Origin of the sequence: Microbacterium sp. che218, from assembly GCF_040436305.1 — a bacterium.
Taxonomy (GTDB): Bacteria; Actinomycetota; Actinomycetes; order Actinomycetales; family Microbacteriaceae; genus Microbacterium; species Microbacterium algihabitans.
Genome location: NZ_AP031501.1, coordinates 1,023,467 through 1,137,243 on the forward strand (window position 1 = coordinate 1,023,467; position 113,777 = coordinate 1,137,243).

106 protein-coding genes (2 of these 106 running past the window's edge) are annotated in these 113,777 nt (G+C 70.4%); 26 read left to right on the forward strand and 80 right to left on the reverse strand.

Features of this window, described 5'->3' with window-relative positions:
* The 7 genes in view from argH to argC are tightly spaced (at most 56 nt apart) and all read right to left on the reverse strand, a layout consistent with a single transcriptional unit that may run on beyond the window.
* Positions 1–387 carry the beginning of an argininosuccinate lyase gene (gene argH / locus ABXS86_RS04860; RefSeq protein WP_307210193.1) on the reverse strand. 1,044 nt of this gene lie to the left of the window's left edge, so only the first 387 of its 1,431 coding nucleotides appear in the window; the start codon lies at positions 385–387; its stop codon lies beyond the left edge, outside the window.
* A gap of 9 nt (positions 388–396) precedes the next feature.
* Positions 397–1,491, reverse strand: a complete 1,095-nt coding sequence (locus ABXS86_RS04865; protein WP_307210190.1) for a heparan-alpha-glucosaminide N-acetyltransferase domain-containing protein — start codon at positions 1,489–1,491, stop codon at positions 397–399.
* A gap of 56 nt (positions 1,492–1,547) precedes the next feature.
* A complete protein-coding gene (gene argF / locus ABXS86_RS04870; RefSeq protein ID WP_144828194.1) occupies positions 1,548–2,471 on the reverse strand; it encodes an ornithine carbamoyltransferase in 924 nt (307 codons plus the stop codon).
* Positions 2,468–3,685: an acetylornithine transaminase gene (locus tag ABXS86_RS04875; RefSeq protein ID WP_307214051.1), complete on the reverse strand. Its 1,218-nt coding sequence runs from the start codon at positions 3,683–3,685 to the stop codon at positions 2,468–2,470. Before ABXS86_RS04875 ends, argF begins: the two co-directional genes overlap by 4 nt.
* 23 nt (positions 3,686–3,708) lie before the next feature.
* Positions 3,709–4,611: an acetylglutamate kinase gene (gene argB / locus ABXS86_RS04880; protein WP_144828202.1), complete on the reverse strand. Its 903-nt coding sequence runs from the start codon at positions 4,609–4,611 to the stop codon at positions 3,709–3,711.
* Positions 4,608–5,765 (reverse strand): bifunctional glutamate N-acetyltransferase/amino-acid acetyltransferase ArgJ, encoded by a 1,158-nt coding sequence (gene argJ, locus ABXS86_RS04885; RefSeq protein WP_307210186.1) that lies wholly within the window; start codon positions 5,763–5,765, stop codon positions 4,608–4,610. Before argJ ends, argB begins: the two co-directional genes overlap by 4 nt.
* Complete coding sequence (gene argC / locus ABXS86_RS04890) at positions 5,762–6,811, reverse strand: N-acetyl-gamma-glutamyl-phosphate reductase (protein WP_307210184.1); 1,050 nt, start codon at positions 6,809–6,811, stop codon at positions 5,762–5,764. Before argC ends, argJ begins: the two co-directional genes overlap by 4 nt.
* A gap of 659 nt (positions 6,812–7,470) precedes the next feature.
* Here argC and ABXS86_RS04895 point away from each other — a divergent pair.
* From ABXS86_RS04895 to ABXS86_RS04905, 3 genes are read left to right on the forward strand one after another with little or no spacing between them, the layout of a single operon-like run.
* On the forward strand, positions 7,471–9,396 hold the full coding sequence (locus ABXS86_RS04895) for an LPXTG cell wall anchor domain-containing protein (protein WP_353665802.1): 1,926 nt from the start codon (positions 7,471–7,473) through the stop codon (positions 9,394–9,396).
* 1 nt (position 9,397) lies between these two features.
* Entirely contained in the window at positions 9,398–10,228 is an 831-nt protein-coding gene (locus tag ABXS86_RS04900; protein WP_353665803.1) for a DUF5819 family protein, read from the forward strand.
* Positions 10,225–11,307 carry an HTTM domain-containing protein gene (locus tag ABXS86_RS04905; protein ID WP_353665804.1) on the forward strand — a complete coding sequence of 361 codons (1,083 nt, stop codon included), beginning with the start codon at positions 10,225–10,227 and terminating at the stop codon, positions 11,305–11,307. The genes ABXS86_RS04900 and ABXS86_RS04905 overlap by 4 nt, the downstream gene beginning before the upstream one ends.
* A gap of 29 nt (positions 11,308–11,336) precedes the next feature.
* On the opposite strand, the gene pheT is transcribed toward ABXS86_RS04905, so the two are convergent.
* The 10 genes from pheT to infC form a co-directional block, all read right to left on the reverse strand.
* Positions 11,337–13,847 (reverse strand): phenylalanine--tRNA ligase subunit beta, encoded by a 2,511-nt coding sequence (gene pheT / locus ABXS86_RS04910; protein WP_353665805.1) that lies wholly within the window; start codon positions 13,845–13,847, stop codon positions 11,337–11,339.
* Complete coding sequence (pheS, locus tag ABXS86_RS04915) at positions 13,847–14,887, reverse strand: phenylalanine--tRNA ligase subunit alpha (protein ID WP_353665806.1); 1,041 nt, start codon at positions 14,885–14,887, stop codon at positions 13,847–13,849. The genes pheT and pheS overlap by 1 nt, the downstream gene beginning before the upstream one ends.
* 70 nt (positions 14,888–14,957) lie before the next feature.
* Positions 14,958–15,875 (reverse strand): amino acid ABC transporter permease, encoded by a 918-nt coding sequence (locus ABXS86_RS04920; protein WP_353665807.1) that lies wholly within the window; start codon positions 15,873–15,875, stop codon positions 14,958–14,960.
* Positions 15,872–16,522 carry an amino acid ABC transporter permease gene (locus ABXS86_RS04925; protein ID WP_144828231.1) on the reverse strand — a complete coding sequence of 217 codons (651 nt, stop codon included), beginning with the start codon at positions 16,520–16,522 and terminating at the stop codon, positions 15,872–15,874. The genes ABXS86_RS04920 and ABXS86_RS04925 overlap by 4 nt, the downstream gene beginning before the upstream one ends.
* 82 nt (positions 16,523–16,604) lie before the next feature.
* Entirely contained in the window at positions 16,605–17,528 is a 924-nt protein-coding gene (locus ABXS86_RS04930) for a glutamate ABC transporter substrate-binding protein (RefSeq protein WP_144828234.1), read from the reverse strand.
* A gap of 134 nt (positions 17,529–17,662) precedes the next feature.
* Positions 17,663–18,424, reverse strand: a complete 762-nt coding sequence (locus ABXS86_RS04935; protein WP_373459131.1) for an amino acid ABC transporter ATP-binding protein — start codon at positions 18,422–18,424, stop codon at positions 17,663–17,665.
* A 74-nt stretch (positions 18,425–18,498) separates the two neighbouring features.
* Entirely contained in the window at positions 18,499–19,296 is a 798-nt protein-coding gene (locus tag ABXS86_RS04940) for a TrmH family RNA methyltransferase (RefSeq protein WP_307210168.1), read from the reverse strand.
* 103 nt (positions 19,297–19,399) lie between these two features.
* Positions 19,400–19,783 carry a 50S ribosomal protein L20 gene (gene rplT, locus ABXS86_RS04945; protein WP_144828243.1) on the reverse strand — a complete coding sequence of 128 codons (384 nt, stop codon included), beginning with the start codon at positions 19,781–19,783 and terminating at the stop codon, positions 19,400–19,402.
* Between the two features lie 29 nt (positions 19,784–19,812).
* A complete protein-coding gene (gene rpmI / locus ABXS86_RS04950) occupies positions 19,813–20,007 on the reverse strand; it encodes a 50S ribosomal protein L35 (RefSeq protein WP_013583375.1) in 195 nt (64 codons plus the stop codon).
* Between the two features lie 47 nt (positions 20,008–20,054).
* Entirely contained in the window at positions 20,055–20,699 is a 645-nt protein-coding gene (gene infC, locus ABXS86_RS04955) for a translation initiation factor IF-3 (protein WP_353665808.1), read from the reverse strand.
* Between the two features lie 248 nt (positions 20,700–20,947).
* Between infC and ABXS86_RS04960 the strand changes: the two genes are divergently transcribed.
* Entirely contained in the window at positions 20,948–21,352 is a 405-nt protein-coding gene (locus tag ABXS86_RS04960; protein WP_154096282.1) for a DUF1844 domain-containing protein, read from the forward strand.
* A 552-nt stretch (positions 21,353–21,904) separates the two neighbouring features.
* Here the strand turns inward: ABXS86_RS04960 and ABXS86_RS04965 are convergent.
* Genes ABXS86_RS04965 through ABXS86_RS04990 form a run of 6 tightly spaced genes read right to left on the reverse strand, consistent with a single transcriptional unit; the run spans position 21,905 to position 26,252 of the window.
* Positions 21,905–22,714, reverse strand: a complete 810-nt coding sequence (locus ABXS86_RS04965; RefSeq protein WP_353665809.1) for an SseB family protein — start codon at positions 22,712–22,714, stop codon at positions 21,905–21,907.
* Entirely contained in the window at positions 22,698–23,444 is a 747-nt protein-coding gene (gene priA / locus ABXS86_RS04970) for a bifunctional 1-(5-phosphoribosyl)-5-((5-phosphoribosylamino)methylideneamino)imidazole-4-carboxamide isomerase/phosphoribosylanthranilate isomerase PriA (protein WP_144828249.1), read from the reverse strand. Before priA ends, ABXS86_RS04965 begins: the two co-directional genes overlap by 17 nt.
* A gap of 46 nt (positions 23,445–23,490) precedes the next feature.
* A complete protein-coding gene (gene hisH, locus ABXS86_RS04975) occupies positions 23,491–24,141 on the reverse strand; it encodes an imidazole glycerol phosphate synthase subunit HisH (RefSeq protein ID WP_307210160.1) in 651 nt (216 codons plus the stop codon).
* Positions 24,138–24,752, reverse strand: coding sequence for an imidazoleglycerol-phosphate dehydratase HisB (gene hisB, locus ABXS86_RS04980; RefSeq protein WP_144828255.1), 615 nt, complete (start codon positions 24,750–24,752; stop codon positions 24,138–24,140). The genes hisH and hisB overlap by 4 nt, the downstream gene beginning before the upstream one ends.
* Positions 24,749–25,843 (reverse strand): histidinol-phosphate transaminase, encoded by a 1,095-nt coding sequence (locus ABXS86_RS04985; RefSeq protein WP_353665810.1) that lies wholly within the window; start codon positions 25,841–25,843, stop codon positions 24,749–24,751. Before ABXS86_RS04985 ends, hisB begins: the two co-directional genes overlap by 4 nt.
* A 58-nt stretch (positions 25,844–25,901) precedes the next feature.
* On the reverse strand, positions 25,902–26,252 hold the full coding sequence (locus ABXS86_RS04990; protein WP_307210155.1) for a LysM peptidoglycan-binding domain-containing protein: 351 nt from the start codon (positions 26,250–26,252) through the stop codon (positions 25,902–25,904).
* Positions 26,253–26,508: 256 nt separating this feature from the next.
* Between ABXS86_RS04990 and lexA the strand changes: the two genes are divergently transcribed.
* Positions 26,509–27,198 (forward strand): transcriptional repressor LexA, encoded by a 690-nt coding sequence (lexA, locus tag ABXS86_RS04995; protein WP_353665811.1) that lies wholly within the window; start codon positions 26,509–26,511, stop codon positions 27,196–27,198.
* A gap of 148 nt (positions 27,199–27,346) precedes the next feature.
* Positions 27,347–29,233 carry a S9 family peptidase gene (locus ABXS86_RS05000; protein ID WP_353665812.1) on the forward strand — a complete coding sequence of 629 codons (1,887 nt, stop codon included), beginning with the start codon at positions 27,347–27,349 and terminating at the stop codon, positions 29,231–29,233.
* A gap of 34 nt (positions 29,234–29,267) precedes the next feature.
* Here the strand turns inward: ABXS86_RS05000 and zapE are convergent, their stop codons facing one another.
* Together zapE and hflX are read right to left on the reverse strand one after the other, a co-directional pair.
* Positions 29,268–30,260, reverse strand: a complete 993-nt coding sequence (gene zapE, locus ABXS86_RS05005) for a cell division protein ZapE (RefSeq protein ID WP_353665813.1) — start codon at positions 30,258–30,260, stop codon at positions 29,268–29,270.
* A 120-nt stretch (positions 30,261–30,380) separates the two neighbouring features.
* On the reverse strand, positions 30,381–31,898 hold the full coding sequence (hflX, locus tag ABXS86_RS05010) for a GTPase HflX (protein ID WP_353665814.1): 1,518 nt from the start codon (positions 31,896–31,898) through the stop codon (positions 30,381–30,383).
* Between the two features lie 86 nt (positions 31,899–31,984).
* On the opposite strand from hflX, the gene ABXS86_RS05015 reads away from it, so the two are divergent.
* Positions 31,985–32,629 (forward strand): class I SAM-dependent methyltransferase, encoded by a 645-nt coding sequence (locus ABXS86_RS05015; protein WP_353665815.1) that lies wholly within the window; start codon positions 31,985–31,987, stop codon positions 32,627–32,629.
* A gap of 46 nt (positions 32,630–32,675) precedes the next feature.
* Here ABXS86_RS05015 and dapF read toward each other — a convergent pair whose 3' ends face one another.
* On the reverse strand, positions 32,676–33,530 hold the full coding sequence (gene dapF / locus ABXS86_RS05020) for a diaminopimelate epimerase (RefSeq protein WP_154095910.1): 855 nt from the start codon (positions 33,528–33,530) through the stop codon (positions 32,676–32,678).
* A 65-nt stretch (positions 33,531–33,595) separates the two neighbouring features.
* Here dapF and ABXS86_RS05025 point away from each other — a divergent pair, with 65 nt between their 5' ends.
* Positions 33,596–34,258 (forward strand): pentapeptide repeat-containing protein, encoded by a 663-nt coding sequence (locus tag ABXS86_RS05025; protein WP_353665816.1) that lies wholly within the window; start codon positions 33,596–33,598, stop codon positions 34,256–34,258.
* A gap of 12 nt (positions 34,259–34,270) precedes the next feature.
* Here ABXS86_RS05025 and ABXS86_RS05030 read toward each other — a convergent pair whose 3' ends face one another.
* The 3 genes from ABXS86_RS05030 to miaB are packed head-to-tail and all read right to left on the reverse strand — an operon-like array spanning position 34,271 to position 37,190.
* Positions 34,271–34,720, reverse strand: coding sequence for a GNAT family acetyltransferase (locus ABXS86_RS05030; RefSeq protein ID WP_353665817.1), 450 nt, complete (start codon positions 34,718–34,720; stop codon positions 34,271–34,273).
* Positions 34,717–35,646 (reverse strand): tRNA (adenosine(37)-N6)-dimethylallyltransferase MiaA, encoded by a 930-nt coding sequence (gene miaA, locus ABXS86_RS05035; protein WP_353665818.1) that lies wholly within the window; start codon positions 35,644–35,646, stop codon positions 34,717–34,719. Before miaA ends, ABXS86_RS05030 begins: the two co-directional genes overlap by 4 nt.
* Positions 35,643–37,190 (reverse strand): tRNA (N6-isopentenyl adenosine(37)-C2)-methylthiotransferase MiaB, encoded by a 1,548-nt coding sequence (gene miaB, locus ABXS86_RS05040; RefSeq protein WP_353665819.1) that lies wholly within the window; start codon positions 37,188–37,190, stop codon positions 35,643–35,645. Before miaB ends, miaA begins: the two co-directional genes overlap by 4 nt.
* A 201-nt stretch (positions 37,191–37,391) precedes the next feature.
* On the opposite strand from miaB, the gene ABXS86_RS05045 reads away from it, so the two are divergent.
* Entirely contained in the window at positions 37,392–39,977 is a 2,586-nt protein-coding gene (locus ABXS86_RS05045) for a LuxR C-terminal-related transcriptional regulator (RefSeq protein ID WP_353665820.1), read from the forward strand.
* 269 nt (positions 39,978–40,246) lie between these two features.
* Here ABXS86_RS05045 and ABXS86_RS05050 read toward each other — a convergent pair whose 3' ends face one another.
* The 10 genes from ABXS86_RS05050 to dapA form a co-directional block, all read right to left on the reverse strand.
* Positions 40,247–40,699, reverse strand: a complete 453-nt coding sequence (locus ABXS86_RS05050) for a regulatory protein RecX (RefSeq protein WP_353665821.1) — start codon at positions 40,697–40,699, stop codon at positions 40,247–40,249.
* 338 nt (positions 40,700–41,037) lie between these two features.
* Positions 41,038–42,087 (reverse strand): recombinase RecA, encoded by a 1,050-nt coding sequence (gene recA / locus ABXS86_RS05055; protein ID WP_251503956.1) that lies wholly within the window; start codon positions 42,085–42,087, stop codon positions 41,038–41,040.
* Between the two features lie 269 nt (positions 42,088–42,356).
* Positions 42,357–42,581, reverse strand: coding sequence for a DUF3046 domain-containing protein (locus ABXS86_RS05060; RefSeq protein ID WP_144828300.1), 225 nt, complete (start codon positions 42,579–42,581; stop codon positions 42,357–42,359).
* A 12-nt stretch (positions 42,582–42,593) separates the two neighbouring features.
* Positions 42,594–42,902, reverse strand: a complete 309-nt coding sequence (locus ABXS86_RS05065) for a helix-turn-helix domain-containing protein (protein ID WP_055957830.1) — start codon at positions 42,900–42,902, stop codon at positions 42,594–42,596.
* A gap of 170 nt (positions 42,903–43,072) precedes the next feature.
* Positions 43,073–43,600: a CinA family protein gene (locus tag ABXS86_RS05070; RefSeq protein WP_353665822.1), complete on the reverse strand. Its 528-nt coding sequence runs from the start codon at positions 43,598–43,600 to the stop codon at positions 43,073–43,075.
* The gene (pgsA, locus tag ABXS86_RS05075; protein WP_353665823.1) at positions 43,597–44,184 is read right to left on the reverse strand and encodes a CDP-diacylglycerol--glycerol-3-phosphate 3-phosphatidyltransferase; all 588 of its coding nucleotides are present in this window, start codon (positions 44,182–44,184) and stop codon (positions 43,597–43,599) included. The genes ABXS86_RS05070 and pgsA overlap by 4 nt, the downstream gene beginning before the upstream one ends.
* Positions 44,184–46,922: an FtsK/SpoIIIE family DNA translocase gene (locus ABXS86_RS05080; protein WP_353665824.1), complete on the reverse strand. Its 2,739-nt coding sequence runs from the start codon at positions 46,920–46,922 to the stop codon at positions 44,184–44,186. The genes pgsA and ABXS86_RS05080 overlap by 1 nt, the downstream gene beginning before the upstream one ends.
* 50 nt (positions 46,923–46,972) lie before the next feature.
* Entirely contained in the window at positions 46,973–47,464 is a 492-nt protein-coding gene (locus ABXS86_RS05085) for a GNAT family N-acetyltransferase (RefSeq protein WP_307210122.1), read from the reverse strand.
* 95 nt (positions 47,465–47,559) lie between these two features.
* A complete protein-coding gene (locus tag ABXS86_RS05090) occupies positions 47,560–49,236 on the reverse strand; it encodes a ribonuclease J (protein ID WP_353665825.1) in 1,677 nt (558 codons plus the stop codon).
* A 76-nt stretch (positions 49,237–49,312) separates the two neighbouring features.
* Positions 49,313–50,290 carry a 4-hydroxy-tetrahydrodipicolinate synthase gene (gene dapA / locus ABXS86_RS05095; RefSeq protein WP_058232286.1) on the reverse strand — a complete coding sequence of 326 codons (978 nt, stop codon included), beginning with the start codon at positions 50,288–50,290 and terminating at the stop codon, positions 49,313–49,315.
* Positions 50,291–50,385: 95 nt separating this feature from the next.
* On the opposite strand from dapA, the gene ABXS86_RS05100 reads away from it, so the two are divergent.
* Entirely contained in the window at positions 50,386–50,922 is a 537-nt protein-coding gene (locus ABXS86_RS05100) for an NUDIX hydrolase (protein WP_353665826.1), read from the forward strand.
* Between the two features lie 19 nt (positions 50,923–50,941).
* Here ABXS86_RS05100 and ABXS86_RS05105 read toward each other — a convergent pair whose 3' ends face one another.
* From ABXS86_RS05105 to ABXS86_RS05115, 3 genes are read right to left on the reverse strand one after another with little or no spacing between them, the layout of a single operon-like run.
* Positions 50,942–51,697, reverse strand: a complete 756-nt coding sequence (locus ABXS86_RS05105) for an SDR family NAD(P)-dependent oxidoreductase (RefSeq protein ID WP_353665827.1) — start codon at positions 51,695–51,697, stop codon at positions 50,942–50,944.
* Position 51,698: 1 nt separating this feature from the next.
* Complete coding sequence (locus ABXS86_RS05110; protein WP_353665828.1) at positions 51,699–52,199, reverse strand: dihydrofolate reductase; 501 nt, start codon at positions 52,197–52,199, stop codon at positions 51,699–51,701.
* Entirely contained in the window at positions 52,196–53,005 is an 810-nt protein-coding gene (locus tag ABXS86_RS05115; protein WP_353665829.1) for a thymidylate synthase, read from the reverse strand. The genes ABXS86_RS05110 and ABXS86_RS05115 overlap by 4 nt, the downstream gene beginning before the upstream one ends.
* 185 nt (positions 53,006–53,190) lie before the next feature.
* Between ABXS86_RS05115 and ABXS86_RS05120 the strand changes: the two genes are divergently transcribed.
* From ABXS86_RS05120 to ABXS86_RS05135, 4 genes are all read left to right on the forward strand, one after another.
* Entirely contained in the window at positions 53,191–53,628 is a 438-nt protein-coding gene (locus tag ABXS86_RS05120) for a TlpA family protein disulfide reductase (RefSeq protein WP_353665830.1), read from the forward strand.
* Positions 53,621–54,193 (forward strand): DUF4395 domain-containing protein, encoded by a 573-nt coding sequence (locus tag ABXS86_RS05125; RefSeq protein WP_353665831.1) that lies wholly within the window; start codon positions 53,621–53,623, stop codon positions 54,191–54,193. Before ABXS86_RS05120 ends, ABXS86_RS05125 begins: the two co-directional genes overlap by 8 nt.
* 110 nt (positions 54,194–54,303) lie before the next feature.
* Positions 54,304–54,729 carry an OsmC family peroxiredoxin gene (locus ABXS86_RS05130; protein ID WP_144828335.1) on the forward strand — a complete coding sequence of 142 codons (426 nt, stop codon included), beginning with the start codon at positions 54,304–54,306 and terminating at the stop codon, positions 54,727–54,729.
* Positions 54,722–55,642: a TIGR01777 family oxidoreductase gene (locus tag ABXS86_RS05135; RefSeq protein ID WP_353665832.1), complete on the forward strand. Its 921-nt coding sequence runs from the start codon at positions 54,722–54,724 to the stop codon at positions 55,640–55,642. The genes ABXS86_RS05130 and ABXS86_RS05135 overlap by 8 nt, the downstream gene beginning before the upstream one ends.
* Before the next feature lie 197 nt (positions 55,643–55,839).
* On the opposite strand, the gene ABXS86_RS05140 is transcribed toward ABXS86_RS05135, so the two are convergent.
* From ABXS86_RS05140 to ABXS86_RS05160, 5 genes are all read right to left on the reverse strand, one after another.
* The gene (locus ABXS86_RS05140) at positions 55,840–56,292 is read right to left on the reverse strand and encodes a hypothetical protein (RefSeq protein ID WP_307210106.1); all 453 of its coding nucleotides are present in this window, start codon (positions 56,290–56,292) and stop codon (positions 55,840–55,842) included.
* Positions 56,289–57,101 carry a 4-hydroxy-tetrahydrodipicolinate reductase gene (gene dapB, locus ABXS86_RS05145; RefSeq protein ID WP_353665833.1) on the reverse strand — a complete coding sequence of 271 codons (813 nt, stop codon included), beginning with the start codon at positions 57,099–57,101 and terminating at the stop codon, positions 56,289–56,291. Before dapB ends, ABXS86_RS05140 begins: the two co-directional genes overlap by 4 nt.
* 58 nt (positions 57,102–57,159) lie before the next feature.
* Positions 57,160–57,762, reverse strand: a complete 603-nt coding sequence (locus ABXS86_RS05150) for a histidine phosphatase family protein (protein WP_307210102.1) — start codon at positions 57,760–57,762, stop codon at positions 57,160–57,162.
* Between the two features lie 77 nt (positions 57,763–57,839).
* On the reverse strand, positions 57,840–58,865 hold the full coding sequence (locus ABXS86_RS05155) for an aldo/keto reductase (RefSeq protein WP_353665834.1): 1,026 nt from the start codon (positions 58,863–58,865) through the stop codon (positions 57,840–57,842).
* Positions 58,866–59,106: 241 nt separating this feature from the next.
* Positions 59,107–61,404, reverse strand: a complete 2,298-nt coding sequence (locus ABXS86_RS05160) for a polyribonucleotide nucleotidyltransferase (RefSeq protein ID WP_230704397.1) — start codon at positions 61,402–61,404, stop codon at positions 59,107–59,109.
* A gap of 307 nt (positions 61,405–61,711) precedes the next feature.
* Here ABXS86_RS05160 and ABXS86_RS05165 point away from each other — a divergent pair, with 307 nt between their 5' ends.
* A complete protein-coding gene (locus tag ABXS86_RS05165; protein WP_353665835.1) occupies positions 61,712–63,139 on the forward strand; it encodes a hypothetical protein in 1,428 nt (475 codons plus the stop codon).
* Positions 63,140–63,208: 69 nt separating this feature from the next.
* On the opposite strand, the gene ABXS86_RS05170 is transcribed toward ABXS86_RS05165, so the two are convergent.
* A complete protein-coding gene (locus ABXS86_RS05170) occupies positions 63,209–65,176 on the reverse strand; it encodes a GDSL-type esterase/lipase family protein (protein WP_353665836.1) in 1,968 nt (655 codons plus the stop codon).
* Between the two features lie 133 nt (positions 65,177–65,309).
* On the opposite strand from ABXS86_RS05170, the gene ABXS86_RS05175 reads away from it, so the two are divergent.
* Complete coding sequence (locus tag ABXS86_RS05175) at positions 65,310–65,921, forward strand: DedA family protein (RefSeq protein WP_353665837.1); 612 nt, start codon at positions 65,310–65,312, stop codon at positions 65,919–65,921.
* A 35-nt stretch (positions 65,922–65,956) separates the two neighbouring features.
* Here ABXS86_RS05175 and ABXS86_RS05180 read toward each other — a convergent pair whose 3' ends face one another.
* On the reverse strand, positions 65,957–66,718 hold the full coding sequence (locus ABXS86_RS05180; protein WP_353665838.1) for a fructosamine kinase family protein: 762 nt from the start codon (positions 66,716–66,718) through the stop codon (positions 65,957–65,959).
* A gap of 46 nt (positions 66,719–66,764) precedes the next feature.
* Between ABXS86_RS05180 and ABXS86_RS05185 the strand changes: the two genes are divergently transcribed.
* Positions 66,765–67,547 carry a DNA/RNA non-specific endonuclease gene (locus ABXS86_RS05185; RefSeq protein WP_353665839.1) on the forward strand — a complete coding sequence of 261 codons (783 nt, stop codon included), beginning with the start codon at positions 66,765–66,767 and terminating at the stop codon, positions 67,545–67,547.
* 72 nt (positions 67,548–67,619) lie between these two features.
* Here the strand turns inward: ABXS86_RS05185 and ABXS86_RS05190 are convergent, their stop codons facing one another.
* From ABXS86_RS05190 to ABXS86_RS05205, 4 genes are all read right to left on the reverse strand, one after another.
* Entirely contained in the window at positions 67,620–67,994 is a 375-nt protein-coding gene (locus ABXS86_RS05190; RefSeq protein ID WP_353665840.1) for a hypothetical protein, read from the reverse strand.
* Between the two features lie 30 nt (positions 67,995–68,024).
* Positions 68,025–68,627 (reverse strand): class I SAM-dependent methyltransferase, encoded by a 603-nt coding sequence (locus tag ABXS86_RS05195; RefSeq protein ID WP_307210087.1) that lies wholly within the window; start codon positions 68,625–68,627, stop codon positions 68,025–68,027.
* 387 nt (positions 68,628–69,014) lie between these two features.
* Positions 69,015–69,659 (reverse strand): FMN reductase, encoded by a 645-nt coding sequence (locus ABXS86_RS05200; RefSeq protein ID WP_353665841.1) that lies wholly within the window; start codon positions 69,657–69,659, stop codon positions 69,015–69,017.
* A 1-nt stretch (position 69,660) separates the two neighbouring features.
* The gene (locus ABXS86_RS05205; protein WP_144828370.1) at positions 69,661–70,893 is read right to left on the reverse strand and encodes an LLM class flavin-dependent oxidoreductase; all 1,233 of its coding nucleotides are present in this window, start codon (positions 70,891–70,893) and stop codon (positions 69,661–69,663) included.
* A 136-nt stretch (positions 70,894–71,029) separates the two neighbouring features.
* Here ABXS86_RS05205 and ABXS86_RS05210 point away from each other — a divergent pair, with 136 nt between their 5' ends.
* On the forward strand, positions 71,030–72,121 hold the full coding sequence (locus tag ABXS86_RS05210) for an acyltransferase family protein (protein WP_353665842.1): 1,092 nt from the start codon (positions 71,030–71,032) through the stop codon (positions 72,119–72,121).
* A 280-nt stretch (positions 72,122–72,401) separates the two neighbouring features.
* Here ABXS86_RS05210 and efeB read toward each other — a convergent pair whose 3' ends face one another.
* Genes efeB through efeU form a run of 3 tightly spaced genes read right to left on the reverse strand, consistent with a single transcriptional unit; the run spans position 72,402 to position 76,008 of the window.
* Entirely contained in the window at positions 72,402–73,697 is a 1,296-nt protein-coding gene (efeB, locus tag ABXS86_RS05215) for an iron uptake transporter deferrochelatase/peroxidase subunit (RefSeq protein ID WP_307214045.1), read from the reverse strand.
* Between the two features lie 2 nt (positions 73,698–73,699).
* On the reverse strand, positions 73,700–74,929 hold the full coding sequence (efeO, locus tag ABXS86_RS05220) for an iron uptake system protein EfeO (RefSeq protein WP_353665843.1): 1,230 nt from the start codon (positions 74,927–74,929) through the stop codon (positions 73,700–73,702).
* A 59-nt stretch (positions 74,930–74,988) separates the two neighbouring features.
* Complete coding sequence (efeU, locus tag ABXS86_RS05225; protein WP_307210078.1) at positions 74,989–76,008, reverse strand: iron uptake transporter permease EfeU; 1,020 nt, start codon at positions 76,006–76,008, stop codon at positions 74,989–74,991.
* Positions 76,009–76,198: 190 nt separating this feature from the next.
* On the opposite strand from efeU, the gene ABXS86_RS05230 reads away from it, so the two are divergent.
* Positions 76,199–77,215, forward strand: coding sequence for an isopenicillin N synthase family dioxygenase (locus ABXS86_RS05230; RefSeq protein WP_353665844.1), 1,017 nt, complete (start codon positions 76,199–76,201; stop codon positions 77,213–77,215).
* Positions 77,216–77,416: 201 nt separating this feature from the next.
* Here the strand turns inward: ABXS86_RS05230 and rpsO are convergent, their stop codons facing one another.
* Complete coding sequence (rpsO, locus tag ABXS86_RS05235; protein ID WP_013583433.1) at positions 77,417–77,686, reverse strand: 30S ribosomal protein S15; 270 nt, start codon at positions 77,684–77,686, stop codon at positions 77,417–77,419.
* Between the two features lie 238 nt (positions 77,687–77,924).
* Here rpsO and ABXS86_RS05240 point away from each other — a divergent pair, with 238 nt between their 5' ends.
* From ABXS86_RS05240 to ABXS86_RS05250, 3 genes are all read left to right on the forward strand, one after another.
* Positions 77,925–78,146, forward strand: a complete 222-nt coding sequence (locus ABXS86_RS05240; protein WP_353665845.1) for a DUF167 domain-containing protein — start codon at positions 77,925–77,927, stop codon at positions 78,144–78,146.
* Positions 78,143–79,447, forward strand: a complete 1,305-nt coding sequence (locus ABXS86_RS05245) for an MFS transporter (protein WP_307210068.1) — start codon at positions 78,143–78,145, stop codon at positions 79,445–79,447. Before ABXS86_RS05240 ends, ABXS86_RS05245 begins: the two co-directional genes overlap by 4 nt.
* A 252-nt stretch (positions 79,448–79,699) precedes the next feature.
* Positions 79,700–80,617 (forward strand): DMT family transporter, encoded by a 918-nt coding sequence (locus ABXS86_RS05250; RefSeq protein WP_353665846.1) that lies wholly within the window; start codon positions 79,700–79,702, stop codon positions 80,615–80,617.
* 103 nt (positions 80,618–80,720) lie between these two features.
* Here ABXS86_RS05250 and ABXS86_RS05255 read toward each other — a convergent pair whose 3' ends face one another.
* The 3 genes from ABXS86_RS05255 to ABXS86_RS05265 all read right to left on the reverse strand — a co-directional run bounded on the left by ABXS86_RS05255 (position 80,721) and on the right by ABXS86_RS05265 (position 83,135).
* Positions 80,721–81,281, reverse strand: a complete 561-nt coding sequence (locus tag ABXS86_RS05255; protein ID WP_251504046.1) for a YceI family protein — start codon at positions 81,279–81,281, stop codon at positions 80,721–80,723.
* A 150-nt stretch (positions 81,282–81,431) separates the two neighbouring features.
* The gene (locus ABXS86_RS05260) at positions 81,432–81,797 is read right to left on the reverse strand and encodes an FKBP-type peptidyl-prolyl cis-trans isomerase (protein ID WP_013583439.1); all 366 of its coding nucleotides are present in this window, start codon (positions 81,795–81,797) and stop codon (positions 81,432–81,434) included.
* Between the two features lie 177 nt (positions 81,798–81,974).
* Complete coding sequence (locus tag ABXS86_RS05265; RefSeq protein ID WP_353665847.1) at positions 81,975–83,135, reverse strand: PrsW family intramembrane metalloprotease; 1,161 nt, start codon at positions 83,133–83,135, stop codon at positions 81,975–81,977.
* An 83-nt stretch (positions 83,136–83,218) separates the two neighbouring features.
* On the opposite strand from ABXS86_RS05265, the gene ABXS86_RS05270 reads away from it, so the two are divergent.
* Entirely contained in the window at positions 83,219–84,085 is an 867-nt protein-coding gene (locus tag ABXS86_RS05270) for a fumarylacetoacetate hydrolase family protein (protein WP_353665848.1), read from the forward strand.
* A gap of 121 nt (positions 84,086–84,206) precedes the next feature.
* Here ABXS86_RS05270 and ABXS86_RS05275 read toward each other — a convergent pair whose 3' ends face one another.
* The 4 genes from ABXS86_RS05275 to ABXS86_RS05290 all read right to left on the reverse strand — a co-directional run bounded on the left by ABXS86_RS05275 (position 84,207) and on the right by ABXS86_RS05290 (position 88,296).
* Complete coding sequence (locus ABXS86_RS05275) at positions 84,207–85,673, reverse strand: aspartate ammonia-lyase (protein ID WP_307210051.1); 1,467 nt, start codon at positions 85,671–85,673, stop codon at positions 84,207–84,209.
* A gap of 125 nt (positions 85,674–85,798) precedes the next feature.
* The gene (locus ABXS86_RS05280) at positions 85,799–86,698 is read right to left on the reverse strand and encodes a phosphodiesterase (protein ID WP_307210049.1); all 900 of its coding nucleotides are present in this window, start codon (positions 86,696–86,698) and stop codon (positions 85,799–85,801) included.
* A gap of 51 nt (positions 86,699–86,749) precedes the next feature.
* Positions 86,750–87,079, reverse strand: coding sequence for a peptidase (locus ABXS86_RS05285; protein WP_307210047.1), 330 nt, complete (start codon positions 87,077–87,079; stop codon positions 86,750–86,752).
* Positions 87,079–88,296: an inorganic phosphate transporter gene (locus tag ABXS86_RS05290; protein ID WP_353665849.1), complete on the reverse strand. Its 1,218-nt coding sequence runs from the start codon at positions 88,294–88,296 to the stop codon at positions 87,079–87,081. The genes ABXS86_RS05285 and ABXS86_RS05290 overlap by 1 nt, the downstream gene beginning before the upstream one ends.
* Positions 88,297–88,567: 271 nt before the next feature.
* Here ABXS86_RS05290 and ABXS86_RS05295 point away from each other — a divergent pair, with 271 nt between their 5' ends.
* Positions 88,568–90,682 carry a S9 family peptidase gene (locus ABXS86_RS05295; RefSeq protein ID WP_353665850.1) on the forward strand — a complete coding sequence of 705 codons (2,115 nt, stop codon included), beginning with the start codon at positions 88,568–88,570 and terminating at the stop codon, positions 90,680–90,682.
* A gap of 196 nt (positions 90,683–90,878) precedes the next feature.
* On the opposite strand, the gene ABXS86_RS05300 is transcribed toward ABXS86_RS05295, so the two are convergent.
* The 5 genes from ABXS86_RS05300 to ABXS86_RS05320 all read right to left on the reverse strand — a co-directional run bounded on the left by ABXS86_RS05300 (position 90,879) and on the right by ABXS86_RS05320 (position 98,915).
* The gene (locus ABXS86_RS05300) at positions 90,879–91,811 is read right to left on the reverse strand and encodes a hypothetical protein (RefSeq protein WP_353665851.1); all 933 of its coding nucleotides are present in this window, start codon (positions 91,809–91,811) and stop codon (positions 90,879–90,881) included.
* Positions 91,812–92,051: 240 nt separating this feature from the next.
* Complete coding sequence (locus ABXS86_RS05305; RefSeq protein ID WP_144828417.1) at positions 92,052–93,080, reverse strand: 6-phosphofructokinase; 1,029 nt, start codon at positions 93,078–93,080, stop codon at positions 92,052–92,054.
* A 338-nt stretch (positions 93,081–93,418) separates the two neighbouring features.
* Positions 93,419–95,578, reverse strand: coding sequence for a DEAD/DEAH box helicase (locus ABXS86_RS05310; protein ID WP_353665852.1), 2,160 nt, complete (start codon positions 95,576–95,578; stop codon positions 93,419–93,421).
* Between the two features lie 198 nt (positions 95,579–95,776).
* A complete protein-coding gene (locus ABXS86_RS05315) occupies positions 95,777–96,421 on the reverse strand; it encodes a hypothetical protein (protein WP_353665853.1) in 645 nt (214 codons plus the stop codon).
* A 55-nt stretch (positions 96,422–96,476) separates the two neighbouring features.
* Entirely contained in the window at positions 96,477–98,915 is a 2,439-nt protein-coding gene (locus ABXS86_RS05320) for a heavy metal translocating P-type ATPase (RefSeq protein WP_353665854.1), read from the reverse strand.
* 158 nt (positions 98,916–99,073) lie between these two features.
* Here ABXS86_RS05320 and ABXS86_RS05325 point away from each other — a divergent pair, with 158 nt between their 5' ends.
* The gene (locus ABXS86_RS05325; protein ID WP_353665855.1) at positions 99,074–100,441 is read left to right on the forward strand and encodes an MFS transporter; all 1,368 of its coding nucleotides are present in this window, start codon (positions 99,074–99,076) and stop codon (positions 100,439–100,441) included.
* A gap of 409 nt (positions 100,442–100,850) precedes the next feature.
* Here the strand turns inward: ABXS86_RS05325 and ABXS86_RS05330 are convergent, their stop codons facing one another.
* The 5 genes from ABXS86_RS05330 to ABXS86_RS05350 are packed head-to-tail and all read right to left on the reverse strand — an operon-like array spanning position 100,851 to position 104,020.
* Positions 100,851–101,795, reverse strand: coding sequence for a bifunctional riboflavin kinase/FAD synthetase (locus ABXS86_RS05330; protein WP_307210030.1), 945 nt, complete (start codon positions 101,793–101,795; stop codon positions 100,851–100,853).
* Positions 101,792–102,211, reverse strand: coding sequence for a hypothetical protein (locus ABXS86_RS05335; RefSeq protein WP_307210028.1), 420 nt, complete (start codon positions 102,209–102,211; stop codon positions 101,792–101,794). The genes ABXS86_RS05330 and ABXS86_RS05335 overlap by 4 nt, the downstream gene beginning before the upstream one ends.
* Before the next feature lie 47 nt (positions 102,212–102,258).
* A complete protein-coding gene (locus tag ABXS86_RS05340) occupies positions 102,259–102,627 on the reverse strand; it encodes a hypothetical protein (RefSeq protein ID WP_353665856.1) in 369 nt (122 codons plus the stop codon).
* A complete protein-coding gene (truB, locus tag ABXS86_RS05345; protein ID WP_353665857.1) occupies positions 102,624–103,517 on the reverse strand; it encodes a tRNA pseudouridine(55) synthase TruB in 894 nt (297 codons plus the stop codon). The genes ABXS86_RS05340 and truB overlap by 4 nt, the downstream gene beginning before the upstream one ends.
* On the reverse strand, positions 103,517–104,020 hold the full coding sequence (locus tag ABXS86_RS05350) for a hypothetical protein (RefSeq protein ID WP_353665858.1): 504 nt from the start codon (positions 104,018–104,020) through the stop codon (positions 103,517–103,519). The genes truB and ABXS86_RS05350 overlap by 1 nt, the downstream gene beginning before the upstream one ends.
* A 186-nt stretch (positions 104,021–104,206) precedes the next feature.
* On the opposite strand from ABXS86_RS05350, the gene ABXS86_RS05355 reads away from it, so the two are divergent.
* Positions 104,207–105,085, forward strand: a complete 879-nt coding sequence (locus ABXS86_RS05355; protein ID WP_353665859.1) for an A/G-specific adenine glycosylase — start codon at positions 104,207–104,209, stop codon at positions 105,083–105,085.
* Positions 105,086–105,481: 396 nt separating this feature from the next.
* On the opposite strand, the gene rbfA is transcribed toward ABXS86_RS05355, so the two are convergent.
* From rbfA to ABXS86_RS05385, 6 genes are all read right to left on the reverse strand, one after another.
* Positions 105,482–105,979, reverse strand: coding sequence for a 30S ribosome-binding factor RbfA (gene rbfA, locus ABXS86_RS05360; RefSeq protein WP_353665860.1), 498 nt, complete (start codon positions 105,977–105,979; stop codon positions 105,482–105,484).
* 217 nt (positions 105,980–106,196) lie between these two features.
* On the reverse strand, positions 106,197–109,010 hold the full coding sequence (gene infB, locus ABXS86_RS05365; RefSeq protein ID WP_353665861.1) for a translation initiation factor IF-2: 2,814 nt from the start codon (positions 109,008–109,010) through the stop codon (positions 106,197–106,199).
* A gap of 93 nt (positions 109,011–109,103) precedes the next feature.
* Positions 109,104–109,355 (reverse strand): YlxR family protein, encoded by a 252-nt coding sequence (locus ABXS86_RS05370; RefSeq protein WP_074694212.1) that lies wholly within the window; start codon positions 109,353–109,355, stop codon positions 109,104–109,106.
* Positions 109,356–109,389: 34 nt separating this feature from the next.
* Positions 109,390–110,379, reverse strand: a complete 990-nt coding sequence (gene nusA / locus ABXS86_RS05375) for a transcription termination factor NusA (protein ID WP_251504087.1) — start codon at positions 110,377–110,379, stop codon at positions 109,390–109,392.
* 120 nt (positions 110,380–110,499) lie between these two features.
* Positions 110,500–111,102 carry an HD domain-containing protein gene (locus ABXS86_RS05380; protein ID WP_353665862.1) on the reverse strand — a complete coding sequence of 201 codons (603 nt, stop codon included), beginning with the start codon at positions 111,100–111,102 and terminating at the stop codon, positions 110,500–110,502.
* Between the two features lie 288 nt (positions 111,103–111,390).
* Positions 111,391–113,777, reverse strand: partial view of a glycogen/starch/alpha-glucan phosphorylase gene (locus ABXS86_RS05385; RefSeq protein ID WP_353665863.1) — the 3' portion only. The gene runs 109 nt beyond the window's last position; only the last 2,387 of its 2,496 coding nucleotides appear in the window; the start codon falls outside the window, past its right edge; the stop codon is at positions 111,391–111,393.

The following is a 113,777-nucleotide window of genomic DNA, read 5'->3' on the forward strand; positions in this document are numbered from 1 at the left end:
CCGCACGAGGGTGGCGATCTGATCGTTGCGACTGCGACCGGCACGGAGCTTGCCGCCCACCGCCGCACCCACGGTCTCGATGAGCACGCGCTCGAGGGCGCCGTGCACGTCTTCGTCGCCGGGGGCCGCCACCAGCGAGCCGTCCATCACGCGAGCGGCGAGGGAGTCGAGACCGTCGTGCATCGCCGCGGCCTCATCGGCCGTGAGGTAGCCGGCGGCCTCGAGGGCGGCGGCGTGGGCGTGCGAACCCTGGATGTCGTAGAGTGCGAGGTCCCAGTCGAAGTGGGTGGAGCGGCTCAGCGCCGCCAGCTCGGGAGACGGCCCGCCCGAGAAACGGGCGCCCCACAGGGCACCCTCGTTCGTCGACTGACCGGTCTCGCTGCTCATCCCCCCAGCCTACCGAGGGCCACCGACACCGCCGGAGACGTCGGCCCCCTCGGACGCCGCAGACGACGGTCGGCCCGGGGTCGTGGCATCCGCCCCCACGACGACGCGCACGAGGGCGTCGATGAACATCTCGAGCGGCCCGCGGCCCACCAGCAGCGCCCACGCGGTGCACCCGACGATGAGCCCGATCGTCAAAGGGAAGAACAGACCCGACTCGCGCACCCCGACGATCTCGGACGTGTCGCCGAACAGCTCGAGCGACACCAGCGCCCACACCAGCAGTTGCACGACGTAGGCGGTCAGCGGCATCGAGCCCACGGCGCGCAGCGGCACGGCCACCCACCGCAGCGGGGTGCGGCACAGCAGCAGGCAGATCCCGATCGTGGCGAGGGCGAACCCGCCCGAGCCGATGACCTCCCACAGCCCCGACGAGTGATCTCCCGCCGTCAGCACGGTCCGCGCGTAGCGGTCGGTCACGACCGGCGCGGTCAGCAGCGCGCCGCCGTAGCCGACGATGATGAGCGAGCCGCCCGAGAGCACGAGCGAGGCCTGCTCCGACAGCTGACGCAGGTCGAGCCGGCCCACGCCCATCCCCGCGAGCACGAACGCGATCCATACCGGGAACGGGTAGTGCCAGCCGACGGCGGCCGACAGGTCGTCTCCCGCCGGCCCCGACCAGATCGGCGCCGCGTCCAGCACCGGCTGGATCCACGGCATGACCAGGGCGATCCCCGCCGCGACGAGGAACAGCGATCGCGCGCGCAGCCCGAGGAAGGGCAGCGCGAGCACGAACAGCACGGCGTACGCGGGGAGGATGACGTAGACCGGCACGCCGGTGAACACCAGCATCATGCCGATGACCCACAGCACCGCTCCGCGCAGCGCCAGGCGGGCGGCGGCGCGCGGGCGTCGCTCGGGCGCCAGCGGCCGCCGACCGCCGGTCACGAGCGAGATCGACACGCCCGCGAGTACCGCGAAGAGGATCGACGAGCGTCCGTTGACGAGGGTGATCCACGTCGAGGGGTCGGGCGTGAGCACCCTATCGGTGTCGAGCAGGTGCGCGGCCAGCATGCCCAGCACGGCGAGCGCGCGCGCCAAGTCCACGCCGACCAGCCGCCCCGGCCCGTCGAAACGGGTCCAGGAGCGGCGGAGGTGCGCGGTCAGCCCTGGCGCAGAAGCCACACCAGCAACGCCTTCTGGGCGTGGAGACGGTTCTCGGCCTCGTCCCACACCACGCTCTGCGGGCCGTCGATCACTTCGGCGTCGACCTCGTAGCCGCGGTCGGCGGGAAGGCAGTGGATGAAGATCGCGTCGTCGTCGGCGCGGGTCATGAGCTCGGTCGTGACCTTGAACCCGCCCAGGTCGCGGATGCGCGCGATCTTCTCCTCTTCTTTGCCCATCGACACCCAGGTGTCGGTGACGACGACGTCGGCTCCGGATGCCGCGGCCTCGGGGTCGCTGACGAGGGTGATCGATCCGCCGGTCTCGGCGGCGATCCGCTCGGCGTCGGCGATCACGTCGGCGCGCGGGGCGTAGTCGTCGGGAGCCGCGACGCGCACGTGCATGCCCGCCGTGACCCCGGCGAGCACGTACGAGTGCGCCATGTTGCTGCGGCCGTCGCCGAAGAACGACAGGGTCAGACCCTTCAGCTCGCCCTTGTGCTCGCGGATCGTGAGCAGGTCGGCCAGCAGCTGGCACGGGTGGAAGTCATCGCTCAGGGCGTTGATGACGGGCACGCGCGTTCCACGCGCCATCTCTTCGAGACCCGCCTGGGCGTAGGTGCGCCACACGATCGCTGCGACCTGCCGCTCCAGCACGCGTGCGGTGTCGGAGGGGGTCTCCTTGCCGCCGAGCTGGCTGTTGGCGGTCGAGATGATCAGCGGCGAGCCGCCGAGGTCGGCGATGCCGACGGCGAACGAGACGCGCGTGCGCGTCGACGACTTGTCGAAGATCACGGCGACCGTCTGGGGACCCTCGAGCGGCTTCTGCGCCCAGCGGTCCTTCTTCAGCTCGATCGCGAGGTCGAGGATCTCGGCCTGTTCGGCCGGGCTCAGGTCGTCGTCGCGAAGAAGGTGGCGGGTCACGCGGGTGCTCCAATGATCAGTGCGTCGGACACGGTGGCGAGAGAGGCGCCGAACAGCTCGAGGAACTCGGCCACCTCGGCGTCTCCGATCGTCAGCGGCGGCGCGATGCGGATGGTGTCGTCGTTGGCAGCGTTGACGATCAGGCCGTGCTGCTGGGCCGCGGCCACGACGGCCTTGGCGACGGGGCTCGACAGCGCGATGCCGAGCAGCAGCCCACGCCCGCGTACGCCCGCCACGAGGGGCGAGCCGAGCGCGGCGATCCCCTCACGCAGCTGCGTCTCGCGCCGCGCGGCGTTCTCGACGAGGCCGGCCGACTCGATCTCCTGCAGCACCGCGCCTCCGACGGCCGTGCCCAGGGCGTTTCCGCCGAAGGTCGAGCCGTGGGTGCCGGGGAAGAAGAGGTCGCTCGCCGCGCCGAAGGTGATGAGCGCACCGATGGGGAAGCCGCCGCCGATGCCCTTGGCCACCGTGATGGCATCCGGAACGATCCCGGCGTGCTGGAAGCCGAACCACGCGCCGGTGCGACCCGCGCCGGTCTGGATCTCGTCGATGATCAGCAGAGCCCCGTGACGGGCCGTGATCTCGCGGGCCGCCTGAAGGTACCCCTCGGGCAGCTCGACGACGCCCGCCTCGCCCTGGATGGGCTCCACGAGGAAGGCGGCGACGCGCTCGTCCATCGCGGCTTCGAGGGCCTCGATCGTGGTGTCGATGTGCTCGACGCCCGGGACCATCGGCAGGAAGTCGGCCTGCAGCGCGGGCTTTCCGGTGAGGGCCAGGGCCCCCATCGTGCGACCGTGGAAGCCGCCCTTGAGGGTGAGGATGCGGGTGCGGTCGGTGCCGCGACCGTGCAGGCGCGCGAGCTTCAGCGCGGCCTCGTTGGCCTCGGCGCCCGAGTTGCCGAAGTAGACACGACCCGACTCGCCCGTTCCGGCGAGACGCTTCAGGCGCGCCGCCATCGCCAGCTGCGGGGGCGTGGCGAAGTAGTTCGACACGTGCGAGAGGGTCGACGCCTGCGCGGTGATCGCCTCGACGAAGACGGGGTGGGCGTGCCCGAGCGCGTTGACCGCGATCCCGGCGAGGAAGTCGAGGTACTTCGTGCCGTCGCCGTCCCAGATGTAGGCGCCCTCACCGCGGACGAACAGAGCCATGCGGTCGCCGAAGCTGCGGACGAGGTCACGTCCGGCATCTTCCTGCCAGGGGGCGCGGGACGCCACGGGTTCCTGAGTCGTGTCCGCGTTCACGCGACCACCTCCGTTCCGATTCCTTTGTTGGTGAAGAGTTCGACGAGCACCGAGTGCGGCACGCGACCGTCGATGATGGCCGCGGTCGGTACTCCCCCGTCGACGGCGTCGAGGCACGCCTGCATCTTCGGGATCATGCCCGACTCCAGCGTCGGCAGCATCGTGCGCAGCTCGCTCGAGGTGAGGTGCGACACGAGCGAGTCGCGGTTCGGCCAGTCGGCGTACAGGCCCGGCACGTCGGTCAGAACGACGAGCTTCTTGGCGTTAAGCGCCGTCGCGAGGGCCGCCGCCGCGGCATCCGCGTTGACGTTCAACGACGTTCCGGGGTTGTCGAGATCGGGCGCGATGCTCGACACGATCGGCACGCGCCCCGCGGCCAGGTGATCGAGCACTGGCTGCGGGTCGACCGTGACGACATCGCCGACGCGGCCCAGGTCGTGCTCGACGCCGTCGACGACGACACCGCGACGCCGACCGCCGAACAGACCCGCGTCTTCGCCGCTGAGGCCGGTCGCCAGCGGACCGTGCGCGTTGACCTTGGCCACGAGCTGCGGGTTGATCTGCCCGGTGAGCACCATGCGCACGACGCCGATCGCCTCGGTCGAGGTCACCCGGTAGCCCCCGCGGAACTCACTCGGGATGTCGAGACGGTTCAGCATCGACGAGATCTGCGGTCCGCCGCCGTGCACGACGACCGGCTTCACGCCCACGTACCGGAGGTAGGCGATGTCGGCGGCGAAGGCGTCCTGCAGCTCGTCGCTGACCATCGCGTTGCCGCCGTACTTCACCACCACCACCTGGTCGCGGTACTTGCGCACCCACGGCAGCGACTCGACGAGCGTGACCGCCCGCTCGCTGGCTTCGGCGGGATCGGTGTCTTGCAGATCGACGTGAGTCATGAGGAGTAGGCGCTGTTCTCGTGGACGTACTCGTGCGTGAGGTCGTTGGTGCGGATCGTGGCGGTGGCCTCGCCGACCTTGAGGTCGATGACGAGGTCGGTGGCCCGCGGGGTGAGGTCGACGTCCTCGCGCGGACGGTCCGGACCACCGGCCGTGCAGACGCGCACGCCGTTCATCCAGACGTCGACGTCGTAGGGGTCGAAGGCGGCCTGCGTCGTGCCGATGGCGGCGAGCACGCGCCCCCAGTTGGCGTCGTTGCCGAAGATCGCGGCTTTGAAGAGGTTGTTGCGCGCGACCGAGCGACCCACCTCGACGGCGTCGTCTTCGGTCGCGGCGTTGGCGACGCGGATCGTGATGTCGTGACTGGCGCCCTCGGCGTCGCCCTGCAGCTGCGCGGCGAGGTCGTCGCACACCGCGGCGAGCGCGTCGCCGAACTCCTCGGCATCCACGCGGATGCCGCTGGCGCCGCTGGCCATCAGGGTCACCTGGTCGTTAGTCGACATGCAGCCGTCGGAGTCGAGCCGGTCGAAGCTCACGCGCGTGGCGCGACGCAGAGCGGCATCCGCTTCCGCCGCGTCGAGCACCACGTCGGTGGTGAGCACCACGAGCATCGTCGCCAGGCCCGGAGCCAGCATGCCGGCGCCCTTCGCCATGCCGCCGATCGACCAGCCGTCGCCGACGTGCACCGCCCGCTTCGGACGCGAGTCGGTCGTCATGATGGCCAGGGACGCGTCTTCGCCGCCGTCGGACGACAGCGCGGTCACGCCCTGCTGCACCCCGTCGAGGACCTTCGCGCGGAAGACCTCGTCGCCGGTGCCGATGAGGCCCGTCGAGCACACGACCACGTCTCCGGCTCCGACACCGAGGAGCTCGGCGGCGCGCTCGGCCGTCTGGTGGGTGGTCTGGAAGCCGAACGAACCCGTGAAGCAGTTGGCTCCGCCGGAGTTGAGGACGACCGCCTCGATCACGCCGTCTTTCACCACCTGCTCCGACCACAGGATCGGGTTGGCCTTGGCGCGGTTCGAGGTGAACACGGCGGCGCCGACCTTGAGCGGTCCGCGGTTGACGACCAGGGCGACGTCGCGGGCACCGGTCGACTTCAGGCCGACGGCGACGCCGGCCGCCTCGAATCCAGCGGGGGCGGTCACACTCACGGGGCGACTCCGTTCAGGGGAAGGGCGGTGGTCTCGGCGAGGCCCAGCGCGATGTTCATGGACTGCACGGCAGCGCCGGCGGTGCCCTTGACGAGATTGTCGACGGCGGCGACGACGGTGACCCGGTTCGCCGCGCGATCGATCGCGAGACCCATCGAGGCGACGTTCGCGCCGAGCACGTCGGCCGTGCGGGGGAAGACGCCCGCGGGCAGCAGCTCGACGAAGGGCTCGTCGCCGTACGCCTTCTCCCACGCGCCGCGGATCTCGGCATCCGTCATTCCCTCCACGAGGGGGGCCGACGACGTCGCCAGGATCCCGCGTGCCATCGGAACCAGCACCGGGGTGAAGGAGATCCGGATGCCGTCGGCCGAGGCTCCCGCAGCGACGAGCGCCTGGCGGATCTCGGGGATGTGCCGGTGTGTACCGCCAACGGCATATGGGTTGGCAGAGCCCAAGATCTCGCTCGCGAGGAGGTTGGTCTTGGCGGATTTGCCGGCGCCGCTGGGGCCGACCGCGAGCACCGAGACGATGTCGCGTCCGTCGATGACTCCGGCGGCGATGCCGGGAGCGAGCGACAGCGACACCGTCGAGGCGTTGCAGCCGGGGGCCGCGATGCGCTTCGCGGCGCGGAGGTTCTCCCGCTGCTTGCCGCTGGCGATCGGGAGCTCGGGCACTCCGTACGCCCACGGCTCGGGGTGATCCCCGCCGTAGAACGCCGCCCAATCGGCGGAGGAGACGAGACGGTGATCGGCTCCCGCGTCGATCACGAGAGGCGTGTCGGCCAGAGCGTCGGTGTATTGCGCGGACTGACCGTGCGGCAGCGCGAGGAAGACGATGTCATGACCGGTCAACACCTCGGGTGTCGTGGGCTGCAGGTCGAGTCCGGCGAGCGAGCGCAGGTGCGGTTGATGGGCGAGGAGGGGTTGACCGGCGTTCGCGTGAGCGGTGACGGTGCGGACCTCGACGTCGGGATGGTCGGCGAGGAGGCGGAGGATTTCGCCACCTGCATAGCCGGAAGCGCCGGAAACGGCGACCGAGAGGGTCATGTATCCACCTTACGAGTCGGACGGGTGCTGGAATCAGCAAGAACCGGGGCGGCGACGCCCGTATGCCCGACCGATGGCGGGTTACGAGGTCGCCGAGAATCGGCGCGCGACCCGACGTCGACGCTCGCCACCGGTGCTCACGGAGAGCTCCTCGGTGCGTGCGGTGATCGACGACATGTGGCGAGGGTATCCGCCGCGGCGAGCGCGGGGCAAATCGGGTCCTCTTCAACGCCCGCGTGATAGCAGCCGTGAATCCGCCTCGCAATGGTTCCGTGTCCCCCGTTCGGGGGACACGAAAACCGTAATATGTGAGACCTGCCCTCATCGCCGGGCACTTCCGACTGCCCCCCTTACCGGCGATGAGGGCAGATCTCTGCGCACCCGGAGGTGCACGCGTACGATCCTACGTCGATCGAAGAATAGTGCAGCGGGTGAGTGTGACGCCTCGAACGGGTGAAGTCAACTACTTACAGCTACTTCATTCGATTCCCTATTTTCATTCCCGTGGTGCTTAGGGGGGCCTAGGACACCAGGGGATTCTTGTGCTTCGCACGAACTTTCACGACGATCGCGTTCCGCGCACGATGCGGGCGCGTCGAACGATCATTCAGACGACGGCGGTCATCACGTTGAGCGCCTTGGCGGCGTTCGGAGCGCCGTTGAGCGCGTCCGCCGTGGGTGAGGCGGTCACCGCCGAGTCGACCACCACCACGACCACGACCACGCCGACGACCGACGGGCACACCGACGGATCGACGGACGGATCGACCGACGGACACACGGACGGCACCACCGACGGACACACCGACGGGACGACCGACGGATCGACCGACGGCAGCACCGACGGATCGACCGACGGACACACGGACGGCACCACCGACGGACACACAGACGGGACGACCGACGGATCGAGCGACGGCAGCACCGACGGATCGACCGACGGACACACGGACGGCACCACCGACGGACACACAGACGGACACACGGACGGCAGCACCGACGGAACGACCGACACCAAGGACGCCGCGGACTCGTGGGACTCGAAGGACATGACTGACTCGAAGGACGCACACGACGCGACCGACTCGAAGGACATGACCGACTCCAAGGACTCGTGGGATGCCACGGACTCGAAGGACATGACCGACTCCAAGGACTCGTGGGATGCCACGGACTCCAAGGACATGACCGACTCGAAGGACGCGCACGACGCGACGGACACCAAGGACTCCTGGGACGCAACCGACTCCAAGGACATGACCGACTCGAAGGACTCGTGGGATGCCACGGACTCGAAGGACACGACCGACTCCAAGGACTCCTGGGATGCAACGGACTCGCACGACGCGACGGACACCAAGGACTCCTGGGACGCAACCGACTCCAGGGACATGACCGACTCGAAGGACTCGTGGGATGCCACGGACTCGAAGGACATGACTGACTCGAAGGACTCGCACGACGCGACGGACTCGAAGGACATGACCGACTCGAAGGACTCGCACGACGCGACCGACTCGAAGGACATGACCGACTCCAAGGACATGACCGACTCGAAGGACTCGTGGGATGCCACGGACTCGTGGGACGCGAAGGACTCGACCGACTCTTGGGACGCTACGGACTCCAAGGACATGAAGGATTCCAAGGACTCCACTGACTCCAAGGACTCCCACGACGCGACCGACGCGAAGGACATGACCGACTCGAAGGACTCGCACGACGCGACCGACTCCAAGGACTCGACTGACTCCAAGGACTCGCACGACGCGACCGACTCCAAGGACATGACCGACTCCAAGGACTCCCACGACGCGACCGACTCCAAGGACTCCAAGGACTCAGCGGACTCCAAGGACTCCCACGACGCGACCGACTCCAAGGACTCGACTGACTCCAAGGACTCCAAGGACTCGACCGACTCCAAGGACTCCAAGGACTCCAAGGACTCCGCGGACTCCGCGGACTCCCACGATGCGACCGACGCCAAGGACATGACCGACTCCAAGGACTCCACCGACTCCAAGGACTCAACTGACTCGGCCGACTCCAAGGACTCGACTGACTCGGCCGACTCCACCGACTCGCACGACGCCACGGACTCCCGTGACGCCACCGACTCGCACGACGCCACCGACTCGACCGACTCCTCGGACCGCTCGGGCACCCCGGCGGGCTACGCCGCTCCCAGCACGGGTTCGCAGCTGGCCGTGACCGGCTCCGACACCGGCAGCAGCGCCGCGACGTTCTCGCTCCTGGCCGGTGCGATGCTCCTGGTCGGATTCGGTCTGATGGCCGCCCGTCGTCGCAGCACGCGTCCTGCCGTCGCCTCGGCATCCGCGGCATCCGTCGCCCGGACCGCACCGCCCGTCTCGCCCGCACCGTCGATCGTCGACCGCCCGTCCACCGCGACCTCGACCACCACGATGAGTTCGGCCACGACGAGCCCGCGCACCGCGGAGGGATCACCCGCCCCGCGGGGTGGGGCCCGACGCAGCTCGCGATCGGCCTCGCCGCATCGCCGAGACGGTTCGCCGGGAGCAGACGGCACCGATGGTCCTGTCGACGGCTCGCTGAGCGGCTGACATGACCACGAAGAAGACAGGGGCCGGTCGCACCACGCGGCCGGCCCCGGCCCCCCGCCCCGCTCCGGCGGCGCGGGGGCGCCTCGCGCCCACGATCGCGACGGTGGCTGCCGTCGTGGTCGTGGGGGCGTACGTGTTCGTGAGTGCGACGTTCACCGCTCCCCCGTCGCCCGCGCGGGCGATGGTGAGCGACGGTTTCGCGCCGTACTTCTCGCAGCGGTGGGACGTGTTCGCGCCGAACATCCTCCGTGTCAACAGTGCTCTGCAGGTGCAGGCGCAGTGGCGCGATGACAACGGCGACCTGCAGGCGAGCGACTGGATCGACGTCACCGACATGGAGCTCGCCGCGGTGCGCGGCATCCCGACCCCGTCGCGCATCTCGAAGAACAGCATCAACGCGCTGAGCACCTACCTCGAGCGCTACGACGAACTCACCCCCGCCCAGCAGGATCGGGTGCAGGACTCGTTCATCGAGCGCTCCCCCGACGGCGGTTTCACCGCGATCCCGGATGCCGACCTGCGCGCCGAACTCGACGGTCTCGGCGACAGTGGCGAAGGGTCGTCCGTTCCGTTCGTGCGGTACGACTACATGCTGAACCGTTTCTCCACCGCGTTCACCGAGGCGTACTTCGGGCGCGACGTGGAGAGGGTGCGGTGGCGAGCGCAGTTCGACCGACCGAACGAGTTCCTCCACCGTTTCGACGACGAGCGTCAGTTCGACCTGAACGAGCTCACTTTCGGATGGCGTGCGGCCGAGCAGGCCGACGACCCATCGGTGCGCGGCATCTTCGCCGACGTGCAAACGCGCTACACCGGCGAGGAGCGGCGATGACCATCCAGTTCACCCGACGTCAGGGGTGGCGACACCGCCTGTCCCCCGTGCAGCTGTGGACCGGCTTCCAGGACTGGCTGACGTCGGCGAAGCACGCGACCATCGGGTTCTCGCTGCTGCGGATCATCTTCGCGGTGGCGATGCTGCTCGTGCTGCTGCCGAGCTTCGCCGACCGGCACTACCTGTGGGGGGCGGGGTCGTGGTGGGTGGAGCCCGAGGCGCGTCGCCGCGGGTGGTGGGAGCCCTTCCGGCTCATCTTCGCCAAGAACGATCCGGTGCTGTTCGACCTGGCGTACTTCGCGCTCATCGCCCTCGCGCTGCTGTTCCTCGTGGGCTTCAAGACCCGCTGGGTGACGCCTGTGCTGCTGTTGTTCTGGGTCGGCCTCTCGGCCAACACGACACTGCTGACCAACGGCGGTGACACCCTCATGCGGATCGTGCTGGTGTTCGCGCTGTTCGCCGACCTCAGCCGGCACCTCTCCGTCGACGCCTGGCTGCGGCGCAGGCGCGGCGAGCGGGCCGGACGGTTCGACGCGCTCCGACGTCGCGTACCCGAGTGGCTTTCACCGCTGCTGCACAACACCGCGCTCATCCTGTGCTGCTACCAGATCCTGCTCGTGTATCTCGTGTCGTCGATCCTCAAGCTGCAGGGCGAGGAATGGATCTCCGGGACGGCCCTCTACTACGCCCTCTCGCTCACGGAGTTTCAGGTGCTCCCCGCGCTGAGCGAAGCGGTGTGGCAGGTGACGCCGTTCATCATGGTCGGCACGTGGTTCGCTCTCGTCGTGCAGCTGACGTTCCCGGTGGCGCTGCTGTGGAAGCCGTCGCGCTACGTCGCGGTCGCGGGCCTCTCGCTCACGCACTTCGGCATCGGCCTGCTGCTCGGACTCTGGCCGTTCTCGCTCGCCATGATCGCGCTCGACCTGCTGCTCGTGCGCGACGCGTCGTGGTTGCGCGTGCGTGCCGTGGTCGGCATGGTCTTCACGCGCGGCCGTCGGGCCGTCGCCGCGTCCCGCGAGAGCGTGCACGAAGGGGGCGATGACCTGACCCCGGAAACGCCGGAGCGCCGCGCAGCATGAGCCGGCGGCGCCCCTGGTCGTGAGCGTGCTCAGTCGCGGATGGCCGCGCCGAACCGGTCGGCGGCCACCGCGACACCGGCGAGCTTGGCCTCGGTGGCCTCGGCTGCCGTGAGGGTGCGGTCGTCGGCGCGGAAGCGCAGCGCGAACGTGAGGCTCTTCGTTCCCTCGGCGAGTCCCTGGCCGCGATAGTCGTCGACCAGGCGAGCGCCCTCGATCAGCGGGGCACCGCCCTCGAGCAGCGCGGCACGTACGTCACCGGCGGCGACGTCGATCGGAACCGTGAGCGAGACGTCCTGCGTGGCGGCGGGGAAACCCGAGAGCGATGCCGCGACGACCCGCGACTGCGCGAGCTCGAGCATCGCGTCGAGGTCGAGCTCGGCCACCAGCACCCGCCCGGGCAGGTCGGCCGCAGCCGACACCGCGGGCAGCAGCTCGCCGACGTATCCGATGTCGTGCCCCGAGGCGAGCACCCGCGCCGTACGGCCCGGGTGCAGCGCGGCGCGCTGGGCCTGCACGAGCTCGATGTCGAGCCCGGCGGCGGCGGTCAGCACGCGCACGGCGTCCACGGCATCCGCGAGATCCGCGACGACCGCGGACTGACCCGGCTGCTTCGCGACCGTGTGACCGGTCAGCAGAACGGCCACGTGCCGACGCTGCGGCGGGATCGACGCGTCGAGGGCGGTCAGGGTCGCGGCATCCGGACGCACCGCCAACGGCGGCACCGACGACGTGCCGTATTGCACACCCGGCTTGGGCAGGAAGACGGTTCCGGTCTCGAAGAGCGCGAGGTCGACGATGCCGCGCGACACGTTGCGGTGCGCCACCTGCAGCAGCGCAGGCACGAGCGAGCGCCGCAGGAACGGCGCGAGACCGTCGAGCGGGTTCGCGAGCTTCACACTGGGCAGCGGGTCACCCGAGGGCGAGCCGTGCAGAGCGTTCTGCTCCTCGGTCGTGAAGGGGAACGAGGGCGTCTCGACGAATCCGGCCGACGCGAGCGCGTTGGCGATGCGGCGGCGTCCCTGCTGCGCGGAGGTGAGTCCGCGGCCCGACGGCGGAGTCGGCAGCACCGAGGGGATGCGGTCGTACCCCTCGATACGCGCGACCTCCTCGGCCAGCGTCCACTTGTCGGTGAGGTCGGGGCGCCACGACGGCGCGGTGACCGCCCACCCACCCTCGCGCTCCTCGACGGTGCCGCCGATCAGGCGCAGGGCGCGCACGATCTCGTCGTCGGTGTACGCGACGCCGATGAGGCCTGGGACGAATCCGGCCGGCAGCGTGATCGGGTCACGACGGTAGGTCGACGGGAGGGATCCGCCCAGCTCGGTGTCGAGGGTTCCGCCGGCGAGCTCGACCATCAACGACGCGACGCGCTCGGCCGCGACATGGGCCACGAGCGGGTCGACTCCGCGCTCGAAGCGGCGCGAGGCCTCCGAGGGCAACTTGTGCCGGCGGGCGGTGCGCGCGATCGAGACCTGGTCGAACGTCGCCGCCTCGATGAGCACGTTGCGCGTGGCGTCGCTCATCTCGGTGGGGCCACCGCCCATGACGCCGGCGAGGCCGATCGGGCCCGACTCGTCGGTGATGAGCAGGTCTTCGGCGTGGAGCGTGCGCACCTGGCCGTCGAGCGTCTCGAGCTTCTCGCCCTGCGCCGCGCGGCGCACGGTGATGCCGCCCTGGAGTCGGTCGAGGTCGTACCCGTGGATCGGCTGACCCAGCTCGAGCATCACGTAGTTGGTGATGTCGATGAGCACCCCGAGCGAACGGATGCCGGCGAGCGAGAGCCGCGTGATCATCCACGGAGGCGTCGGTCGCGACGGGTCGACGTCGCGCACGATGCGCGCGACGAACTGGCTGGCGCCCGCGCGTCCGCGGATCGGGGCGCCGTCGTCGACGGTGATCGGGAAGCCCTCGGGCGTCCGTGCGACCGCAGCGTCGTGACCGGCACCCGGATCGCGGAAGGCAGCACCCGTGGCGTGCGAGTACTCGCGGGCGACGCCGCGCAGCGACAGGGCGTAGCCGCGGTCGGGGGTGACGTTGATCTCGACGGCGATGTCGTCGAGGCCCAGCAGCGCGATCGCGTCGGTTCCGACGGGAGCGTCGATCCCCAGCTCGACCAGGCGCAGGATGCCGGAGTGCTCGGTGCCGAGACCCAGCTCCTTCGCCGACGCGATCATGCCGTCGGACACGTGACCGTAGGTCTTGCGCGCGGCGATCGGGAACGGTCCGGGCAGCACGGAGCCGGGCAGGGTCACCACGACCTTGTCGCCCTCGAAGAAGTTGCCCGCACCGCAGACGATGCCGCGCACTCCCCCGTTCTCGGCGCCGACGTCGACCTGGCACCAGCGGATGGTCTTGCCGTTCGACTGCGGCTCGGGGGTGAATTCGACCACCTGCCCGACGACGATGGGGCCGGACAGCTCGAAGCGGTGCACGTCTTCTTCTTCGAAGCCGACGGAGACGAGGGCCGCCAGGACGTCTTCGGGCGTGGCCTCGGCCGCGACGTCGACGTACTCGCGCAACCAGGAGAGCGGGACGCGCATCAGACCACCATTCCGAACTGCTCGCTGAAGCGGACATCGCCCTCGGCCATGTCGCGCATGTCTTGCACGTCGCTGCGGAACATGAGCGTGCGCTCGATGCCCATGCCGAAGGCGAAGCCCGAGTACTCCTCGGGGTCGATGCCCGCGGCCCGCAGCACGTTGGGGTTCACCATGCCGCAGCCACCCCACTCGATCCATCGGGCGCCGCCCTTGAAGGTCGGATGCCAGAGGTCGAGCTCGGCGCTCGGCTCGGTGAACGGGAAGAAGTTGGCGCGGAAGCGCGTCTTCGCCTCGGGCCCGAACAGCACGCGCGCGGCGTGGTCGAGGGTGCCCTTGAGGTGGGCCATGGTGATGCCCTTGTCGACGACGAGTCCTTCGAACTGCGTGAACACCGGCAGGTGCGTGGCGTCGAACTCGTCGGTGCGGTACACCCGGCCCGGGCACAGCACGTAGATCGGCAAGTCGCGCTCGAGCATCGACCGCACCTGCACGGGGCTCGTGTGCGTGCGGAGCACGAGGTGGCGCGCGACGGGATCGACGAAGAAGGTGTCCTGCATCTGCCGTGCAGGGTGGTCGACGTCGAAGTTGAGCGCGTCGAAGTTGAACCACTCGTGCTCGAGCTCCGGCCCCTCCGCGATCTCCCAACCCATGCCGACGAAGATGTCGGACACCTGCTCTTGCAGGAGGGTGATCGGATGCCGTGCCCCGACGCGAGCGCGCTGCGGGAGCGCCGTCACGTCGATGCGCTCGGCCTCGAGCTGGGCCGCGGTCTCGGCGGCGGCGAGCTCCGCCTCGCGAGCGGCGAGAGCCTGGTTCACCTGACCGCGGGCCTGCCCGACGAGCTTGCCGAAGGAGGCCTTGTGCTCGGGGGCGATGTTGCGCATCTGGGCGTTCAGCTGGGCGAGGGAGGACTGCTCCCCCGTGTGCGCGGAACGGGCGGACTTCAGCTCGGCGGTGGTCGCGGCGGCGGCGATGGCGGCAAGGGCCTCATCGACCGCGGAGGCGACGGCCTCGGGGGTGATCTCGGGTGCGTCGGACACGAGATGAGAGTCTACCGACGGGCGGGGACACTCCCCCGCCCGTCGGTGATTCCGACGCTCGGCTCGGCGCTCAGGACGCCGAGCCGGGACCGTTCTTTCCGAAGCCCCGCTGGGCCACGATGAGCTCGGTGTCGGTGCCGGTCTGCCCCGCCGGCTCCGCGGGGGCGACGTTGCCCGCCTTCGGCGAACGGCGCAGGCCGACCTCGACGCGGTGAGCGGCGAACGACAGGGCGAGGCACATCGCGACGTAGATCACGCTGGCGATCATCGCGGCGGGGATCAGCGGCGAGCCGTACTCGCCGTTCGAGCCGAGGAGTCGGGCGAAGTACAACAGCTCGGGGTAGGTGATGATGAAGCCGAGCGCGGTGTCCTTCAGGGTGACCACCAACTGCGCGATGATCACGGGGAGCATGGCGCGGATCGCCTGCGGCAGCAGGATCAGGCGCATGACGCCCGCCTTGCGCAGCCCCACCGCGTAACCGGCCTCGCTCTGCCCGCGGGGCAGCGACTCGACGCCGGCGCGGATGACCTCCGACAGCACGGAGCCGTTGTAGAGGATCAGCGCGATGACCACGGCCCAGTACGACGACATCTTGATGCCGATGACCGGCAGACCGTAGTACAGCAGCAGCATGAAGACGAGCACGGGGACGGCGCGAAGGATCTCGACCACCCAGCCGACGGGCAGCCGCACCCAGCGGTGGTCGGACATGCGCCCGATGGCGAGCACGAACCCGAGGATCAGTGCCCCGACCGCGGCGACGGCGAAGGCCGCCAGGGTCGCGAGCGTCGCCTGGCCGAAGCGCTCCCAGATCGCGGAGTAGGTGAAGACGTTCCACTTCGCGGCGGAGAACTGCCCGGTGTCGATGAACCGCCAGATCACGAAGCCGACCACGGCGGCGACGAGCAGCAGGGTGGCGGCGCCGATGATGCGGTTGCGCAGCTGCGCCCGCGGGCCCGGCACGTCGTACAGGACGGAGGAGCTCATCGGACGACCTTCCACTTCTTCTCGGCGGCGTTCTGGAGGGCGGCCAACAGGAGCACGAGGATGACGAACACGACCATCACCAGCAGGATCGTGACGAGCTGGTTCTCGCCGTTCTCACTCATGGTGGCGCGGATGTTGCCGAGGTTGACCACCGAGAAGCCGGCGGCGACGGTGGTGTTCTTGAGCAGAGCGATAAAGACGCTCATCATCGGGGGGATGACCGAGCGGGTGGCCTGGGGCAGGACGATCAACGACATGACCTGCCCGAATCCGAGGCCGAGGGCGCGGGCCGCTTCGGCCTGCCCGACCGGAACGGTGTTGATGCCGGAGCGGATGGTCTCCGCGACGTAGGTGGCCGTGTAGACGCCGAGCCCGCACACGGCCAGCAGCAGGAAGCTGCCGCGGGGCACGTCGACGAGCAACGGCACGCAGAACGCGAAGAAGAAGAGCACGAGCGTCAGCGGGGTGTTGCGGATCCAGTTGACGTAGACCGCGCCGACGGCGCGCGCGATGGGAACGGGAGACACCCGCATCGCCGCGACGACGAAGCCGAGCACGAGGGCGATGAGTCCGCCGCCCACGAAGAGCACGACGGTCCCCCACAGCGCCTGTCCCCACAGGTCGGGGTAGTCGAAGATCTGATTCACCGGAATCTGTCCGTTCTGTCGCGGGTCTGTCGCGTGGAGCTCGGGAGTGCGGGCGGCGCGGATGCGCCGCCCGCACGGGTGATCAGCTGACGGGGTCGACCGCCGGCTGCTCGCCCTTGACGCCCGAGGCGCCGAGGTTCTTCTCGAAGATGGCCTCCCAGGTGGATCCACCGTCGGTGAACATCGTGTTCACGAACTCCTGGAAGGCGGTGTCGCCCTTGGCGATGCCGACGCCGTAGCGCTCCTCGCTGAAGGGCTCGCCCGCGATCTTGAGGTTGTCGGGGTCCTGAGCGGCGTAGCCGAGGAGGATCGCCTCGTCGGTGGTGACCGCGTCGACCTCGCCGTTCTTGAGCTTCTCGACGCACTGCGAGTAGGTGTCGAACTCGACGACCTTCGCGGGAGTCTGCTCGCGGATGCGCTGGATCGGCGTCGAACCCGTCACCGAGCACACCGTGGTCTCGGCCGTGAGCGAGTCCTTGCCCGTGATGGTGTCGTCATCGGCGGCTACCAGCAGGCCCTGACCGGTGAGGAAGTACGGGCCGGCGAAGGAGATCTGCTCCTTGCGCTTGTCGGTGATCGAGTAGGTGCCGACGTAGTAGTCGATGTCACCGTTGATCAGGGCCTGCTCGCGGTTGGCCGAGGCGATGGCCTTGTACTCCACCTTCGACTCGTCGGCCGGGTCGAAGCCGAGCGACGCGGCGATCCAACGCGCGACGTCGACGTCGAAGCCCTTGCGCTCGCCCGTCACCGGGTCGAGGTAGCCGAGGCCGGGCTGGTCTTCCTTCACACCGACGACGACCTTACCGGCCGACTCGATCTTGGTGAAGGTGGGGCTGTTCTCGATCGTGACGTCGGTGGCGACCGCGCCGTACACCGGTGCGTCGCTGCCGCCGTCGGAGGCACCGTCACCGGGTGCTGCGCCCGGGGTGCCGCTGTTGCAGGCCGTCAGAGCCAGAAGACCGGCGGCGATGATGCTCGCGCCGGCGAGAAAACGTGTCTTACGCATGTGATGTCTCCTTGGTTACGTGTGCTGTGCGGATGAAAAGTCTGGGGTGACGGCGCGCGAAAAGGACCGGGGGGAACGGTCGAGCGGCTTTCGGCGGAAGAACCTCCTCGTTCGACGCCGTCATGAGGAACGCGTCAGTGCGTGATGAGCTTCGAGAGGAAGTCCTTCGCGCGATCCGACTCGGGCTGGGTGAAGAACTTCTCGGGGGTCGCCTGCTCGACGATCTGCCCGTCGGCCATGAACACCACGCGGTTCGCGGCCTTGCGGGCGAAGCCCATCTCGTGGGTGACGACGATCATCGTCATGCCTTCTTTGGCGAGGCCGACCATGACATCGAGCACCTCGTTGATCATCTCGGGGTCGAGCGCGGAGGTCGGCTCGTCGAAGAGCATGACCTTCGGCTTCATGGCGAGCGCCCGGGCGATCGCCACGCGCTGCTGCTGACCACCAGAGAGCTGGGCGGGCAGCTTGTCGGCCTGATGCCCGACGCCCACGCGCTCCAGGAGCGCCCGGGCCTCCTTCTCGGCATCCGCCTTCTTCATCTTGCGAACCTTGATGGGGCCGAGCGTGACGTTCTCGAGGATCGTCAGGTGCGCGAAGAGGTTGAACGACTGGAACACCATGCCGACGTCGGCACGCAGCTCGGCCAGGCCCTTCCCCTCTTTGGGAAGCTCCTTGCCGTCGATGGTGATCGAGCCGCTCGTGATGGTCTCGAGACGGTTGATGGTGCGGCACAAGGTGGACTTGCCCGAACCGGAAGGACCGATGACCACGACGACTTCGCCGCGGTCGACGGTGAGGTCGATGTCTTTCAGGGCCTGGAACTGCCCGTAGTGCTTCTGCACGTCGGAGACGACGACCAGGGGCTCGGAGCTCGCCGGGGGTACGGATGCCATGTGTTCACCCTATGAGGGTGAAGGGTGGCCGACCACATTCCCGCGCACGCCTTAACCGTTCTGTAACAGCCGCCTCAACCGGCGCGCTGCGCGAAAGCGGTCTCGTACAGGCACACGCTGGCGGCCGTGGCGAGGTTCAGCGACTCCGCCCGACCGTAGATCGGCAGGCGCAGCGACAGGTCGGCGTGAGCCAACGCCGTCTCGTCGAGGCCTCGCGCCTCGTTGCCGAACAACCACGCCGTCGGCTCCGCGAGGAGCTCGCGAGACGCCAGGAAATCCGCGCCATCGACGTCGGCCGCGACCACGCGGAGTCCGGCCTCGTGCACGCGCTCCACGACATCGGCCAACTCGAGATCGACGGCGATCGGCACGTGGAAGAGCGAGCCGGTCGTCGAGCGCACGACCTTGGGGTTGTAGGGGTCGACCGTGCGACCGGTGAGGATCACGGCATCCGCCCCCGCCGCATCGGCGGCCCGGATGATCGTGCCGAGATTGCCCGGGTCGCGGACCTCCTCGCAGATCGCGATCAGACGCGGGCGGCCCGCCAGCAGGTCTTTGAGCGCCGTCGGCGCCTGACGCGCCACCGCGACGATGCCCTGCGGCGTGACGGTGTCGGCCATCGCGTCGAGGACCGCCTCGGTCGTGTACTGCAGGTCGACGTCGGCGCGCTCGGCCAGCTCTCGCACATCGACGTGCTTCTCGAGCGCCGTGGGCGTCGCGTACAACTCAAGCACGGTGTCGGGTGCCCATTCGAGCGCCTCGCGGGCGGCCTGCGGACCCTCGAGCAGGAAAAGACCGGTCTCTTGACGGGCGGCGCGCTTGCTGAGCTTGGCCACGGCGCGCACCCGCGGCGAACGGGGGTTCTCGAGCACGGACTCAGTGTATGACGCCGACGGCATGCGAACCGGGATGCCGCGCACGAACAGCGAAACGGGCGCCCTCCGAAGAGGACGCCCGTTTCGTGGAAGACGTGTCTTACGCGGTCTTCGCGGCGTTGACGTCGCTGGGCAGCGCGGCCTTCGCCGTGGCGACGAGCGAGGCGAACACGGCCGGCTCGTTGACCGCGAGCTCGGCGAGCATGCGACGGTCGACCTGCACACCCGCGAGGCCGAGGCCCTGGATGAAGCGGTTGTACGTCATGCCGTTGGCGCGCGACGCGGCGTTGATGCGCTGGATCCACAGACGACGGAAGTCGCCCTTGCGCTTGCGACGGTCACGGTACGCGTAGACCAGGGAGTGGGTGACCTGCTCCTTGGCCTTGCGGTACAGGCGCGAACGCTGACCGCGGTAACCGGACGCGCGCTCGAGGATGACGCGACGCTTCTTGTGGGCGTTTACTGCCCGCTTGACTCTAGCCATTTCTGTTCTTTCCTAACGTGCGTCGGCGCTCAGAGGCCGAGGAGCTTCTTGGCGACCTTGGAGTCACCCTTGGCCAGGACCTGCTCCTGGTTCAGGCGACGGGTGCGCTTGGAGGCCTTGCCCTCGAGGTTGTGGCGCATGCCGGCCTGCTGCTTCATGAGCTTGCCGCTACCGGTGAGCTTGAAGCGCTTCTTGGCGCCCGAGTGGGTCTTCTGCTTCGGCATCTGTCTTCCTTCGTTGGGGTTCCCGGCGGAGCGGGAGTCGGGGAGCTTTACTCGGCGGACGCCGAGGCAGCTTCGTCTGTGGGTGCCGAATCGCCTCGAGCGGCACTTCGCGCGGCTTCACGGTTCGCCGTGCGCTGCGCGTTCTGCTCGGTCTTGACCTCGGACTTGTTCTTGTGAGGAGCCACCACCATCACCATGTTGCGGCCGTCGATCGTGGGGTTCGACTCGACGGTGCCGAACTCGGCGACGTCTTCGGCGAACTTGCGGAGCAGACGGACACCCTGCTCGGGACGCGACTGCTCGCGACCGCGGAAGAGGATCATGGCCTTCACCTTGTCGCCCGCCTGGAGGAAGCCCTCGGCGCGCTTGAGCTTGGTGATGTAGTCGTGAGCCTCGATCTTCAGACGGAACCGGACCTCTTTGAGGACGGTGTTCGCCTGGTTACGACGCGTCTCCTTGGCCTTCTGAGCGGCCTCGTACTTGAACTTGCCGTAATCCATGATCTTGACCACGGGCGGCTTCGAGCTCGGCGCAACCTCGACCAAGTCGAGGTCCGCTTCCTGGGCCAGGCGCAACGCAGCTTCGATTCGGACGATGCCGACCTGCTCGCCGTTGGGTCCGACGAGACGGACCTCCGGGACTCGGATGCGCTCGTTGGTGCGGGGATCGCTGATGCGGAACTCCTCTTTCATACGGGTGGTGGCCGCCGCGATCCGTCGGAATCGCGGGCGAAGAGGAGAGACACGCCACCCGGCACAGTGCTTTCGGCACCGGCTTCTGCACCCAGGCAACCCCGTGCAACACGGAGCGGAGTGCGGGAACCCGGTAGCCTGGAGCGGCAAGCGCGGGTGGGATGTGATCCTCTTTCGTACGGAGTGAAACACTCCGAAGCCCGCCATAGTCTAGCAGAGAGAACCCCGTGACCACGATTCCCCCCGAAATGCCCACCGACGACCACTCCGCGCACCGCCACGGAGCAGAAGACGAGCGTCTGGCCCGCTGGGAGGAACAGGAGCGCGCGGCGTCCTCCGCCACCCGCGACATCGCCGACGTCCCCGCCGTCGAGGTCATCACCACGGCCGCCGTCCACCTCATGAGCGCCGCAGCCGTCAAGACCGGCCTGGCCGACGACCCGGGCCAGCAACTCGACCTCGACGAAGCCCGCAAGCTCATCAACGCCCTCGCCGGACTCATCACGGCTGGCGCCCCCGAGATCAGCGACATGCACGCGCGATCGCTGCGCGACGGCCTGCGCTCCCTGCAGCTCGCGTTCCGCGAAGCGTCGACGATCCAGGACCCCATTGGTAAGGGGCCGGGCGAGAAGTGGACGGGTCCCGTCACGTAAGTCTGTCGTTCTGGGGGGTACCGGGCTCCGTGATGCCCCCTTCCCAAGGCAAGAGCGGGGCCCCTACCCCGATTGCCTTGGGCACGGGGCATCACTGCGCCCTGCCCTCCGCAGGCCGCCCTCTTCCGTGCCACCCGCGGGGGTATGACGGCGGTGGAAGGTCCCTGAGCCTGTCGAAGGGACCGGGACCCGAGCGGAAGGTCCCTGAGCCTGTCGAAGTGACCGGGACCCGAGCGGAAGGTCCCTGAGCCTGCCGAAGGGACCGGGAGCCGAGCGGAAGGTCCCTGAGCCTGTCGAAGGGACCGAGACCCGAGCGGAAGGTCCCTGGGCCTGTCGAAGGGACCGTGGTGCGAGCGGAAGGTCCCTGAGCCTGCCGAAGGGACCGGGACCCGAGCGGAAGGTCCCTGAGCCTGTCGAAGGGACCGAGACCCGAGCGGAAGGTCCCTGAGCCTGTCGAAGGGACCGGGGTGGGGCAGCGCTATCGCGCGTGGCTCGACGAGGCCGTGCGGGCTCGGCTCGAGCGAGGGAAGCCCGGGACGACCTGAGGCGGGGTCAGGCCTCGCTGCTGCGGTGGAGCTTGACCGTCAGGGAGTCGACGAGGACGGCGATGCGGTCATCAGCCGCCCACCGGCGCGCGAGGCGTGCGAGCACGGCATCCAATTCCTCCTGCTCGAGCCCCGACATCAGCTGAAGGTGAACGACGAGCTCGGGCCCGCGCAGGCGTCCGGTGGGATCGCCCGGCTCCACCGCCAGATCGAGCACAGCCAGTTCGCCCGAGATGCTCTCGTGCAGACCCGTGAAGATGGTCGGCGATGTGTGCGCCGGCTCCCACGACTCTCCTTGGGCGATGGCCCACACCGCCGGTCGACGCAGGATGAACTCCGTCTCGGACGCCGGATCGATCACGATGAGCTCGGTGTCTTCGGATGCCGCGGCGAGAGCCGTGCGCCGACCGTCCGCCGGCACGGGGCGGGCCGTGGCGTCCCAGGTCTGCAGCGCCGTCACCGAGGTGAACACGGGGAGCACCTTGCGACCGTCGGGCGCGGCGACCGTGACGATCGAGAGCTCCTGCGTCTTGTCGACCTCGAGGCCGTGCGCACCGACGCCGTGATCGCCCTTCTCGGCGACCAGCGGGATCAGCAGGCGCGCCGTGCGGTAGGCGTCGACGATGGCGCGTGCATCGCCCTCACCGGCGCGGAACGCGAGAAGAGCGGCGAGGAGGGCCGGGTCGGCGGATCCGTCGTCACCGGAGTGCGGGTTCGACTCGAACCGGCGGCCCTCCCACGGCACGCCCGCCGAGTCGGCGCGCGCATCGTGACCGTGCGGGTCGTGACCGTGCGGGCTGTCAGTGTCCGGCGACATCCAACGCCTCGGCGAGGGTGAACTGCCCCGCGTAGAGAGCCTTACCGACGATCGCGCCCTCGACGCCGAGCGGCACCAGCTCGCGCAGCGCGGCGATGTCGTCGAGGCTCGAGACGCCACCCGAGGCGACGATCGGCTTGGGCGTGCGCTGGGTCATCTCGCGCAGCAGTTCGATGTTGGGGCCGCGCAGTGTGCCGTCCTTGGTCACGTCGGTGACGACGTAGCGGCTGCATCCGGCGTCTTCGAGGCGCTGGAGCACGGTCCACAGGTCGCCGCCGTCACGGGTCCACCCGCGTGCGGCCAGCGTGGTGCCGCGCACATCGAGACCGACCGCGATCGCCTCGCCGTAGCGGTTGATGACGTCGGCCGCCCACTCGGGGTTCTCGAGAGCTGCGGTACCGAGGTTGATGCGGCTCGCACCGCTCTCGAGCGCGGCTTCCAGCGAACGGTCGTCGCGGATGCCGCCGGAGAGCTCGACCTGCACGCCCTTGACCTGCTTGATGACCTTGCGCATGACGCTCGCGTTGCTGCCGCGACCGAAGGCTGCATCGAGATCGACCAGGTGGATCCACTGGGCACCCTGGCGAGCGAAGTCGGCGGCGGCGTCGACGGGGTCGCCGTAGCTGGTCTCGGTACCGGCCTCACCCTGGGTCAGACGGACGGCCTTGCCGTCGGCGACGTCGACCGCGGGAAGCAGCACAAGTTCGGGCGTGGACGCGAAATCGTTCATGGCTCCTCGAACCCTTCGGCGCATCTCGCCGAGCCGGGGCACGAGGTCACACAGTAGTCGCGCGCAGGCCGCCGATCCAATTGGACAGCAGGCGGATGCCGGCTTCGCCCGACTTCTCGGGGTGGAACTGTGTCGCTGCCAGCGGCCCGTTCTCGACGGCGGCGATGAACGGCGCGCCGTAGGTGCACCAGGTGACCGAGGGCTGAGGGAAGGGCGCGGTGACCTCGAGCGACCACTCCTGCGCGGCATAGGAGTGCACGAAGTAGAACCGCTCGTTCTCGATGCCCTCGAACAGGCGCGAGCCCTCTCCGGCGGTGACGGTGTTCCAGCCCATGTGCGGCAGGACCGGTGCGGCGAGCTCGCCGACGGTACCGGGCCACTCCCCCAGACCCGGGGTGTCGGTGCCGCGCTCGATGCCGCGCTCGAACATCACCTGCATGCCGACGCAGATGCCGAGCACCGGCCGACCTCCCGCGAGGCGTCGGTCGATGATCTCTCCGCCACGGCTGGCGTTGAGCGCGCCCATGACGGCGCTGAAGGCACCGACTCCCGGCACGAGCAGCCCATCGGCGTCGAGAAGGAGCGATCGGTCGGAGGTCAGGCGGGCGTCCGCCCCGGCCTCGACCAGTGCCTTGACCGCCGAGTGGACGTTGCCCGACCCGTAATCCAGGACCGCGACAACGGGCTTCGAGGTCACAACGCTCCCTTGGTGCTGGGGATGCCGTCGACCAGGGGGTCGAGGGCCTTGGCCTGGCGGAACGCGCGAGCGAGCGCCTTGTACTCGGCCTCGGCGATGTGGTGGGGGTCGCGTCCGCCCAGGACGCGCACGTGCACCGTCAGGCCGGCGTGGATCGAGATTGCCTCGAACGAGTGCCGCACGAGCGATCCGGTGAAGTGACCGCCGATGAGGTGGTGCTCGAAACCGACGGGCTCTCCGGTGTGAACGAGGTAGGGGCGCCCGCTGATGTCGACGACGGCCTGCGCGAGCGCTTCGTCGAGGGGGACGAGGGCGTCGCCGTACCGTGCGATGCCCGACTTGTCGCCGAGCGCCTGACGGATCGCCTGACCGAGCACGATCGAGGTGTCTTCGACGGTGTGGTGGGCGTCGATGTGGGTGTCGCCGGTCGAGCGGACGCGCAGGTCGGTGAGCGAGTGCTTGGCGAACGCCGTGAGCATGTGGTCGAAGAACGGCACGCTCGTGGAGATGTCGCTGGTGCCGCGACCGTCGAGGTCGAGCTCGAGTTCGACGCGGGACTCGCTCGTCTCGCGGGTGATCGAGGCGGTGCGGGGCGAGGCGGGGCCGGTCATGACCGCGATCCTACCGAGGCCAGTGCGTCGAGGAACGCCGTGGTCTCGTCGGCCGTGCCCGCCGTGACACGCAGGTGGTGCGCGATGCCGACGTCGCGGATCAGCACTCCGCGGTCGTACAGGGCCTTCCAGGTGGCCGCGGGGTCGTCGACCCCGCCGAACAGCACGAAGTTCGTCCACGACTCGTGGGCGGTGTAGCCGAGGGCGGCCACGGTCGCCGAGATCCGGTCGCGCTGGGCGACGATCTCGTCGACCATCGACAGCATCGTGTCGGCGTGCGCGAGGGCGGCGGTCGCCGCCGCCTGGGTGAGCGCACTGAGGTGGTAGGGCAGGCGGACGAGGCGTAGGGCGTCGACGAGAGCGGGGTCGGCGGCGAGGTATCCCACGCGCGCCCCGGCGAAGGCGAAGGCCTTGCTCATCGTGCGCGAGACGACCAGGCGAGGACGCCCGGGCAGCAGCGAGACCGCGGAGGGCTCGTCGCGGGGGGCGAACTCCTCGTACGCCTCGTCGACGATGACGATGCCGTCGGTGGCGTCGTAGACGGCCTCGACGACGTCGAGGCGAAGAGGAGTTCCGGTGGGGTTGTTCGGAGCGCACAGGAAGACGATGTCGGGGCGGCGCTCGCGCACCTGAGCGGCGGCCGACTCGGCGGTGAGCGAGAAGTCGTGCTCGCGCTCGCCCGCAATCCAGGAGGCGCCGGTGGCCCGCGTCAGGATCGGGTACATCGAGTACGTCGGGGCGAAGCCCATCGCGGTGCGGCCGGGTCCGCCGAACGCCTGCAGGATGTGCTGCAGAACCTCGTTCGAGCCGTTGGCCGCCCAGATCTGGTCGGGGGACAGCCCGTGGCCCAGGTAACCGGCGAAGGCCTCCCGCAGACCGGTGAACTCCCGGTCGGGGTAGCGGTTGACGTCGCGCAGGGCCCGGGCGATGGCATCGAGGATGTCGTCGGCGACCTCTTGGGGAACCGGGTGGGTGTTCTCGTTGACGTTGAGCGCGACGGGCAGGGCCGCCTGCGGCGCCCCGTACGGGGTCATACCCCGGAGATCGTCGCGGAGAGGCAGGTCGTCAAGGCGCACAGTCACCTCACCCATGGTAGGCGGCGACGACGGCCGTGGATCACGACCACAGGTCGCGGCGAGAGCTCGCGAGTCAGCCGACGGGGGCGTAGGCGGCCGGGATGGCGATGCGCTGCCCTGCCGTGACGTTTCCGCCAGAGAGGGCGTTGAGGCGCGTGATCTCGGCGACGACGTCGCGCGGGTCGGCTGCCGGCGCCAGGTCCTCGGCGATCGACCACAGCGTGTCGCCGCTCATGACGGTCACCTCGGCGAACGAACCGGCGGGGGCGCCGGCCTCGCCGGATGCGAGGGCGGACCCGCCGCCGACGATCGCGACGCCGAGCGCGATGGCGAGAGGAAGGGCGACGAGGAAAGCGACGACGCGGCGCCCGCGGGCGGTGATGCGCAGGCGGGTGGTCGGTGCGGTGAGGGCGATGCTGCTCATGATGTGCTCCTTGGTGGAGAGATTCGCACCCCGCCCTCGGCCGGGAGGGCGGTGGTGCGAATCTGTATTCCGAATCTATCTTCGATACTTTCGATGTGTCAACACCCCGTGTCTCGGAGACCGATCGAACGCGACACGCGCGAGGCTCCGTGTCATTCGGGTCGTCCACCGGATACGGTTTCGACACGGAGACCTCACCACCAACCTCCGACATTCGAATTTCCGCCGTGGTTTCCGCGGCGCGAGGGGAGCACAGATGACCGACGCGACGACCGCCGCCGGCCGCGAGCGGCCGCAGACCCGGCGACGCAAGAGCCTCAGCGACAAGCAGCTCGCGATCCTCGAGGTCATCCAGCGTTCGATCGCCCGGCACGGCTATCCGCCGAGCATGCGCGAGATCGGCGACGCCGTCGGCCTCAAGTCGCTGTCGAGCGTCACCCACCAGCTGAACCAGCTCGAGCTCAGCGGCTACCTGCGACGCGACCCCGGCAAGACGCGCGCGATGGAGGTGCTGATCGACCTCCCCGGCGCTGCGGCCGAGAACCCCGCCGACACCGCGCCCGCGCTCGGCGACGCCGCCCTCGTGCCTCTCGTCGGTCGGATCGCCGCCGGTGTGCCGATCACCGCCGATCAGCAGGTCGAGGAGATCTTCCCCCTCCCCCGTCAGCTCGTCGGCAAGGGCGAGCTGTTCATGCTGAAGGTCTCGGGCGACTCCATGATCGACGCGGCCATCTGCGACGGCGACTGGGTCGTCATCCGGTCGCAGGCGGACGCCGAGAACGGCGAGATCGTCGCGGCGATGCTCGACGGAGAAGCCACGGTGAAGACCTTCCGCCGCCGTGACGGCCACATGTGGCTCCTCCCCCGCAACAGCGCGTTCGAGCCGATCCTGGGCGACGACGCCGTCGTCCTCGGTCGCGTGGTCGCGGTTCTCCGCGCCGTCTGAGCAGAGCACCGGGGGTCGGACGCCCGCCCGCACGGCGGCATCCGGCCCTCGATGTCGTCACGCTCCGCCCGGTGCTCCGGATCCGGAGATGCGCCCCGCCGTCGTGACGGCATCCGCGGATGTCGGAGGCCCTGCCTAGGGTGGAGTCATGGCTGACACCCTCCCCTACGGTTCCTGGCCCTCCCCGATCACGCCCGAGTCCGTCGCGCAGGCGTCACCGCGCGTCGACGGGGCTCGGCTCGTGGGCGACGAGGTGTGGTGGGGCGAATCCGTGCCGCACGAGGCCGGCCGCGTCGCGGTGAAGCGTCGCCGGGCCGACGGCGCGGTCGAGACGGTGCTCCCCGCCCCCGCCAATGCCCGCTCCGCCGTGCACGAGTACGGCGGAGGAGCCTGGACCGCGTCCGACGACGGCGAGCTCTACTACGTCGAGAAGACCGATCAGCGCGTGTACGCCCTCCGCCCGGGCGACGCCGCCCGGCCCCTCACCCCCGCCGACGAGGCGGTGCGCCACGGCGGCCTCCGTTGGGAGCACGGCGTCCTCCTCGCCGTGCGAGAGACCCACGGCTCATCCCGCGTTCCGCGGCGCGCGATCGTGCGCATCCCGCTCGACGGGTCGAGCGAGGTCCTCGCCGAGGGCAGCGACTTCCTCGCGCAGCCGGCGCTCTCGCCGAGCGGCCGCCACCTCGCGTGGGTGGCGTGGAGCCACCCCGACATGCCCTGGGACGCCACCTCGATCGAGGTCAAGAACCTCGCGACCGGGGAGGTACGACAGGTCGCCAGCGGTCCGCACCGCGCACCGCTCCAACCCGTGTGGATCGCCGACGACGAACTGCTCTACGCCGACGATCCGGACGGTCGCTGGAACCTCTTCCGCCGTCCGCTCGAGGGTGACGCTCAAGCCCTGGCCCCCGCCGACGCCGATACGGGCGGCGGACTCTGGGTACTGGGTACCCGGTGGTTCGGTGCGGCCTCCGACGGTCGCGTGGTCGCGGTGCGCACCAACGGTGCAGACGAGATCGTCGAGATCGCGCCCAGCGGTGTGCGCCCGGTCGACGTCCCGGTCGTCGCGGGGGCGGCGATCGACGACGTCCGCGGTGCCCGCGTGCTCGTGTCGGGTTCCGACGCCGGTGGGCGGTCGGGCCTCTGGCTCGTCGATCTCGACACCGGGGCGGTCGACCTCGTCACCGGCGGCGCCGGGTCGTGGGGCGACGAATGGATGCCGACGGCTCGCGCTCTCGAGACCGAAGGGCCGCACGGCACCGTTCACGCCTTCGCCTACGCGCCCACCCACCCCGACGTCGTCGCGCCCGCCGGGGAGCGACCTCCCTACGTCGTCCTCGTGCACGGCGGACCCACCTCGCACGTGGGGCCGGCCCCCTCGGCCAAGACGGCGTTCTTCACCAGCCGGGGCATCGGCGTGCTCGATGTCAACTACGGCGGCTCCACCGGGTACGGACGCGACTACCGCGACCGCCTCAAGGGCCAGTGGGGCGTCGTCGACGTCGACGACGTGGCAGCGGCGGCATCCGCTCTGGCAGACGCGGGGCTCGCCGATGCCGAGAGGATCGCCATCGCAGGCGGCTCGGCGGGCGGGTGGACGGTGCTGGCGGCGGTGACGCGCACCGACGTGTTCTCGGCCGGCATCTCGCGGTACGGCGTGGGCGACGCCCGCGCCCTGGCCGAAGACACCCACGATTTCGAAGCGCGATACCTCGACGGGCTCATCGGCCCGCTCCCCGAGGCCGAAGCGGTCTACATCGAGCGGTCCCCTCTCGGGCGCCCCGAGCTCTTCCGGGTTCCTCTGCTCATCCTGCAAGGCTCCGAGGACCGCGTCGTCCCGCCGTCGCAGGCCGAGGCCATCCGCGATGCGCTGGCGGCGCACCACGTGCCGCACGCGTACGTCCTCTACGAGGGCGAGGGTCACGGCTTCCGTCGTTCCGAGACAGTGATCGACTCGCTCGAGCGCGAGCTCGGCTTCCTCGGCGCGGTGTTCGGGTTCGAGACGCCGGGCATCCCGGCCCTCGAGCTCGACTGATCGACGGGCATCCCGGCCCGGGAGCTGGACTGACCTACACCGAGCGCAACAGGCGCAGACGGCTCGCCATGCGGAACGCATCGGGTCGCCCCGCGCAGCGCCGCACGAACTCATCGGCCGACACCACGGCCTGCACGTCGAGGCGCACGTCGGCGTCCACGAGGACGTCGATGAGGGCGACGAAGCGCTGCTGCGCGGCGGGGCCGACCTCGTCCAGCGGCGGAACGCCGACGATCGTCCAGTGCGGGTACCGCCGGCTCCAGTGCCGGTACTCCGACGCGGCGATCGGCGCCTCGCAGAGCTGATCGAAGGTCGCGACGAGCGCCCCCTCCCCCGCGGACACCACGGTGAAGACGCGGTCGCGGACGACGAGCTGCCGGGAAGACCCCGACATCACCGGGCGTGAGCCCGTCGACCACGTGCCCGCGCGGAACCCCTGACGCACCGGGGGTGCGAAGGTTCGATAGTCGATCGCCCCCTCGAGCGGGATCACGTCGAGATGGGTCGTCAACAACGCGATCCCGGGCTCGAAGAGGTGGTGCCACACGGGGTCGGGGAGCAACTCGGACGGCGCGTAGTTGGAGGTCGCCACCAGCGTTCCACCCCGGTCGACGAGGCGCTCCACCAGGCGCGTGAGGAGGATCGCATCGCCGGGGTCGTGGACGTGCAGCTCATCGAAGAACACCAGACGATCAGGGGCGACCACGTCATCGATCGCGCGAGCCGTGGCATCCGGCTCCGGTCGATGCGCGTGGATGCGCTGGTGCAGATCGTCGAAGAAGCCGGAGAAGTGCACACGGGCGGCCCGACCGGCCGGAACGGCCGCGTAGACCGCATCGGCGAGCCAGGACTTGCCGCGCCCGGATGGGCCGTGAAGATACACACCCTTCGCCGGTCTCCCCTCGAGTGCGCGGGTCGCGGCGAGCGCCATCCGCCGCGCGACCGCCAGCTGCGCTGCATCCAACGCGAATCCCTCGCGCCGGGCGGCCGCCTCGACGGCGGCGAGGATCGGGACGAACGGTGGCACCGTCGAAGACTGGCACGCTGCGCTCCCCCGCCGAGGGGAGAAGCTCCACCGTCGAAACACGCCCCTCGACGACGGAAGGCCCCCACGCCGAAGCGAGGGGGCCGTCCGGATGCCGGTGCGTCAGGCCTCGAAGGCCGACAGCTCGGCCGCGAGGCGCGCGCCCACGTGCGCGTGGATGAACGTTCCGCTCTCGCGGTGCTCCTGCGCGACGATGAGCCCGCTCTCGTGCACGGCGGAGACGAGGTCGCCGCGGTCGTACGGAACGACCGCCTGCACCTCGACGGCCGGCAGGGGCAGCGCATCTTCGATCGCGGCACGCAGCTCGTCGATGCCCTCACCGGTGCGCGACGACACGAACTTCGCGTTCGGTGCGAGGCCGCGCAGCACGAGACGGTCGTCCTCGCTCACCAAATCGGCCTTGTTGAAGACGACGATCTCCTGGCCGAAGTTCGCGTCGACGTCACCCATCACGTCGCGCACCGTCATCAGCTGCGCGGCGGGGTCGGGATGCGAGGCGTCGACCACGTGCAGAATGACGTCGGCGTCGCCGACCTCCTCGAGCGTCGATCGGAACGCCTCCACCAGCTGGTGCGGCAGGTTGCGCACGAAGCCGACGGTGTCGGTCAGCGTGTACACGCGGCCGTCGCTCGTCTCGGAACGTCGCACCGTGGCATCCAGGGTCGCGAACAGGGCGTTCTCGACGAGCACTCCCGCACTCGTGAGGCGGTTGAGCAGGCTCGACTTGCCGGCGTTCGTGTACCCGGCGATGGCCACCGAAGGGATGGTGTGACGCTTGCGCTCGGCGCGCTTCGCCTCGCGGGCGGGGGCGAAGTCGCGAAGCTGCTTGCGCAGCAACGCCATCTTCGTGCGGATGCGACGACGGTCGAGCTCGATCTTCGTCTCACCGGGACCGCGCGATCCCATACCGGCGCCGCCGGCGCCGACCTGTCCACCGGCCTGACGCGACATCGAGTCACCCCAGCCGCGCAGGCGCGGCAGGAGGTATTCGAGTTGCGCGAGCTCGACCTGGGCCTTGCCCTCGCGGCTCTTCGCGTGCTGGCTGAAGATGTCGAGGATGACGGTGGTGCGGTCGATCACCTTGACCTTGACGACGTCTTCGAGAGCACGGCGCTGGCTGGGGGCCAGTTCGGTGTCGGCGATGACGGTGTCGGCCCCGACCGCGGCGACGATGTCACGCAGTTCCGCGGCCTTGCCCCGACCGACGTAGGTCGCGGGATCGGGGTGGGGACGCCGCTGCAGCACGCCGTCGAGGACGACGGCTCCGGCGGTCTCGGCGAGGGCCGACAGCTCGCGCAGCGAGTTCTCGGCATCCGCCTGCTCGCCCTGCGGGTGCACGCCGACGAGCACGACGTTCTCGAGGCGCAGCTGGCGGTACTCGACCTCGGTGACGTCTTCGAGCTCGGTCGAGAGCCCGGCGACGCGACGCAGGGCGGCACGTTCCTCACGATCCCACTGGTCGCCGTCGGCGTCGCCGCCGTACGCGGTCGTGGCGTCCTGCAGAGCCTGTGCCGCACCGAAGACCCGGACCCCGCGATGCGCTTCGGCGCGCGAGAGCACGCGGTCCACCGGGTCCGCCGGCGACGCGTCCGTGCTCGGGGGTGTGGTCTGTTCGGTCATGGGTTCCTTTCGTCGCGGGTGTTCCCGCGTGTTCTGGCACTTTATCCGGCCCGGCGGGGCGAGCCGCGGTCGGATATCCTGTGAGGATGGGGAGCGAGCACTACTTCAGCGCGTCGCCGTCGAGTCCCGAGCAGCTCCGCCGCATCCGCGTGACGCTTGCCGGTCGCGAACTCGAGGTGGTCACGGCGGGCGGCGTCTTCAGTCCCGACCACGTGGATGTCGGCACGTCCGTGCTCCTCGCCAACACCCCTCCCCCTCCCGCCGGTGGGAACTTCCTCGACCTGGGGTGCGGATGGGGTCCGATCTCGCTGTCGCTGGCGCTCGCGTCACCGCACGCGACCGTGTGGGCGGTCGACGTCAACGAGCGTGCCCTCGATCTCGTCAGGCGCAATGCCGAGTCCCTCGGCGTCACCAACATCAACGCGGTGCGCCCCGAGGATGTTCCCGACGACGTGTCGTTCCGCACCATCCGGTCGAACCCGCCCATCCGCGTCGGCAAGAACGAACTGCACGGCATGCTCGAGCACTGGATCCCGCGCCTCTCCGAGCGCAGCGACGGGTGGTTCGTGGTGCAGCGCAACCTCGGGTCCGACTCGCTGCAGCGGTGGCTCGCCGCGACGTTCCCGACCGGCTACAGCGTGCAGCGCGCCGCGACCGCCAAGGGATTCCGCGTGCTGCGGGTGCGCAAGCACGGCTCACCGCCGAGCGAGCTCATCGACGTCGTCCCCTGACGACCCCTCGGGCCGAACCGATCGGCCTGGTCGCCGGCATCCGGGTTCAGGCGAGGGCGACTTCGCCGGTGAAGACGAGGGATGCGGGGCCGGAGAGCAGCACGCGTCCGTTCGCGACGCGCACGCCGAGCGTGCCGCCCGGGGTGTCGACGACCCACGAGTCCGGTGCGGCGGATCCCGCCCAGTGGCGGACGGCCAGGGCCGCCGCGGCCACGCCGGTGCCGCAGCTGAGGGTCTCTCCCACACCGCGTTCGAACACGCGCAGGCGGATCGCCCCGACACCGTCGCGCACGAGCGGGTCGGCAGGCACCACGAACTCGACGTTGGCGCCGTGCGAGGGCGAAGGATCGAGCAGCGGCTGGTAGGTCAGATCGAGGCCCTCGAGCTCCGCGTCCGACGAGAGCGCGACCACGACGTGCGGGTTTCCCACGTCGACGCCGACGCCGGGTCGTGCGACCGGGAGTCCCTTCGCGCGCACCAGCGTCTCGCCCGGCTCGATCGCGAATTCACCCAGGTCGACCTCGTACCCGCGATCGCTGCGCGTCAGGGTCTTGATCCCCGCACGCGTGCCGATGCGCAGTCCGCCGTCGAGCGAGGCGAGTCCGGTGTCGCTCAGGTACCGCGCGAAGACCCGTGTGCCGTTGCCGCACATCTCGGCCTTCGAGCCGTCGGCGTTGCGGTAGTCCATGAACCATTCGGCCCCGGATGCCGCGGCATCCGCCCCCTCGTCGATGGCGCGCGAGCGCACCACGCGCAGCAGGCCGTCGGCGCCGATGCCGAAGTGGCGGTCGCACAGCGCGGAGATCTGCGCGTCGGAGAGGTCGAGCTCGCCGTCGGGATCGGCGACCACCACGAAGTCGTTGCCGGTGCCGTGGCCCTTGGTGAACGGGAGAGTCGCCATGCGTCCAGTCTACGGACGGGCGGCGGCTAGGCTTTCCCGGCCCTCCCCTCGTTCCAGGAGCTCCCATGCCGAAGACCCCCGCCCTCGTCGCCCCGTCGTTCGACCGGCCGCCGCTGGACGATCTCGACCAGGGCGACCCGTCGCAGCTGACGCCCCGAGCCTCCCTCGAGGGGCTGTCCTTCCGCGACCTCCGCGTCGATGGGCTCGACCTCGAGAGTGCCGACCTCGCGCTGTGCCGTCTCGACGGCGTCCGCGCCCCCGAGGTCTCGCTGCGGTACGCGAACGTGACGGAATCGGCCTGGAGCGGCTGGGACGTTCCCATCCTGCGCGCGGCGCGGGCGAACTGGCGCGACCTCGAGATCGAGGGCACTCGCTCGGGGTCGGTCGAGGCCTACGAATCGACGTGGAACGGCGTGCACTTCGTCAATTGCCGCCTCGGATTCGTGAACCTGGGCGGCGCCCACCTGCAGGACGTCGCGTTCACCGACTGCACGATCGACGAGCTCGACCTCGGGCAGTCGAAGGTCACCCGCTTCGCCGCCCCCGGCACGCGGATCTCGCAGCTCATCGTCGAGCAGGCGACGTTGCAGCACGTCGACCTGCGCGGCGCCGATCTCGAGGGTCTCGCGGGGCTCTCCGCTCTGCGCGGGGCCACGATCTCGACGCTGCAGCTGCAGCAACTCGCTCCCCTGCTCGCGGCCGACCGCGGAATCAGCGTCCGCGACTGACGGCAGTGCCCCTCAGGCCGACGACGAGGGGCCACCCGGCCCATCGACGATGAGCCGCCGGCCCGTCGCCCAGGTGTCGAAGGGTTCGTAGCCGAGCTCGTCGTAGAAGCCGCGGGCGGCGGTGTTGTCGGGACGCACCATGAGCTGCACCTTGGGGCAGCCCATCGCCTCGAGCAGCCGTTCGGCCTCTGTCACGAGGCGGCGCCCGATCCCCTGCCCCCGATGCGAGGTCGCCGCTGTGAGGTAGTACAGCCAGCCACGGTGGCCGTCGTAGCCCGCCATCACGCTGCCGACCACCCGATCACCGTCGACCGCGACGAGGAACAGCTCCGGCTGCACGGTGAGCTTGCGACGGATGTCGGCGCGCGGGTCGTTCCACGGGCGCGTGAGGCCCGCCTCCTCCCAAAGGGCGACGACGGCGTCTTCGTCGGCGAGCGTGAAGGCACGGATGTCCACCGTCATGTGCGTTCCTCCGTTCGGGATGCCAGGGCGCCGGCATCCACGGTCCGCGCGTCGACCCACTCGGCCTCGGCGTAGCGCCGGAACCACGACACCTGGCGACGGGCGTAGCGACGCGTGAGAGCCTGGGTCTCGGCGACGGCCTCGTCGCGGGTGACCTCGCCGCGGATCTGCTTCAGCGCCTGCGCGTACCCGATCGCACGACCGGCGGTGACACCGTGCTCGATCCCGGCGGGGATGAGGGCCTCGACCTCACCGACGAGGCCGGCGGCCCACATCGCCTCCACGCGATCGTCGAGAAGACCGACGAGCTCCGCACGACCGATCGCGGTGGCGATGATCCGGGTCTGCGGATGCCAGAACTCCGGCGCCTCGGGAAGAGCCCCTCCATGCGTCTGGCCGCCCTGCGCCAGCACCTCGAGCGCGCGCACGACGCGACGCCCGTTGCGCGGATCGATGCGCTCCGCGGCATCCGGATCCTCTTCCCGCAGGCGCGCGTACAGCGCACCCGGGCCGCGCTCCTCGAGTTCGCGTTCGAGCGCGGTGCGCACGGCCTCGTCGCGCGGGGGGAAGCGGAAGTCCCACAGCACACTCGAGACGTAGAGCCCCGAGCCCCCGACGAGGATCGCGTCGGCGCCCCGACCGTGGATCTCGCGGATCGCCGTGCGCGCGGCATCCTGATACCAGGCCACCGTGGCCTCGTCGGTCACCTCGAGGGCGTCGAAGAGATGATGACGGATGCCGCGCCGCTCCCCCTCGGGGAGCTTGGCCGTTCCGATGTCCATGCCGCGATACAGCTGCATCGCGTCGGCGTTCACGATCTCGGCCGCTCTGCCGCGAGCGGACAGGGCTTCTGCGAGGTCGAGGGACAGACCCGTCTTGCCGGTGCCGGTGGCGCCGACGACGGCCCAGAGGGCCGGGGCGGTCACACGCCGACGCGCAGGGTGGGGAGCCCGAGGGACACCGCGCGCGGAGCACCGGCCTCGCCCGCCGGCGCGGGGATGCCGCACGACTCCGCCTGCGAACGGTCCCATGCGTCACCCGCGCGGGTGCGGCGGATGCGCAGCGGAGCGCCGTCGGGCGCGTCGGCGAGCAGGTGGAACGGAGCCGCATGGGTCACGGTGACCGAAACCACGTCACCCGGGCGCGGTACCGCCGAACCCTTCGGCAGCTCGAAGTGCACGAGGCGGTTGTCTTCGGCGCGTCCGGTGAGGCGGTGCGTCTCGGCGTCCTTCTTGCCCTCGCCCGCGGAGACGAGCACCTCGAGGGTGCGACCGAGCTGCTTCTGGTTCTCTTCCGCCGCGATCCGGTCCTGCAGAGCGGTCAGTCGCTCGTAGCGCTCCTGCACGACGGCCTTCGGCACCTGGTCGGCCATCGTCGCCGCGGGAGTCCCCTCGCGGATCGAGTACTGGAACGTGAAGGCGCTCGAGAAACGCGAGGCCTCGACGACCCGCAGGGTCTCTTGGAAGTCCTCCTCGGTCTCACCGGGGAAGCCGACGATGATGTCGGTCGTGATCGCGGCGTTCGGGATCCGCTCGCGCACCCGATCGAGGATGCCGAGGAACTTCTCGCTGCGGTACGAGCGGCGCATCGCCTTGAGGATGCGGTCGGAACCCGACTGCAGGGGCATGTGCAGCTGCGGCATGACCGCCGGGGTCTCCGCCATTGCGGCGATCACGTCGTCGGTGAAGGCGGCGGGGTGGGGGCTCGTGAAGCGGATGCGCTCGAGCCCCTCGATCTCGCCCGCGGCGCGCAGCAGCTTGCCGAACGCGAGGCGGTCGCCGAACTCGACGCCGTACGAGTTGACGTTTTGGCCGAGGAGGGTGACCTCGATCGCCCCGTCGTCCACGAGCAGGCGGATCTCGTTCAGGATGTCGCCGGGACGGCGGTCTTTCTCCTTGCCCCGCAGGCTGGGCACGATGCAGAACGTGCACGTGTTGTTGCATCCCACCGAGATCGAGACCCATCCGCTGTGGATGGAGTCGCGCTTGGTCGGAAGGGTGGAGGGGAAGATCTCGAGCGACTCGAGGATCTCGAGCTCGGCCTCGCCGTTGTGACGCGCGCGCTCGAGCATGCCGGGCAAGGAGCCCATGTTGTGGGTGCCGAACACCACGTCGACCCACGGGGCCTTCTGCTGAACGGCGTCCTTGTCCATCTGCGCGAGGCAGCCGCCGACGGCGATCTGCATGCCGGCGCGCGCATCCTTGCGCGACTTCAGATGGCCGAGCGTTCCGTAGAGCTTTCCGGCGGCGTTGTCGCGCACGGCGCAGGTGTTGATGACGACGACATCGGCTTCGGCGCCGGCATCCGCCCGGACATATCCGGCGCTCTCGAGCGAGCCCGACAGTCGCTCGGAATCGTGCACGTTCATCTGGCACCCGAAGGTGCGCACTTCGTAGGTACGGGGCCCTGCGGCACCCTGCGCGGCGGCGGACGGCGCGATCAGAGTCGGGGTCGAAACGGGGGTGGTCATGATGAAGGCCAGTCTAAACGCCGCCTTCACCGGGCCGTTCGAGGCCCGGTCATAGGAATCACCTAGGTAGCTCTCTCAGTAGTTTTCGGCTGAAATGGGCAGTCCGATGCGCGTTCTGCACTTCCTTCTGCCAGGGGCGTCGGTAGTTTGGTGGACACGCAACGCCCGTCCGCCTGCGGGCTATCTCTGGGGGGAGTACGTATGCGGGGGGAACAGACGACAAGGTGGTCGCGCGGTCTCATCGGAGCAGACCGCGACGCTCACGTGATCGCGACGCGGCTGCGGTCAGGCGGATCGACGATGGTGGCGGGCCCGCGCGGGAGCGGGCGCAGCTACCTTCTGAGAGCGGTCGCTGCCGAGCTCGAGCGCCACGGGATGCACGTGATCGTCCTGCGACCATCGGCGACACTCACCGACGTGCCCTTCGGGGTGCTCGACGCGACCGGTCATCCCGAGCTCGACGCTCTGCGCACCGGCCGCCCCGCGGAACCCGTCCGCGACGTGGTCATCCTCGACGACGTCGACGCGCTCGACACGGCCACGGCGGCCGCCCTGGCCCGCGCGGTCGCGTCGAACCGCCTCACCGCCCTGATCGGCCTGCGCACCTCGCGCGCGCGCTCGGTCGACCATCCGGACGATGCCGACGTGGTCCGTCGCGCCATGCTCGACCTGTGGCTCGACGGGTTCGCGCGTCGCGTCGATCTCCGCGAACTGAGCGACGACGACGCCCTCGCGCTGATCGACCTCTTCCCGGACGCCCACCTGCTCGACAGCACCACACGGGCAGGTCTGGTCTGGCGCGCCGACGGCTCGCGCACGCTGATGCGTCATCTGATCCTCGAGGCCACCGCCGCCGCGCGCAGCGGCAAAGACCCGCTGACCGCGCTGCGCAACGTGGCCCGGCAGAGCCGCCTCGCCATGGCCCTCGAACGGCACGTGGCGGAGATGCCCCGCACAGACCTCGAGAGCCTCGCCGGCATCCGCCGCCTGCGCCACCTCGAGCTGTCGGTCGCCACACGCCTGTTCGACGCGGAGAGCGTCGCCGCCCTGCTCGAGGGGGGACAGATGCACGCCGACTCGTCCGCGCATCGCCGCCTGACGGTGAACGACCTGCTGGCCGCCGAAGCGCAGCGGCAATTGGGCAGCGAGCACGTCGACTCCCTCGTCGAAGCGGCCGGCGCGCGCATGCTCGCCGAGGCGGACGTGTGGTGGAGTCCGGCCATCGCCGTCTCGATCGCCGAGCGGTGGCATCGCCAGGGCAGCGACTCGTCGGTCGAGGGTTCCACTCCCCCGGCGATCCGCGCCCGGATCGCGCGCGATGCCGCCCGAGACGCGAACGACCGCGGCGACACCGCGCACGCCGCCGCGTACGCGCAGGCGGGCCTGAACGCGGTGGACGATCCTCTGCTTCGCCTGGAGGCGGCGCTCGCGACGCGGGTCGTGACGAACTCGTGGCCGGATGCCGACCATGCCGACCCCGACGCCCAGCGACGCCTCGCGCGCTCGAGGGTCGAGAGCGAGAACTCCGACGACCCCGACGACGCCGTTCGGGGATCCTCGTGTGCTGACGCGCGCGTCGAGCGCCTGCTGACCGACTCGGCGCAGTTCGGCGCCGACATGGACTGGGCGAGGGCCGCCGATACCGCCACGACCGCGATCGGTGAGACGGATGCTTCGCCGGTTCAGCATCTTCGCGCCGTCGTCGCCGCGGGGACGTCGGAGGCCGTTCGCGGACGCTGGGCGGTGGCCCAGCGACACTATCGAGCCACCGAACGGATCCTCGACGCGCGACCGCAGCCGGAAGGCATCGACGCGAAGGACCGTCTCGCGGCGATCATGTTCATGCTGGCCGGTCATCAGCTCGCCGGTGCCGACGGAACCCTGCTGCAGCGCCGGTTGGAGCGCGAACTGGCCACGACGGCCCGCGAGGGCGAGGTGGCCGATCTCACCATCGCCGGAATCGCGGCAGCCATCTCGTACACCGCAGAGGGGTCACCGGCGCGGTCGCAGCGCGAGCTGATCACGGCGGCGACCCGGAGTCCCACGCCGGTGTCGCCGACGGACGGCACCATGGTCGCGCTCGGCGTCGCCGACGAGCTGGCCATGGCAGGGGCCGTCGACGAGGCTCGGGCGATCATCGACAGCCTGAGTCCGGGCCAGGCGCCGCTTCTGCGACGCAGCATCGCGTACGTCGAGACCACGATCCTCACGGCGGAGGGGCGTCTCGACGAGGCACGTGAGGCCGCCCGAGCGACGGCGGAGTTCTCTCGCGGCGCCACGGCTGCGGCGTTCCGCATCCGCGACCTGTTCCGCCTCATCGCCTTCTCCGCCGCCACGGCCGAGGAGATCGACGAGCTCGTGCAACTCGCGGCCGTCACCGACCTCCCGCTCTCCAGCGAAGCGGTGCGCCGTGTGTCCGCCCGGACTCCGGAAGAGGGGCAGCTCCCCGTCGACGACCTGCGCCTCAACGCCCTGTGGTCGGGTGAAGGTTCCGGCGGCACCGGCGCGAACGACGAGTCCTCCGACTCCGCGTCGCGCTCGGCGACCCACGAGCACCCGGAGGAGCTGACGCCCCGCGAGCGCGAGATCGCTCTGATGGCCCACGAGGGGCTGACGAATCGCGAGATCGCCACGCGGTTGTTCCTGTCGATCCGTACGGTCGAGTCGCACGTCTATCAGGCGAGGATGAAGGTCGGGGCTGCTACCCGTCGCGAGTTGGGGCGCCTGATCGCGGAGGGCCGCAGCGCCGACGATCCCCGCCTCGGGGCTCGGGCGAGCAGACGGTGAAGCCCGCATGCCGTGCCGACCGGTCGAGGCGGGGCGGTGAGTCCCGTCCGCTGCGCCGGATTCTCCGGGCTCGGGCGGGCAGAACGTGACCCCCGCCCGCTGCGCCGGATTCTCCGGGCTCGGGCGGGCAGAACGTGACCCCCGCCCGCTGCGCCGGATTCTCCGTACTCGAGCGGGCAAACGGTGAGTCCCGCCCGCTGCACCGGGCGGTCGGGGCCGCGTCGGACGCGGCCCCACATCCGCCGACCGTGGGTCGACGCGCGCAGCTTCTACTCGTCGGGGCTGAAGCGCACGCCCGGCATCGGACGCGGACCGGGTCGGGAACGCCCCGCTCCGATCCCGACCTCACGCAAGGCGGTCCGCGCCGCCGTGAGAGCCACGGACGACGGATAGCCGCGCCGAGCGAGCTGGCCGGCCAGGCGCCGGAGCGACGCCTCGTCGTCTTTGCCGCCGACGGAACGTGCCTTCGAGCGGGCGAACTCCAGCGCACGCTCGGCGTCGTCGTCGGGGAGGGCTTCGAGGGCCGCATCGGCGACATCCCTCGGGATTCCACGCTTCCGCAGGGTCTCGGCGACCGCGCGGCGCCCCTCGCCCCGACGTTCGACGGCCGACATCACCAGTTGATCGGCGAAGGCGGCGTCGTCGAGGTAGCCGAGGTCGACGAAGTGCTCGATCGCCTCTTCGATCACGATCTCGTCCGCCCCCTCGACACCGCGTAGCACGGTGCGAGCCTCGGCGAGAGAGAGGGAGCGGGATCGAAGCTTGCGCAGCAGCGTTGCCTCTGCCCTCTCGCGCACCTCCTCGTCCGTCTCGACAGGTTCGACGGATTCATCGAAGGAGCCAGAGGAGTCGGCGACGTCGGAAACGTCGAGGAACGCACGACCGACCGGCACGGCTGACGACCGATCCCGGACGTCGTCACGCTGCAATGAGCGCGCATCAGAGGAGCCGAGATCTTGCGCCGACGCGCTGCGGGCGCCGAACAGAGGAATGACGGGAGCGAGGTCGTCGCCGGTCGCACGGGACGGGCGACGACCCCCGCTTCGCTGATCGTCTGTCATCAGGCCGGGCGGCGTGCAGCCAGTTCGTCTTCCGTCTCGGTGGCGACCGGAGCCACACCGATGCCCATCTTGGTTTTGATCTTGTTCTCGATCTCGGCCGCGATGTCGGGGTTCTTGATGAGGAAGTTGCGCGCGTTCTCTTTGCCCTGGCCGAGCTGTTCGCCCTCGTAGGTGTACCACGCGCCCGACTTCTTGACGATGGCGTGCTCCACGCCGAAGTCGATGAGGCTTCCTTCGCGCGAGATGCCGACGCCGTAGAGGATGTCGAACTCCGCCTGCTTGAACGGCGGCGCCATCTTGTTCTTGACGACCTTGACGCGCGTACGGTTTCCGACGGCCTCGGTGCCGTCCTTCAACGTTTCGATACGACGGATGTCGAGGCGCACCGACGCGTAGAACTTCAACGCCTTTCCACCGGCGGTGGTCTCGGGCGAACCGAAGAAGACACCGATCTTCTCGCGCAGCTGGTTGATGAAGATCGCCGTCGTCTTCGTGTTGCTCAGGCCACCGGTGAGCTTTCGGAGGGCCTGCGACATGAGGCGGGCCTGCAGACCGACGTGAGAGTCACCCATCTCGCCCTTGATCTCGGCCTCGGGAACGAGCGCCGCAACCGAGTCGATGACCACGAGGTCGATCGCTCCGGAGCGGATCAGCATGTCGGCGATCTCGAGCGCCTGCTCGCCCGTGTCGGGCTGCGACACCAGGAGGGCGTCGATGTCGACGCCGAGCTTCTTGGCGTACTCGGGGTCGAGAGCGTGCTCGGCGTCGATGAAGGCGGCGATACCGCCCGCGCGCTGCGCATTGGCGATCGCGTGCAGCGTCAGAGTCGTCTTTCCGGACGACTCGGGGCCGTAGATCTCGATGATGCGGCCGCGGGGCAACCCGCCGATGCCGAGGGCGACGTCGAGGGCGACGGAACCGGTGGGGATGGTTTCGATGGGCGCGCGCTCGTCGCTGCCCAGTCGCATGACCGAGCCCTTTCCGAACTGCCGATCGATCTGGGCAAGCGCCGACTCGAGGGCCTTTTCGCGCTCTGCAGGTGAGGGCATGACGTCTTCTTTCTCTCGCGTTCCGGTCGCCTATAGGCTGTCGCGCCCCCACCGACGGTGGGATCACACGACAAGGCGTTCAGAGTGTCGTTCGACGTTGACCACGTTAGGGAGGACCTCCGACATTGGCTCCGGAGACCCCTCGAAATGGGGATGAACGCGACAGAAACCCTGTTATGAAGAAGCCTACGACGGAATCGAACGAAGATTCGATGACACGCCGACGTGAGCCAGCCGAGAACCGAACACCGGCGGGTCCGGCGTTTCGCTCACGAACGTCGAGGTTCGAGCCTGCCTACGCCGTAGCGCCGTTCGCGGGGAACATCGGTCTCTTCGCACAGGGCGAGCCACACGTCGCGTGGGTCGACGCCGGCGGCGAGGGCGTCGGCGCTGGTCCGTCCCCCCACAGCCGACAACACGAGGTCGGTCAGAAGCGACCCTCCGCGCGCCCCGAACTCGTCGGAGACGGCGCGATCGAACTCACTGCGACGCATGGCGGCGCCGACTCAGCGCAGCGAGAGCTCGGGCTCGACCGAGGCGACGAGTTCGTCGGGAACCACGTCGGGGAAGGTCTGCAGGCCCTCGAGAACCGAGAGACGGTCGCCGACCTGACGCATGATGGTGGAGATCGGAACATCGAGCGCTTCGGCGACGGAGGCGAGGATCTCGCTCGACGCCTCTTTCTGACCGCGCTCGACCTCGCTGAGGTAGCCCAGAGCAACGCTCGCCCGGCTGGCGACCTGGCGGAGGGTGCGCCCCTTCTGCTGGCGGAGGTCACGCAGGACTTCGCCGATCTCTTGACGAACCAGGATCATTTGGGGGCCCTCCTCACTGCTGATTCCGTCGCTGTCCGACTGGACAACTGAAAAACACCGTGTGGTCACCCTAACGCCGCGCGCTGTGGACAGGATGGGAATCGCTCAACGAAACCGCGATGTGACATCATTTGTTCCCCGCATTCAGCGTGGGGTTGGTGATGCCCTTCTCAGAGGGCCGCCAACGCTCTGCGCACGGCCAGATGAGCCGTCTCGCGGCGGATGCGATCTCGATCTCCGGCGATGACGAGCGAGTCGACTCGGGTGCCGAGCGGCGTCGACACCGCGATGTGCACGGTGCCGACCGGTTGGCCGTCTTGCTCGTCGGGACCCGCGACACCCGTGGTCGCGATGCCGACGTCGGCGGCGACGCCGTCGCGGCCCAGCACATCGCGCACGCCCCGAGCCATCTGCCGCGCCACGCGCGGATGTACCGCCCCGTGCGCGTCGAGCAGGGCCTGATCCACACCGAGCACCCCGTGCTTCAGGTCCGTGGCGTACGCGACCACTCCCCCGCGCACGACGCGGGAGGCGCCGGGAACGTCGACCAGCGACGAGACGACGAGCCCACCGGTCAGCGACTCGGCGACCGCGACTGTCCACCCGAGCTCGGCCAGCCGGTCGAGCAGCAGCGAAGCGCTCTCGAACGGCGTACGCACGACGGTCTCGTCGAGATCGTCGGGAACCCCGTCGATCATCGCGTGCCGCGCCGCTGACGCGCGGCGCGCACCTCGGTCACGATGTAGTCGATTCCGGAAGCGATGGTCAGCAGGACGGCGATCGTCATGGTGATGACGCCGGCCCACCACACGACGCCCATCCACACAGCGGAATCGGAGAAGGTCGCGAACGGGATCAACGCGATCGACAGCGCGACGGCCTGGGACACCGTCTTGAGCTTGCCCATCCACGCAGCGGCGAGCACGTGATCGCTGACGACGATGAAGCGGTAGACGGTGATGCCGATCTCGCGCACGAGCACGACGATCGTGATCCACCACGGCAGTTCGCCGAGGATCGAGAGCCCGACGAACGCGAGCCCCGTCAACGCCTTGTCGGCGATCGGGTCGAGCAGCTTGCCCAGGTCGCTGACGATGTTGTACTTGCGGGCGATGTAGCCGTCGATGCCGTCGGTCGCGATGGCGACGATGAACAGGATCGCCGCGGCCCACCGCAGACCGCCGTCGGCGCCCGCGTCGGCGAGGAGCAGCCACAGGAAGATCGGCGCGCAGATGATGCGCGCGATCGTGATCGCGTTGGGTAGTTGCGGGTGAACGGCCATCAGTCGCGTCCTGTCAGCTGCCAGGCGTCTTCGTTGCCCTCGTCGTCGTCGGCGTGGACGACGGGGAGACCCTCGAATTGCGCCTCGATCGGATCTTCACCGTAGCGGTCGTCGTCGCTCGCCGCGGGGGCGGCCGGGGGCGCATCGTCACCGCGCAGACGCGCCATGACGGCGGGCAGCTGCTCGTTGGTCACCAGCACGTCGCGCGCCTTCGAGCCCTCGGAGGGCCCGACGATCTCGCGGGACTCGAGGAGGTCCATGAGGCGGCCGGCCTTGGCGAACCCCACGCGCAGCTTGCGCTGCAGCATCGACGTCGACCCGAACTGCGTCGACACGACCAGCTCGGCGGCGGCGAGCAGCAGCTCGAGGTCGTCGCCGATGTCGGCGTCGATCTCTTTCTTCTCGGCCGTCGCCTGCACGTCGGAACGGTACTCGGGACGGGCTTGCTGGGTGACGTGGGCGACGACCTTCTCGATCTCCTGCTCGCTCACCCAGGCGCCCTGCACGCGGACGGCCTTCGAGGCGCCCATGGGCAGGAAGAGTCCGTCGCCCTGACCGATCAGGCGGTCGGCACCGGGCTGGTCGAGGATGACGCGCGAGTCGGTGACGCTGGTCACGGCGAAGGCGAGGCGGGACGGGACGTTCGCCTTGATGAGACCGGTGACGACGTCGACCGAGGGTCGCTGCGTGGCCAGCACCAGGTGGATGCCACTCGCTCGGGCGAGCTGGGTGATGCGGACGATCGAATCCTCGACGTCGCGCGGGGCGACCATCATGAGGTCGGCGAGCTCGTCGACGACCACCAGGAGGTAGGGGTAGGGCTTGAGCACCCGCTCGCTACCCGCCGGCAGCTTGATCTCGCCCGCTACGACCGCCCTGTTGAAGTCGTCGATGTGGCGGAAGCCGAACGAGGCGAGGTCGTCGTACCGCATGTCCATCTCTTTCACGACCCACTGCAGCGCCTCGGCGGCCTTCTTGGGGTTCGTGATGATGGGGGTGATCAGGTGCGGCACACCCGCGTACGACGTCAGCTCGACGCGCTTGGGGTCGATGAGCACCATGCGCACGTCGGAGGGCTTCGCCCGCATGAGCAGGCTCGTGATCATCGAGTTCACGAAGCTCGACTTACCCGAACCCGTGGAACCGGCCACGAGGAGGTGGGGCATCTTCGCGAGGTTGGCCACGACGAAGCCGCCGCCGACGTCTTTGCCGACGCCGATGGTCATCGGGTGCGTGGACGTCGTCGCGGCGTCCGAGCGGAGGATGTCTCCGAGCGTGACGATCTCGCGGTCGGCGTTGGGGATCTCGACGCCGATCGCGCTCTTGCCCGGGATGGGCGCGAGGATGCGGACCTCGTTCGAGGCGACGGCGTAGGCGATGTTGTTGGTCAGCGCGGTGATGCGCTCCACCTTCACGCCCGGGCCGACCTCGATCTCGTACTGCGTCACGGTCGGGCCCCGAGAGAAGCCGGTCACGCGGGCGTCGACCTTGAACTGCTCCATGACGCTCTCGATGGCCTTGACCACCGCGTCGTTCGCCGCGGACCGCGCCTTCGGCGGGGTGCCGGCAGCGAGGGCCGTGACGGCGGGCAGGCGGTAGTTCGCCGACGGCGGCGCACCCGCGGAGTCGCCCCCGAGTCCCGAGATGCCCGGGAGCTCCTCGTCGTGCGTCTCGAGCGGGGAATCGTCGTGGAGTCCGCGACCCGACACCGCGCCGGCCAGGGCGCTGGCGTCGAAGACCTCGGTGAGGGCGTCAGGCGTCGGCGGCACCGGAGGCGGGGTGGGAGCGTGCGTGCGCGGAGGGGCGGGCTCGGGTGCGACGACCGCCGACTCGAAACCTCCCACCGGCGTACCGGGCGACAGCAGCTCGGTGAGGTCGTCGGAGCCGAGGGACCCGTCGACGTCTTCTTCTCGACCCGACTTGTTGCGCCGCCACCACGGCAGCGACTTCTCGCCGGACTCTTCGTCTTCGTCGGCGGGGAGCACCTTGGTGGTTGCGGTGTCGTCACGTTCGACGCGCTCGGCCCCGAACATCCAGGCGTAGAGGTCGCCCAGCCGCCGCCCGATGCGGTTCGGCGGGGTCTTGGTGAGGATGAGCACGCTCAGCACGGCCAGCAGCGACAGGGCGATGTAGGCCCCGACATCGGTGAGGACGAGCGCGAGGGGCTCTCCGACGATCCATCCGGCGATGCCGCCGGCGGGGCTCAGGACCGGCGGACCGCCGGCGCTCGGAGCGGGACGACCGCCCGCCACGTGCAGGAAACCGGAGAGCACCACGACGAACAGCCCGAAGCCGATCCCGACGCGCCCGTTGTCGTGCACCGACGCGGGGTGACGGAAGAGCCAGCCCGCCAGCAGCAGCAGGAGGACGGGCAGGAAGAACGCCACCCGCCCGAAGAGCATGCCGAAGCTGTAGGCGCTGATGAGGGTCGCGGCATCCGTTCCGATGAAGAACCACTCGACGACGGCGCCGAGGACGGCGAGGACCACGAGGAAGAAGGGGAAGCCGTCGCGACGCTGGTCGCGCTCCAGGTTCTCGGGGCCGAACGCACGGAACATGCCGCCCACGCCGTGGGCCACCGCCATCCAGGCGCGCACCACCACAGCGGGCTTCTCGGGCTCGTCGACGTACCGTTTCGGGGCCGGGGCCGAGCGCTTCGGCGCGGGCGCCGCGGCCTTGGCGCGTGGCGACCCCTTCGCAGGGGCGCGACCGCCGGACGGTGAAGAGGTACGAGCCATTCCTCCACGGTAGGCCGGACCTCCGACATTCGCCCGTACCGACGCGGGGTTCAGCGCAGGCGCTTGGCCATGACGTCGCGACCGATCCCCCGCCGCACCACGGCGAATCCCTCCGACCTGTACAGCGAGACGGCGTAGTTGTCGCGCTCGACGCTGAGGCTGATGCGGGCGAAGCCTTGACTGCGGGCGTGGTCGTCGAGGCGCTGGAGCAGCGCCCTGCCCGCCCCGTGCGCGCGCCAGAGCGGACGCACGCCGATGATGAGCTCGGGCACCCCGGTGCCGATCCACCCGAAGCCGGGCTCGTCGCGCGGGAACATGCGGTACCAGGCGGCCCCCACCGGCTCGCCGCTCGGCGACTCCGCGACGAAGCCCGCGTCGCCCGGTCGCATCCACCCCGCGACGTAGCGCCGGTGGTCGGGGCTGCTCAGCACCTCGTGCCGGGGCCGGACGGCGCCCGCACGCCAGGTGGCGGCCTCGACCGTCATGTCGGCGAGGAAGGCGCCGTCGGAGGCGATCGCCGCGCGGATCGGGAGACCGGGCATGCCCGCATGATAGCGAGCGTCGACGCCGAGCGGGGGCCGGGAACGACGAAGCGCCGCGGGCGGACCCGCGGCGCTTCGTGAGGCGATGTCGGCGCTCAGGCCTCGATGACCATCGGAACGATCATGGGCCGGCGACGCAGCGACTGGTTGACCCAGCGGCCGATCACGCGACGTACGACCTGCGAGAGCGCGTGGTTGTCGCGGACACCCGACGTGGCGGCCTCGGCGAGGGCCGCGGCGATCTTGGGCTTGACGCTGTCGAAGACCTTGTCGTCCTCGGCGACACCGCGCGCGTGGATGTCGGGGCCGGACACGATCTTGCCGGTCGCCGAATCGACGACGACGATGACCGAGATGAAGCCCTCTTCGCCGAGGATGCGGCGGTCTTTGAGGTCGGCATCCGTGATCTCGCCCACCGACGAACCGTCGACGTACACGAAGCCGATGTCGACCTGCCCGACGACCTTGGCGACGCCGTCGCGCAGGTCGACGACGGTGCCGTTCTCGCCGAGGATCGTGTTCTCCTCCGGAATGCCGGTCTCACGCGCGAGCTTCGCGTTCGCCATCAGGTGGCGGTACTCGCCGTGCACGGGGAGGACGTTCTTCGGCTTGAGGATGTTGTAGCAGTACAGCAGCTCCCCGGCTGCGGCGTGACCCGAGACGTGCACCTTGGCGTTGCCCTTGTGCACGACGGTCGCGCCGAGCTTGGTGAGCCCGTCGATCACGCGGTAGATCGCATTCTCGTTTCCGGGGATCTGGCTGGATGCCAGGATGATCGTGTCGCCCTCGCCCGGTTCGATCGCGTGGTCGAGGTTGGCCATGCGGCTGAGCACGGCCATCGGCTCGCCCTGCGAACCGGTCGACATGTAGACGATCTTGTCGTCGGGCAGGTCGCGCGCCTTCTTGTAGTCGATAAGGACGCCCTCGGGCACGTTGAGGTAGCCGAGGTCGGCGGCGATGCCCATGTTGCGCACCATGCTGCGGCCGAGGAGCGCGACGCGGCGGCCGTTCGCGTGAGCGGCGTCGAGCACCTGCTGCACGCGGTGCACGTGGCTCGAGAAGCTTGCCACCACCACGCGGCGCGGCGCCTTGGCGATCACCTGGTCGAGCACCGGGCCGATGCCCCGCTCGGTGGGCGTGAAGCCGGGCACGTCGGCGTTGGTGGAGTCGACCAGGAACAGGTCGACTCCCTCTTCGCCGAGACGCGCGAAGGCGCGGAGGTCGGTGATGCGACCGTCGAGCGGCAGTTGGTCCATCTTGAAGTCGCCGGTGGCGAGCACGAGGCCCGCAGGCGTGCGGATCGCGACGGCGAGGGCATCGGGGATGGAGTGGTTGACGGCGATGAACTCGAGGTCGAAGGGCCCGACCTTCTCGTGCTGTCCCTCCTTCACCGTCAGCGTGTAGGGACGGATGCGGTGCTCTTTGAGCTTCGCCTCGATGAGGGCGAGCGTGAGGCCCGAGCCGATGAGGGGGATGTCGCCCTTGAGCTTGAGCAGGTAGGGCACGGCGCCGATGTGGTCTTCGTGGCCGTGGGTGAGCACGACGCCGACGATGTCGTCGAGGCGGTGCTTGATCGGCTCGAAGTCGGGCAGGATCAGGTCGACGCCGGGCTGGTGCTCCTCGGGGAACAGCACGCCGCAGTCGACGACGAGGAGCTTGCCCTCGTACTCGAACACGGTCATGTTGCGACCGACTTCGCCGAGGCCACCGAGCGGGATGACGCGGAGGGTGCTGGCGGCGAGCGCGGGCGGGTCGAACGGGGTAGTGGGCATATGAGCCTCCTCGGATGCCGCCTCGCGGCATCCCTTCGTGTGGCGTCCCAGGCCGCGGTTCGGCGGACGCCGATGCTTATCTCGTGGTGCCGTGCACCTTCGGCAGGGCACCGCCGGCGGCCGCGTTGCGGTCGGGGCGGAAGTTGGAGAAGTCGGCGCCGGCCACGTTCTTCACGAGGGCCAGCTCGTCTTCGATGACAGCGGCTTCCCACTCCTCCGGCCCGACGAGGGGCAGGCGGACGCGGGGGCTGCCGATGCGGCCGAGGCCGTGCAGGATGTACTTCGCAGCGACGGTGCCGGGCACGTGGGTCATGACGGCGCGCACGAGCGGCTCGAGACCCTTGTGCGCGGCGGTGGCCGAGGCGAGGTCACCGGCGTTCACGGCGTCGACGATGGTGCGGTAGGGCGCGGCGGCGATGTTGGCGGTCACCCCGATGAGGCCGGAGGCCCCAATCGACAGGTGCGGCAGCACGTTGGCGTCGTCGCCGGAGAAGTACATGAGGTCGGTCTGGTTGAGCACGCGGCTGACCTCGCTGAAGTCGCCCTTGGCGTCTTTGATCGCGAGGATGTTGGGGTGCTTGGCCAGGCGCAGGATCGTCTCGTACTTGATGGGCACACCGGTGCGGCCGGGGATGTCGTAGAGGATGACCGGCAGGTCGGTCGCGTCGGCGACCAGGCGGAAGTGCGTCAGGATGCCGGCCTGCGTGGGCTTGTTGTAGTACGGCGTGACGATCATGATGCCGTCGGCGCCGGCCTTCTCGCTGGCCTTGTAGAGCTCGATGGCGTGCGCGGTCTCGTTCGAGCCGCCGCCGGTGATGATCTTCGCGCGACCGGCCGACACGCTCTTACCGACCTCGACGAGACGCAGCTTCTCGGGGTCGGTGAGGGTGGAGGTCTCGCCCGTCGTGCCCGTGACGACGATGCCGTCGGCCCCGGCGGTGATGACGTCATCGATGTGCTTCTCGGTGGCGGGCCAATCGACTTCGCCGTCGGCGGTCATCGGGGTGATGAGCGCGACGAGCACCTGACCGAAGGGATTGCCGGAGTGCGTCATGCTCCCAGGGTATCGGTTCGCGAAGGTCGGCCCTCGGCGTCGTCCACAGCATCGGTGAACAATCCGTGACACGGGCCGCGTCCTAGGGTGGCGTCATGGCCTGGACCACCCGCGCGTCGCGCACCGTCTACGAGAACCGCTGGATCCACGTGCGCGAAGACGAGGTGACCGGCCCTCACGGCGACGGCATCTACGGCGTGGTGCGGATGCAGCATCCGGCGGTGTTCGTCGTGGCCCTCGACGAGGAGGATCGCGTCTGCCTCGTCGAGCTCGAGCGCTACACGACGGGGCGCTCGCTCGAGGTCCCCGCGGGCGGCTCCGACGGCGAGGATCCGCTGGTGGCCGCGAAGCGCGAGCTGCTCGAAGAGACCGGGGTCTCGGCATCCGAATGGATCCCCCTCGGCCGGATGAACGCCCTCAACGGCATCGCCGACGCCCCCGAGCACGTCTTCCTCGCGAGGGGACTGAAGACGACGGATGCCACGCAGTCGCAGTCCGAGGAGGGCATCGACGCGGTGCGCTGGGTGCCGTTCGCCGAGGCGCTCGCCCTCGTGGCCGACGGCACGATCGCCGACGGCGAGACGATCGGCGCGCTCGCTCTGGCCGGGATCCGGCTCGGCCGCTTCCGCTGAGCCGCGTGCGTCCGCGTGGTCAGCGCCCGCGCGACGCCGCGGCGACCACCACCGCGTCGGGCAGCAGCCGCGATGCGGCGACAAGCGTCTTGTAGCGCCACGACGGGACCGACACCGACCGACCACGGGCCGCGTCGCGCAGCCCCTCGCGCACGACGGTGGCGGCGTCGAGCCACATGCCGTTCGGCACGCCCTCCTGCCCCGGCGGCAGCCCGAGGCGGGCGTGGAAGTCGGTGTGCACGAACCCCGGGCACACCGCGGTGACGGTGACGCCGCGCGGCGCGTAGACGACGTTCGCCCACCTGCTGAACGAGATGAGCCAGCTCTTGACCGCGCCGTAGGTGCCGCGCGGCACGAACCCGGCCACCGACGCGACGTTGACGACGCGCCCGCTCCCCCGCTCGAGCATCGCGGGCAGGGCGGCGTGCATGAGCCTCATCGCCGCCTCGACGTGCAGACGCAGGTGCCGCACCTCGTCGTCGACGGCGTTCTTCTCGAAGGCGAGATCGAGGCCGAAGCCCGCGTTATTGACGAGCACGTCGATCCCTCCGGCCGCCAGGCGCTGCTCGACGGTCGCGAGCGCGTCGGCGTCGAGCAGGTCGGCCGCGAGCACCTCGACATCGACGCCGTGCGCCTCGCGAATTTCCGCGGCGACCTCGTCGAGCGCCGCGCGAGCGCGCGCCACGAGCACGAGCCCCGCTCCCCGCGCGGCGAGCTGCCGGGCGAACTCGGCGCCGAGGCCCGAGCTCGCTCCCGTGATGAGCGCGGTGGCCATGTCACTCCCCCGGTCGGCGGTACGTCTCGAAGCGATACCGGATGCCGCTGCGCGAGGTGTGCCAGCCCTCTTCGGGGTCGGCCGCGACCCGGTTCCACCCCTCCGTCGAGGGGGCGCGCGTGTCGCCGTCGACGGTGACGTCGAGACGGGTGACCTCGAGCAGGTCGGCGCGACCGATCGCGGCGGCGTAGAGCATGCCTCCGCCGATCACCCAGACCTCGTCGCCCGTGGTGAGCGCGAGGGCCTCGTCGAGCGAACCGGCGCGTTTGGCGCCCTCGTCCGCCCACTCCGTGGAGCGCGTCACCACGATGTTGCGCCGACCGGGCAGGGGGCGGAATCGCGGCGGGAGCGACTCCCAGGTGCGACGCCCCATGACGACCTCGGCCGATCCGGTGACCTCGCGGAAGTGGGCCATGTCTTCGGGCACGCGCCATGGCATCGCGCCGTCGGCGCCGATCACGCCGTCGTGGGCTTCCGCCCAGACGAGGCCGACGGTGGTCATACCGCGACGGCTCCGCGGATCGCTGGGTGGTGCTGGTAGTCCTCGACGAGGATGTCGTCGTAGGTGTAGTCGAAGATCGACACGGGCGTGCGGGCGAAGCGCAGCGTCGGGTACGGGTAGGGGTCGCGCGTGAGCTGCTCGGCGACCTGCTCGCGGTGGTTGTCGTAGACGTGGCAGTCGCCGCCGGTCCAGACGAACTCTCCGGGCTCGAGCCCGGTCTGCTGCGCCACCATGAGCGTCAGCAGGGCGTACGAGGCGATGTTGAACGGCACGCCGAGGAACATGTCGGCGCTGCGCTGGTACAGCTGGCACGACAGCTTGCCGTCGGCGACGTAGAACTGGAACAGCGCGTGGCAGGGCGCCAGCGCCATATCGGGGATGTCGGCCGGGTTCCAGGCCGACACGATGAGCCGACGCGAGTCGGGATCGCGACGGATCTGCTCGATGACCTGCGAGATCTGGTCGATCGTGCCGCCGTCGGAGGTGGGCCACGAACGCCACTGCACGCCGTACACGGGTCCGAGTTCGCCGTCGGCATCCGCCCACTCGTCCCAGATGGTGACGCCGTTGTCCTTCAACCACGACACGTTCGACTCACCGCGCAGAAACCACAGCAGTTCGTAGACGATCGACTTCAGGTGCACGCGCTTGGTCGTGATGAGGGGAAACCCCTCGGCGAGATCGAAGCGGATCTGTCGACCGAACACGCTCGTCGTGCCCGTTCCGGTGCGATCGGACTTGTGCACGCCGGTGGCGAGCACGTCGCGGAGCAGGTCTTCGTAGGGCGTCGGGATCTCTGCGGTCACGGCCCTCACGATACCCGGGTGCGGGCCGGCGACGGGGCTCGCGGCTCGATCCGTGCAGAGCGCGCTGCGAGTCGCCGCTGGGGAGGACGGGTACCCGGTACCCGGCAAGACAGGGCGCCCCGCATCGCCGTCATGTGGGGACTCATCGGCCCCTCCCCCGCCGGCGCGCATTAGCGTTGTCGCTCGTGGAACCGATCGTCGCCCTCCTCCTGCTCGTGGCGCTCGTCGCCGTGACGACGGTGATCGGTCTGGTCGTGCGCCATCGTCAGGGCCGAGCAAGGGCCGTCGACTCCGTCGAGATCGTCGACCCGCAGCGACTGGGAGTGGACGCGCTCGGGGGCGAGGCCACCCTGCTGCAGTTCAGCACCGAGATGTGCTCGCGCTGCCCCGGTGTGCACCGGATGCTGTCCGACGTCGCCGGCACCCGTGACGGCGTCCGTCACCTCGACGTCGACCTCACCCATCGGCCCGACATCGCCCAGCACTTCCGCGTGCTGCAGACGCCCACGACCCTCGTGCTCGACCGCCGCGGAATCGTGCGCACGCGCTTCGGCGGCGTTCCCTCCCGCGACGTCGTCGAACGCGAACTCGACACCCTGCAGAAGGAGTCCACCCGTGCCTGACGTGTCGCGCATCGACGCCCGCGGCCCCCGCTTCGCGGCATCCATCACCGCCGTTCTCCTGCTGGTGGCCACCGCCCTCGCTCTCGTCGGTATCTCGACCCAGCGCGGCGCCATCGGATGGTTCGCCTACCAGCCGCTCGCGCAGGAGCGCTTCGCGCCCGAGAGCTGGATCGTGCAGCAGGTCTCTCCGCTCGACCGCGCCGCCGACCCCGGCTTCCTGCTGGTGCTCGTGATCGCCGCGCTGTTCGTGTGGGGCGTCGTCTCTCCCCGCACCGCGCCGTGGGGCGTGCTGTACCGCCGCGTGGTGCAGCCTCGACTGGCTGCTCCCACCGAGTTCGAAGACCCGCGCCCGCCGCGCTTCGCCCAGGGCGTCGGTCTGTTCGTCACCGCGGTGGGACTGCTCCTGCACCTCGCCGGCGTCCCCTGGGCGCTGCCGATCGCCGCGGCCATGGCCTTCGTCGCGGCGTTCCTGAACGCGGTGTTCGGGCTGTGCCTCGGATGCCAGCTGTACCTCGTGCTGCAGCGTGCCGGCCTCGTCGGTCGGCGCGGTCCGGCCGCCGCCTGACCGGCGAGTTTACGAAGGGGCTGTCAAGTCCCGCCGGGTGTCGGATGCCCTCGTTAGGCTGGCCGCGTCGCGGTCGCCCCTGACCGTCGCGGACACTATCGGAGGTTCCCATGGCCGTCACGAGCGAAGCCACCACCGCCTGGAAGGGCAGCCTGTTCGAGGGATCGGGTGAGGTCACCTTCACCTCGTCGGGCATCGGCACGTTCGACGTGAACTGGAAGGCCCGCAGCGAAGGCTCCAGCTCGGTCACAACGCCCGAAGAGCTCCTCGCCGGCGCGCACTCGTCGTGCTTCAGCATGGCTCTTTCCAACGCCCTCGCCGACAACGGCACCCCGCCCGAGTCGGTCGACGCCACCGCGTCGGTGACCTTCAAGCCCGGCACAGGCATCACCGGCAGCCACCTGAACGTCAACGCCGTCGTGCCCGGACTCGACGACGAGACCTTCCAGAAGATCGCCGCCGACGCCAAGGCCAACTGCCCCGTCTCGCAGGCGCTGACGGGCATCGAGATCACCCTCGAGGCCACGCTTGCCTGAGACTCCCGCCCGACGCGTCGTCCTCGCCGGCGCGTCGGGCCTCATCGGCTCGGCCCTCGCCGACTCGCTGCGCGCGGACGGCGTCGAGGTCACCTCGCTCGTGCGTCACACCCCCACCGGGTCGCACGAAGTGCAGTGGATGAAAGACGCGGCGCCTCTCGACCCCGAGGTGCTGGCGGGGGCGGATGCCGTGGTGTGCCTGAACGGCGCATCGATCGGGCGCTTCCCGTGGACGCCGTCGTACAAGAGCACGCTGCTGTGGTCGCGCATCACGCCGACACGCACGCTCGCCGCCGCCGTCCGGGCGCTCGGTACCGACGCCCCCGCGCTGATCAACGCCAGCGCGACGGGGTACTACGGATCCCAGCCCGGCGCGGTGCTCACCGAGACCTCGAAGCGCGGCTCGGGCCTGCTCGCCGACATCTGCGTCGACTGGGAGGCCGCCGCCCGCGAGGCCGGCGACCACGCCCGCGTGGCCATGCTGCGCACGGCCCCGGTCGTCCACGAGCAGGGAGTGCTCAAGCCCCTGCTGCTGCTCACCAAGCTCGGTGTGTCCGGTCCGATCGGTCGCGGCACCCAGGTGTGGCCGTGGATCTCGCTCGACGACGAGGTGCGCGCCATCCGCCACGTCATCGATTCCGACATCGCCGGTCCTGTGAACCTCACCGGACCCACGCGGGCAACGGCGAACGATCTGGGCTTCGCGCTCGCACGACGCATGAACAGGCCCTACGCCCTGCGCGCCCCGATCTTCGCGGTCAAGCTCGCGCTCGGAAAAGACGCCACCGAGGCCCTCCTCACCTCCGACGCCGACGTCAAGCCGTCGGTCCTTAAGAAGAGCGGCTTCACGTTCACCCACCGCACCGTCGAAGAGGCCGTGGCCTCGGCGGTTCCGGCGCACGACGCCGCGTGACGGCGGCGAGGGCGGCCCGAATCGGGTCGCCCTCGCTGCAGCTGGACTGACCTCCGCGTCAGGGCCGACCTCGAGCCCCGTCTCGCCGACGGCTGCACGGCGCGACGAGACCGTGAGATCTCCGCACTCCGCACCCGCGTGCTGCACGGCACGTCCACCGCGCTGGACCCCGCGCGGCCGGTGCGTCGGGCGTCGCGTCAGGCCGCGCGGCGCTCGGCGGTCTCGAGCCGCACCGCGGTGCGCACCGCGTCGCGCGCGCGGCGGCGGTCGCCCGCAGCGTCGTACGCCAGAGCCAGTCGGTAGCGCGCACGCCAGTCGTCGGGGTGCGCCTCCACGTCGGCCCGGTACCGGGGGAAGAGGGCGTCGCCGTCGGCACGCTCGATCCGACCGCTCGGACGCACGGGCAGATCCTCGTCGGGAAGCCCTCCCTCGGCGTCGAGCCGTTCGCCCAGCTGCTGCGCCCGCACGCCGAACCAGAGCTCGCGGCCGATCGCCCAGAGCGCCAGCAACGGCAGCACGAGCAGCGCCACGCCCATGACCACGCCAATGGTCTCTCCGCTGCCGAGCAGCACGATGGCGCGCTGTCCGGCGAGCACGACGTACATCAGCAGGAGCACCGTCATCACGGCGACGGCGACGCGGACCTTCATGCGCTCGTGACGCTCGCGACCTGACCCGACACGTCGCCGTCGGCGACGGGCGCCTCCGCCTTCGCGGGGCGGGTGCGCACGCCGATGTCGATGAAGCTGTCGAGGCCGACGACGACGCCGCGCGTCTCCCGCGCCGCCGCGAGGGCGATGCGGATGCCGGGGGCGTACGCCGCCTTCGGGTCGATGGTGTCGTGCACGATCGTGAGCGACTCCCCCGCTCCCGAGAGCACTGTCTCCTGCCGGGCGACGACGCCCGGCCGCCGCAGCGAGTGGATGGGCACCGAGGCCACGCGCTGCCCGCGGGCGCGCTGGTCGACGTGGGGCGACTCCACCGGGCCGACGTCGGCGCGGGCGGCGGAGATGAGCTCGGCGGTGCGCACGGCGGTACCGCTGGGCGAATCCACCTTCGTCTCGCGGTGCGCCTCGATGATCTCGATCGAGGGGAAGAACGGCGCTGCGGCGGCCGCGAGGGCGGTGCCGATCACCGAGCCGAGGGAGAAGTTGGGGATGAAGACGACCCCCGTACCGCTGGCCTCGACGAGCGGGCGCACGAGGGCGATGCGCTCGTTCGACCACCCCGAGGTGCCCACCAGCACATTGATCTTGCGGTCGACGGCCGCGCGCACGACGTCGATCGACACGGCGGGCGTCGAGGCGTCCACGACGAGGTCGGCCCCGTCGAGCTCGCTCATCTCCGACTTCGAGGTCAGGACAGCGACGACCTCGTAGCCGTCCTCGGCATCGACCACCTCGCGGATCACCCCGCCGAGCTTGCCGGTCCCGCCCACGATGGCCACGCGTGTCGTCATGCCTCCAGCCTAGGCGCGGTGAGGCATGCGGACTCCGCCCGATCGGCGGACGCGCCGCTCAGACGGGCAGCGGGTCGGGAAGCCCCGTGCGCAGCTCGACCGGTAGGTGGGCCAGGTCGTTGTGCGACATCAGCGTCCAGGGGCGGCCCTTCTTCTGTGCGATGACGGTGAGACCGCAGTAGGCCTGGTTGATCGTCATCCACCGCCAGTCGGGGGCCTGCAGCACCTCGCGGACGAACCACGAGATGACGAAGTTGTGCGTGATGACCAGCTCGTGCACTTCGCCCGCTTTGCGCGCGAGGAACTCCGCCGTGGCGTCGGCCATCTGCGCGCGTCCGGCCTCGATCTCGGCATCCGTCACCGAACCAAAGAAGGGCTCGTAGGCCGCGGGCGTCTCGGGCGTCATGCCCGTCGGGATGCAGTCGAACAGCAGGGCCGAGGACTCCGGCGCCACCGACGGAAGGCGTTCGGCGACGGCGCGCGCGGTCTGCGCGGCGCGCTCGAGGGGCGAGTGCCAGACGGCGTCGAGGGGAAGACCCGACAGGCGGTCGGCCAGCAGAGCCGCCTGTCGCTGGCCCCGCGGAGAGAGGGGGCCGTCGGTGAGTCCGTGCTCGGCGTCTTGGTGCTCGCCATGGCGCACCAGGTAGATGTAGTGCGTCACGTCAGCTCACTTCGTCGTCGATCTGCCGTCCCCCGGCCGGTCCTTCCAGCCTACGTCACACCCCGACGAGGGGGCGGTCACTCGGCGGCGCGGGCGATATCCGACAGATGCGCGCGGCTCAGGCGCACCCCGACGGCCCGCATGCATTCGACCACGTGCCGCGGTGCGAAGGCGTTGACGATCGGGGCGGTGACGACCTTCTGCGCGAGCAGCCAGGCGACCGCCACAGCGGCATCCGGGATTCCGAGCTCGCTGCCCACCGCGTCGAGGGCGCGCAGCACGCGCGAGCCGCGACGGTTCAGGTGCGCGGCGACCTGCGTTCCGCGCACCGACTGCGTCGACTGCCCGCGGGTGCGCGTCTCGCCGGCGAGGAACCCGTGCGCGAGGGGATGCGACGGCGTCACCGCCATGTTCTGCGCCTGAGCGATCAATCGCACGTCGCCGTCGAACTCCGCGCGCCGCAGCACGTTGTACGGCACGTCGAGCACGGTGATGCGGGGGTAGCCGGCGGACGAGAGGATGCGGGCCTCGACGAGCTGCGCGGCCGAGTAGCCGTGGGCGCCGATCGCCCGCACCTTGCCGGATTCGACCAGCCACTCGCTCGTCGCGAGGGTGTCTTCGAGCATCGCGGCGTCACCGCGCACGGCGTCGAGCGACAGCACGTCGATGCGGTCGGTGCCCAGGCGCGTCAGCGAGGCCTCGACCGCACGCACCAGGTTGACCGAGTCGAGTCCGGGGTTGTCGGGGTGGCTGCCCACGCGCACGGTCAGCACGACCTCGTCGCGCGCCCGACGGCTGCGCAGCCATTCGCCGATGATGAACTCGCTGCGCCCCGCGGCGTAGCTGTCAGCGGTGTGCAGGGCGTTGCCCCCGAGCTCGGCGTAGGTGTCGAGGATCTCGTGGCTCGCGCGCGCATCGACGTTCCAGCCGAACTCTCCACCGCCGAGGAACATCGGGAAGACCTCGAAGCCGCTCTCACCCAGGGGCACGCGGACGTGCGAGCCGAGGCCGGGGCCCTGCAGGGTGATGGGGGTCGACGGATGCGGGGCTCGATCGCGTCGCAGGCGCGGCGTGGCCGTCTCATCGACGCCTGAGCCGCTCATGGCGAGATCCCCTCTCCGCGGCGCCGGGTCGACGGTACGGATGACCCGTATCATCACGCCCCCCGACGTACTTCCGAGGGTAGGCGGTCCCCGTGACCGGCCCGTCGTTTCGCCCGGCTCGGCGGTAAATATTGCGTAACGCTTGACGGGCGTCGTCACGCCTCCCCCACGCGTCACGTGCGTCACACGACGGATGCCCGCCCCGCGCGAGGCGGGACGGGCATCCGATCAACGAGAAGGATCAGCCTTCGGCGGGAGCCTCGGGGCCCTCGCTCGCGGCGGCCGAGCTCTGCGTGTCGGCAGGCTCGGTCGCGGCGGCGTCCTCGTCGAGCACGGGCTCGAGCGACAGCTTGCCGCGGTCGTCGATCTTCGTGATGCGCACGAGGATCTTGCGACCGACCGAGAGCACGTCTTCGACGTTCTCGACGCGCTTGCCACCGGCGAGCTTGCGGACCTCGCTGACGTGCAGCAGTCCGTCCTTGCCGGGGAGCAGCGAGACGAACGCACCGAAGGTCGCGATCTTGACGACGGTTCCGAGGAACTGCTCGCCCACCTCGGGGTTGGTCGGGTTCGCGATCGCGTTCACCTGGGCGCGGGCCGCCTCGGCCGAAGGACCGTCGGTCGCACCGATGTACACGGTGCCGTCGTCCTCGATCGAGATCTGGGCGCCGGTCTCGTCCTGGATGGAGTTGATCGTCTTGCCCTTGGGTCCGATGAGCTCACCGATCTTGTCGACCGGGATCTGCACGCTGATGACGCGGGGCGCGGTGGGCGCCATCTCGTCGGGAGCGTCGATCGCGGCGTTCAGGACGTTGAGGATCGTGAGACGAGCCTCCTTGGCCTGGGTGAGGGCTGCGGCCAGCACCGACGACGGGATGCCGTCGAGCTTGGTGTCGAGCTGGATCGCGGTGATGAACTCGCTGGTGCCTGCGACCTTGAAGTCCATGTCGCCGAGGGCGTCTTCGGCGCCGAGGATGTCGGTCAGAGCGGCGTAGCGCGTCTGGCCGTCGACCTCGTCGGTGACGAGGCCCATCGCGATGCCGGCGACGGGAGCGCGAAGGGGCACACCCGCGTTCAGCAGCGAGAGGGTCGAGGCGCAGACCGAGCCCATCGACGTCGAGCCGTTCGAGCCGAGAGCCTCGGACACCTGACGGATCGCGTAGGGGAACTCCTCGCGGCTGGGGAGCACCGGAACGAGGGCGCGCTCGGCCAGGAAGCCGTGACCGATCTCGCGACGCTTCGGCGAACCCACGCGACCGGTCTCACCGGTCGAGTACGGCGGGAAGTTGTAGTGGTGCAGGTAGCGCTTGCTGGTGATGGGCGACAGCGAGTCGATCTGCTGCTCCATCTTGAGCATGTTCAGCGTGGTGACGCCCAGGATCTGGGTCTCGCCGCGCTGGAAGATCGCCGAGCCGTGGACGCGCGGGATGACCTGCACCTCGGCGTCGAGCGGGCGGATGTCGGCGACGCCACGGCCGTCCATGCGGACACCCTCGGCGAGGATGCGACCGCGGACGATCGTCTTGGTGACCGACTTGTACGCGGCGTTGAACTCGAGCGTCGCGACGGCGGGCAGCTCGCCCGACTCGACGGCGGCGAGGAGCTGCTCCTTGACCGAGGTCTTGACCTCGTCATCGGCGTTCTGGCGCTCCTGCTTGTCGGCGATCTGGTACACGGGCACCAGACGGTCGTAGGCGCGGCCGGCGACGAAGTCGTACGTCTGCTGGCTGTAGGCCGGGAAGACGGGGAACGACTGGATCTCCTTGGCCGCGGTGCGCGCGACCTCGTTCTGCGCGTCGACGAGCTGACGCAGGAAGGGCTTGGCGGCCTCGAGGCCCTCAGCGACGACCTGCTCGTTGGGCTTGGTCGCGCCGCCCTTGATCATGTTCCAGCTGCCCTCGGTGGCCTCGGCCTCCACCATCATGATGGCGACGTCGCCGTCGTCGAGCACGCGGCCCGCGACGATGAGGTCGAAGACGGCGTCTTCGAGCTGGGTGACGGTCGGGAAGGCGACCCACTGGTCAGCGGTCTCGCCCTGGCCGGGGATGAGCGCCAGGCGCACACCCGCGATGGGGCCCGAGAACGGCAGACCCGAGATCTGGGTCGACAGCGACGCGGCGTTGATCGCCAGTGCGTCGTAGAACTCGCCGGGGGCGATCGAGAGCACGGTGACGACGATCTGCACCTCGTTGCGCAGGCCGTCGACGAACGACGGGCGCAGCGGGCGGTCGATGAGGCGGCACACGAGGATGGCCTCGGTGGAGGGGCGACCCTCGCGGCGGAAGAACGAGCCGGGGATCTTGCCGGCGGCGTACGAACGCTCTTCGACGTCGACGGTCAGCGGGAAGAAGTCGAAGCCTTCACGCGGGTGCTTGCCGGCGCTGGTGGCCGACAGGAGCATGGTCTCCTCGTCGAGGTAGGCGGCGACAGCGCCCTGAGCCTGCTGAGCGAGGCGTCCGGTCTCGAACCGGACGGTGCGGGTGCCGAAACGGCCGTTGTCGAGAACGGCTTCAGCGGCGGTGATTTCTGGACCTTCCAAGAGGTCCCTCCTTCTTTGTTTAGGCTCGCCGCCCCGTGTGGGCGACGAGCTGACATGCGAAGGAGCAGGAACAGGCAGAAAGGGCACGCCGATGCGATCGGCGAGGGATTCCCGGCGACTGGCCACCAGTGCTCGACCACCCGGCGCTGACGACGGGGAGTCCACCACAGGGGACCAGCGTCTGCCGGCCTGCTCCGTGAGCTCGTATTTATTTGAGCGGATGCCAAGACGGCATTCGGTCCTCACCCTACCAGCGACCGCCCTTCCGGGGTGGGCACGGCGCGGCGAAGTGCTCTACCGTGACCTCATGGGCCTCATTCGTCGCAGTAGTCACACGCTTCTCGCGTGCGTGCTCCTGGGTGCGGTGATCGCCCCGTCGCCGGCCAGCGCGACATCCCTCTCCGCCTCGGCCCTCGCCCCCGTCGCGGCCGTCGACCAGGCCGCCGTCGACCGTGTTCTGGCCGAGCTCGACGCCGCGGAGACCTCGGCGGCCGAGGCCTCGCGCCGCGCCCTCGACGCCTCCGCCCTCGCGGAACGCACGCGCCTGCGGGCCGAGACGACCGCGCAGCGCGCCGAGGGTCTCACCGCCCAGAGCGAGGCGGCCGACGCCGCACTCTCCGCCGCGAGCACGCGCGCCGGAGCGAGCGCCTCCCGCCTCATGCGTACGGTGGGCGGGGGCCCGCTGGTGGCGCAGCTGCTGACGAACGCCGACCCCGACTCGCTGCTGCAGCGCCTCGGCATCCTCGACCGCGTCACCACGCTGGCCGCGCGCACCGCCGGCGAGGCCCGCAGTGCCTCCGACGTCGCCACCTCCCTGCGAGAGCAGGCCGAACAGGCCCGTGACGAAGCGGCACGCCTGGCGGCAGACGCGCAGTCGACCGCGGCGACGGCGCAGAGCGATGCGGATGCCGAGGCGGCCACTGTCGCGTCGGCGCAGGCACGGCTCGACGACCTCTACGCGCAGCTCGCCGCTCTGCGCAAGTCGACCGCCGACGCCGAACGCGCCGCCCGCGAACGCGAGAAGGCGCAGCGCGACGCGGCGGCACCCGGCGGTGCGACGGGCGGGCCCGGCGCGGGCTCCGGCTCGAGCGGCGGCGGGGCGAACGCGGGCGGGTCGGGCTCCGGCGGCTCGGGCTCGACCCCGGGCGGCGGAACGGGCGGCAGCGGAACGGGCGGCAGCGGCTCGGGCGGCTCCTCCTCCGGCGGCGGGGGCTCCAGCGGGGGCAGCGGCTCGGGCGGCGGATCGAGCAGCGGCGGCTCCGGTTCCGGCGGCGGGTCCAGCTCCGGCGGCGCCGGCTCCGGCGGCGGATCGAGCTCCGGCGGCGGCTCCGGTTCCGGCGGTGGCTCCGGCTCCGGCGGTGGCTCCGGCTCCGGCGGCGGATCGAACGCGGGCGGCGGCGGGTCCACGGCCCCGGCGGGTCCGACCATGAGCCCGTCCCAGGCCCGTGACTACGCGCGCGGCGCGATCCGCAGCTACGGCTGGGGCGACGACCAGTTCTCGTGCCTCGTGTCGCTGTGGAACCGCGAGTCGGGCTGGCGCGCCGACGCACTCAACCCCTGGAGCGGCGCCTACGGCATCCCCCAGGCGCTGCCGGGCGAGAAGATGGCATCCGCGGGCCTCGATTGGCGCACCAACGCGGCGACCCAGATCTCGTGGGGGCTGACGTACATCAGCGGCCGCTACGGCTCACCGTGCGGGGCGTGGGCGCACTCGGAGCAGACCGGCTGGTACTGACGCATCCGCACGGCGGAGCGGACGAGCGGGCGAGCGGCGCGATCAGCGACCGAGCCGGCCCGCAGCGGGTCACACCGCGTCGGCGCGCTCGCGATCGCCGCGGGTGGGCAGCTCGACGTACCCGGTGTGTTTGGCCAGCACGCCGTCGCCGGCCGTGCGCCCCCGCACGCGCCGCCACACCCAGGGCAGGGCGTCGCGGGTGAGCCAGGTTCCGCCCGGGCGTTCGGCGTCATCGGCGTGCAGGGCCTCGTCGAGGCCCAGCAGTGCGCGCGCGTCGGGCACGCCGAGCGCTTCGGCCGCACGATAGGCGACGAGACGGTGACCGGCCGAGCTGAGGTGCACGAGGTCGTCGGCCCACATCGCCGTCTCGCCGATCTCCCCCACCGCTTCGAGGTCGAGCAGGATCGCCCCCTGCTCCGCGGCGATGCGCCGCAGGTGCACGTTGTAGGCGGCGAAGCGACGGGCGAAGATGCGGGCCGCGGGCCGACGCGGCAAGAAGGTCGTGACCAGCAGCACGTCGGCTCCCGTGCGCCGCACCGCGCGCACGGCCGACTCGACCTCGGCGACCAGCGCGGCCAGCACCGGGGCGGGCCCCACCAGATCGTTCGCGCCGATGAGGATCGACACGAGATCGGGCTCGAGCGCGAGGGCCGCGGGAATCTGCTCGTCGATCAGGTGGCGCACGCGACGGCTGCGCACGGCCAGGTTGGCGTAGCGGAACGGTCCCGCGTCGCTCGTGTGGGCCAAGAGCTCCGCCAGACGGTCGGCCCACCCGCGGTAGTGCCCGCTCGGCATGCGCGAGGCGTCGCACAGGCCCTCGGTCAGGCTGTCGCCGAGGGCGACGAAGCGGGTCCACCGCCCTCGGGTTCCGGATGCCGCGGGCGCGGCGGGCCGCGCGACCCCGCGTCGCAGCATCACGTCGTCGACGCGGCGCAGGGCCACGGCATCCGCGTAGTGCCCGACGAGATCGCGGGTGAGCGCCTCCCACGTCCGGCCCTGTACGGCGTCGCGCGCGGCGCGCGAGAAGGCGCGGCGCTTGGACTCGTCACCGACGAGGTCGGCGACGCGGGCGCGCATGTCGTCGAGGTCGCCGGGCTTGTACAACCACCCGTCGACGCTCGAGCGCACCAGGTCGAGCGGTCCGCCGACGCCCGTCGCGACCACGGGCACGCCGCTGGCCAGCGCCTCCTGGATCGTCTGACCGAACGTCTCGCTCTCCCCCGGGTGCACGAACACGTCGAAGCCCGCCATGACCCGCGCGAGCTCCGACCCCGACAGGTGGCCCGTGAACACGGCATCCGGGATCGCCTTCTCGAGGGCGGGGCGTGACGGCCCGTCTCCCACGATGACCAGCCGGGTGTCGGCGACCTCGGCGAGCGCGCGCAGATCGTCGACCTGCTTCTCCGGCGCCAGGCGACCGACGTAACCAACGATGCGCTGACCGGCCGGGGCGACCTCGGCGCGCCACGACTCGTCGCGGTGCTCGGGGGCGAAGCGCACGGCATCCACTCCCCGTCCCCACCGGCGGATGCGGTCGACGCCCAGCTGCGCGAGCTGCCGCGTCGACGACGACGACGGAGCGAGGGTGAGGGTCGCCCGGCGGTGCAGGCGCGCGACGTGACCGGCGACGAGGGCCGTCGCGTGGGGCAGGCCGTACTTCTGGGCGTAGGCGACGACGTCGGTCTGGTACACCGCGACCGAGGGGATCTTGAGCGCATCGGCGGCGGCCAGGCCCTGCCACCCCAGCACGAACGGCGAGGCGAGGTGCACCACGTCGGGATCGAAGTCGCGCAGCAGGGCGCCCAGACGCGCGGCGCGGGCGAAGACCACGCGCACCTCGGGGTACGAGGGCAGCGGCACCGAGCGCAGCAGTTCGGTGCGGGCTCCGTGCAGGTCGGCGGTCACGTCGCCGGATTTGGGGGCGATCACGAGCGTCTCGTGGCCCGCCTCCGCCAGATGGCGCAGGACATGGAGAACGGAACCGGTGACCCCGTTCATGTGCGGGAGGAAGGATTCGGCCAGCAGCGCGACTCTCACGACACCAGGGTGAGGCGTGCCGGGGCCTGCGGGGCGCCGTTCTGCCCCGACGTTCGCGATGTTCACCGGATGCTCCGCCGGGCGTCACCGGCGCGTGGGCGGGGCGTCTCGATCCACGGCGGAGAGTGAACGAATGGACGGTGTCGACGCGTGGCTGCAGGCGATCGCGGCGAGTCCGTGGGCGCTGCCCGCGATGGCGCTGCTGGTGTTCGCCGATGCGTTCCTCGTCGTGATCCCCGGTGAGGCCGCGGTCACGGCGTTCGGCGCCCTCGCCGTCGCCCACGGCACTCCCCCGCTCGCCGCGGTGGTCGTCGTCGCGGGGGCCGCGGCCTTCGCCGGCGACCTCGGCTGCTATCTGGTGGGGCGCCTCGTGGGCGTCGAGCGTTGGGCGTGGATGCGCGGACCCCGCGTCTCCGCCGCGCTGGACTGGGCGCGGGCACGGCTCGAGCGCAACGCCGCGGTCGTGCTCTTCACCGCGCGGTTCGTGCCGTTCGCGCGGCTCGCGGTGAACCTCGCGGCGGGTGCGGCGCGGGTGAATCCGGCGCGCTACCTCGGCGTCGCGGCCCTCGCCGCCCTCGCGTGGGCGGCCTACCAAGCGGTGATCGGTGCGGTCGTCGCGGCGCTCGTGCCGGGCGGCCCGGTGGTGGCGGTGGTGGTGTCGATCGTCGTGGCCGTGGGGATCGGCGTCGGCATCGACCTCGTGCTCGCGCGGCGGGCGAAACGGCGGGCGGCCGCGCGCTCCTGACCCTCCTGAGATCCCGGATGCCGGCGCCCGGCGCCTCAGCCCAGGGCGAGCGTCTGCTCGGCGGCGTCGACGAGAGCGCGCCCGTACGACGGCCCGTGGCCGGCGGCGTGCACGGCGAGCGGATGCAGCTGATGCACCGGCACGCGCTCTCTCCAGCCGTCGCGCAACGGGTGGGCCCGGTCGTAGGCGTCGAGGATGCGCTCGAGGAACGGGCAGCCGAACAGCGCGAGCATCGCGAGATCCGTCTCGCGGTGACCGCCGTGGGCCGCGGGGTCGATCAGCACGACCCCCTCGTGGCCCCACAGCACGTTGCCCGCCCAGAGGTCGCCGTGCAGGCGCGCGGGCGACTCGTCGTCGTCGAAGGCACCCGCCGCGATCAGCGCGCACGCGCGCCCGACCACCTCGGCTCCGGATGACGACAGGTTGCCGGCGGCGACCGCGACCGACACGAACGGCTCGACGCGCTGCGCCGCGTAGAAGACGCCCCACGTCGGCTTCGGTCGGGCCGGCTGCGAGCGGCTGCCGATGAAGATGTCGCCCGTCCAGCCGGGCGGGGGCGAGCCGAACGCCCCGGCCCCGGCATCGTGCGTCGCGGCGAGCGCGGCACCGAACGCGTGGGCGGCCTCGGCGGAGGGACGCGTCTCGGCGATGCGCTCCAGCACGATCCGCTGGTCGGCGACCTCGAGCACCTCGGCGATGCGCGCGCCGCCCGCCTGGGCGAGCCAGCGGAGCCCGGCGGCCTCGGCGGCGAAGAACCCCGCGGGGGCGTCGCGGCGGGTCTTCACGTGCTGTTCCATTCATCCAGTCTGTCGCGATGTCGGAGGTCACCGGCACGATGGAGGCATGAGCGACGGCTACGACCCGGACTTCCTCGGCATCCCCCTGCCCCTCCCCTCTCCCGCGCAGCCCACCATGCGGCTCGACTACCCGCGCTTCACCGTGCTGCTCGACGAGCAGCGGCGTTTCGCGGCGGTCACCGCCGTGGTGATCGACGGAGCGAGCCTGCTGGATCTGCCGCGCACGGGTGAGTGGAGCCTCGACTCGCGCGCTCCCGCCGACGCGCAGGCGGGGCCCGAGGTCTACAGCCGCAACGACCTCGACCGCGGGCATCTCGTGCGCCGCCGCGATCCCGGCTGGGGCGCCACCGATGAGGCGCGCGAGGCCACCGAAGCGACGTTCTTCTACACGAACGCCGCTCCGCAGGCCGCCGGCTTCAACCAGTCGAAAGAGCTCTGGCTCGGCCTCGAAGACCACGTCTTGGCCTACGCCGAGGCGACCGACCAGCGCATCGCCGTGTTCACCGCGCCGGTGCTCGCCGACGACGACCCGCCCTACCGCGGCATCCGGGTGCCGCTGCGGTTCTGGAAGATCGCCGCATGGCGTCAGGGCGAATCGCTCGCCGCGGCCGGCTTCGTGCTCGATCAGAGCGAGCTCGTCGACACCCGGCAGGGCCTCGTCGTGCCGCCCCTCGGGGCGTTCCGCACCTTCCAGGTGCCGATCGCCGACATCGCCGCCCAGGCGGGCGTCGACGTCGGCCCGCTCGTCGAGGCCGACACCTTCGTGCGTCGCGGGCTGCGCCCCGTCGCCGCACGCGAGCTGCGGGGCGCCGACGACATCGTGCTGTGAGGTGCGCCCCGGTCACGCGCGGATTGACCGACTCGTCGCAACCCAGGTGGCTGAGCCCGTCGAAGCCCCCGGTCACGGGCCGACCGACCACCCCGTCGCCGCGCAGGCGCACCCCAGGCGGCTAGGCCTGTCGAAGCCCCCGGTCACGCGCGGATCGACCGACTCGTCGCAACCCAGGTGGCTGAGCCTGTCGAAGCCCCCGGTCACGCGCGGATCGACCGACTCGTCGCAACCCAGGTGGCTGAGCCTGTCGAAGCCCCCGGTCACGCGCGGACCGGCCGGCTCGTCGCACCCCAGGCGGCTGAGCCCGTCGAAGCCCCCGGTCACGCGCGGATCGACCGACTCGTCGCAACCCAGGTGGCTGAGCCCGTCGAAGCCCCCGGTCACGCGCGGATCGACCGACTCGTCGCAACCCAGGTGGCTGAGCCCGTCGAAGCCCCCGGTCACCGGCGGGTCGACAGCGCCCGCCGCCGCTTCTCAGCGCACGCGCACCGCGTGCAGCACCGTGTCGATCGCGGGCTGCGCGTGCCCGTCTCGCAGCTCGGAATCTCCCGTGCCTCGCGTCACCTGCTCGCAGCGCTCGATGCGGAAGCGGTCGTCGAGCGCGCCGCGCAGCAGTTCGGGCGTGTAGAGGATCGCCGGGTCGGAGGGACCGTGCCCGCCCGCGGCGATGTTGTCGACGTCGTGACCGATCACCACGAGCGTCCCGCCGACGGCGACCCACTCCGCGATCCGCGCGATGGCCGCGGCGTTGTCGCGCAGGTGCAGATAGCACGACACCACCAGATCGACGGATGCCGCGGGCTCGAACTCGTGCACGTCGGCACGCACCCACGAGACGGCGTCGCCGCCCGGGCGGGCCGCGGCGAGCGCGAGCCCTGCGCTCGAGAAGTCGATGCCCGTCGTCGTCCAGCCGCGCTGCGCCAGCCAGAGGGCGGTGCGTCCGTCGCCGGTGGCGACGTCGATCGCGGAACCCGGTGCCAGCGCGCCGGCGATCTCACGGACGACGGCGGGAGGCTGGGTCGCCCACACTCCCCCGGCGGAGGCGCGGTAGCGCTCGTCCCACTGCGTGGCATCCATTCGGTCTCCTCCGGCTCGCTCCCACCCTAGATCCGCGTGCGAGCGCCCCGGCGCCCGCGTCGCCTTCGAACCGAGGCGACAGAACGGATGCCGTCGCCTCACCACTCCGCATCCGCCGCACCGCAGCGCCCTCGGCAATCCGCGCATCCTCAGCGATCCGCACATCCTCAGCCCGAGACCCCCGATGACGACGGAGGTTGCGCGAATCGCTCACCCTGCGCCGCCGCGCCCGCCCACCGCGATCCGCACACCCTCAGCGATCCGCACATCCTCAGCCCGAAACCCCCGGCGACGACGGAGGGTGCGCGAATCGCTCACCCTGCGCCGCCGCGCGGACAGCACGAAGCCCCGCCGCCCGACGAGGGGCGACGGAGCTCCGTCACAGGGTCACTCCCCCGACAGACCACCCAGCAGGTGGCCGAACGAGCGGCCTTCGCCGAGGTACGACGACGGGTCGAACGGGTCGGCGTCGCGCACGGGTTCGCGGGCGGCGATGGCATCCGCGAGCTCACGGGCGCCGCGGTCGACGCGGGATCCGAGCGGGGCGACCTCGTCGGCGTTGGCACCCCAGTCGCTCGAGGCGGCGAACACACCGGTCGGCACGGGGTTGGCGTGCAGGTAGGTGAACAGCGGACGGATCACGTAGTCGATCGCGAGCGAGTGCCGGGCGGTGCCGGCGTTCGCTCCGATGAGCACGGGGGTTCCGGTGAGCGCCTGCGGGTCGAGCACGTCGATGAACGACTTGAACAGACCCGAGTAGCTGGTCGAGAAGATCGGCGTCACCGCGATGATCCCGTCGGCCGAGACGACCGTGTTGATCATCTGCTCGAGGGCGGGCGGGGCGAAGCCGGTGAGCAGGTTGTCGGTGAGGTCGTGCGCGTAGTCGCGCAGCTCGAAGACGTCGGCAGTGGCCTCGATGCCGCGCTCGCGCAGCTCCGCGAGCACGGCGTGGCTGAGTCGATCGCCGAGCATGCGGGTCGACGAGGGAGTCGAGAGTCCCGCGGTCACGACCGCGATGCGACGAGCGGCCATCTCAGGCACCGACCTTCGACGCGGCCGCACCGAACGCGCTGCCCGATCGGGGCGCGGCATCCTGGTACGGGCTCCCCGACACCATGTTGTCGCCGCGGTTCGCACCGGGAACCGCCTGACGCGGAGCGGCGCCGGCGTAGATCTTCTCGATCTGGTTGGCGTGCGTGGGAGCGTCGGGCACCTCGGCCGGGCGGTTCTTCTGCAGCTCCTTGCGCAGCACCGGCACGACCTCGCCGCCCAGGATGTCGAGCTGTTCGAGCACGGTCTTGGTGGGAAGACCGGCGTGGTCGATGAGGAAGAGCTGGCGCTGGTAGTCGCCGAACGTCTCGCGCATCGCGGCGTAGCGGTCGATGATCTGCTGCGGCGAGCCGACGGTCAGCGGGGTCATCTCGCTGAAGTCCTCGAGGCTCGGGCCGTGGCCGTAGACGGGCGCGTTGTCGAAGTACGGGCGGAACTCGCGCACGGCGTCCTGCGAGTTGGCGCGCATGAACACCTGTCCGCCGAGGCCGACGATCGCTTGCTGGGGCGTGCCGTGGCCGTAGTGCGCGAAGCGCTCGCGGTACAGCGTGATGAGGCGCTGGTAGTGCTCCTTGGGCCAGAAGATGTTGTTCGCGAAGAAGCCGTTGCCGTAGTACGCGGCCTGCTCGGCGATCTCGGGCGTGCGGATCGAGCCGTGCCACACGAACGGGGGCACCCCGTCGAGGGGACGCGGGGTCGAGGTGAAGCCCTGCAGCGGGGTGCGGAACTTGCCCTCCCAGTCGACGACGTCTTCACGCCACAGCTTGTGCAGCAGGTCGTAATTCTCGATGGTCAGCGGCAGACCCTGACGGATGTCCTTGCCGAACCAGGGGTAGACCGGTCCGGTGTTGCCGCGGCCGAGCATGAGGTCGGCGCGACCGTTCGACACGTGCTGCAGCATCGCGAAGTCTTCGGCGATCTTCACCGGGTCGTTCGTGGTGATGAGCGTCGTGGAGGTCGTGAGGATGAGGCGCTCGGTCTGGGCCGCGATGTACGCGAGCGTCGTCGTGGGCGACGACGACCAGAACGGCGGGTTGTGGTGCTCGCCGAGGGCGAAGACGTCGAGGCCGACCTCTTCGGTGTGCTTGGCGATCGTGAGCGTGTCCTTGATGCGCTGGGCTTCGCTCGGCGTCGTGCCGGTGGTCGGGTCCTGGGTGATGTCGCTCACCGTCATGACACCGAACTGCATTCCGGGCCAGGTGTTCGTCTCGTTCATGATGCGACCTCCGTTTGTATGCATCTGAATATACATGGTGGAACGCACCACGCCCAGCTTTATTCCGCTTACCTCATCGGCATCCGGAAACCGCCCCCGTCGACCCGCACGATGCGCGCGGCTAACGTCGCCCCGGATGACGGATGCCGTGACCCCCACCCCCGCGACCTCGCGCGTGCCCTTCTGGGACAACGCCCGCTTCGCCGCGATCGTGCTCGTCGTGCTCGGACACGCGATCCAGCGCCTCACCTACGACTCGGATGCCGCGGAGGCACTGTACCTGCTCGTCTATGCGTTCCACATGCCGCTGTTCGCCCTCGTCTCGGGCTACTTCTCGTCGGCGGCCGAGCCCACGCGGCGGCGTATGGCGCGCGTGTTCACCGATCTCATCGCGCCGTACGTGATCTTCGAGGCCCTGTGGACGATCGTGCAGTTCGCCGTCACCGGCCGCACGAACCTCGACCCGGCCCAACCGTCGTGGACCCTGTGGTTCCTGCTCGCGCTCGCGCTGTTCCGCGTCGCGTTGCCGTATCTGGCCCTGTTGCGCGCCCCCGTCGTCTGGGCACTGGCGATCTCGGTCGCCGCGGGATACCTGCCGAGCATCGACTCGACCTTCTCGGTCTCCCGCTTCCTCGGCCTGCTGCCGTTCTTCACCCTCGGATGGTGGCTGCGCGAGCGCGACGTCGTCGCACGCCTCGGCCTGCTCGCCAGCCGCCCCGCGTGGATGCGGGTCACCGCCGCAGGCATCCTCGCGGGAGCCGGCGTGCTCGCCTTCGTGTTCGTCGACACGTGGCAGGACCTGCGCCTGGGAACGTGGTTCTTCTTCGTCGACGCCTACGTCGATCTCGACGCCCCGCAGTGGTGGGCGGGCGCCGCGCGCCTGGCGATCATCGCCCTCGCGCTCGTGCTGATGGCGGCGTTCCTCGTGCTGATCCCGCGCCGCGAGACCCGGTGGACGCATCTCGGACGTTCCACGATGTACGTCTACCTGCTGCACACGTTCGTGCTCTACCCGCTCCGCCAGTCGGGGGTGCTGCGAGGGCTCGAGCCGATGTGGGTGTGGATCCCGGTCGCCGTGCTCGCCAGCGTCGGCATCGCCGTGGCCCTGTCGAGCCGCCCGGTGCGGCGCGTCTTCCGCCCGCTCGTCGAGCCCCGGATGCCGTGGCTGTTCCGCGATCGCGCGCTCGGCGTCGGCCGCGAGCCCGCGGCATCCCAGCGAGGTCCCTGAGCCGGTCGAAGGGACCCGGTGACTTCGACAAGCTCAGCCACCTACCTACCGAGGTCCCTGAGCCTGTCGAAGGGACCGGACCCCGCGCGCGCCCGGTGGCTTCGACAAGCTCAGCCACCTACCTACCCAGGTCCCTGAGCCTGTCGAAGGGACCGGAACGCGCAGACGCCCGGTGGCTTCGACAAGCTCAGCCACCTGCCGACCGGAACGCGCAGACGCCCGGTGACTTCGACAAGCTCAGCCACCTGCGAACCGGACCCCCGCGACCGCTCAGCCGCCTCTACGCCCCGAGCAGCCCCGCGCCGATCGAGGTGCCGGACGGGGCGGCGGGCGGCACGGCCCACAGTCCCGAGCCCACGTGGCGCAGGTATTCGCCCATGGCATCCGTCGCCAGGGCCTTCTGCAGGGTGATGAAGCGGTCGGGGCTCTTCTGGAACGACAGGAAGAACAGCCCCGCGTTGAGGCGTCCGAGGTCGGTCGTGCCGTCGACGAAGTTGTAGCCGCGGCGGAGGATGCGGATGCCGCCGTTCATGTCGGGATGCGCGAGCCGCACGTGACTGCGCGCGTCGATTGCGGGCTTGCCCGTCGCCCCGACGGCCGAGAAGTCGGGCGCGGCGAACTCGTCGCCTCCCGACAGCGGGGCGCCGTTCGCCTTGTCGCGCCCGACGACGCGATCCTGCTCGGCGAGGCGTGTGCGGTCCCAGGTCTCGATGAGCATCGCGATGCGACGCGCGACGAGGTACGACCCGCCCGCGAGCCACGCCGGACCCTCGGATGCCGACACCCACACGTTCTCGTCGAGAGCGGCCGTGTCGTCGGCGAGGATGTTGGCCGTTCCGTCCTTGTAGCCGAACAGGTTGCGCGGCGTGGACTGATCGGCCGTGGTCTTCGAGGTGCGGCCGAATCCGAGCTGCGACCACCGGATGGTTGCGCGCCCGAAGGCGATGCGGCTGAGGTTGCGGATCGCGTGCACGGCGACCTGGGGGTCGTCGGCGCACGCCTGGATGCACAGGTCGCCGTCGGAGCGGAGCGGGTCGAGGTCGTCGCCGAGGAAGGCCGGGAGCCTCTCGAGCCCCGCGGGCTTCTGCCCCTCGAGGCCGAAGCGCTGGTCGAACAGCGAGGGACCGAAGCCGAAGGTGATCGTGAGGTTGCTCGCGGGCAGGCCGAGCGCCTCGCCGGTGTCGTCGGGCGGGGCCTCGGGCGAGCCGTTGACGGCGCCGCTCGCGCTCACCTCGAGTCCCTGCATCATGCGGGTGGCCGCGTACGTCCAGTCCGACAGCAGCTCGGCCAGATCGTCGCGGGTGGTGCGCGCCATCATGTCGTACGACGCGAAGTGCAGGTGCTCCTGCACTTCCGTCGTGATCCCGGGCTGATGGATGCCGCCCGTCGCCGCCGCGGCATCCATCCCCGCCTTCTGCTGCTCGCGCGCGAACGCCTGCCCGCCGACGAGGCCGCCGCCCGCGCCCACGACGAGTCCCGTGGCGCCGGCGCCCAGCGCCAGCCCCATCAGCCCGCGGCGGGACAGGCCGCCGGCATCCGGAGCCTTCTCGTCGGCAGTGTTCTCGGCGTCGCTCATGCTCACTCCAGGATCGTGACCGTCAGCTGCGACAGCGGCTCGGCGAGGGCGTTGATGAGGTCGGTGAGCTCGCGCTTGTCGGCCTCGGTGACCTGGCTGTAGGGAACGAAGCCGGCGTCGAGCGAGCCGTACTTCGCCAGTGCCGCCTCGAGGTCGGCGTACCCGGCGTCGATGCGGGTGACGAGCTCGGCGCCCTTGTCGCCCTTCGACTCGGCGAAGTCGCGCACGAGCGAGAAGGCCATCTTCGAGCCCTCGACGTTGGCGGCGAAGTCGTTGAGGTCGGTTCCCGACCACCAGTCCTCTTCACCGCTGATCTTGCCGGTCGCGACCTCGTCGAGCAGCGCGATCGCGCCGTTCGAGATGCCCGCCACGCCCTGGTCCTCCAGGGTCTGCGTGAAGGTGTCGGAGTGCACGTAGTCGTACAGCTCCTGCGTGTCGGCGATCAGCTTGTCGCCGTACGTCGCGCGCTCGGCCGGCGTCGAGGGCGCCCAGTCCTTCCACGCGGGCGTCTCGCCGTCGGCGTTGAGCGCGTCCTGCGCGGGAACCCACAGGTCCTTCTCGATGCGGTGGAAACCGGTCCACTCCAGGCCCTCGGCGACCGCGTCGACCTCGCGGTAGTCGATGCGCGGGTCGAGGTCGCCCAGCGCCTCCGCGATCGGCTCGATGCGCTCGTAGAACGCCCGCACGCGCGGGAACTGCTCGCGGGCGGTCGCGTCGTCGCCCGACTCGTAGGCGGCGGTGAAGCTCTGCACGGCGGGGAGGAGCTGCCCCGTCTGGTCCTTCACGAACGCGGCGTAGAGGTCGACGGCCTGCTTCTTCTGCTCGGCATCCGGCCCCTCGACCGCGACCGCGTCACCCGTCACGGTGAAGCTCTTCTTGCCGACGCCGTCGCCGACCATGCCGGGCTTGCAGAGGGTGAAGTAGTCACCGGGCTGGGCGACGACCGTGAGGGTGCGCGAGGCTCCCGGGGCGACGTTCTCGACCTCGCCGACGATGCGCAGGCCGTCGGAGGCCAGCAGGTAGAACTCGGTGACCTGGTCGCTCTTGTTCGCGATGTCGAACGCGACGGTGCCACTGGGCGCGGTGCTCGCCGACACCGCGCAGTCGTCCGCGGTCGAGGTGACGGCGAGCGCTCCCCCGGCGGCCGCGTCGGCCTTGGCGACGCAGCCCGAGAGGGCGAGGACGGCCGCGCCGGCCACGGCCGTGGCCGCGAGGAGGCGTGTCGAATTCATGGGTGCTCCGTTCGGATGTGGGGCGGATGCCGCGGCGATCAGCGCACGCGGAAGAAGGGTCAGGACGTGGCGGGGGTCGCGGTCGACGTGGTCCGCGCGACGGGGGCGGTCGGCGATGCCGCGGCGGTGGGCGAGGCTGTGGACGCGGGGGCGGCCGGAACCGACGCGGTCGCAGCGGCCTGTGCGGCGCGCGGACGCCGGTTGCCGCGGACGCCGCGGATGAACAACGGCACGACCACGGCGATGTAGACCACCCACGCGATCACCTGCAGCCACGTCATCTTCGGCATGAAGCCGACGGTGGCCTGCAGGAGCGCGGCGAGCGCACTGTCGGGCGCGATCACGGCGGAGACGTCGAACGCCCAGCCGAAGGGAAGACCCGCCCAGCCGATCGCGACGAGTCCGGTCGCGGGATCGACGGGAGCGCCGGCCCCGAACGGACCGGGCAGCGCACCGGCCTCCTGCAGGTCGTGGAAGGCGTAGGCCAGCACGCCCGCGGCCACGACGACGAGGAAGCCCCCACTCCAGGTGAAGAAGCGGCCGAGGTTGAGGCGCAGCATGCCACGGGCGATGAACCATCCGAGCACCGCGGCGACGCCGAGGCCGATGACGGCGCCGATCAGCGCGATCGCCTGGTCCTGGAACGACTGCACCATGGCCCACAGGAACAGCGTCGTCTCGACGCCCTCGCGGGCGACCGAGACGAACCCGATCGCGACGAGCGCCCAGACGCCCCCGCGCAGCGCCTTGTCGACGCCGCCCTCGAGGCCCGACTTCATCGTGCGGCCGGCCTTCTGCATCCAGAAGATCATCCAGGTGACCATCGCCACGGCGAGCAGCGACAGTCCGCCGCCGAGCAGCTCCTGCGCCTCGAAGGTGAGCATGTAGGCGCTGAAGGTGAACGCGGCGCCGATGGCGAGCGCGAGCGCGATCGCCAGGCCCACTCCGGTCCACAGCTTCGGCAGCGCGTCGCGCCGGCCGACGCGCGTGAGGTAGGCCACGAGGATGCCGACGACGAGCGCGGCCTCGAGCCCTTCGCGGAGGCCGATGAGGAAGGTGGCGAAGAAGCTGGCAAGCACGGGCGGGTGTTCCGACTTTCGTGAGAGGACGGGGCCGCGACGGTGCGGATCAAGTAAGGACAGCCTCACCTGACTGTGACAGATTACGCACATTCGTCGATTCGCGCACCTCCGAGTCGCCCTCGGAGCCCCGGAAGTAACCCGCGGCAACATTCGCGCGCGCCATCTCGCGCCGATCTAGCCTCGACCCATGTCCGAGCTCAATCTCCCCGTCCTCGACCTCTCGCTCCTCGACCAGGGGCCGGATGCCGCCGCCCGGTTCCGCGACGAGCTGCGCGCCGCGACGCACGACGTCGGATTCTTCTACCTCACCGGCACGGGCGTGAGCCCCGCCCTCGAGGAGCGCCTACTGCAGGCCGCGAAGGACTTCTTCGCCCTGCCCGAGGCCGAGAAGCTGTCGATCGAGAACGTCACGAGCCCGCATTTCCGCGGCTACACCCGCGTCGGCGGCGAGCTGACGCAGGGCCGCGTGGACTGGCGCGAGCAGATCGACATCGGCCCCGAGCGCGAGCCCGTGACCGACCCCGACGGCCCCGGCTACAACCGTCTCGTGGGGCCCAACCTGTGGCCCGCCGCCCAGCCCGAGCTGCAGGAGGTCGTGGCCGAGTGGCACGATCACCTCACCGGCATCGCCCGCAAGCTGCTGCGCGCCTGGGCCCTCGCGCTCGGCGCCGAGGAGCAGTACTTCGACCGCCACTTCGGCGACCCGCAGACCCTCATCAAGATCGTCCGCTACCCCGGCAAGAACGACCCCACGCCCCAGCAAGGGGTCGGCGCCCACAAGGACTCGGGCGTTCTCACCCTGCTCTGGGTCGAGCCCGGAAAGGGCGGCCTGCAGGTGGAGCGCGACGGCGAGTGGGTCGACGCTCCCCCGGTCCCGGGCGCGTTCGTCGTCAACATCGGCGAGCTGCTCGAGTACGCCACGCAGGGCTACCTCACCGCGACGAACCACCGCGTGATCTCGCCCCGGTTCCCCGACGAGCGCATCTCGGTGCCGTTCTTCTTCAACCCGGCCCTCGACGCGCGCCTGCCGATCATCGAGTTGCCCGCCGAGCTCGCCGCCGACGCCCGCGGCGTCTCGCAGGACCCGTCGAACCCCATCCACGCGACCTACGGCGAGAACGCGCTCAAGTCGCGGCTGCGCGCCCACCCCGACGTGGCCGAGCGTTGGCACCCCGACCTGGTCGCCGCCCGCACGGCATCCTGAACCCCGTCTGCGAACCCCCAGGTGGCTGAGCCCGTCGAAGCCACCCACCCCTTAGCAAACCCAGGTGGCTGAGCCTGTCGAAGCCACCGGCCGCTTCGACAGACTCAGAGACACTCTCCCCGCATCCGGGAATGACGAAGGCCGCCCCACACCGTGGGGCGGCCTTCCAAGAATGTTTTGCGCGATAGAACGCTGGTGCGATTAGCGACGCAGACCGAGACGCTCGATGAGCGAGCGGTAACGGTTGATGTCGACGTCCTGCAGGTAACCCAGCAGGCGACGGCGCTGACCGACGAGCAGGAAGAGTCCACGGCGCGAGTGGTGGTCGTGCTTGTGGATCTTGAGGTGCTCGGTGAGGTCCTTGATGCGCTGCGTCATCATCGCGACCTGCACCTCGGGGGATCCGGTGTCACCGGGGTGCGTCGCGTACTCTTCGATGATCGCCTTCTTGACGTCTGCTTCGAGTGCCATAGATGGGATCCCCTTCCTTCTCATTGCGCGGCGCCCGTCACACGATGTGCGAGCTCTCTTTATCCGCGGCCGATCGAACGGCAACCGCATGAGTCTACCAGCATCCGGATGCCGAGACCGCACCGGTCGGCGACGCTCGAGCCCGGCCCCGCAGCGTGCTCTTCGAGGGGCTCCGGATGCCGCGAATCCGACGCCGCACGCGACCGACGGTGTCGGAGGCCTGGCGTAGCCTCGATCCGTGCAGCTCACCGTCCGCGTCAAACCCGGAAGCCGGCGCGGCCCCCTCGTCGAAGACACCGCCGACGGGCTCGTGGTCCACGTCCGCGAGCGCGCCGTCGACGGTGCGGCCAACGACGGCGTCGTGAGGGCCCTGGCCGCCCACTTCGCGGTGGCCCCGCGCGACGTCGAGATCCTGCGCGGCCACTCCGCTCGCATCAAGCGGATCGAGGTCGACGCATGAGCGTGCGCCAGAGCGCCTTCATCGACATCCGTCCCCTGACCACCTCTCCCGCGTTCGCGCGCCTGTGGGTCGGGTCGACGCTCGCCGGCCTCGGCGGTCAGCTCACGGTCGTCGCCGTCATGCTGCACGTGTTCGAGCTCACCCAGAGCACCCTCGCCGTGTCGATGATCGCCGTGGCGGGGCTGCTGCCCATGATCGTCGCGGGCCTGTACGGCGGGATGCTCGCCGACGCGTTCGATCGACGCACCGTGGCGCTGCTCGCGGCCGTGGTCACCTTCGTCTCGACGGCGTTGCTGGCGGTGCTCGCGTGGACCGGCCTCGAGACCGTGGCGTGGCTGTTCGTGCTGAGCGTGGTGAATTCCGCGGCGAACTCGATCGTCATGGCGACCAAGTCGGCGATCACCCCGCGTCTGATCTCGCGCGACCTGCTGCCCGCAGCCGCGGCGCTGCAGGGTGTGACGGTGGGGATCATGGTCATGGCGGGCCCGGCCCTCGCCGGCGTCCTGGTTGCGTTCGCGGGGTACGCGTGGACCTACTCGCTCGACGTGCTGCTCATGACTTCGCTCTTCCTCGGGCTGTGGTCGCTGCCCAAGCTCCGCCCCGAGGGCGAGATCGTGCGGCCCGGTCTCGAGTCGCTCCGCGACGGCATGCGCTTCCTGCGCCGCGCGCCGAACATCCGCCTGCAGTACGTGCTCGACATCATCGCGATGACCTTCGGCCAGCCCGTGGCGCTGTTCCCGGCGATCGGCGCGGTCCTCCTCGGCGGTGGGGCGATCACCACGGGTGTCCTCACCGCGGCGGTCGCGGCGGGGGCGTTCTTCTCGAGCCTGTTCTCGGGCCCGATCGGTCGCGTGCGTCGTCAGGGTCTCGGCATCGAACGCGCGATCCAGGTGTACGGGCTGTCGATCGCCGCGTTCGGCGTCGTGCTCCTGGCCGCGACCCTGGGCTGGGCGCGCCCCGCCGACACCGGCGAAGAGCACGGGGCGGTACTGCTGATCGTGCTCGCGGCGCTCGTGCTCGCGGTGTCGGGTGCGGCCGACAACGTCAGCGCGATCTATCGGTCGACCATGATGCAAGCGGCAGTTCCGGATGCCATGCGGGGGCGACTGCAGGGCATCTTTGTCGTCGTGGTGGCGGGCGGCCCGCGCATCGGAGCCCTGTACGCCGGCACCCTGGCCACGCTGACGGCCCTGTGGGTTCCGCCCCTGTTCGGCGGGATCGTCATCCTCGGCCTCGTCGGCACGCTGGTGCGGTTCACGCCGCGGTTCCGGGCGTACGACGCCCTCGACCCGCAGCCCTGACGCGCGGCCCGCGATGCCGCAAGGCGCCCCCGCTCCCCGCTCCGCCGGCACCGAGAGCGCGCAAGGCCGCCCGCGACAGCCACGCATGAACGCGATCGGCACGCATAAACGCGCTCTCCTTGCGTTTATGCGCTGGATCGCGTTGATGCGTGAGAGGGACGCCCGACGTGCGTCTGCCGATCGTCGGCGGATTTCGGCCGTCGCAGCCGACCGGCCCACGCGATGTCGGTGGTCGGCCGTAGTGTCAGCTCCGTGGCATCCACCCCCGCTCCCTCCCCCATCTCGATCACCGTGCAGTTCGTGCTCACGGGCATCGTGTGGGGGTCGAGCTTCCTCTTCATCGCCGTCGCGCTCACCGGAATGACCCCCGCGCAGGTCGCGGGCGGCCGACTGCTGTTCGGAGCCCTCGCCCTCGCGGCGATCGTGGCGATCCGCCGCGAACGACTCCCCCGCACCCTGCGCGTCTGGGCGCACCTGTGCGTCTTGTCGGTGTCGTTCTGCGTCGTGCCGTTCCTGCTGTTCGCGTGGGCCGAGCAGCACGTGTCGTCGGGCCTGGCGAGCATCTTCAACGCCACCACGCCCATCATGACGGCGGTGATGGCGTGGGCGGTGTTCCGCGTCGAGAAGCTCCGCGTCGGTCAGCTCGTGGGCATCGGCGTCGGCATCGCGGGCGTGGCGATCATCATCGCCCCCGGGGCCGTCGGCGAGGTCGGCGACAGCACCGTCGCCCAACTCGCGCTGCTCGGCGCCACCGCCTGCTACGGCTTCAGCCTCGCCTACATGCGGCGCTTCCTCGGCGACAGCGGCCTCTCGGGCGTGGCCTTCGCCTTCGGCTACATCGCTCCCGCCGCCGCGCTCATGGTGCTGCTGTCGCCGTTCATCCTGGCCGAGCCGCCCCGCCTCGACCTGCCCGTCGTGGCGAGCATCGTGGCCCTCGGCGTGCTCGGTACCGGCGTCGCCTACGTCTGGAACCAGAACACGCTGCGCGCCTGGGGCCCCACGCGGGCGTCGACCGTCACCTACATCACGCCCGTCGTCGGCGTCGCTCTGGGCATCATCGTGCTGGGCGAGACCATCAGCTGGAACGAACCGGTCGGCGCCGCCGTCGTGTTCCTCGGCATCCTGCTGGTGCAGCAGCGGATCCGGCTCCCCCGCCGAGCGCACGTCTGACGCACCAACCCCGAGACGACGACGGTCCCGGATGCCATGGCATCCGGGACCGCACGGAAACGACGAGGGCCCGGATGCCGCGGCATCCGGACCCTCGTGAAGATCACGCCTGGAGCGAGAGCTGCAGGTCGAGCTCGATGGTGACGTCCTTGCCGACGAGCACGCCGCCCTTTTCGAGGGCCGCGTTCCAGGTGAGGCCGAAGTCCTCGCGGTTGATGACCGTCTTGGCGGTCGCGCCGGCCTTGTAGTTGCCCCACGGGTCGGTGCCGAAGCCACCGAAGTCGAGCGAGAAGGTGGCGGGCTTGGTGATGCCGCGGATGGTCAGGTCGCCGTCGACGAGGAAGTCGCCGTCTTCGAGGCGAACGCCGGTGGAGCGGAAGTCCATCGTCGGGTAGGTCTCGATGTCGAAGAACTCGGCCGAACGGAGGTGCTGGTCGCGACCCTCGTCCTTGGTGTCGACCGAGGTGACGTCGACCGACGCCTCGACGGTGGCCTCGAGGGGGTTCTCGGGGGCGACGATGGTGGCGCTCTTGACGCCGAAGGTGCCGCGCACCTTCGAGATCATCATGTGGCGCACCGAGAAGGTGACCTCGCTGTGGCTCGGGTCGAGGACCCAGGTGCCGGTCTTGTAGCCGGGGATGTCGAGGGCGGTGGTGTCGGTCATGTCACTCCTTGAGATCTGGGGAGCCGTTTCGGCGTCCTGACGAGGGCCAACTCCCATTCACACGAATGTATTCCACGATCGTGGAAAATGACGAACCCGAGAAGGCCGCAGCCCCCTCGGGTTCGTGAACGTCCGGTGACGAACGGAAGGTCAGCCGACCTTGAGCAGGTCGATGATGAAGATGAGGGTCTTGCCGCCGAGGAAGTGTCCTCCGGCCGGACCGTAGGCGAGGTGCGGCGGGATGACCAGCTCGCGGCGTCCGCCGACCTTCATGCCCGGGATGCCGTCCTGCCAGCCCTGGATCAGGCCGCGCAGGGGGAACTGGATGCTCTCGCCACGGCCCCACGACGAGTCGAACTCTTCGCCCGACTCGTACTCGACACCGGCATAGTGCACGGTGACGGTGTCACCGGGCTTGGCCTCGTCGCCGTCGCCGACGATGATGTCGCGGATGACGAGGTCGGAGGGGGCGGGGCCGCTGGGAGCGTCGAACTCCGGCTTGGTGCGATCAGTCATGCATCCATCCAAGCACGCCGAACCGATCGGCGAAGCCCCTGGACAAAGACTCAGCGCCCGGTGCCGCGGCGATGCCTGCGTGTCTCCCGGGCGCTGAGTTGGCCTACGACGATGGTGCTCCCGAGCTCGGACGGTGTCAAGACCCCCGGCGGGTGACATCGGCCACGTCGGTCGATCTCAGCGCGAGAGCAGGGTCGCGCGCGCCGCCGTCGTGCGCTCGAGCAGATAGCGTTCGGCCGCGGCCGCATGAGGATCGCGCCCCGAGATCGCCCGTTGGCGAGCGGCGGCGAGCGCCGTGGCATCCGTGATGAACGACTTCATCACCGGCGACCGGTCGCCCGGCAACGTGCGTGCCCACGCGAGCGCAGACCTCCGCCCCGGCCCGGTCGCGAGCATGTCCACTTCCTGAGGGGTGAACCACCCCGCGGCTGCGTATTCGCCGAGCCGGGCGCGGGTGAGTCGCGACTCCTCCCGACGCAGCGCCAGGACGCCCAGGATGAACAGCACGAACAGCGGCACCTGCAGGGCGGCGTAGATCTCGAAGAAGTCGAAGAAGGTGGCCGAGCCGTTCCACAGGGCGTGCAGCACGATCGCCCCGATCAGACCCGGGATGCCGTAGCCCAGCGCCGCGCCGGTGCGCAGCCCGCGACGCGCGGCGAGTCCGAACGCGAATCCGGTGAGGCTGGTGAACATGACGTGCGCGAACGGCGAGAGCACCGCACGCAGGAAGAACGTCGTGGCGACCTGCCCCGGCCCACCCTCGAGGTAGCTGATGGCGAAGTACTGCACGTTCTCGGTGAGCGCGAAGCCCGCGCCGATCAACGCGCCGTAGACGATGCCGTCGACGGGTCCGTCGAACGCACGGCGCGCGAACGCGAAGATGAGCAGCACGCCCAGGCCCTTCGCGACCTCCTCGACGATCGGAGCCTGCACCACGGCGCTGAACGCCTCGGGCAGCCGGCCCACCAGGAGCGTGACCACGAGGTCGACGCCGAGGGCGATGGTGACGGCGGCGATCGCCCCCCAGGCCACCGCGAAGACGAGCAGGCGCCGCGGTTCGGGCTCCCACCGGTCGATGTAGCGCACGGCGAACCACACGATCACGAACGGGATCGCCGCCAGGATCAACCCGATGAAGGTCGCGGCGGTGCCGAGGAAGCCGGTGAAGTACCGCACGAGGAGCGCCAGCAGAGGCACGAGGAGCACCGCGACGATCCATAGCGCCACTCCCCCGCGTCGAGTGCGGCGCGGGGCGGCGGACACGGCGGGCTGCGGCGCGGTCGAGATGCGCGAAGCCTCCGCCGACCCGGGACGCGACAGCGGCGAGGGGGTGCTCATGCGCACAGCCTAGAGGCGGCCTCCGACAGGGCATCCGGGGCTTGCGGCCCTCGCCACCGCGCCAGGCCCGGTAGCGTGGAGGCATGCGCTTCGCCCACGTCCGTTCACAGGAAGGGGCGGAAGCCCCCCGTCTCGTCAGCGTCCACGGCGAGGAGTTCTCGTTCGTCGACGACTTCTTCACAGGCGCCCCGAGCACTCTCGAGCAGCTCATCGCGGGAGGCGACGACCTGCTGGCGCGGGTGAAGGACGCCGCAGCGTCGGCTCCGCGGCATCCGCTGGACGGCGTCCGCTACGCCTCGGCGGTGCTCGCTCCCCCCTCCATTCTCGCCGTGGGGCTCAACTACGCCGCGCACTCCGGCGAGCTGGGGCTCAAGACCGACGCCGGTCCCACCGTCTTCGTGCTGTGGCCGAACTCCCTGACCGCGCACGGCGAGACCACCTCGTGGCCGCGCTCGCTCAGCGAAGCCGTCGACTACGAAGCCGAGCTGGGCGTCATCATCGGCCGACCGGGACGCGACATCCCCGAAGGCGAGGCGCTCGACCACGTCTGGGGCTACACGGTGGTCAACGACGTGACCGCGCGCAACATCCAGTTCTCCGAGGCCCAGTGGTCGCGGTGCAAGTCGTTCGACGGCTTCACCCCGACCGGTCCGTTCGTGGTGACCGCCGATGAGATCCCCGACCCGCAGGACCTGCACATCTGGACCGTCGTCGACGGCCACACCGTGCAGGACGCCAGCACCGGCCAGATGGTGCGTTCGGTCGCGACGCTCATCAACAAGCTGTCGGAGTCGGTGACGCTGCTCCCCGGCACCCTCATCTCCACCGGCAGCCCGGGCGGCGCCGGCTACTCGCGCGATCCGCAGATCTTCCTGCGCGACCGCTCCACCGTGACCGTCGGAATCGACGGCATCGGCGAGCTGACCACGCACTGCCGCATCCTCGACTGACGCGGCATCCGGGGTCCGTTCCGGATGCCGGGGCTCGGCGCCCCGCAGACGGCGACTCCGCACGACAGTGCACGACGAAGGGCCGGGACGATCACGTCCCGGCCCTTCGCGGTGAGCGGGCTCAGTCCTCTTCGACGACGCTGTCCGCCGCGCGGACGATCGGGATCGCCGCCGTCACGGCCTGCAGGCCCGACAGGCGCGCGGGCGAGATCTGCTTCATGACCTCGTCGCGGGTCATCAGCCCCGCCTCCACGACCAGGTCGGCGACGTTGCGGTGCGTGAGCAGCGCGGTCTTGGCGAGGGCCGCCGCGGCCGCGTAGCCGATGAACGGCGTCAGCGCCGTCACGACGCCGACCGACGAACCGACCATTGCGCCCAGACGCTCGCGGTTGGCGGTGATGCCGTCGACGCAGTTGACGCGCAGGGTCCACATGGCCTGGCGCATCCAGGTGATCGACTGGAAGATCGAGTGCGCGATGACCGGCTCGAACGCGTTAAGCTGGAGCTGGCCGCCCTCGACCGCCATGGTGACGGTCATGTCGGCGCCGACGACCGAGAACGCGACCTGGTTGACGACCTCGGGGATCACCGGGTTGACCTTGCCGGGCATGATGCTCGACCCGGCCTGACGCGGGGGCAGGTTGATCTCGCCGAGACCGGCCTGAGGGCCGGACGACAGCAGTCGCAGGTCGTTGCAGATCTTCGACAGCTTGATGGCGTTGCGCTTGAGCGATGCCGAGAACGACATGAACGCGCCGGTGTCGCTCGTGGACTCCACGAGGTCGGTGGCCGTCTCGAGGTCGAGGCCGGTGATCGCGCGCAGGTGCCGCAGCACGGCGCTCGCGTAGCCGGCGTGCGCGGTGATGCCGGTGCCGATGGCGGTCGCGCCCATGTTGATCTCGTAGAGCAGGTAGGCGTTCTCGGTGAGGCGGTTGTAGTCCTCGCCGAGGGTGGTAGCGAAGCCGTGGAACTCCTGGCCGAGGGTCATCGGCACGGCATCCTGCAACTGCGTGCGCCCGACCTTGAGCACGTCGTGGAACTCCTCCGACTTGCTCAGGAACGACTGCCGCAGCAGAGCGAGCTCCTCGAGAAGGCTGCGCAGCGTCAGCGCGAGGCCGATCTTGATCGCCGTCGGGTACACGTCGTTGGTCGACTGGCTGCGGTTCGTGTCGTCGATGGGCGACAGGAAGGCGTAGTCGCCCTTCTCGCGCCCCGCCATCTCGAGGGCGATGTTGGTGATGACCTCGTTGGCGTTCATGTTCGTCGACGTGCCGGCGCCGCCCTGAATGACGCCCACCGTGAATTCGTCGTGGAACTCCCCGTCGATCACGCGCTGCGCGGCACGGTCGATGAGGTCGGCCTTGGCCTCGTCGAGCACGCCGATCTCGCGGTTGGCGCGGGCCGACGCCTGCTTCACCATCGCGAGAGCCCGCACGAGGTCGGGGTAGACCGAGATCGGTCGCTTCGCGATCGGGAAGTTCTCCTGCGCACGGGCGGTGTGGATGCCCCAGTACGCCTCGGAGGGGATGTCGAGCGAGCCGAGCGAATCGGTCTCGGTGCGGGTGCGCGTCATTGCGTCCAAAGCCATGTGGGAATCCTCGTGGGTGTCACGGCGAGTAGGGATGTTCCGAGCCTAACGACCCCGTGCGATGGGCTCGCTGGACACGGCGGCATGTGACGATACCGTCACCGTCCGTTGCGTCTATTGCACGCTCAACGCTTTCGCGAGAACGCCTCGAGCCGCTCCTCCGGGCTCAGTGCCGCCATGCGCTGCGTCCATTCCGGGGTGAAGAAACCGGAGGCCTCGTCGTCGACCACGGGCACGACGGCGTGGGTGACGGTGTCGTCCCACACGTGCACCAGATGGAACGACCTGCCACCGTCCATGCCGTTCACCGCATCGCCCGGCCGGGCGAGGTCCATCGTGTAGCAGGACGCAGCCGCCACGCTCACGGGGACGCCGGCGAAGGTGCCCGACGTCGAGTAGTGCAGGTGACCGGCGAGGATCGCGCGCACGTCGCTGCCCGCGATGGCCGCTGCGAGACCCGGCTGATCGCGCAGCTCGAGGATGTCGAAGAACGGAATGTGCGTCGGCAGCGGCGGATGGTGCAGCGCCAGGATCGTGCCGAGCGGCGCCGGGGTCGACAGCTCGGCGCGCAGCCACTCCAGCTGGGCGGCGTCGAGGTCGCCGTGGTGCCACCCGGGCACCGTGGAGTCGAGCGCGACGAGGCGGAGCCCCCCGAGGTCCCACACGCCGGTCACCGGCTCCTGCGTCGGCTCACCGTCGAGGAGTCCCTCGCGCAGCGCCGGACGCTCGTCGTGGTTCCCCGCTACCCACACCACGGGAGCCCCGAGGCGTTCCGCCCACGGCTCGACCTCCGCGCGCAGCGCCCGATAGGCCTCGGGCTCGCCCAGGTCTGTCAGGTCGCCGGTGAACACCACGGCATCCGGTCTCACCCCCGTCGCCTCGGCGGCCTCGAGCGTGCGCCGCAGGTGCCGCGCGGTGTCGTAGCGATCGCCGAGCAGCCGGTCGCCGGCGAGCAGATGCGTATCGCTGAGATGGAGGATCACGCGCGCCGCGGGCGCGTGCTGACCGAACTGCACGGATGCCATGAGCTCAGCCTAGGAGGGGCCTCCGACATCCGATGCCGCGGCGTCGACGGCTCAGTGGTTGAAGAGGATGAGCAGCAGCGCGCCCAGCACCGCCGCGGCGCACACCGCGAAGCACGCGTAGGCGGCCGCGAGCGCCAGCCGCTTCTGGCCGTCGCTGAGCGGGTTCTTCTTGGCGGCCTTGGCCACCGCCTTCTCGGCGCGGCGCTTCTGCTTGTCGGAGATGACGGTGATGGCATCCGTGAACTCCGCCGGAGAGACCAGGGGCGGGCGCCCGCCGGTCACGAGCAGGCGCAGACCCAGCGAGTAGAAGGTCACCACGATCGCGGCGCCCACGATGGCTGCGACGAAGACCTGGAGGAAGGCTTCCCAGTTGATCAGCATCAGGCGTCCTTTCCGGCCTTGTCGCGCTCGAGACGACGCTGGCGGCGCGTCGGACCGGGCTTGCGGGGCACCTTGACGGCGGCGCCGGAATCGGCGACCTCGCTCATCGCGTTGGCCGAGGTGACCGAGTCGCGACGCGAACGCAGGAACAGGCTGAGCACGATGACGACCGCGATGACCGCGTCGACCGCGACGCCCCATCCGCCCAGCCAGACGACGATCAGCGCAGCGGCGGCACCGACGGCACCGGCGGCGGGGAGCGTCAGCACCCAGCCGATCATGATGCGGCCGACGGTGTTCCACCGCACGGTCGATCCGCGGCGGCCCAGGCCCGATCCGATGACGGATCCGGATGCCACCTGCGTGGTCGACAGCGCGAAGCCGAGGGCGCTGGAGGCGAGGATCGTCGCGGCGGTCGAGGTCTCGGCCGAGAAGCCCTGCGCCGGCTTGACGTCGGTCAGTCCCTTGCCGAGGGTGCGGATGATGCGCCAGCCGCCCATGTAGGTGCCGAGCGCGATGGTGATCGCGCACGCGAAGACGACCCAGATCTGCGGGTCGGGGTTCGCCGACGACTGCCAGCCGACCGTGATGAGCGCGAGGGTGATGACGCCCATGGTCTTCTGCGCGTCGTTCGTGCCGTGCGCCAGGGCGACCAGCGACGAGGTGAAGATCTGCCCCCAGCGGAAGCCGTCTCGACCGTCCGCCTTCATGTCGTAACGCCGGGTGATGCCGTAGGCGATCTTGGTGACGGCGAACGCGATGATGCCGGCCGTGAGCGGCGCGATGAGCGCCGGGAGGATGACCTTGCTCAGCACCACGCCGGTGTCGATCGCCGAGGCGCCGACGCCCACGAGGGTCGCACCGATCAGACCGCCGAAGAGGGCGTGCGACGAGCTCGACGGCAGGCCCAGCAGCCACGTGAGCATGTTCCACGTGATGGCGCCGATGAGGCCCGCGAAGATGATCGGCGGGAAGATGTCGGGACTGAGCTGGTCCTCGCGGATCATGCCGCCCGAGATGGTCTTGGCCACCTCGGTCGACAGGAACGCCCCGACCAGGTTGAGGCCTGCCGCCAACAGGACCGCGACCTTCGGCTTCAGCGCACCGGTGGCGATGGGCGTGGCCATCGCGTTCGCGGTGTCGTGGAATCCGTTGGTGAAATCGAAGAACAGTGCCAGCGCGATGACCAGCACGATGATGAGGGCTGCGCTCTCCACCGTTCGCTTTCCGTGAGAAGGAAGAAGGGATGCCGACGGGATCGGCGCGACGAACGAAGAGTTCACCTGGAGTTCGACACCTGTTCATCGGTGTCGCCTCGACATCCTTTCACCGGCGGCCGTGACGGTCAAACGCGCACGGGCGCGAGCGGGCGACCGCCCGAGGCGTCGGCCCCCGCGTCGAACGGGGAGCCCCCTTCGGAAACGCCCGACACGGCGGCATCCGGTGCCGTCGGAGACCGATGTCGGAGGGGCGCACTACCGTGGAACGGTGACCGATCACGCCTCGCAGCCCACGCCTCCCGTCGCCGCCCGCCGCCCCGCGCCGCGCACGCACCACGGCGACACGTTCGACGACCCCTACGAGTGGTTGCGCGCCAAAGACGACGCCGAAGTCATCTCGCACCTCGAGGCCGAGAACGCCTACACCTCTGCGCGCACCGCGCACCTGGGGCCGCTGCGCGACGCGATCTTCGGCGAGATCAAGGGCCGCACGCTCGAGACCGACCTCTCCGTCCCCGCTCGTCGCGGCGACTGGTGGTACTACGGCCGCACCGTCGCGGGCGCGCAGTACGGCATCCAGTGCCGCGCTCCCCTCGACTCCCCCGACGACTGGACGCCGCCGACCCTGTCGCCCGACCGGCCCGTCCCGGGCGAGCAGGTGCTGTTCGACGGCAACGTCGAGGCCGAGGGCACCGAGTTCTTCTCGCTCGGCAGCTTCGAGATCTCGAACGACGGCACGCGCATGCTGTACGGCATCGACGTCGCCGGCGACGAGCGCTACACCGTGCGGGTGCGCGACCTGGTGACGGGCGAGAGTCTGCCCGACGAGATCCCCGGCACGTTCTCGGGCGCGACCTTCTCGCCCGACGGGCGCTTCATCGTCTACACCACCGTCGACGACGCCTGGCGCCCCGACACCGTGTGGCTGCACGAGATCGGCACGGCGACGGATGCCGACGTGAAGCTCTTCCACGAGCCCGACGACCGGTACTGGGTCGGCGCCGACTTCACGCGCAGCGACCGCTACCTGATGATCGAGATGGGCTCGTCGATCACGAGCGAGGAGTGGATCCTCGACGCCGACGACCTCCGCGGCGAACCCCGCGTGGTGTGGCCGCGGCGCGAGGGCGTCGAGTACTCCTCCTCGCACGCCGTGGTCGACGGCGAAGACGTGCTCTACGTCCTGCACAACGACGGGGCGCTCGACTTCGAGCTCGTCAAGGTCTCGGCATCCGACCCCCAGGGGGCCCGCGAGACCGTGATCGCGCACCACCCCGCCCACCGGCTGCTGGGCGTCGACACGTTCCGCGACTGGGGCGTGGTCGGCTACCGCCGCGACGGCCTCGCCCGCCTGGGCATGCTGTCGTACGCCGACGGCGCCGTGACCGAGATCGCCTTCGACGAGCCGCTGTACAGCGTGGGCACGGGCGGCAACCCCGAGTACGCTCCCCCGGTGCTGCGTCTGGGCTACGGCTCGTTCGTCACCCCGGGCACCGTGTACGACTACGTCATCGAGACCGGCGAGCTGCTGCTGCGCAAGCGCCAGCCCGTGCTCGGGGGCTTCGACCCCGCCGACTACGGACAGGCGCGCGTGTGGGCGCCCGCCGACGACGGCACGCAGGTTCCGGTGTCGCTGGTGTGGAAGCGGTCGTCCGGCGAGCCGGGCGACACCCCCCGGCCCGTGCACCTGTACGGCTACGGCTCGTACGAGCACTCGATCGAGCCCGGGTTCTCGGTCCCCCGCCTGTCGTTGCTCGACCGTGGTGTCGTCTTCGCCGTCGCGCATGTGCGCGGTGGCGGCGAGATGGGCCGGCAGTGGTACGAAGACGGCAAGCTGCGCGCGAAGCGCAACACCTTCACCGACTTCGTCGCCGCGGGGCGTCACCTGGTCGACGCCGGCTACACGACGCCCGACCGCATCGTCGCCGAGGGCGGCAGCGCGGGCGGCCTGCTGATGGGCGCCGTCGCCAACCTCGCGCCCGAGCTGTTCGCCGGCATCCTGGCCGACGTGCCGTTCGTCGACGCCCTCACGACGATCCTCGACCCCTCGCTCCCGCTCACGGTGATCGAGTGGGACGAGTGGGGCGACCCCCTGCACGACGCCGACGTCTACGCCTACATGAAGTCGTACTCGCCGTACGAGAACGTGCGCGAGGGCGTGCAGTACCCCCGCATCCTCGCGGTCACCTCGCTCAACGACACCCGCGTGCTGTACGTCGAGCCCGCGAAGTGGGTCGCCCGCCTGCGCGAGGTCGGCGCCGACGCGATGCTCAAGTGCGAGATGGTCGCCGGCCACGGCGGCGTGAGCGGTCGCTACAACGCCTGGCGCGAGCGCGCCTTCGAGCTGGCATGGCTGCTCGACGTGCTGGGCCTCACCGACTGACCCGCGCCACCGCGCCCCGAACGCCCCGTCGCCTCGCGCGGCGGGGCGTTCGGAGTGTGGGGGCGATCGCTGCCGCCCCGCCGCGACGCGCGCCCCCATCAGCCTCGCGTTGACAACCCATGTCCCAATTTGTGCAGACCGTGTCCCACTTTTGGCTGTCTCTGCACCGCTCAGGTGACCTTTTTCGGGACATGCGTCAGCCCACATGCGCTGAGAGACCCGGCCTCCAACCGGCTCTGACGAGCGCATCGCGGGCGAGAGCGACGGCCGGGGCGCCTCCATCTCGCAGGTGGTGGTTCAGCACGCGCACGTGATCCCATCCCGCCGCCCGGATGGCGGCCCACCGATCGGCATCCCGCGCGAACTGCCGCTCGTCCTCGGCGTGGACGCGTCCGTCGTATTCGACGGCGACCATCCATCGGGGGAAGGCGAGGTCGATCTCCGCGACGAACACACCACGCGAGTCGAAGATGTCGGCATTGACCTCGGGGGTCGGGAGCCCGTTCCGAGCCAGCAGAAGGCGCAGACGTGTCTCTCTCGGCGACCGGACGCCGGGTCGGGCGAGGTCGACCGCCGCACACAGAACACCGCCTCGAACGTCGCCCATCTCGCTGACCTCGGACCGCAGCTGCTCTGCGTCGGCCATCGGCGGCCGTCCGCTCAGGAGCGCGTCGGCCGCTGCGACCAGGTCATCAAGAGGCCAGAGCCGCCCGCACTGTCTCCACGCCCGCACGGGGTGCTCGACCGGCAGGTCGAGCGGGCCGGCGGAGAACGCCGGTGCGCGCGCTTGCAGACGGTGGCCGACGACTCCTTGCGTCCGCGGCTCCCTCGCTGGCCGGTGTGCGGAAACATGGATCTGCGGCACATAGGGCCACTCCGGAGTGCATACTCCCCGCAGAGCGAGCGCCGTCTCATGGCTGAAGAACTGCCAGGGCATCAGGCGCGGCGCGTACGCGAGGCACTGCTGGATCAAAGACGAAGGCGGAACGGTCGTCGACGATCGGATGCCATGGAACGGTGAATTCAAGTCAGCGGCGCGCAGCCGAGCACGCGTTACTCCCAGCTCGACGGCGGCGCCGACGGAGAAGTGCTCGGGAAGCTGCCCGGGAAGAGGTTGAGGACGCGGCATCCCTCAGCTTCTCGCCTCTGGCGGTCCCCTCAACGGTTGTCCACAGGCGCCCGCACGAGAAGTCGAGCCGATGTCACCACCATGTCCCACTTTCGGCTGCCTGAAGGGCGTCTGAGCAGCCGAATGTGGGACATGGTGTGACACAAAGTGGGACAAGGTTCGGGCCCTCCTCCACAGAAGCCCCGCGCAGCACAACGCCCCGCCCCGCACACGGCGGAACGGGGCGTCGACGCAGCCGGCTCAACCGAACAGCGCGGCGGCCTCCTCGTAGCGGTACAGGGGCACGCTGTTGAGCTCGCCGAGCGCGTCGGCGAAGGGCACGCGCACGATGTCGGTGCCGCGCATCGCGACCATCTGGCCCCACGCGCCCTCGTGCAGCGCGTCGGCGGCGTGCAGGCCCAGGCGCGTCGCGAGCACGCGGTCGAAGCCCGACGGCGAGCCGCCGCGCTGGATGTGACCGAGCACGGTCGAGCGGGTCTCGATGCCGGTGAGACGCTCGATCTCGGGGGCGAGCTGCTCACCGATGCCGCCGAGGCGCGGGCGGTTGAAGGCGTCGAGGCCCTTGTCGCTGAACGCCTCGTCCATGCCCTTCAGCTTGAAGCCCTCCGACACCACGACCAGGGGCGCGCGGCCGCGGTCGTGCGCGCGCGTGACCTGCTCGGTGATCTCCTCGATCGACATCGGCACCTCGGGGATGCAGATAACGTGCGCACCGGCGGCGATGCCGGCGTGCAGGGCGATCCAGCCGACGTGGCGGCCCATGACCTCGGCCACCATGCAGCGCTGGTGGGAGTCACCGGTGGTGCGCAGGCGGTCCATGGCATCCGTCGCGATGTTCACGGCGGTGTCGAACCCGAACGAGTAGTCGGTGGCCCGCAGGTCGTTGTCGATCGTCTTCGGCACGCCGAGCACGTTGATGCCGTCTTTCGACAGGCGATCGGCCGCGGCCAGGGTTCCTTCGCCACCGATGGCGAGGATGCCGTCGATCCGGTGGCCGTACAGGGTCTTCGAGATGTTCTCGGCCCCGCCGCGCGCTCCCTCGTAGGGGTTGGTGCGGCTCGTGCCGAGGATGGTGCCGCCGACCTTGGACAGACCCTTCACCTCGTGGCGGGTGAGGGGGAAGAAGTCGCCGTCGACCACGCCGCGCCAGCCGTCGCGGATGCCGACGAACTCGATGTCGTAGTTGGTCGTGCCCTTGAGCACGACGCCACGGATGACCGCGTTGAGCCCGGGGCAGTCGCCGCCGCTGGTCAGGATGCCGATCTTCATGGGCAGAGTCCTCAAGTGCTGTGGTTCGGGTGGAGGTCGGCGCCGTTGCCGTCTTCGACCTTATCGCCGCGGGCGGGACGGCTGCCACACGGCGACGAAGGGCGGGCGGATGCCGTGGCCCCGGCGCCCCGCGCGAGCGACGCCCCCGCCGTCGTGCGGACGCCACCCGCGACACGCCGTCCCTCGGGGCTCCGGCCCCGGCGGGTCGTCGCCGGCATCCGCACGACGGCGCGAGCCATGACGGCCCGAGCCACGACGGCGCGAGACGCGACGGCTCGTCCCCGGAACGCACGAACGCCCCGGCGCCGAAGCGACCGGGGCGTTCGTGACGGACGGATTCAGGCCTTGCCGAGCGCCTGACGCAGCAGGTGCATGAGCGCCGACAGCTGCACCGAGTCGCTGGATCCGGGCTCGACCGCCAGCCCGTCGAGGGCACGCTGGGCGAGGCCCTCCTTGGAGTCGATGAGCTCGGCGATCTTGGTGTCGATCGTGTGCGCGGCGATGATGCGCCACGCGGTCACGGGCTCGTCCTGGCCGATGCGGTGCACGCGGTCGATCGCCTGCGTCTGCTCGGCGGCCGTCCACGACAGCTCGGCGAGCACGACGTTCGACGCGGCCTGCATGTTGAGGCCGACGCCGGCGGCGGTGAGCGAACAGACGGCGATGCCCACGTCGGGGTCGCTGTTGAACGCGTCGATCGCGGCCTGGCGCGCGGTCGAGGTCTGCTCTCCGCGCACCGACACGGCCTTCAGGCCCGAGGCCTTGAAGTGCGCCTCGGCGGCATCCATGACATCGATGTGCTTGGCGAAGAACACGACCTTGCCCACCGAGCGCTGCAGCTGCACGGCGTAGTCGGCCGCGAGGTGCGCCTTGGCCTGGCCGATGCGGCGCACCATCGTGAACACGTTCTCGCTGCCCGAGCCGGCGGCCTTGGACTCCTCGAGCTCGCCGTGGGCGACGAGACGCACGATGTCCTCGTCGATCTCGCCGCGGGCGAGACCGCGGTCTCCGCGCGCCTCGATGATGCGGCGGTACTTCGCCGCGAGGCGGGCACCGAGTTCGCGCTCCGCTTGGCGGATCGAGCGGCCGTATTCGTCGTCGAGCTCGACGGGCAGGTCGGCGACCAGCTTGTCGGGCAGGTCGGCGGCGACGTCCTTCTTCTTGCGCCGCACGATGCCCATCGAGATGACGGCTTCGCGGGCCTCGGGATAGAACGACTTGTCGGCGGGGGTCAGGCCCGTGGCATCCAACTTCTCCATGAGCTCGGGACCGGGCTTCTCGCCGTTGGTCCAGCCGAGGAAGCGCCAGATCGCGTCGAAGTCCTCGACGTCGTTGATCAGCGGGGTACCCGTGAGCGCCAGCATGAGCGGGTCGCGGGTCTGCTGACGGACGCGGGATGCCAGAGCCAGCACGTTCTGCGAGCGCTGCGAGGTGAGGTTCTTGATGAAGTGCGCCTCGTCGACCACGACGCCCTTGAGGCCGATCGACGACAACCATGACAGGTGCCGGTCGAGGATCTCGTAGTTGACGATGAAGATGTCGGCGAAGGCGTCGATGTCGGCGCCGCCGCCCGAGATGACGGTCGCCCGGCGCTGCGGCGTCCACCGCTGCACCTCACGGGCCCAGTTCATCTTGACCACGTTGGGGACGACGACCAGCAGCGGGTAGGCATCGGCGACGGATGCCGCGAGCACCGACTCCGCGGTCTTGCCCAGGCCCGGCTCGTCGGCGAGCAGGAACGAGCGGTGCCCGAGCCGCACGGCCTCGAGGAAGCGCGACTGGTGCGGCATGACCTCGAGCCCGCGCGGCGAGAGCCGGTCGAACTCGGGGACGGGAGGCAGCTCCATGCTCGCGGCCGACCCGCCGGCGCCGGTCTCGAACGCCTTGTACAGCGGGCCCATGAGCTCCCAGCCGTCGAGGCGGCGGCGCGGGGCGTCACCGCTCGTGCGCGGGGTCAGGTCGGGGGCGAGGAAGGGGTTGGCCATCTGCCGCGCCTCGATCGACGCGGGGATGACCTGCTTCTCGGCCAGCGCCGCCGGCACCACGGGGGTGATCTTCGGCGCGTTGTCGGTGATGATCAGCTCGTCCGGCGGCAGTTCGGCGCCGGATTCCAGCAGCCAGTCGCGCCGCATGCGACGAGCGACGGGCGAGGTGGCCGCGTCGACCTCGAGCAGCTGGATCAGCGAGGTGTCGCGCGCGGCGGTCTTGGCGAGGATCGTCGCGACCCCGTCGAGGCGCTTCAGCAGCTCGGCGCGGGCGGCGTCGGTGATCTCGGTGTCGGCCTTGACGCGTGCGCGCTCTTCGCGCACGAGGAAGGCGATCACCTGGAACTTGACGCGGTTGGTGGGCCCGAGCTTGCCGCGCTGAGCCTTCGCCTCGACCTCGCGCACCTTGCGGGCGAGGATCGGGATGACGGGGGCTTCGTCGTCGCGTCGGGATGACGTGGTCTTCCTGCGCCGCTGGCTCGAGCTACGGGCGGCGGTTGCCGTGGTCGGCATGCTCCTCCTGAGCGTTCGTCCGGAACCGGGTCCGGAACGTTCCGGCGCGAGGCCGGTGGATCAGTGACCCCGCAGATCGTCGCGGACGACGCACACGAAAAGGGGCGGGTCTGCGACCCGACCGCGGGTTTCAGCCGGAAGCGGCTCACACGGACACGGTGACGGGGTCGCGACTATTCTACCCGCTCGGCGAGCCGATCAGCGAGTCAGTGTGGCGAGAATGTCTTCGGTGTACCCGTCGGGGTTGACGTTGATCCACGATGTGCTGATCCACAGGCCCGTCGACGGCGACACGGCCTGCGTCTCACCGCGCTCGTAGGGCTTGTCGTCGAGCGAGACGCCGCGCTGGTCGATGCGGCAGATCGTGGCGTCGCCCGAGCTCTCGCACCCGAAGCCCGCGTCGGTGAGGGCACCGGTCACGGTCGCCGCCTGCGCGGCATCGATGACCGACACGTTGGTCGCCATTCCGGTGTCGCTCGGGGCGCCCCACGTGCAGCGCAGGGTCGGCACCGCAGCGAGCAGTTCGAGCAGCGGCGCCTGATCCGTCGACAGCAGCGTGATGCCGGGGTCGTTCAGCGGCGGCACCTGGGCCTCGAGCGTGGAGCGCATCGCGGCCGAGTAGATGTCGTCGCACGAGGCCGGAAGGGCCGTCGTCGGCGTCGCGGTCGGCGTCGGCGTGGGCGTGGGGGTCGACGAGGCGACGGGGGCCGGGGTCGTGGCATCCGCGCTCGGGGTCGACGTGTTCGCGGCGCCGGTCTCGACCTCGGGCACGCACGCGGTCAGGGCGAGGGCGACGACGGCGGCTGCGGCGCCGAGGGCTCCGACGCGGGCGAGGGGGGACATGCAACCTCCAGGGATCGCCTCGACCCTAACCCGCGCCCGCGACGGCGCCTCGCTCTCACGCCGCGCGTCGCAGGCGCAGGCTGTTGAGCACCACGAAGACGCTCGAGAACGCCATCGCCGCCCCCGCCAGCATGGGGTTCAGCAGGCCGAGCGCCGCCAGCGGCAGGGCCGCGACGTTGTAGGCGAAGGCCCAGAACAGGTTGCCGCGGATGATCCGCATCGTCCGGCGACTCAGCGACACGGCGGTGACGATGCCGCGCGGATCGTCGCGCATGAGGGCGAGGTCGCTGGCGTGCAGCGCGGCATCCGTTCCCCCGCCCATCGCGATCCCCAGATCGGCGGATGCCAGGGCGGCGGCGTCGTTCACCCCGTCGCCGACCATGGCGACGGTGCGCCCCTCTGCGCGCAGGGCCGCGATCTCGTCGACCTTGCCCTCGGGCATCACGCCGGCGCGCACGCGGGAGATGCCGAGCTCGTCGGCGACCACCCGGGCGATGCGGGGGTTGTCGCCGGTGAGCAGCACCGGTTCGAGTCCGAGCGCGCGCAGGCTGTCGACCGCCGCACGACTCTCGGGCCGCACGGTGTCGGCGACCTCGATCACCGCGCGGGCGGTCGGGGTGCCGTCGGCGTCGGCCCAGCCGGCGACGATCACGGTCCCCCGCTCCTCCCCCGCGGCCACGGCGTCCGCCAGCTCGGACGGGAGCGCCGCGCCCAGCTCGGCGGCGAGCGAGGGCCGCCCGGCGAACACGCGCACGCCGTCGACCAGCCCGGTGATCCCGCGGCCGGGCAGAGCCTCGAGGTCGGCGGCGACCGGGCCGTCACCCGCGGCCTCGACGATCGCGTGGGCGACGGGGTGCTCCGACCCGCGCTCGAGGGCGGCGACGCGCTGCAGGGCGGCGGCGGCATCCTGTCCCTCGACGACGGTGACGGATGCCACGCTCATGCGCCCCGACGTGAGCGTGCCGGTCTTGTCGAGCACGATCGTGTCGATGCGTTCGGCAGACTCGAGTGCCGCCGGTCCCGTGACGAGGATGCCCAACTGCGCTCCCCGACCGGTGCCGACGAGGATCGCGATCGGGGTGGCGAGACCGAGCGCGCAGGGGCAGGCGATGATGAGCACCGCGACGGCCGCGGTGAACCCCGCAGCGACGGGTTGGCCCGCGACCAGCCACGCGACGAGGGTCAGCACCGCGAGAACGATCACGACCGGCACGAAGACCCCCGAGATGCGGTCGGCGAGGCGCTGCACGCGGCTCTTGCCGAGCTGGGCGTCTTCGACCAGGCGCGCAATGCGGGCGAGGCGGGTCTGCTCCCCCACCCCGGTCGCACGCACGACGAGACGGCCGCCCGAGGCGATCGTGCCGCCGGTGACGCTCGAGCCGGGCCCCACCTCGACGGGCAGCGACTCGCCCGTCAGCATGCTCTCGTCGACCGCGGCGCGCCCCTCGAGCACCTCGCCGTCGGTGGCGATCGTGGCCCCCGGCCGCACGACGAACACGTCGCCCACGGCGAGCGCGTCGACGTCGATGCGCCGACCATCGGCGAGCTCGGCTTCGCGGGCGCCGAGGTCGAGCAGCGAGCGCAGGGCGGCCCCGGCCCGGCGGGTCGAGCGCTGCTCGATGACGCGGCCGAGCAGCAGGAACACCGTCACCGCGGCCGCGACCTCGAAGTAGATCACCGAGGTCGCGTCGTGCACGGGACCGAAGAGCATGACCTCGTGGCGGATGCCGATGACCCCGGCGGTGCCGAACACGAGGGCCCACACGCTCCAGAGGTAGGCCGCGAAGGTGCCCAGGGTGATCAGCGTGTCCATGGTGGCCGCGCCGTGGCGGGCGTTGCGCAGGGTCGCGCGGTGGAACGGCCACCCGCCCCACAGCACGATCGGCGTCGCGAGCACGAGCGAGACCCACTGCCAGCCCGGGAACTGCCACGCGGGCACCATGCCGAGCGCGACGACGGGTACCGCGAGGGCGAGCGAAACCCACAGCCGCACGCGCAGCGGCGTGGAGCCGGGCGCGTCAGCGGTGTCGTGCACGTGACCGCCGGAGTGGTCGGTGGTGTCGTGCTGGGCGTCATCGTGCGCCGGGACCGCGGCATCCGGTGCCGGGTGCGGTTCGGCGTCGGGTGCCAGGGCCCGGCCGGTGACGGCGTCGATCGGGCCGCCGGGGGCCGGAACGGGTGCGAGCACCGCGTCAGCGGCATCCGGGATCACGGATGCCGACGCAGCCGCCGTCACCGCTCGCGGGGCGTTCCGCGTCCGGACGGTGGCGTCGTACCCGGCGGAGCGCACCGCGTCGACGAGTCTCGAGGTGTCGAGCGAGGCGGGGTAGCGCACGCGTGCGGTCTCGGTCGCGAGGTTCACGGCCGCCTCGACACCCTCGACGCGACCCAGTCGCTTCTCGACGCGGGCGACGCAGCTCGCACAGGTCATGCCCTCGATGTCGAGCACGGCCTCGGCGGTGTCCTTCGCCGCGGCATCGGTGTTCTCGCCCATGGCTGCTCCTCCGGTCATGCCCACAGGAACAGAATACCCCCTGGGGGTATTCCGAGGCTCTCGTCGAGAGAATGTCCTTCGGGCACCGGATGCCGCGCCCCAGTCCCGCATCCTGTCCACCCCGCGCGGATCGACGATGGCGGCCCTACGCTGAGGCCATGGCCGAGACGATGACGCGAGAGCAGCGCGTCGTGCTCGCCATCGCCGTACTGGCGTCGTTCGTGTCGTTCCTCGACGGCACCGTCGTCAACGTGGCCCTCCCCGCGATCGCGCGCGACCTCGGCGGCGGCCTGACCACCCAGCAGTGGGTCGTCGACGCGTACCTCGTGACGCTGGGCGCGTTCATCCTCGTCGCGGGCTCCCTGAGCGACGTGCTCGGCCGCGTCGTGGTGCTGCGCATCGGTCTCATCGGATTCGCCGTGACCTCGGTCGCGATCGCCGCCGCGCCCACCGCGGAGTTCCTCATCGTCGCGCGCGCCCTGCAGGGGGTCGCAGGGGCCCTGCTCGTCCCCAGCTCGCTCGCGTTGATCACCTCGACCTTCCGCGGACCCGCGCAGGCTCGAGCGATCGGCATCTGGACCGGCGCGACCACCGTCGCGATGATCGCCGGTCCCCTCATCGGCGGAATCTTCGTCGACACCCTCTCGTGGCGCCTTGTCTTCCTCGTCAACGTGCTGCCGATCGGGGTGACGATGTGGTTGCTCGCCCGGCTCGGCCACCGCGACCACCGCCGACCCGGTGCCCGTGTCGACGTCATCGGCGCGATCCTGTGCGCGGTGGGCCTCGGCGGCATCGTGTTCGCCCTCATCGAGCAGCCGAACCTGGGCTGGGGCTCCCCCGTGATCTGGGCTCCGGGAATCATCGGCGCCCTCGCCTTCGCCGGATTCCTGTGGCGCCAGCGCATTACGCCCGACCCGATGATGCCCCTCGACCTCTTCCGCTCGCGCAACTTCTGGGCGGGCAACCTCGTCACCGTCTTCGTCTACGCCGCACTGTCGCTGAACGGCTTCGTCGTCGGCGTGTACCTGCAGCAGGGGGCCGGGCTGTCGGCCACCCTCGCGGGGCTCGCCTCACTGCCCAGCACTCTGTTGATGATCGGGCTCAGCTCCCGCATGGGCGCGCTCGCCGGTCGGTTCGGCCCGCGCCTGTTCATGACCCTCGGCCCGCTCGTGATGGCCGTGGGCGCCGTGCTCCTGCTGAACGTGCGCGCCGACTTCGACTACTGGACGCAGGTGCTGCCGGGCATCGTGGTGTTCGGCCTCGGCCTGACGGCCACCGTTTCGCCGCTCACCGCCGCGGTGCTCGGCGCCATCGAGACCGAGCGGTCGGGCATCGCCTCCGCCGTCAACAACGCCGTCTCCCGCGTCGCGGGACTGCTGGCCATCGCCGCGGTCTCGGCCGTGGTGGGCGGATCGCTCGACCTCGACGGCTTCCACCGGGCCGCGGTGTTCACCGCCGCGCTGATGGTGCTCGGCGGCGCGGCGGCGTTCTTCGGCATCCGCAATCACCTCTCGCGCCAGGACTGACGCGGGGCGCGGGGCGCGCCGGGGCCGCTCGGGCGCGGTGGTCTCGGGGCGGCTCGGGCGCGGTGCCGAGAACACGCCGCAACCGTCGTTCGCAGGTGGCCCCGCGGCCACCTCCCTCGCCCCGGGGCCACATTGCGTGCCCCGGAGTCGGCCCAGCACGGCCCGCGGCCCAACCTGTACCGCGGCTCAGCCCGGCACGCGGCTCAGCCGAAGATTGCGCCCCAGCCCGGAAATGCCATGCCGCGCGCAAACGCATCGCGCGTTCGTGGCCCCGGGGCCACGTCCATCGCCCCGGGGCCACATTGCGTGCCCCGAAGCCGCCCCGCCCGCACCGCCGCTCAGTCCGGCCCGCCGGCTCAGCCCGACCCGCGGCTCAGCCCCGACCCGACGCCCCAGCCCGCTCCGCCGCTTAGGCGAGGATCGCGCGCGAGCGCTCGACGTCGTCGGCCATCTGCACGAGCAGCGCGTCGATGCCGTCGAACGCGGTCATCCCGCGCACCCGCTCGACGAAGCGCACCTCGACGTGGTGGCCGTACAGATCGAGCCCGGTCTCGTCGATGACGTACGCCTCGACCTGGCGGGAGTGCACGTCGTCGAACGTGGGGTTGGTGCCGACGCTGATCGCGGCGGGGTAGCTCGTGCGGCGGCCGCCGTCGACGTCGACCAGCCAGCCGGCGTAGACGCCGTCGGCTGGCACGAAGCCCTCGAGCTCGGGCGACAGGTTCGCCGTGGGGTAGCCGAGTTCGCGGCCTCGTTTGAGTCCGTGCACGACCTCGCCCCAGACCGAGGGGGCGCGTCCGAGCAGGCGGGCGGCAGTGGTGACGTCGCCCGCGGACAGCGCTTCGCGGATCCAGGTAGACGACACGCGTCGGTCGGCGTGCACCGCGCGGACGTCGTCGACCACGTCGACGCGGAACCCGTGCTCTTCACCCATGCGCACGAGCAGGTCGGGGTCGCCCGCGCCCCCCGCGCCGAAGCGGAAGTCGCGTCCCACGAGCACCGTGCGGGCCTCGAGCGCGTCGACGAGCACGCGCGTGACGAAGTCCTCGGCGGGGATGGATGCCAGCTGTTCGTCGAACGTGAGCAGCAGCGTGGCGTCGACTCCGGCGCGCTCGAGAAGGTCGAGCTTCTGGTGCGGTCCGATCACATCGGGCGGGCACTTCTCCGGACGCAGCACGCTGAGCGGATTGCGGTCGAAGGTGACGGCGACGACCTTCGCTCCCCCCGCCGCGTCGACGCGCGCCCGGTCGATGACCGCGCGGTGGCCGGTGTGCACCCCGTCGAACTTGCCGATCGCCACGACCGACGGCCCGAATCCGGCGGGGACCTCGGCGGGGTCGCGGAAGACGATCACGACGCGGTCCGTCGGTGCCGGATCAGCCACCACAGACCGAGGAACGGCAGAACGAGCGGGATGAAGAGGTAGCCGTACCCGTAGACCGACCACACCGTGGGGTGCTGGAACAGCGCCGGGTCGACGAGGCTCAGGGTGCCCACGACGAGGACGCCGACGAGTTCGAAGCAGATCGCGATCCACGCGACGCGATACCAGGCGGGGCGCGCCGAGAAGATCAGCGCGAGAGTGGCCACGATGTACACGACCGCGGCGAGGGCCGACAGCGTGTACGCGACGGGGGCGTCGTCGAACTCGCGGACGATCTGCACGAACGAGCGACCGGTGGCGGCGAGGGCCATGATGCCGTAGACGACGACGAGGACACGGCCGATGCCGGTCATCCCCCGGGAACGGGTGGGAGCTGTGGATGCCATGACCTGTCGATTCTAGTTCGCTGGGGCCCGCGTCGATCCGCCCGCGCTCAGGCGAGCTGCACCGTCCAGATGACGTGCATGCGCCACACCATCACCGCGACGGCCAGCGCCGCCACGCCCATGATCACCGTGCTCCAGCGGCTGCGCTCGATGAGCGCCCACGCGGCTCCCGCGACGGGCACGAGCGCGGCCGACACGAGGTACGTCCAGAACTCGAGCAAGCTGCCCGAGGGCGGGTTGCCCGCGAACGGCGAAACGAGCGCCACGACGATCTGCACGATCAGCAGCAGTTCGATGAGCGCGAGCGAACCGACGGTGACGTCGCCGGGGCGGCGGCCGAGGAGTCCCGCGACCATCGCGACGACGCCCGCGAGCACCGCGATGCCCACCTGCACGAGGGTGAACCACAGGATCATCGGGCGGCCTCCACAGGCATGTTCATGACGCTCTTCACCTGCGTGCCGCGTTTCTCGACCACGCCGATCAGGAGCCCGTCGGGGTCGATCGCGGCGGCGACGGCTCCAGTCAGGCGACCGCCGCCGTCGATGCGCTTGCCGTGCCGCAGGTCGCGTGCTTCGTCGGCACCCACCGCGAGGACGCTCATGACGACGGCCGCGGCAGTCGCCGGCGCGACGAGGGCGTCTTCGGCGATGTCGTCGACGGAGGCTGCGGCGGACACGTCGAACGCCCCGATGCGCGTGCGTCGCAGCGCCGTCAGGTGTCCCCCGACCCGCACCGCGCGCCCGAGGTCGCGAGCCAGGGCGCGGATGTACGTGCCACTCGTGCAGTCGACGACCACGTCGAGCTCGATCGTGCCCTCGCCGCGGCGCGTCTCGCGCACCTCGAACCGCGACACCGTGACGCTCCGCGCCTTCAGCTCGACCTCTTCGCCGGCGCGCGCGAGGTCGTAGGCGCGGCGGCCCGCGACCTTGATGGCCGAGACGGTGCTGGGCACCTGTTCGATCGCACCGGTCAGGGCGGCGATGCCGGCGGCGATGGCCTCGTCGGTCACGGCGGCGACGTCAGCGGCATCCGCCCTGGCCGTTTCGACGCCGTCGGCGTCGTCGCTGTCGGTGGCGACTCCGAGCAGGATGGTCGCCTCGTAGGTCTTGTCGGCGCCGACGATGTAGGTCAGAAGCCGCGTCGCTCCCTCGACGCCGAGCACGAGCAGGCCCGTCGCCATCGGGTCGAGCGTGCCGGCGTGGCCGATCTTGCGGGTGCCGAGCGCGCGCCGCGCGCGCGACACGACGTCATGGCTGGTGATGCCTCCGGGCTTGTCGACCAGGAGGATTCCGGGACGCACCATCAGCAGAAGTCTCCGAACACCTGCACCGGGTGCGAGGGGTCGGAGTTCTCGACGATGACGGAGGCTTCGGCCTTGGGGCGCACCGTGCGGAGGTACTGCTTCTCGGCGTCGGGAAGCTCGGGGCGCGGGGTGCCGATGGGCGGGTTGCTCTCGAGCCAGATCGAGAAGTTCCACAGTCCTCGCACTTCGGCGCGGTGCAGGAAGCGGCCCGACACGACGAGCACCGCGTCGCTCGGAGCGACGTACTCGGGACCGAACGCCTCGCCCGCCCGGAACGGTGTGATCAACCACTCGCGCACCTCGGGCGCACCGTCGGCGACGGAGACATGGAACACCGCCGTGCCCTCATCGGCGATCGCCTTCTCGAACTCGCCGGCGAAGTCCATCGCCTCGCCGAGGTCGAGAGCGTCGACCGCCACGACGACGCGGCCCGCGCGGGCGTTCTGCCGCATCAGGTCGCGCAGGCTGCGCTGCAGGATCTCGACGGGGTTCTCACTCGACATGCCTCCAGCCTACGGTCGACCACCGACACCCGACCCCTCCCATCGCCCCGCGACGTCGCGGTCACGGCGTCCCCCGTCATGCGTAGACGCGATCGACGCGCAGAAACGCGTGCAGCCCGTGTTCATGCGCGCGAACAGCGTTCATGCGCGAAGTCCGGCCGCCGCTGGCGACCGTAGGCTGGACGGATGCCAGGACTCGCCGCCCCGCTCATCGCGTGGTACCGCGACGCGGCCCGCGACCTCCCCTGGCGTCGCGAGGGGTTCGGCGCGTGGGGCACCCTCGTCAGCGAGTTCATGCTGCAGCAGACGCCGGTGAACCGTGTCGTCCCGCGCCTCGAGGCGTGGCTGGCGCGCTGGCCGACGCCGGCCGACCTCGCCGCCTCTCCCCCGGGCGACGCCGTCACCCAGTGGGCGAACCTCGGCTATCCGCGCCGCGCGGTGTGGCTGCACCGCGCCGCCGTCGAGATCCGCGATCGTCACGACGGGGTCGTTCCCCGCGACGTCGACGCCCTGCTGGCTCTGACCGGGATCGGCGACTACACCGCGCGGGCCGTCGCGGTCTTCGCCTACGGCGATCGGCATCCGGTCGTCGACACGAACACCCGACGCGTGCTCGCGCGCGCGATCGACGGTCGCGCGCAGCCAGGTCCGCCCCACCGCCGCGACCTCGAGGCGATGGAGGCCGAACTTCCCGCCGACATCGCCGAGGCCGCGATCGTCAACGCCGCCGCGATGGAACTCGGCGCGATCGTCTGCACCGCCCGTGCGCCGAAGTGCGAAGCGTGCCCCCTCGCGGCGCAGTGCGCGTGGCGGGCGGCCGGGTACCCGGCATCCGAAGACCGTCGGCGCAAGCAGGCCACGTACGAGGGAAGCGATCGCCAGACCCGCGGAGCGGTGCTCAAGACCCTGCGCGAGGCGGCGCCCGCGGCGGTTCCGGTGTTCGCGGTGATCCCCGACTGGCCGGATGCCGCGCAACGCGACCGCGCGATCGACTCGCTCATCGCCGACGGCCTCGTCGAAGCGGCCGACGATCACCTGCGTCTGCCCGGCCACCCGGCATCTTGACCTGGCCCCCGTCCGGCGCCCGCCGTCCCGCGGACCCGACCCCCGACACGCCGCCCCCACCCCACACCGAACCGGCCTGAGACCCTTCCCGTCCGCACGGCGGTCCCGACCCCCGCCCAGCGCCCCACCCGCCGTCCTGCGGGCCCGACCCCCGACACGCCGCCCCGACCCCACCCCGAACCGGCCTGAGACCCTTCCCGTCCGCACGACGGTCCCGACCCCCGCCCAGCGCCCCACCCGCCGTCCTGCGGGCCCGACCCCCGACACTCCGCCCCGACCCCGCCCCGAACCGGCGTGTCACTCCTCGCATCCGCACGACGGCGGTCCGGATGCCGCGGAAACGACGAACGGCCGGACTCCGCCGATGAGGCGGGGTCCGGCCGTGTCGTCTCGAGGTCAGGCGCGCGGGGCGTCGTCCTCGTCGAAGTCGTCGTTGTCTTCGTCGGCGCTGTCGTCTTCGTCGGCGCTCTCGTCTTCGTCGCGCGGCTTCACGTACGGGTCGGCGTCGCCGGCGTACGCGGCCGTGGCGGCGAGACCGGCGACCGACTGGTCGCGCTCGCGCGCTTCGCGCAGGAGGGCCGAGATGTGGTCGGCGTTCTCGGGGATGCCGTCGAGGATGAACTCCAACGACGGGGTCAGGCGCGTGTTGAGGTTCTTGCCGACCTCGCTGCGCAGCATGCCCGTCGCCGACTTCAGCGCGGCGGCCGTGTCGGCGCGGTGCGCCTCGTCGCCCATGACGGTGTAGAACACCGACGCGTGCTGGAGGTCACCCGTGACCCGCACGTCGGTGATGGTGACGAATCCGAGCCGCGGGTCGCGCAGCCCCTTCTCGAGGCGCTCGGCGAGCACCACGCGAATCCGGTCCGCCACTCGGGCCTGTCGTTCCCCTGCCACTGCCTTCTCCTTCTCGTTCTTTCATACCGCCGCGAGTCGAGTGCCCCCGTGGCTCATTGCCGAGTGGCGGTCCTGACGAAGGAGCGTACCCAGCGGAGGCCGGAGGGGTGTGTGCCTTCCCGAGCATCGGGGTAGGGGCCCCGCTCTGCTCGGGAAGGCACACACCCCGCAGGCCGCAGCGGGGGCCGCACCCGAAGGCACGACCCCCGCACGACGATCAGCCTCGCGGCTTCTCGACGAGTTCCGTCGTTTCGATCTCGTCACCGATCTGGATGTCGTTGAACTTGCCGAGACCGATACCGGCCTCGAAGTCCGTACGAACCTCGGTGACGTCGTCCTTGAAGCGGCGCAGCGACTCGATGGCCAGGCCATCGGCCAGCACGACACCGTCGCGGATGACGCGAGCCTTGGCGTTTCGCGTGATCGTTCCCGATCGCACGATGACACCGGCGATGTTGCCGAACTTCGAGGAGCGGAACACCTCGCGAATCTCGGCGACACCCGACTGCACCTCTTCGAACTCCGGCTTGAGCAGGCCCTTGAGCGACTGCTCGACGTCGTCGATCGCGTTGTAGATGACCGAGTAGAACCGCACGTCGACACCCTCGCGGGCGGCACGCTCGCGGGCCTTCGTGTCGGGACGGACGTTGAAGCCGATCACGATCGCGTTGTCGATCGTGGCCAGGTTGATGTCCGACTCGGTGATCGCACCCACACCGCGGTGGATGATGCGCAGCTGGACGCTGTCGTCGACCTCGATCTTGAGCAGCGACTCCTCGAGCGCCTCGACGGCACCCGACACGTCACCCTTGATGATGAGGTTGAGCGACTCGACCTTGCCCTCTTCGAGAGCGCGGGTGAAGTCCTCGAGCGAGATGCGCTTGCGGGCCTTGGCCAGCTGGGCGTTGCGCTCGGCCGCTTCACGCTTCTCGGCAATCTGACGGGCGGTGCGGTCTTCTTCGGTGACGATGAAGACGTCACCGGCGCGGGGCACGGAGTTGAGGCCCTGAACCGAGACGGGACGCGACGGGTAGGCCTCATCGACCGCTTCGCCGTTCTCGTCCATCATCGCGCGGACGCGGCCGTAAGCCGTTCCTGCGACGATCGCGTCGCCGACGCGGAGGGTTCCGGACTGGATGAGCACCGTGGCGACCGAACCGCGACCCTTGTCGAGCTTCGCTTCGATCGCGACACCGCGGGCCGCCTTGTTCGGGTTGGCCGTGAGGTCGAGACCGGCGTCGGCGGTGAGCAGGACCGCATCCAGGAGGGCCTGGATGTTGAGGTTCTCTCGGGCCGAGACGTCGACGAACATGACGTCTCCGCCGTACTCCTCGGCGACCAGACCGTACTCGGTGAGCTGCTGGCGCACCTTGGCCGGGTTCGCGTCGGGCTTGTCGACCTTGTTGACCGCGACCACGATCGGCACACTGGCCGCCTGGGCGTGGTTCAGCGCCTCGACCGTCTGGGGCATGATGCCGTCGTCGGCCGCGACCACGAGGATCGCGATGTCGGTCACCTGCGCACCACGGGCACGCATGGCGGTGAACGCCTCGTGACCCGGGGTGTCGATGAAGGTGATCGCGCGCTCGATGCCCTCGTGCTCGGTCCAGATCTGGTACGCACCGATGTGCTGCGTGATGCCGCCGGCCTCGCCGGCGACCACGTTGGTCTGGCGGATGGCGTCGAGCAGTCGCGTCTTACCGTGGTCGACGTGACCCATGACGGTGACCACGGGAGGACGGATCTCGAGATCGTCCTCGCTCTCGGCCTCGAGCTCGGCGTCGAGGTCGAGACCGAAGCCCTCGAGGAGCTCCTTGTCTTCGTCCTCGGGCGAGACCATCTGGATCTTGTAGCCGAGCTCGGCTCCGAGCACCTCGAAGGTGGCCTCGTCGAGCGACTCGGTCGCGGTGGCCATCTCGCCCAGGTTGAACAGGATGGTCACGAGCGTGCCGGGCTGCACGGTGTAGCCGCGCAGGGCCTCGAGCTTGTCCGCGAAGTCGGCGATGGAGGCACCGCGACGCAGGCGGATGATCTCGCCGTTGCCCTTCGAGACGTTGACGCCGCCGACGACCGGCGCCGACCGCATCTCGAATTCCTGCCGCTTCGCCCGACGCGACTTACGCTGCTTGGACTTGCCGCCACCCTTACCGAAGGCACCTGCGGTACCACCGCCGGGGCCACGGCCACGGCCGCCACCACCGCCGGGACGACCGGCGAAACCGCCGGCCGGAGGACCGCCACCGGGGCGCTGGAAACCGCCACCGGCACCGCCGGGACGACCGGGACCGCCGGGACGCTGCTGGAACGGAGCGCCGGGACGACCGCCGCCACCGGGACGACCGGCACCACCGGGGCGCGGAGCACCGGGACGCGGGGCGCCGGGGCGCGGAGCCTGCGGACGCGGGATGTTGCCGGGGGTCGGGCGCTGGCCCATGCCCTGCGCCGAGGCGAAGGGGTTGTTACCCGGACGGGGGCCGGCGGGACGCTGGCCCATGCCCTGCGCCGAGGCGAAGGGGTTGTTGCCGGGACGGGCTCCACCCGGACGCGGGGGCGCGCTCGGGCCGGGCTTGGGGGCACCGGCGCCGGGAGCTGCGGCACCGGGGGCCGGAGGGGTCGAGCCGGGGCTCGGCGGCGACGACGGAGTCGAGGGCTTGGCCGCCGACGGGGCCGCGGGGGCCTCGGGGGCGGATGCCGCGGGGGCAGCCTCGACCGGAGCCGCTTCGGGAGCGGCCGGAGCCGCGGGCTTCGCGGGTCCGGGCGTGGGACCCGACGGACGGTTGCCGGGGGTCGCGGCCGGACGAGCCGGGCCGGGACGGGCGCCGGGGCGCGCCGCAGAAGCGGCGGGCTTGGCGTCCGAAGAGGAAGACGAGCCTTCGGAGGCCAGCGCAGCGCGGAGCTTACGGGCGACCGGGGGTTCGATGGTGGATGAGGGGCTCTTGACGAATTCGCCGAGCTCCTTCAGCTTCGCAAGCGCGACCTTGCTGTCGACGCCGAGCTCGGAAGCGATCTCGTGCACGCGTGGTTTTGCCACAATTCTCCTGTCTGAGGGCCTACCCCGGACAGGGCAGACCGCTAGTTGCGGACGGGTCTCATTTCGAGCCGTTCACTTCGTGTCCATAGCCGTTCAGCCTTTTCGCTGGTGGTGTGATTCGAAGGTCTGCGTGTCAAGCGGGCCTGACACACGCAATGCTCGTACGAAGGCGCGACGTGCGAGCGCTTTGCTCACACACGCGTCCGTCTCGTGCACCCACGCGCCCCGACCGGGAAGAACCGCCCGCTCGTCTGCGACGAGGACGGATCCGTCCGCGACCACACGCAGAAGCGAGGATCGGGGGGCACGTGCGCGGCATCCGACGCACGTTCGTACGGGTTCCATCCTACACCTCGCGATCGTGGGGACGATCGGACGCTCAGTTGTCTTCGAGGATGCTGTCGGGCTGGATGTCGATCTTCGCACCGGTGAGCTTGGCGGCCAGGCGGGCGTTCTGGCCCTCCTTGCCGATCGCGAGCGACAGCTGGTAGTCGGGAACGAGGGCACGCACGGCCTTGGTCGAGGCGTCGAGCACGAACGACGAAGTCACCTTGGCGGGCGACAGGGCGTTGGCGACGAAGCGCGGCAGTTCGGCGTCGTAGTCGATGATGTCGATCTTCTCGCCGGCGAGCTCTTCGGTGACGGCGCGCACGCGGCGTCCGAGCTCTCCAATGCAGGCACCCTTGGCGTTCACTGTCGGGTCGTTCGCCTTGACGGCGATCTTCGAGCGGTGCCCCGCCTCGCGGGCGAGGGAGACGATCTCGACGAGTCCTGCGGCGATCTCGGGCACCTCGAGGGCGAACAGCTTGCGCACGAGTCCGGGGTGGGTGCGCGAGACGGTGATCTGCGGACCCTTGTTGCCCTTGGAGACGCTGGTCACGTAGACGCGCAGACGCGAGCCGTGGGCGTAGGTCTCGCCGGGAACCTGCTCCTCGGGCGGGAGGATGGCCTCGACGGTGCCGAGGTCGACGTGCACCATGCGCGGGTTGGGACCCTGCTGCACGACGCCGGCGACGATGTCGCCCTCTTTGCCGCGGAACTCGCCCAGCACGGCGTCGTCGGCGATGTCGCGCAGACGCTGGCTGATGACCTGCTTGGCGGCGAAGGCGGCGATGCGACCGAAGTCGTCGGGGGCCTGCTCCTCTTCGCCGACGATCGCGCCCTCTTCGTCGGTGACGGGGGTGAAGATGCCGACGTGACCGGTCTTGCGGTCGAGGGTGGCGCGCGCTCCCGTGGGGATCTCACCGGTCGGCGAGATGTGCTTGGCGTAAGCCGTCAGGATCGCCTGCTCGATGATGCGCGCGAGTTCGTCGAAGGGGATCTCCTTCTCGCGTTCGATCGTCTTGAGTAGTGCGAGATCGATGTCCACAAGGCCCTCCGTTGTTCAGCTTTCGTCGGCACGACCGGCGCCGACAACCCTCCTACGATACCCGGGATGTCCGGCCCCTCGCATCTCGGTGGGCGATCCCGGATGCCGCGACGTCGGGGATCAGAGGGTTTCGAGCGGATTTGCGGCGAGCTTGGCCACCACTCCCCCGTCGACGAGTCGTCGGGCGGCGGTGTCGGGCTTGCGGGCGGCCTGATCGAGCACGCACGCGCCGAACTCCGCAGCGAGGGCTCCACGCGGGTGGGCGGCGAGCACCTCGCGGCGGAAGTCCTCGGGCAGCGCGTCGGGGCGGGCGCCCGAGATGTCGAGGCCCGTCGCGATCTCGAGCAGGTGCCCCTCGGCATCCATCGCCGGATCCACGCGCGGCCAGTTGTGCCGCACGATCACCTCGAGCACGCGCTCGCGGCGGGGCTGCTCCCACCCCGCGCCCGCGGTGAGCGCCACGCCGACGTGCCCGCCCGCGTGTTCGTACGACAGCGTGTGGTTGTCGAACGCGCCGACGGTGCCGATGTCGTGCAGCACCGCGGCGACGTACAGCAGCTCGTGGTCGACGTTGGGGATGCCGTCCACCTCGGCGAACGCCTCGGCCCACAGCCACGACCGCAGCGCGTGCGCGGTGATCGCGGGCGACTGGTACTGCCGCGCGAGCGAGAGGGCCCCACGGGCGGCGAGGGTGTCGGGAACGGCGAAGTCGCTGATGCGCACGGGACCTCCGGGGTCGAGAGGCTTCCACTCTCGCGCAGGTCGCCCCTCGACGCCGTCGCCGGTCGGCCAGCCTTCGCAGCCTTTCCGCCAGCGCGCGTGCACAACGCAGGAGATGACGGCGCCGCGCGCGGTGATGCACGCGCGATAAAGGGGTGCGCGGGCGGCGCGGCATCCGGATCTCCGGCGTTGTGCACGCACCGCGCCCGTCACCGACCGGCGATCCGGCGACGGAACGACGGATGCCGCGACCTCGGGCGAGCGCCCGGGTCGCGGCATCCGGAAACCGCGTCAGCTCACCGGGGTGGCGTGCCAGATGCGGTCGAGGTAGTCGCGCATGGCGCGGTCGGACGAGAAGTAGCCGCTGCGCGCGACGTTGAGGATGGCCGAGCGCACCCAGCCGTCCTGGTCGGCGTAGGCCGCGTCGACCCGGTCCTGGGCGTCGAGGTACGCCGAAAAGTCGGCGAGCGCCATGAAGCGGTCCTCGTACAGCAGGTTCGACACGAGCGGCTCGAACACGGTGCGGTCGCCGCCCGAGAAGGCCCCCGAGGCGATGAGGTCGATCGCGCTGCGCAGCCGTTCGTCCTTCTGGTAGAAGTCGGCGGGGCGGTAGCCCTCGGCCCACAGCTCCTCGACCTCGGGCTCGCTCATGCCGAAGAGGAAGAAGTTGTCGTCCCCGACGAGCTTGCGGATCTCGACGTTCGCGCCGTCGTCGGTGCCGATGGTGAGGGCGCCGTTGAGGGCGAGCTTCATGTTGCCCGTGCCCGAGGCCTCTTTGCCGGCGAGCGAGATCTGCTCCGACAGGTCGGCGGCGGGGATGATGCGCTCGGCCAGGGTCACGTTGTAGTTGGCCGGGTAGACCACCTTGAGCTTGCCCTTGACCCGCTCGTCGGCGCTGACCACCTCGCCGACGGCGTTGATGAGGTGGATGATGCGCTTGGCCATGCCGTAGCCGGGCGCGGCCTTCGCGCCGAAGAGGAACGTGCGCGCCTGCACCTCGTCGACGTCGAGGCGTCCCGAGACGATGCCCTCGTAGGTGCTGACGATGTGCAGCACCTTGAGCGTCTGGCGCTTGTACTCGTGCAGGCGCTTGATCATGACGTCGAGCATGTGACCGTCGTCGAGAGGCGCCTCTCCGCGGGCCTCGAGCACGCTGCTGAGGCGACGCTTGTTCGAGGCCTTCACCGCGGCGAAGCGCTCGCGGAAGTCGGCGTCGTCGGCGAGGGCCTCGAGGCCCCGCAGGCGTTCGAGGTCGACGGTCCATCCGGCGCCGAGGGCCTCGGTGATCAGGCTCGACAGGTCGGGGTTGGCCAGGCGCAGGAAGCGGCGCGGGGTCACGCCGTTGGTGACGTTGGTGAACTTGTCGGGCCACATGGTGGCGAAGTCCTTCAGCACGTTGTCGCGCAGCAGCTGCGAGTGCAGCTCGGCGACGCCGTTGACCTTCGACCCGGCGACCGTCGCGAGGTAGGCCATGCGCACGGAGCGCGAGGGGTGCTCGCCGATGATCGACATGTTGCGGATGAGCATCTCGTCGTCGCCGAAGCGCTCGCGCACCTCGAGCAGGAACTCGTCGTTGATGCGGTAGATGATCTCGAGGTGACGCGGCAGCAGGTGACCGAGCAGGTCGACCGACCAGACCTCGAGCGCCTCGGGCAGCAGCGTGTGGCAGGTGTACGCGAAGCACTTCTGCGTGATCGCCCACGCGGCATCCCACTCGAGCTTCTTCTCGTCGACGAGCACGCGCATCAGCTCGGGCACCCCGATGACCGGGTGGGTGTCGTTGAGCTGGAAGATCACGCGCTCGGGGAGCTTCTCGATCTCGAAATCGTCGGGCAGCACGTTCTCGATGAAGTCGGCGATGGATGCCGCGACGAAGAAGTACTGCTGCTGCAGGCGCAGCTCCTTGCCCTGGGGCGTGGAGTCCTCGGGGTAGAGCACCTTCGAGATGTTCTCGGCGAAGGTCTGCGCGCGCACCGACTCGACGTAGTCGCCGGAGTTGAAGGTGTGCAGGTCGAAGGCGTTCGTGGCGACCGCGCGCCACAGGCGCAGGGTGTTCACGCGACCGTTGTGGTAGCCCGGGACCATCATGTTGTACGGCACGGCGAGCACGTTCCACTCGGGTACCCAGCGCGTGCGCTCGACGCCCTCGTCGTCGTAGGTCTCGGTGGTGCCGGCGAACGAGATCGTCTGTGCGGCCTCGGGGTGGGCGAAGTCCCACGGCGAGCCCATGCGCAGCCACGCGTCGGGCTGCTCGACCTGCTGCCCCTCGTTGAAGGCCTGGCGGAAGATGCCGTACTCGTAGCGGATGCCGTAACCGATGGTGGGGATGCTCATCGTCGCGAGCGAGTCGATGAAGCAGGCCGCGAGGCGACCGAGGCCGCCGTTGCCGAGTCCGGGCTCGATCTCGACCTGGCGCAGGTCGTCGATGTCGATGCCGCACTGCGCGAGCGCCTCGGTCGCGATGTCGGTCAGTCGCGCGGCGAGGAGGTTGTTGTCGAGCTGGCGTCCCAGCAGGTACTCGGCCGAGAGATAGCAGACGGTCTTGTTCTGCTGGGCCTTCTGCTGCGCGCGATCGTCGAACCAGCGCGCCATGAGGTAGTCGCGCACCGTGTACGCCAGGGCGAGGTACTGGTCGTTGACGTCGGAGTTCGACAGCGTGACGCCCTGGTCGAAGTTGA

Excerpts from the sequence above, each read along its gene's own strand:
- ABXS86_RS05320 (WP_353665854.1), bottom strand. The coding sequence starts at position 98,915 with ATGGGCGAGAACACCGATGCCGCGGCGAAGGACACCGCCGAGGCCGTG.
- ABXS86_RS05335 (WP_307210028.1), bottom strand. The coding sequence starts at position 102,211 with ATGGCATCCACAGCTCCCACCCGTTCCCGGGGGATGACCGGCATCGGC.
- rpmI (WP_013583375.1), bottom strand. The coding sequence starts at position 20,007 with ATGCCGAAGCAGAAGACCCACTCGGGCGCCAAGAAGCGCTTCAAGCTC.
- dapA (WP_058232286.1), bottom strand. The coding sequence starts at position 50,290 with ATGACGCACTCCGGCAATCCCTTCGGTCAGGTGCTCGTCGCGCTCATC.
- ABXS86_RS05280 (WP_307210049.1), bottom strand. The coding sequence starts at position 86,698 with ATGGCATCCGTGCAGTTCGGTCAGCACGCGCCCGCGGCGCGCGTGATC.
- ABXS86_RS05260 (WP_013583439.1), bottom strand. The coding sequence starts at position 81,797 with ATGACTGATCGCACCAAGCCGGAGTTCGACGCTCCCAGCGGCCCCGCC.
- ABXS86_RS04985 (WP_353665810.1), bottom strand. The coding sequence starts at position 25,843 with ATGGGTGAGGTGACTGTGCGCCTTGACGACCTGCCTCTCCGCGACGAT.
- lexA (WP_353665811.1), top strand. The coding sequence starts at position 26,509 with ATGACCGACGCGACGACCGCCGCCGGCCGCGAGCGGCCGCAGACCCGG.
- ABXS86_RS05270 (WP_353665848.1), top strand. The coding sequence starts at position 83,219 with ATGCGCTTCGCCCACGTCCGTTCACAGGAAGGGGCGGAAGCCCCCCGT.
- miaB (WP_353665819.1), bottom strand. The coding sequence starts at position 37,190 with ATGACCACCCCCGTTTCGACCCCGACTCTGATCGCGCCGTCCGCCGCC.
- ABXS86_RS04990 (WP_307210155.1), bottom strand. The coding sequence starts at position 26,252 with ATGAGCAGCATCGCCCTCACCGCACCGACCACCCGCCTGCGCATCACC.
- rplT (WP_144828243.1), bottom strand. The coding sequence starts at position 19,783 with ATGGCTAGAGTCAAGCGGGCAGTAAACGCCCACAAGAAGCGTCGCGTC.
- ABXS86_RS05105 (WP_353665827.1), bottom strand. The coding sequence starts at position 51,697 with ATGGCCACCGCGCTCATCACGGGAGCGAGCTCGGGCCTCGGCGCCGAG.
- ABXS86_RS05030 (WP_353665817.1), bottom strand. The coding sequence starts at position 34,720 with ATGACGGTGGACATCCGTGCCTTCACGCTCGCCGACGAAGACGCCGTC.
- infC (WP_353665808.1), bottom strand. The coding sequence starts at position 20,699 with ATGAAAGAGGAGTTCCGCATCAGCGATCCCCGCACCAACGAGCGCATC.
- efeO (WP_353665843.1), bottom strand. The coding sequence starts at position 74,929 with ATGAATTCGACACGCCTCCTCGCGGCCACGGCCGTGGCCGGCGCGGCC.
- pgsA (WP_353665823.1), bottom strand. The coding sequence starts at position 44,184 with ATGGCCGTTCACCCGCAACTACCCAACGCGATCACGATCGCGCGCATC.
- ABXS86_RS05285 (WP_307210047.1), bottom strand. The coding sequence starts at position 87,079 with ATGCTGATCAACTGGGAAGCCTTCCTCCAGGTCTTCGTCGCAGCCATC.
- ABXS86_RS05180 (WP_353665838.1), bottom strand. The coding sequence starts at position 66,718 with ATGGAACAGCACGTGAAGACCCGCCGCGACGCCCCCGCGGGGTTCTTC.
- ABXS86_RS05325 (WP_353665855.1), top strand. The coding sequence starts at position 99,074 with ATGGCCGAGACGATGACGCGAGAGCAGCGCGTCGTGCTCGCCATCGCC.
- ABXS86_RS05265 (WP_353665847.1), bottom strand. The coding sequence starts at position 83,135 with ATGAGCACCCCCTCGCCGCTGTCGCGTCCCGGGTCGGCGGAGGCTTCG.
- ABXS86_RS05195 (WP_307210087.1), bottom strand. The coding sequence starts at position 68,627 with ATGGATGCCACGCAGTGGGACGAGCGCTACCGCGCCTCCGCCGGGGGA.
- ABXS86_RS05070 (WP_353665822.1), bottom strand. The coding sequence starts at position 43,600 with ATGATCGACGGGGTTCCCGACGATCTCGACGAGACCGTCGTGCGTACG.
- ABXS86_RS05175 (WP_353665837.1), top strand. The coding sequence starts at position 65,310 with ATGGACGGTGTCGACGCGTGGCTGCAGGCGATCGCGGCGAGTCCGTGG.
- ABXS86_RS05045 (WP_353665820.1), top strand. The coding sequence starts at position 37,392 with ATGCGGGGGGAACAGACGACAAGGTGGTCGCGCGGTCTCATCGGAGCA.
- argC (WP_307210184.1), bottom strand. The coding sequence starts at position 6,811 with ATGACCCTCTCGGTCGCCGTTTCCGGCGCTTCCGGCTATGCAGGTGGC.
- ABXS86_RS05155 (WP_353665834.1), bottom strand. The coding sequence starts at position 58,865 with ATGAGCGGCTCAGGCGTCGATGAGACGGCCACGCCGCGCCTGCGACGC.
- ABXS86_RS05210 (WP_353665842.1), top strand. The coding sequence starts at position 71,030 with ATGACGGATGCCGTGACCCCCACCCCCGCGACCTCGCGCGTGCCCTTC.
- ABXS86_RS05090 (WP_353665825.1), bottom strand. The coding sequence starts at position 49,236 with ATGCCCACTACCCCGTTCGACCCGCCCGCGCTCGCCGCCAGCACCCTC.
- ABXS86_RS05370 (WP_074694212.1), bottom strand. The coding sequence starts at position 109,355 with ATGGAACCCGTACGAACGTGCGTCGGATGCCGCGCACGTGCCCCCCGA.
- ABXS86_RS05300 (WP_353665851.1), bottom strand. The coding sequence starts at position 91,811 with ATGCCGCGTCCTCAACCTCTTCCCGGGCAGCTTCCCGAGCACTTCTCC.
- rpsO (WP_013583433.1), bottom strand. The coding sequence starts at position 77,686 with ATGGCACTCGAAGCAGACGTCAAGAAGGCGATCATCGAAGAGTACGCG.
- priA (WP_144828249.1), bottom strand. The coding sequence starts at position 23,444 with ATGAACGATTTCGCGTCCACGCCCGAACTTGTGCTGCTTCCCGCGGTC.
- ABXS86_RS05230 (WP_353665844.1), top strand. The coding sequence starts at position 76,199 with ATGTCCGAGCTCAATCTCCCCGTCCTCGACCTCTCGCTCCTCGACCAG.
- ABXS86_RS04920 (WP_353665807.1), bottom strand. The coding sequence starts at position 15,875 with ATGAGCTCCTCCGTCCTGTACGACGTGCCGGGCCCGCGGGCGCAGCTG.
- ABXS86_RS05205 (WP_144828370.1), bottom strand. The coding sequence starts at position 70,893 with ATGAACGAGACGAACACCTGGCCCGGAATGCAGTTCGGTGTCATGACG.
- ABXS86_RS05080 (WP_353665824.1), bottom strand. The coding sequence starts at position 46,922 with ATGGCTCGTACCTCTTCACCGTCCGGCGGTCGCGCCCCTGCGAAGGGG.
- hflX (WP_353665814.1), bottom strand. The coding sequence starts at position 31,898 with ATGACCGAACAGACCACACCCCCGAGCACGGACGCGTCGCCGGCGGAC.
- ABXS86_RS05015 (WP_353665815.1), top strand. The coding sequence starts at position 31,985 with ATGGGGAGCGAGCACTACTTCAGCGCGTCGCCGTCGAGTCCCGAGCAG.
- ABXS86_RS05065 (WP_055957830.1), bottom strand. The coding sequence starts at position 42,902 with ATGATCCTGGTTCGTCAAGAGATCGGCGAAGTCCTGCGTGACCTCCGC.
- ABXS86_RS05255 (WP_251504046.1), bottom strand. The coding sequence starts at position 81,281 with ATGACCGACACCACCGCCCTCGACATCCCCGGCTACAAGACCGGCACC.
- ABXS86_RS05355 (WP_353665859.1), top strand. The coding sequence starts at position 104,207 with ATGCCAGGACTCGCCGCCCCGCTCATCGCGTGGTACCGCGACGCGGCC.
- ABXS86_RS04900 (WP_353665803.1), top strand. The coding sequence starts at position 9,398 with ATGACCACGAAGAAGACAGGGGCCGGTCGCACCACGCGGCCGGCCCCG.
- ABXS86_RS05315 (WP_353665853.1), bottom strand. The coding sequence starts at position 96,421 with ATGTCCCCCCTCGCCCGCGTCGGAGCCCTCGGCGCCGCAGCCGCCGTC.
- ABXS86_RS05025 (WP_353665816.1), top strand. The coding sequence starts at position 33,596 with ATGCCGAAGACCCCCGCCCTCGTCGCCCCGTCGTTCGACCGGCCGCCG.
- recA (WP_251503956.1), bottom strand. The coding sequence starts at position 42,087 with ATGCCCTCACCTGCAGAGCGCGAAAAGGCCCTCGAGTCGGCGCTTGCC.
- truB (WP_353665857.1), bottom strand. The coding sequence starts at position 103,517 with ATGGTGCGTCCCGGAATCCTCCTGGTCGACAAGCCCGGAGGCATCACC.
- ABXS86_RS05185 (WP_353665839.1), top strand. The coding sequence starts at position 66,765 with ATGAGCGACGGCTACGACCCGGACTTCCTCGGCATCCCCCTGCCCCTC.
- ABXS86_RS05350 (WP_353665858.1), bottom strand. The coding sequence starts at position 104,020 with ATGTCGAGTGAGAACCCCGTCGAGATCCTGCAGCGCAGCCTGCGCGAC.
- ABXS86_RS05000 (WP_353665812.1), top strand. The coding sequence starts at position 27,347 with ATGGCTGACACCCTCCCCTACGGTTCCTGGCCCTCCCCGATCACGCCC.
- ABXS86_RS05140 (WP_307210106.1), bottom strand. The coding sequence starts at position 56,292 with ATGAAGGTCCGCGTCGCCGTCGCCGTGATGACGGTGCTCCTGCTGATG.
- ABXS86_RS05110 (WP_353665828.1), bottom strand. The coding sequence starts at position 52,199 with ATGACCACCGTCGGCCTCGTCTGGGCGGAAGCCCACGACGGCGTGATC.
- ABXS86_RS05340 (WP_353665856.1), bottom strand. The coding sequence starts at position 102,627 with ATGATCCTGTGGTTCACCCTCGTGCAGGTGGGCATCGCGGTGCTCGCG.
- ABXS86_RS05200 (WP_353665841.1), bottom strand. The coding sequence starts at position 69,659 with ATGGCCGCTCGTCGCATCGCGGTCGTGACCGCGGGACTCTCGACTCCC.
- ABXS86_RS05100 (WP_353665826.1), top strand. The coding sequence starts at position 50,386 with ATGGCCTGGACCACCCGCGCGTCGCGCACCGTCTACGAGAACCGCTGG.
- ABXS86_RS05130 (WP_144828335.1), top strand. The coding sequence starts at position 54,304 with ATGGCCGTCACGAGCGAAGCCACCACCGCCTGGAAGGGCAGCCTGTTC.
- efeB (WP_307214045.1), bottom strand. The coding sequence starts at position 73,697 with ATGAGCGACGCCGAGAACACTGCCGACGAGAAGGCTCCGGATGCCGGC.
- ABXS86_RS04960 (WP_154096282.1), top strand. The coding sequence starts at position 20,948 with ATGCCCACCGACGACCACTCCGCGCACCGCCACGGAGCAGAAGACGAG.
- hisB (WP_144828255.1), bottom strand. The coding sequence starts at position 24,752 with ATGACCGGCCCCGCCTCGCCCCGCACCGCCTCGATCACCCGCGAGACG.
- pheT (WP_353665805.1), bottom strand. The coding sequence starts at position 13,847 with ATGCGCGTCCCGCTCTCCTGGTTGCGCGAGTACGTCGACGTCGCGGCC.
- ABXS86_RS05275 (WP_307210051.1), bottom strand. The coding sequence starts at position 85,673 with ATGGCTTTGGACGCAATGACGCGCACCCGCACCGAGACCGATTCGCTC.
- ABXS86_RS05060 (WP_144828300.1), bottom strand. The coding sequence starts at position 42,581 with ATGCGTCGCAGTGAGTTCGATCGCGCCGTCTCCGACGAGTTCGGGGCG.
- ABXS86_RS04935 (WP_373459131.1), bottom strand. The coding sequence starts at position 18,424 with ATGGCATCCGTACCCCCGGCGAGCTCCGAGCCCCTGGTCGTCGTCTCC.
- ABXS86_RS04905 (WP_353665804.1), top strand. The coding sequence starts at position 10,225 with ATGACCATCCAGTTCACCCGACGTCAGGGGTGGCGACACCGCCTGTCC.
- ABXS86_RS05305 (WP_144828417.1), bottom strand. The coding sequence starts at position 93,080 with ATGAAGATCGGCATCCTGACCAGCGGCGGCGACTGCCCCGGGCTCAAC.
- dapB (WP_353665833.1), bottom strand. The coding sequence starts at position 57,101 with ATGACGACACGCGTGGCCATCGTGGGCGGGACCGGCAAGCTCGGCGGG.
- ABXS86_RS05165 (WP_353665835.1), top strand. The coding sequence starts at position 61,712 with ATGGGCCTCATTCGTCGCAGTAGTCACACGCTTCTCGCGTGCGTGCTC.
- dapF (WP_154095910.1), bottom strand. The coding sequence starts at position 33,530 with ATGGCGACTCTCCCGTTCACCAAGGGCCACGGCACCGGCAACGACTTC.
- ABXS86_RS04965 (WP_353665809.1), bottom strand. The coding sequence starts at position 22,714 with ATGTCGCCGGACACTGACAGCCCGCACGGTCACGACCCGCACGGTCAC.
- ABXS86_RS04930 (WP_144828234.1), bottom strand. The coding sequence starts at position 17,528 with ATGCGTAAGACACGTTTTCTCGCCGGCGCGAGCATCATCGCCGCCGGT.
- ABXS86_RS05085 (WP_307210122.1), bottom strand. The coding sequence starts at position 47,464 with ATGCCCGGTCTCCCGATCCGCGCGGCGATCGCCTCCGACGGCGCCTTC.
- argB (WP_144828202.1), bottom strand. The coding sequence starts at position 4,611 with ATGACTCACGTCGATCTGCAAGACACCGATCCCGCCGAAGCCAGCGAG.
- ABXS86_RS05310 (WP_353665852.1), bottom strand. The coding sequence starts at position 95,578 with ATGCCGACCACGGCAACCGCCGCCCGTAGCTCGAGCCAGCGGCGCAGG.
- ABXS86_RS05245 (WP_307210068.1), top strand. The coding sequence starts at position 78,143 with ATGAGCGTGCGCCAGAGCGCCTTCATCGACATCCGTCCCCTGACCACC.